The sequence below is a fragment of the Dyella flava genome, assembly GCF_016904955.1.
GTDB classification, from domain to species: domain Bacteria; phylum Pseudomonadota; class Gammaproteobacteria; order Xanthomonadales; family Rhodanobacteraceae; genus Dyella_B; species Dyella_B flava.
Map to the genome: position 1 here is coordinate 172,855 of NZ_JADIKE010000036.1, position 115,343 is coordinate 288,197.

Below are 115,343 nucleotides of genomic sequence, written 5' to 3' on the forward strand. Positions count from 1 at the left end.
TACACGTCTTCGACGTGCTTGACCGCATCAATGGCCCGCACCGGCTTGTCCTCCCAATAAGGCAGGATGTGGATGGTGATGAAATCCACATACTTCGCCATCTGCGGGTATTTCAGCCAGCGCTCCCATACGTCGGCATAGGTGACAGGAATCGATGCCGGCGTCGCCGCGCGCACGGTCTGGATGTATTGGATGAGACGTTTCGGCGAAAGATCGCCGCGCAACAGCACTTCGTTACCGACAACGATGCCGCGGATCACCTTGGGATTGGCGTTGGCCGTGGCAATGCCCATCGCCACGTCCTGCTCGTTGAGCTTTTCCACGCTGCCGAGCCAGATGCCCATCAGCACCTGCATGTGGTAGCGCGCGGCAATGGCAGGCACGGCGTTGAGACCGTTGCTCTGCGAGTAGGTACGCACGCAGTCGAAGCGCTGCGACAGCGTACGCAGATCCTCGTCGATGCGTTCCGGCGTGATGATGTAGTGCTGGTTGAAAGGTGTTTCACCGGGCTTGCGGAACGGCGCGTAGGATACGCAGGCAATACGATCGGACGGCGCATCCGGCAACGTCACGGGCCGTCCGACATTCCACCACCAGGTCGCGCCAGCCAGCGTCGTCAGCACCAGCGTCAGCCAGGCCAGTCCGTAATGAGCGACGTTTTTCGACGGTGGCAACATGCAGGTCCTGCCGATGCAGCGTAGTGGAAGCGCGCAAGCTTACCAGCCCACCGGCCGCGGATATGCTCACTCATTTTCGACGCCGCGGCTGGAAAACTTACCGATCGTTCAGGGCACTTCCAAGCCATCCATTACACTTCAGCCCGATCGCCCGCAGGAGTTTCCATGGCCCCGCATGCCGTAACGCGCCTTGGCCGTCGTCTGCTGACCGTCCTTGCCGGCTGGATGCTGGTCAGTTCGGTCACCGCCCAGACCGACAACACCAGCCTCGAATCGCAACGCGCCGCTTTCAAGCAGGCCTATGCGGCAGCCAGCCAGGGCGGCGACAGCTGGCGGCAGTTCGCTGCCGGGCTGCGCAACTTCCCGCTTTATCCGTACCTGCAGGCGGCGTCGCTGGAACACGATATCCAGTTGATCGACCGCCCCACGGTCGAAGCCTATCTGCGCCAATATCCGGACCTGATCCCGGCTGACGACCTGCGTCGCCATTTCCTGCAAGAGCTGGCGCGACGTCAGGACTGGGACAACTTCGAGGCGATGTACCAACCCGGCCTGGGCGACACGCTGACCTGTGATGCCTTGCAGGCCAAGATCGCAGACGGTACACCGCTGGATTTCAACAAGGATCTCGCCTCGCTGTGGACCACGCCAGCCCTGCCATCCGCATGCGATCCCGTGCTGCAAGCCGCGCACGATCAGGGCCTGTTGACGCGGGAACGCCTGTGGGCGCGGATCGATATCGCCGCTGATGCAGGCAAGGGCGGCAGCATTTCCGGCCTGGTGCAGTGGTTGCAAGGCGATGACGTCCCGGTGGCGCAGCGCCTGGCGCTGGCGCTCAGCGATCCTGCCTCGGCCGTGGCCGCCGCCCCGACCTGGCCGGACACGGCGCGCTCGCGCCAGGCCGCCACGCTCGCCCTGGTCCGCATGGCACGGCGCCAGTCGATGACTGCCGACACGGCTTGGCAGAAACTTCAGAACCAGTTCCAGTTCGCCCCCAGCCAGCGCGATAGCATCCTCAACGCCCTGGCCCTGTTTCACGCCACCGACTATGACAGCGATGCGCTGGCCCGGCTGATCAATCTGCCGGCCTCAGCGCAAACCGACGTCAGCCGCGAATGGCGTGTACGCGTGGCGCTGGCCCAGCAGAACTGGGCGGCCGTGCTGGCTGCGATCGACGCCATGCCGCCGGCTCTGCAGCAGAATGACGAGTGGCTGTATTTCCGCGCGCGCGCGCTGAGTGAACTGGGGCGTTCCAGCGAAGCGCAAAGCGCGTATGCCACGGCCGCCGCGCAATCCAGCTACTTCGGTTATCTGGCGGCCGATCATCAGGGCTCGCCTTATTCGCTATGCGTGGCGCAACCGGTGGTTGATCCGCAGGGCGAGCAGGCGGTGCTGGCGATACCCGGCATGCAGCGCGCTTTCGAGCTATTCGCCGTCGGCATGCCCAAGCAGGCACGGCGCGAATGGAGTCAGGCCATGGCCAATGCAGACCCGCAGACCTTGCGGCAAGCGGTGAATCTGGCCGACCGACGCGGCTGGTATGACCGCGCCGTGTTCACCTTCAACAATGGCGAGGGCCTGCATTACTACACCTTGCGCTTCCCGCTCGCCCGCCAGGACGGGCTGGTGTCGCAAGCCCAACAGGCTGGCATCGACCCCGCCTGGGCCTACGGCATCCTGCGCCAGGAAAGCGCCTGGATGAGCGACGCCCAGTCCGGTGCCGATGCGCGTGGATTGATGCAACTGCTGCCCAGCACCGGCGCCGACGTGGCACGCCGCAACGGCCTGCCCTGGGCCGGTGCCGAGAGCCTGTACGACCCCACCGTCAACATCGAACTGGGTACGCGCTACCTGGCCCAGATGGCCGACCGCTTCGACGGCGCGCCCTGGCTTGCCAGCGCCGCCTACAACGCGGGAGCAGCACGCGTGAAGCAGTGGCTGGACGCGCGCGGCACCCTGCCCCCTGATCTGTTCGTAGCCACCATCCCGTTCAAGGAAACCCGCGAATACGTCGCGCGTGTGATGTATTACAGCGTGATCTATGATTGGCGCCTGCACGGCTCGGCGGCACTGATGTCCGCCCGGATGACGCCAATCGGACAGCCGTATAGCCGTCCGGATGCGCAGGACCCGCGTAAAGACGTCACCTGTATGACGCCGCCTGTCGTTGCACCGGCATCCTCCTCGCCGGGAACCGCGACATCGGCACCGGCCCGCCCGACCGCTTCATCCAGCAGCGCACCCGCCACGGACAAGGCACACTGAATTAGGGATTTTCGCCATGACAACTCAGCGCATCGTCATACTCGGCGGAACCGGTTTCGTCGGCAGCTATCTCGTGCCCCGACTGGTTGCCAATGGACACCACCTTACCGTGCTCTCGCGCAATCGCGAATCACGGCGCACCATGGCCGTGCTGCCTGGCGTCATTATTCGCAGCGCGGATGTCCATGACGATGCCGTGCTGCGCGCGCAGCTGGAAGGTGCCGACGCGGTGATCAACCTGATCGGCATCCTCAACCCGCAAGGCCGCGACACCTTCCAGCGCATCTATATCGACCTGACGAAACGCCTGCTCGACGCCTGCAAGGCAACCGGCGTAAAGCGTCTGCATCAGATGAGTTCGTTGAAAGCGGGCCAGGGGCTTTCGCAATACCTCAAGACACGTGGCGAAGTGGAGGCCCTGGTCAAGGCATCGCCACTGGATTGGACCATCTATCAACCCAGTGTCATCTTTGGCGATGGCGATGGCCTGGTTACCCGCTTCGCGACCTTGCTGCGCAAGATGCCGGTATTCCCGCTGGCGCGCGCAGCGTCGCGCCTGGCGCCGACTTACGCCGGCGATGTTGCTGAGGCCATCGCTCGCTGCGTAGCGGATGACACGTTATCCGTACGCAAAAACTTCGAGTTGTACGGTCCGGAAGTGCTGACGCTGGGTGAAATCGTGCGCGCCATCCGTGATGCGGCTGGCTTGCGTACGTCGATCATTCCCTTGCCCGACAGCCTTGGCCGCTTGCAAGCGCAAGTGGCCGGCTTGCTGCCGGGTAAGCCGTTCTCGCCGGACAACTTCCTCTCGCTGCGCACCGATTCGGTGGGCAAGGTCGACGGCTATGCCGCACTGGGTATCGTGCCGCAGCCTTTCACACCGTGGCTGCCCCGGCTGATCCACGGATTACCGAGGCAATCCCGCCTGGATGCGGCCAGAAACGCCTATCGCCACCGCTGACATGCTGCCGGCAGCGGCACGTTGAGCCCGGCATGGCAAAATGCGTCCATGCGCACTTATCTGGTTGGCGGCGCAGTCCGCGACAAGTTGCTGGAACGACCGGTGGTCGACCGCGATCACGTGGTCGTCGGCGCGCGTCCGGAGGATATGCTGGCCCTGGGCTACAAGCCCGTCGGCAAGGATTTCCCGGTGTTCCTGCATCCGCAGTCCAACGAGGAATATGCGCTGGCGCGTACCGAGCGCAAGACCGGACACGGCTATCACGGCTTCGCCTTCCACGCCGATCCTGGCGTAACGCTGGAAGAGGATCTGGCTCGCCGCGACCTCACCATCAATGCGATTGCCGAGGATGAGCACGGTAACCTGGTGGATCCTTACGGCGGTGTGCGCGATCTGGAGCAGCGCCTGCTGCGGCATGTCTCACCCGCCTTTGTCGAAGATCCGGTGCGCCTGCTGCGCGTCGCGCGCTTCGCGGCGCGCTTTGCGCCGCTCGGATTCACAGTGGCGGAAGAAACCATGTCGCTGTTGCAGCAGATGGTGCGCGATGGCGAAGTCGATCATCTGGTGCCGGAACGCGTTTGGGCGGAAACACGCAAGGCGCTCGGCGAAGCACAGCCGTCGGCGTTTCTGCGCGTCATGCGCGAATCCGGGGCGCTTGCCGTACTGTTTCCAGAGATCGATGCCTTGTACGGCGTCCCGCAACGCGCGGAATTCCATCCGGAAATCGATACCGGCGTACATCTGGAAATGACCCTGGATGCCGCTGCCAAGCTGGCCCCCGGCAATGATCTGGTCGGCTTTTGCACGTTGACGCACGATCTCGGCAAAGCGCTGACACCTATTGATGAGCTGCCACGCCATCACGGCCACGAGCAGCGCGGCGTAAAGCCGCTGCGCGCACTGGCCACGCGCCTGAAAGTACCGACCGAATACGCCGAACTGGCCGAACTGGTCTGTCGCGAGCATCTGAATACGCACCGTGCGTTCGAATTGAAACCCGCTACGGTGTTGAAGCTGCTCATCTCATTGGACGCCCTGCGCCGCCCGGAGCGCCTGCACACCTTTCTCGCCGCCTGCACTGCCGACAAGCGCGGCCGGCTCGGGCACGAGCAGGACGACTATCCCCAGGCGGATTGGCTGCGTAGCGCACGCGATGCCGCGGCCTCGATCACCTCGGCCCGGTTCATCGCGCAAGGGCTGCAAGGTCCTGCGGTAGGGGCCGCGATCGAAAAGGCCCGGACCCAGGCCATCGCCGAAATGAAACTTTGTAACACTTAATCCTTCGGCGTATAAAGCACCGATTGTCTTGCCGCCCTCCCTGACCGGAGCATCCCTTGTCGTTGACCTTTTCCTCTCGTTCCACGCTGCGCGAGCGTTTCCGCCCCCTGTGGTGGTTTGGCATCGTTTATGTCGTGCTAGGTGCCATTACACGTGTCGCGCTGCTGGTCATGACCGGCAAAGGCATCCCGCACAATCCGCTGGACTGGCTGTACGCCTTTGGTGTCGGCCTGTGCTCGGACCTGATCACGCTGCTCTATGTAGGCTGGCCGTTGCTGCTGTTTTTGTGGATCGTGCCGTCACGGCGCCCGCTGATTTCCACCGCCAGGCAATGGCTGATCTACGTGTTGTTGCTTGCTGCGTTGTACGCACTGACCTTGTTTGCCTTGCACCTGGCCGTCCATGCGGCAATCCGCGATGTATGGCCGATCATGCTGGTTTTCCTGTTTTTTCTGCCGATGCCTGCGCTGTGCTATGGCGCGCGCAGTGGTCAGCACGGGCTCTACATCCTCTGCCTGCTGCTGTTGTTCGGCCTGCTGTTCGTGGCGGCATCCGAGCTGGTGTTCTGGGACGAGTTCGGGGTGCGCTTCAACTTCATCGCAGTGGATTATCTGGTCTATACCACCGAGGTGGTGGACAACATCCGCGAGTCGTATCCGATCGCACGCTGGCTGACCATGCTGGCCGCTACGGCCATCGTGATCCTGCTGCTCTCGCGCGGGGCGTTGCGTACGCGTGACCATGGCACACATTTTGGACAGCGCAGCAAGGTGGTCGCGGTATGGTTCGTATTGACCGTGATGTCGCTGTTTGTGGTGAACAGCTCGACCAAGGACCGCACCAGCAACACCTACGTCAATGAGCTCGCCGGTAATGGCGTCTACCAATTCTTTGCCGCCTTCCGCAGCAGCCACCTGGATTACGACCGCTTCTACCGCACCCTGCCGCTCCATGAAGCTTTTACGCGGGTGCGCGCGCAACTGAAAACGCCGGACGCCACCTACGTCAGCAACGACCCGCGGGACCTTACCCGCGAGATCCAGCATCCGGGACCCGAGCAGCATCTGAATGTCGTGCTGATCAGCGTGGAAAGTCTGTCAGCCGACTTCTTGAATACTTTCGGCGCCAGCCATGGCGATATCACGCCCAACCTGGATGCGCTGGTCGGACAAAGCCTGTTCTTCGACCACCTCTACGCCAACGGCACGCGTACCGTGCGCGGTCTGGAAGCGCTATCGATGTCGATTCCGCCGACGCCCGGCGATTCGATCCTCAAACAGGCGCACAACGAAGACATGCTGTCGCTGGGTCAGATCTTCGATCAGCACGGTTATGTTTCGCAGTTCGTGTACGGTGGCTACGGCTACTTCGACAACATGAACTATTTCTTCAGCCACAACGGTTACCAGATCGTGGACCGCAGCTCGATTCCCAAGAGCATGCCGATCCACGGCGAGAATGTGTGGGGCGTGGCCGATGAAGATCTTTACACGCTGGCGCTGAGCCAGATGGATGCCATTCATGCGCAGGGCAAGCCGTTCTTCCTGCACATCATGACCACCTCCAACCACCGCCCCTTCACCTTCCCTGCCGGACGCGTGCAGGAACGCAACGGCAGCCGTGAAGGCGCGATCGCCTATACCGACTGGTCCATCGCGGACTTCATCAATCGCGCACGCACAAAGCCCTATTTTGATGACACGGTGTTCGTGATCACCGCCGATCATTGCGCATCGAGCGCCGGCCGCAGCAGCGTTCCGATCGACCGTTACCACATCCCGTTGTGGATCTACGCTCCCAAGCATTTCGCACCACAACGCATCGAAACGCAGATGTCGCAGATGGACATCCCGACTACCCTGCTCGGCCTGCTCAACTTCAGCTACCGCAGCCGCTTCTTCGGCTACGACGTGTTTCACCTGGCGCCCGGGCAGGAACGCGCCTTCCCGGCCACCTATGAAAAGCTTGGTTACCTGCATGGCAAGGAGCTAAGCATTCTTGAGCCGCAGCGCAAAACCGAACAGGTCATCCCCAACTTCGATACTGGCGATGCGACACCCGTGGCCAACATCAACCAGGACGACCTCGATAACGCAACCGCCGACTATCAGGTCGCCAGCTATCTGTTCAAGCATGGCCTGCTGGCTCGAACAGCGTCGGATGCAACTCCCGTAACACCTGCGCCCGCTCCGGCCAGCTCAGCGCCAGCGCCGGTATCCACAAGCAGCGTGGCGACGGCGCCCTGAAGAAAAACAAGCCCGGAGATGGCGATAAGCTATAAGCCGCTATCTCCGGAGCTCTTTGGACAAGGGGACGCGCATGGCGCAGAAGGCCGGGCGTTTGAGACCCTTTCTTCTCTTACAACCGACAGGGACTCCTCTCGATCCGGCCATGATGACCCGGATAACTTCGCTCACTGCGTTGCTTCAGCGGCACAAGCTGACAAGGTATCGTTGATGGACCACACAAAGCCTTATTTCCGCCAGCTTTTTGCAGCCCTGTTTTTGATCTGGCTGGTGTTGAACCTGCCTTTGCTGCTGGGCATCCGGGTACTTCCCTGGGATGCCATGGACGAGTTCTACCCAACCGTCTATTTCAATGTACACAGCCTTCGCCTCGGCCTGGCACCCTGGTGGAATCCGCATATCTATGCCGGCTATCCGCAAATTGCGGATCCGCAGGGCATGCTGTTTTCCCCGCTATTGATGGCCTGGATGCTGCTGCGTGAAGCGCCCGGCCCCACCTGGTTCACCTGGGGCGTGCTGCTTCATGTGTTGATGGGCGGTACGGCCATGCTCGGCCTGTTGCGCCGGGATGGAGCCAATGCACTGGGAGCGCTGCTTGGTGCAACCGTATTCATGGCCGGAGGTGTTGCCGCATCGCGCCTGGAACACACTCCCATCGTGATTGCGTATGCCTATGCACCGGTCATTCTGCTCAGCTTGCGACACTTTCTGGCCGTACCCGGCATAGGCCGTGGCGCGTTATTCGGCCTGGCTGCCGGCGCCATGTGCACCCAGCTCGTGCAAGTTTCCTATCTGCTGACATTGATGATCGCGGTCTACGCGCTGGCCGGCACATGGCTGCACTGGATGCGCTACGACACCTCATCCCGATGGCGATGGTGCACGGGCATCCTGGTAGCGATGGCCTGTGCGCTGGCGCTGAGCCTTCCCCAGTTGCTGCTCAGCTGGGGCTACATGGGCCTATCCAACCGCACCGTGCTCCCCCTATCGAGCATAGCGATTGCATCGCTGGATCTTCGGGCCTTCCTGACCCTGCTCGACCCTAATGCATTCCACGCACTGCGCGGCAAATATTCAGGGCCGGCCAGCCTCGTCGAGGCATATCTCTATATCGGCACCCTTCCGTTGTTGATGCTGGCTGGTATGGGCGGCGTGTGGCGTGATCTACAGCAACGGCGCCAGCTGCTGTTCTTTGCAGCGAGCGCAAGTTTCGCCTGCCTGTACATGCTTGGCAGTAACACACCGTTCTACGCCTGGCTGTATTCCTGGATGCCGGGCATGCAGCACTTGCGTCGTCCGGTGGATGCCGCCTATCTGTTCAACTTGTCGCTCGCGATCGTCGCAGGTCTTTCTGCCAGCCACCTCAAGCTGCAATCACGGCGACAGCTAACTATCCTGCTGGCCCTCAGCACTTGCCTGCTTGCCCTCGCCAGTTTCCATATGCGTGACAGCCACGTTCGCTGGCAGGCAGGATCCCTGGCGGCAGCGGCCGTTGCGTTCGTCGCACTGTGTTTTATGCAGAGGCCCTGTGGCACCCGGACCAAGACGCTCTGGTTGCTGCTCATCTTGGTGGTGGATTACCGCTGCTTCAATTTAAACGGGAGCTTTAATGAGTCGCGCAATGTCATCGCGCGCTTCTCCGAAAGTCCCTCGGTGATTTTTCTTGGCAAGCGTCTGCTTGATGACGGTCAACCTTCACCGCGCATCGAAACCTTGAATACGGGTACCGATTGGGACAACCAGGTGACCTTGCACGACATGTATTCCACGCAGGGCTACAACCCACTGCGCTACGAACTTTATGCCAGTTGGTATGGCGCGCGTGAAAGCAGCCTGTTCGGCAGAGCGGACACCTTATTCAATCCTGCGCCGGACAGCGTCCTGAATCAGCTCCTCGACGTGAAATATCTGGTCGTCGGTAGCAGGCCCGATGCGCGACCCGTATCGCCGCCAGCGGGTTTCACCAGGATCTTTACCGGCCAACATGAAGACATATGGCAAGCCGGACATGCCTATGCACCATGGCTGACACCGATTCACGCTCACTTGCTCGCAGCGGGCGAGCTTCCGCCGGCCGATGCCTTCTCGGCCACCAACTTCAACGACTGGCTTTGGCTGACGCCTCGCGACAAGGATGATGAAAACGAAGATCACGCCGTGGCTTCGACCTGTACTGACCGAATACAGGCAACGATGCTCAGCATGACGCCGACCTCCACCACGTTCCTCACCAACGCCCCCCATCCAGGCTGGCTGGTTGTCAGCGAACTGGATTTCCCGGGATGGAAGGCCGAACTTGAAGGAAAGCCGCTACCGATTCATCGGGCAAACGGCATGTTCCGCGCAGTGTGCGTTCCGGGCGGGAAACACCGCCTGCGTTTCAGCTTTCATCCGTGGGCCATGGTGGCTTACACGTGGAACCATCGACAGCTCAACCAACAGCTATAGCCGTCCGGCCTGATCCGCCGCAAGCAGCTCGGCGGGCAAGGGCAAGGCCGGAATCCCGCGTGCAAACAGCATTGCCTGAAAACGCTCGCCCATCTGATCCGGCAGGGTGAGCTTCCTGACTTGTTGGGCGAGGCGCAGACGGGTGACCTCGTCGCCCTGTTCGTAGGCGTGTTCGAACACCTCTTGCAGGCCAGCGGCGATCAGGAACTGTGCCTGCGAAAGATAACTGGCCACACTGAAGCCTGCGCTGTTGCCGGCCTCGGCCAATGCGGTGAAGTCGACGGATGCGGTCAGGTCGTTGAGACCGGGCAAGTAGAACGGATCGCTGTGGGCGCGATGGCGATAGTGGGCCATCAGCGTGCCATCCTGGCGCTCGGGCAGGTAAAACTCGCGGCGCACGTAACCGTAGTCGACGAACAGCATCAGGCCCGCTTCGAGTGAGCCGGCGATCGCCTGGATCCAGTACGGCAGCTGCGGCAGGACTTCCGAGCGATAACCGTCCTCGAATTCACGCCCAAGATCACGCTCGACGTGACGCACCGCGCCGCTTACCAGCACGTCGGCCGGACGGTCGACACGCCACAGCCTGCCCTCGCCATCGAGCGCCACGTGTTCTTCATAGACCTCGCCATCACGCATGACGAATCGTGTGGTGGGCAAGGCATCGATGACTTCGTTGGCAAACAGCACCCCCCGCCAGTTTTCTTCCGGCGGACGATCCAACCATTCCACGCGGCCAGCCATTTCTGCCGGTAGTGCCGCAGCAAGCCGCTCGCGCTGACGCTCGCGCAGGTCCGCGCTGGGCTCGAGAATCCGATAGCGGCGTGGCAACACACCACTGTCTGCAAACGCCCGCAACGCAGCCTCGGCGAACGCGCCACTGCCGCCACCGAGCTCGAGAAAATCAGCATCGCCGAGCATGGCCATGGTTGGCTGCAGCACGTGAACAACGCAGCGCGGGAAAAGCTCGCCCAGCTCCGGCGCGGTGACAAAATCGCCCGCCTCGCCGAACTTGGTCTTGCCGGCACTGTAATAGCCCAGGCCCGGTGCATAGAGGCAACGCTCCATGTACTGCGAAAACGGCATCGGGCCGCGTGCGGCGATGTGTTCGCGCAAATGCTGGAGCAGGCGTTCGGAATGAGCGAGTTCGTCTGCGGAAGGTTCCGGCAGGCGGGAGGTCTTGGAAGGATTCATCGGATCAGGAAGCCGCTTCGGCGGGATTCGGCTTGAGCAGCCAGCGCACCGCAAGCACGCCAAGTTCGTAAAGCAGACACATGGGGATCGCCAGCATGATCATCGACGTGATGTCCGGCGGCGTCACCACCGCCGCGATGGCGAAGGCGCCGACCATGGCATAGCGCCGCCCCTTGCGCAGCTTGTCCAGGTCGACCACGCCCACGGCGGCAAGAATCACCACCGCCACCGGCACTTCGAAGCACAGGCCGAAGGCGAAGAACATCAGCATCACGAAATCCAGGTAATGCGTAATGTCCGTCATCATCTCCACGCCCTGCGGGGTGACCGCGGTAAGGAAGCGGAACGCCGCCGGCAGCACCAGAAAATAGGCGAAGGCGCAGCCGATGTAGAACAACACCAGCGCCGCGATCAGCAGTGGCCGGGCCAGGCGCTTTTCATGCTTGTACAGACCAGGACTGACAAAAGCCCATAGCTGATAGAGCACCACCGGCATGGCAATAAACAGCGCGGCGTAAAAGGCCAGCTTCAACGGCGTAATGAACGGACTGGCCACTTCCGTCGCAATCAGATGTGCGCCATGCGGCAGGCGCGACACCAAGGGTTCGGCCAGCAAGGCATAAAGACGGTTGGCGAACGGCACCAGCACCACTAGCACCACGACCACGGCCAGAATGGCCTTGATCAGGCGCGAGCGCAGTTCGAGCAGATGCGAGAACAGGCCCTGTTCCAGATCCATCTCGGGCTCAGACGCTGCCATGCTCGGATTCCTTCGGCGCATCGGTCTGGGTTACTTCCTTCTGCACGTCGGCAGCATGGCTGCGCATCTGCTGGTGGACTTCGGTCGCGACGGATGCCACCTGCTCGCGGGTGTCGCGTGCGGTTTGGTTCATATCGGCCTGCATGGCCTCGGCTTTCGCGGCGGCTTCGCGCGCGGTGCGCTTGAGCTCTTCGATTTCCAGCTCACGCTCGACTTCCGCGCGCACGCTGTCCCACCCGGAACGCAGGCGACGCACCAGCGCGCCCGCCGTGCGTGCAGCGTGGGGCAATTTTTCGGGGCCGAGCACGATCAGGGCGACCAGCGCCAGCAACACCAGCTTGCCGAGGCTGATCTCGATCACGGTGCTATTCCTGTTCGGTTACTTCGTTTCGCTGGAATCGCGCTGATTCTGATTGGCCTGGGTGCTGCCGCCGGCGGGCGGGTCGGCCTGCAGCTTCTCCTGCGCCTTGCGCTTTTCCTCTTCCTCGTCGCCCTGCATGGCCTTCTTGAAGCCGCGCACGGCATTGCCGAGATCGGAGCCCACCCGGGTCAGCTTACCGGTGCCGAACACCAGCAGAATGATGACCAGCAGGATCGCCCAATGCCAAATGCTGTCCAAACCCATGAGAAACCTCGTTGCGGAGTGTGCCGTCTACGAACTGCGAGGGCAGCCGCCGGCGTTCCGTATCAGTGTGAAGTGTACTCTTCCAGAGCGTCCCGGAAGGCAACGACCGGCGCCGGGACGTTGCTCACGCCACCTTCAAAAATGCGCCGCGGCGTGATGCCCGGCCCGTAGACTGCCTTATTCGCGTCATAATCGATTTTCATCACCGAGCCATCCAGCGCGACACCCGCGAAAAGGCCGCGTGCGCGCGAGTAGGAGTAGATCTCGGCCCTCAGCTGCTGGTCGGTTGCCGCCGCGGCGGTGCGCCCCACCGGACCGGCAGCGGCCGATGCGTCCGCGCCGATCGTGAATTTGCCGTTGACGATGGAATCCACGCCACGCTGCGTGCGGAACACCAGGACCACGTCGGTCTTGGACACGCCCGCCTGGAAGCCGACGCTGCCGCCACCCAGGACGACGAAGCTGGGATTGGACCAGGTGCCATCCGGATTCTTCACCGAGATAAGGCCCTCACCACGGCGTCCGCCGAAGACGAAGCCGACCTTCAGCACATCGGGAACGACGGCGATCGCCTTGGCGTCCCGCAGCAGGTCGCCGGGGATGGACTTGTCCGGCGCTTGCTCGATTTCGTTGAGCACGCGCACCGCGTTCTGTGCGCGGACCAGCGGGGAATCGTCATCCGCATGCACCGCCGCGACAGGCAGCAAGAACGCCAAGGCCAGGAACGAAAAACGACGCAGCGATGCCCAAGAGCCTGACCCATGCCTTCGAGCGGCCCGCGTTGATTTCGTGCGCCCGCCAGGTGGTAGTGCGTGGCGCAGCGCTTGACTGGCCGTCAAGTCAAGCCGCGCGCTGCCGCATGGTGGGCGCACGGAATCAACCCGGAGGGCCGAGTCTGTTTGCCCACAATCCTGCGTCATCGCTCGCTTATGTATCGACATACACTTCGCGTGCGATTCCTTGTCTTGCGCGCAAACAGACTTCGGCGCGGACCACTCGAAGGCATGGGTCAGGCTCTTAAACATTGGGCGGCTCCGGTTGAATCAAAGAAGTAGGATCGTGATCGACGGCGCATGATACCGGCGCGATGCGGAACGCTTATGGCAGACTTTGCCCGCGGTTCGAGCTAACCTCGTCACGATGCCACGCAGCCACTATACCGGTCTCGCCGGCCAATCCCACGACCAGCCCGCACAGGCTGGCGTATTACTCGTGAACCTTGGCACACCGGACGCACCCACGGCAGCGGCATTGCGCCCATATCTGGCGCAATTCCTGGGCGATCCACGCGTGATCGAATACCCGCGCTGGCTATGGCTGATGATCCTGCATGGCGTGATCCTGCGCACCCGGCCGGCACGTTCGGCCCATGCCTATGCGAGCATCTGGACGCCCGAAGGCTCCCCGTTGCGCGTGGGCTCGGAAAAGCTTGCCACCGCGCTGCAGGCCAGCTTGCAGTCGATTCGTCCCGGACCGATCCGCGTCGCACTGGCAATGCGCTACGGCGCCCCATCCGTGCGGGCGCAGATCGAGCAGTTACAACGCGAGGGAGTGCGGCGTCTGCTGGTGCTGCCGCTGTATCCGCAGTACTCGGCCACCTCGACCGGTTCGGTGATCGACGCGGTGTCCGATACGTTCAAGCAACTGCGCTGGCCGCCGGAATTGCGCATCGTCAACGACTATCACGATGACGAAGGCCATATCGAAGCGCTGGCGCTGTCGATCGAACGCTGGTGGGCGGCACATGGCCGCGGTGAAAAACTGCTGCTGTCCTTTCACGGCATTCCGCAACGTTATGTGGATGCCGGCGATCCGTATTTCCATCAATGCCAGGCCACTGCGCGCCGACTGGGTGCGCGGCTCGGTCTGGATGCATCGCAGCTGATCATGAGCTTCCAATCCCGCGTCGGCCGCGAACCCTGGCTGCAACCGTACACCGATGTCACCGTCCAGCGTCTGGCCAAGGATGGTGTCAGGCGGCTGGATGTCGCCTGCCCCGGGTTTGCCGTGGATTGCGTGGAAACACTGGAAGAGATCGCCATGCAGAATCGCGACTTCTTTACCTCCGCCGGCGGCGAGGCTCTGCGCTACATCCCCTCGCTCAACGACAGCAGCGAACAGGTTGCCAGTCTCACCGCGCTGATTCTTCGGCATATGCAAGGCTGGCCGGAATGCGCGGGGCATCCGTGACCGCACCGATCGAGCAACGCGTTACCCTTTCCCATCATCTTTCGCTCACCGCACTGATCTGGGGAGAGCCCGACTCGCCGCCCCTGCTTGCACTGCACGGCTGGCTGGACAATGCGGGCAGCTACGACTTTCTCGCGCCGCTGCTCGCCAGGCACTGGCGGGTCATTGCGCTCGAACTGCCGGGTCACGGCCACTCCAATCACTTGCCCGCCGGCATCAACTACCACTACCTCGACTATGTGAGCGCGGTGATCGCCGCGGCCGGCGCCTTGCAGCTGGCGCGCTATACCCTGCTGGGCCACTCGCTCGGCGCAGGCATCGCCTCCTTGGTCGCGGCGGCTACACCGCAAAGCATCGAACGGCTCTATCTCATCGAAGGGCTTGGCCCGCTCGGCGACGATGGTTCGCATACATTGCAGCGCTTTCGCGACGCCGTTGCCGCGCCGGCGGCCTCCGGCAAGTCGCTGCGCGTATTCCAGGACATCGAGCAGGCGATCAGCGCGCGCACGCTGGCGAGCGGCCTGCGCGCCGATCTGGCTCGCCCGATCGTCGAACGCGGACTGGCGCAAGCGGACGGCGGCTATCGTTGGCGCAGCGATCCGCGCCTTACCCGCCCCAGTGCGGCGCGCCTGGCCGAGAGCCAGATCCGCGCCTTGCTCGCCGGCATCGAAGCCCCTACCGCCTTGCTGCTATCGAACCCCGCAACCCCTTACCTGCCTTCGGCGATGATGCAAGAACGTGCCGCGCTGCTGCCACGTATCGCCGTCGCGCACATGGACGGCGGCCATCATCTTCATCTGGAACATCCGCAGGCGGTCGCATCGTGGCTGCTTGCCGAGCAGCCCGCCTGACCGGCGTCGGCGCGATCAGGCGGAAATCGCCAACCGTTCCGACTGATAAACCCGCGCCGTCACCAACGTGGCCAGCATCGCCACGATCAAGCCAGATATCACGCACATGGCAATCTGTGCTGACGTGGGCTCGCCTCCGCGCAGCAATTGCGTGATGCCCACCTGCTGACCGAGCAAAGGCACGGCATACATCCAATCAGCCTCCCTCACTGGCAAGATGCTCAGCAAGATGGAAGGCAGCGCCGGGACCAGCATCAATATGCCCAGATAGGTCTGCGCTTCACGATAACTTTTCGCAAACGCGGCGACCAAGGTCTGCAGCGATGCGAGCAGCAGGATCAGCGGAAACATCATCAGCAATACCTGCAGTGCAAAAGATGGCCCGAGATTGAGCACCATGCCCAACTTCTCCGCCGGAATGAACCTGCCGCAGACACCGAACCCCACCACACAGATCAACAAGCTGGTCAGCGAAAACATGCAGATCGCACCAAGCTTTCCCAGCAGCACCTTCCAGCGCGCCACCGGATTGGCGAACAGCGGTTCCAGCGATTGGCGTTCGCGCTCGCCGGCGGTCAGGTCGATGGACAGATACATGCCGCCCATGAAAATCGTCAGCACAAAAAAGTACGGCAGAATCGCAAACATCTGCCCGGCGCGCGATTGCGGCGTGGACTGATCGCGCTCGTCGATTGACACCGGCGCCATCATGGTGGGCGACAAACCACGCGCCACCAGCCGCATCGCCCCCTGGCGACGGGCAAATGCTTCGAGCATTCCCTTCATGCGCTCGACCGAGCCACCTGTTTCGCGCTGCGAGGAGTCATAGATCAACTCCACTTGCGCGGTTTCGCCCTTGCGCCAGGATTGGCCGAAATCCGCGGGGATGCGCAGCACCACATCGGCATCCTGCTCGCGTACCGCGGCCTCGGGATTGGCTACCGGCGGTTCTGGCACGAAGCCTTGCTGCTTGAGTGCTTCGATCAGATTCGGCGCGTACTGCGCACCGATCACCGGCACCTTGATGGGCTGGTCGGCCTTGTTGAGTTCCCGCGTAAGCACGGTATTGATGATCATCACGAAAATGATCGGACCGATCAGCGGGCCGTACAGCAAGGCGCTCAGCACGGTGCGCTTGTCGCGCAGATTCTCTTTCACTTCCTTGAGGAAAACGGTCAGCGTCGTTCTCATGCCGCCAGCCCTTCTTCGCTGCCGATAATCTTCACGAAGGCATCCTCCAGATTCGCCTCGCCGGTTTGTGTGCGCAGCGCGTCCGGCGTGTCGTCCGCCACCACCCGTCCATGCGCAATCACTACGATGCGATCACACAAGGCCGCCACTTCCTGCATGATGTGACTGGAAAAAAGCACGCAGCGCCCTTCCTCTTTCAGCCGGCGCATGAATTGACGCAAGCCGCGCGTCGCCATCACATCGAGTCCATTGGTGGGCTCATCCAGGATCACATTCCTGGGGTCGTGCACCAACGCACGCGCAATCGCGGTCTTGACGCGCTGGCCCTGCGAAAAGCCTTCGGTGCGGCGATTCGCGATGTCCGCCATCTCCAGGGCGGCAATCAGCTGCTCGCGGCGCATGCGGATAAGCGCCTCATCCATCCCTTGCAAACGCCCGAAGTAATCGATGTTCTCGTTGGCCGTCAGACGCTTGTACAGGCCGCGCGCGTCAGGCAGCACACCCAGCTGCCGGCGCACCGCCTGCGCATCGCGCGCCACATCGATGCCGTCGACCAGCACCTGCCCCTGGTCGGGATGCATCAGCGTGTACAGCATGCGCAATGTCGTGGTCTTGCCGGCGCCATTGGGCCCCAGCAAGCCGGTGATTTCCCCGTCACGCGCCTTGAAGCTGACGCCATCAACCGCCTTCACCGTGCCGAAGTGTTTGTACAGATTCTTGACCTCGATCATGGCGAAGCTCCATTGAAATCGATGAAGACAGGCGTCGGGCCCAGCTTGTCCAGGCAACTGGCGTCCAGTTGTTTCGGATCGGGCTTGTCGATGAACTTGCCCAGCAATTGCGGCATGCAGCCACGGCCGAGCACGGAGTGGCCTTGCCCCTTGAAGATCAATTGCCGTCCATTCGTCAGGCCCGCGAGGATTTCCTGGCCGTAGCGGGGCGGCGTCACCGGATCGGACTCGCCGGAGAGGATCAGGATCGGCTTGTCACTTTTCAGCGGCGCGTGAAAATCCGCCGGCCGCGCGCCGTGCGGCCAGACATCGCATTGCGCTTTGATGGCATCCATCAAGTGACTGCCAAGCATGGTGTTCTGATCCTGCGGTCTTGGCTGCAGCAGATCGGCATCTTCGCTGCAGATCACGCTCATCGACATACCGCTGTTCATATCTCCACCGAGATCGCTGCTGAGCAACTTGGATTGACCAAGCAAAGGTCCGACGTCGCCATGTGCCGCGGCGTTGATCGACAGTGGCAGCAGCGCGGCGGTTTCCGGTTGATAGGCGAACATGCGCACCACGCTGGCGAGTGAAAATTCACTCAGCGGACGTTCGACGGTCTGATAGGTCTGCGGATCGCGGAAGCTGACGGTGTGCGGATTGGCGCGCAGCGCATCACGCAACTGATACAGCGTCTGCATCGAATCTCCGAAACGCTGCTTGCACGCGACCACCGCCAGGCAGCTGGCAAAATCGTTTTTCAGTGCGCTGTCGAGGTTATCCGCCATATCCTCGCCCAGGATCACCTGATTGGGCACCGCCGAATCGAGCACCACGCTGCGCACGCTGCCGGGATAGTGGATCAGGTACTGCTGACCCATCCGCGTACCGTAGGACACGCCGACCAGATCGAACTGCGGCGAACCCAGAGCCTTGCGCACGTCTTCCAGATCCTGCGTGGCAATGGTGGTGGTGTAGTAGCGCGGATCCGCTTTTTGCTTCACCTCGTCCAGGCATGCCGCCACGTCCTTGCGTACTTTGCCGAGATCCAGCGACAACGAGTTCTCGTCGGAATCCGCCGCCGCACCTTTGCAGCTCAGCGGATTGGAGCCGCCGGTGCCGCGCTGGTCCAGCAGTACGACGTCATGATGTTTGCGCACCTGTTCGAACGCAGGCGCTTCAACCACCCATGCTTCGGTTGCGGCCTCACCGGGGCCACCGGCAAGCAGCACCACCATGTCTGGATCGGGTAGCTGCGCATCGCTGCGCGCAATGGCCAGCTTCAAGCCAATGCGCCGGCTGTGCGGATCGGCGCGATTTTCCGGCACCTCGAACGTTGTGCACCAGGCTTCGGCGGTCGCGCCGCTGCCCGGACGTCCCAACTCGCAAGGTTTGAACGTCAGCGATCCGCGCCGCCAGGTACGCGTCGTCGATGGTGCTGGCTTGCTCGCCGACGATGCCGGCACAAGATTGTCCCGGACTGCTTCGCGTGTTTCATGCCGCCCGTACTGATAGGCCAGCAAACCCACCACGGCGACGGCCACGCAGATGCGTAAGACGGTTCTGGCCTGCATCCCTACTCTTCTCCAGGTACGAAGATCATTTCGATCGGCATGCCAAACAGATGCGCGATCTTGAAAGCCAGCGGCAAACTCGGATCGTACTTCCCGGTTTCGATGGCATTGACGGTTTGGCGCGAAACATCGAGTTTTTGCGCAAGATCGGCTTGCGACCAGCCTCGTTCGCCGCGCAGTTCACGTACAAGATTGTTCATGGTATCGGGCGCATCCCAGGGCCACATGCATCCCGTCTCACGCGCTTATTCATCCCGATACCTGTGCCGATACCAGTGCCGCATGGCAAGCACCAATCCCGCCCCCGTGCATCCCGCCCCGGTGCCGTAGATAAAACCGAGACGGTATTCGTCCAGTCCGCCATGGGACATCAGCGCAATCGCCAACATCACTACGCCCAGTAACGCAAAGCGCAGGTAGAACCAGATGCTCGTGTCTTCGCTGCACCAGCTGCTCGCGCCATAACGGCGCAAGACATACCAGCGCGCCACGTTGTAACTGAACATGATGACCGGGAACACCCAAATCAGAATCGATCCGTCGAACTTCAGCACGCCCGCGATGCTGAGGAAGCCCCCGATGATCCCCAGCGAACCGGTGATGGCCGCTGCCGTACCCAGGGCGATCAAATGTGTACGCTGCTCGAATTCGTCACTGGCACGGATGCGCCGCGCGAGCAGGCTGATCAGATAGATCACCGGCACCACCGGCGCCAGGGCGAGCAGCACTTTCAGGAAAAGGTTGCTCGTCGTGTGCAGCAAGGGCCACGCAAACAATATGCAGCCGACATAGAGCACGAGCATCACCAGCACCTGCCGCTGGTACTGCTTTTGTGAAAAGCGCGTCACGGCAGCCTCCTCGCCCGCTCAGGCTGCAATGGCAACCGGGCCGTGGCAGCCCCGGACCGACAAACCCCGTCGTGACTCGACATACCCCCTCCCATTTCGGCATGTAAAGCGTACTTGACACAAGCCTAGGCCTGGGCAGTCAGCATGTCAAGCATGCTTTACAAAATAGCCATGGATGAGCCTTGGATAGGTAGTCCAGGGACCTATCGCGTCACTTTTGGACGGGGATAACCGGAGTTTTTGTGATGCATATCACGGAATTTCCGGGAGGGAGGCGGGGGATTTCTTATGTTCTTGTGACGGAAATGTAGGAATTTTGGCCATTCCCATGGAAAATGTGATGGGGATCACGCTTTGGCCTGATTGTTGCTGAGCAGTCCATGCAAGGCGTGGGCCTGCCCGTGAGGGGGCGGGGAAAACGCCCGGCCCACAGCAAGCGACACACCGAAACGCTGCATCGACCTACACACGTAAACCAAGGAAAACCCTATGAAAAAGACTCTACTCACCGCTGCGCTGCTGACTGCTGTCGGCGTTGCAGCCGTTGCTCCGCAGGCCCGGGCTGCCAACACCAGTTCCGGCACCATCTCCTTCACCGGCTCGCTCACCGCGTCCACCTGCACGGTGGCGGTCAACGGTGGTACGTCCAGCCCGACCATCCCGCTGCCGACCACCCCGCTGGTCAATGGCGTGCTGGGAACTGCGGGCTCATCGGCCGGCTGGACGGCGGTCACCCTGACCCTGAGCGGCTGCACTTCGCTCACCGGCTATACCAAGGTCTATCCGTATTTCTCGGGGGGCGGCATTGACGCGACCACCGGCTACCTGAGCAACACCGGCACGGCCGGCAATGTGGAAGTCGCCATGTCCAATCAGCAGAGCCTGACCGGCGTGTTGACGCTGCAAAACACGACCGGCAACCAGAACGCGGGTACGCAGTTGCTTTCCGCCACCACCCCGACGTTCTCGTATTACGCCGGCTACGTGGCTACGGGCGGCGCGGCGACGGCCGGCGGTGTGAGCGCCTCCGTGCAGTACACCCTCAACTATCAGTAATCGCCAGCAACCTCGCAGCTGCGGTCGGAGTGCCGGCCGCAGCGTGTTCACCCACTGGTTCTGAGACCCCCATGAACAAATCGATCCGCGCCCTTGCCGCGGCGCTGCTAGCCACCGGCTGCTTGCTATCCAGCGCTTACGCCAACGTCATCATCGGCGGCACGCGAGTGATCTTTCCGGCGCAGGATGGCGAGGTCACCGTGCGCCTGACCAACCAGAACACCACGCCCGCGTTGGTCGAGGCCTGGATCGACAGTGGCGACCCGATGTCCACACCGGACAAGGTGAATACGCCGTTCCTGATCACGCCACCACTGTTCCGCATGGAACCGAATCGCGATCAGAGCCTGCGCATCCTGTTTACGCACAGTGAGCAGCCGTTGCCGACCGACCGCGAGTCGGTGTTCTGGCTCAATGTGCTGGAAGTTCCGCCCAAGCCCAGCGGCCCGCAATTCCAGGGCAAGAATTACATGCAGCTGGCGATCCGTTCGCGGCTGAAACTCTTCTATCGTCCCGCCGGGCTGGCGGGCGATCCGCAGAAGGCGCCGAGCGAACTCAGCTTCAAGGCGGCCGATGACGCCGGGGCGGTTGCTCTGGTGGTGCACAACCCAACGCCCTACTACGTCACCATCGGCCAGATCACGGTGGATGTCGGCGGCGCATCGCACAAAGTGGACACCGGCATGGTGGCGCCGCTTTCCGATCTGCGTCTGGCGGTGAAGGATCTGAAGCAGGCGCCGAGCGCCGGCAGCGCGATCCAGTACGACTGCATCAATGACTACGGCGCTGACGTGGTCCTCAAGGGCAACGTCTCACCGTGATGACCCGGCGCGCCACATGCCAATCTGGCCAATGGCATGTGGCGTGCCGTCGCGCGCTTCTGTGTGCAGGCATTGCAGCTGTACTGATGAGCTGGGCTGGCGCAGCGAGCGCCGCCGCCAGCAGCGCGGATGCATCCGCCAATCCCGCCGCGACCAGCGGTGCAGACGCCAGCGCCGGCGGCGGCTATGCCGATTTCGATCGCAACCTGCTGTCCGGCGCCGGCCAGAACACCACCGACCTGTCCCGCTTCGAACACGGCAACCCGGTGCTGCCAGGCAGCTATAACACCGACATCTACCTCAACAACGCCTGGGTCGGCCGCGGCGATGTGCGCTTCATGGCAACGTCCGCGAACGCCAGTGCCACGCCGTGCGTGGATCGCAAGCTGCTCGACGTGCTTGGATTGCATCCGGCCAAGCTGTCCAGTGTGCTCACCGCACAATTGAGCGACCCCTCGGCCTGCGTGAGCATCGGCAGCATCATCAAGGATGCCACCATGACGTTCGACATGTCGGAGCTGCGACTGGACGTCAGCGTGCCGCAGGCCTATATGAGCCAGATGCCGCGCGGCTACGTCAGTCCGGAATACTGGGACGCCGGCGTGCCGGCCGCGCTGTTGAACTACAACTTCAACAGCTATCGCAGCACCAACGATGGCCAGACGCAGACCACCTCGTATCTTGGGCTGAACACGGGCCTCAATCTCGGCCCGTGGCATCTGCGCGAAGACGCCACCGTCAACTGGCAGTCAGCCACGCCCACCACCCCGGGACGTTTCCAGTGGCAGAACATCGACACCTATCTGCAGCGCGACCTTCCTTCGCTGCGCGCGCTGCTGACCATCGGCGATAGTTATACCGACGGTGCCGTATTCGACAGCTATGGCATCCGCGGCGTGCAGCTCGGCACCGACGATCGCATGCTGCCGCAGTCCCTGCAGGGTTACGCGCCGATCATTCGTGGCGTGGCCAATACCAATGCCAAAGTCACCGTGCGCCAGAACGGTGTGCAGATCTACCAGACGACCGTCGCCCCCGGTCCCTTCGAGATCAGCGATCTGTATCCGACCGGCTACGGCGGCAGCCTGGATGTCACGGTGACCGAAGCGGACGGCCACGTAACGACCTACTCCGTGCCCTATGCCTCGGTGGCGCAATTGCTGCGCCCGGGCATCACTCGTTTCGACATCGCCGTGGGTCAATTGCGCGACGCGACGGTTTCCAACAAACCTGCCGTGGTGCAGGCCACGCTGCAGCATGGTTTCAACAATCTGCTGACCGGCTACGCCGGCCTGGTGGGTTCACCGGGCTATGCGGCCGCACTGGTCGGTGCCGCGATCGATACGCGCTACGGTGCGCTGGCGGTAGATCTCACCCAGGCGAACGCGCACATCCCCGGTTATTCCACGCAGTCCGGGCAGAGCATGCGGATTACCTACAGCAAGATCATTCCGTCGACGCAAACGACGCTGTCGGTCGCTGCATATCGCTACTCCACCGGCGGCTTCCTCACCCTCACCCAGGCCGCCGAGGCGCGCGAATATGCGCGCGAGGGCATCAACGCCTTCACCTACGTACCGCCGTCAGACGTGCCGACGATCGACGGGGTGCCGGAACAAAGCGTGCTCACCCCTGCCCAGCAGGCCGCGCTCAACGGCACCTCATTCACCACCAATCCGATTCTTTCCGCCACCGGTGTGGAACGCCAGCGCAATAATTTCACGCTCTCGCTCAACCAGCGCCTGGGGCAAAACGGCGGTTCGATCTACGCCAACATCACCGCCAGCAATTATTGGAACGCCAACGGCAGCTCCACGCAGTTCCAGGTGGGCTACAACAACCATTTCCATCGGCTGAACTTCGGCATTTCCGCCACCCGTTCGGTCGATCCGACCGGTCGCTACGACAACGAATACTTCGTCAACTTCAGCATACCGCTAGGCTCGAGCCCACATGCGCCGACGTTCATGCTGAATGTCACGCACGACCAGATCAGCGGTTCGCAGGATCAAGCGATCGTCAACGGCACACTGGGTTCGGACAACCAGTTCAATTACGGCGCGACCGGCACACACAGCAGTGACGGTGGCGGCAACTCGGGCAGCGTGAATGTGGGTTACCGCAGCCCCTACGCCGTGTTCAACGCAAGCTACGGCGATGGCAGCGGTTACTCGCAGGCATCCGTGGGCGTGACCGGTGTCGTCGTCGCACACCCCGGTGGTGTCACCTTCGGCCAGCCAACCGGCGACACGATCGGCATCGTCTACGTGCCGGGCGCCGCGGGCGCGCAGCTGGAGAGTGCACCGGGCGCACGCATCGACCACTTCGGTTATGCCGTGGTGCCGTACCTGGTTCCCTACAACCTCAACACCGTCCAGATCGACCCGAAGGGATTGCCGCTGGACGTGCAGCTCGATGCCACCAGCGCGCAGGTCGCGCCGTATGAGGGCGCCGTGGTGATGCTGAAGTTCAAGACCGAGAACGGCCGTGCGCTTATCGTGCACGCCACGCTGGAGAACGGTCAGGCGCTGCCGTTTGGCGCGGAAGTGTTCAACGAGAAGGGAACCTCGCTGGGTGTGGTTGGTCAGGGCGGCCAGATCCTGGTGCGTGGTGTCAATCAGTCCGGTCAACTGAGCGTGCGCTGGCAGGATGACAATGGCGCAGCGCAGTCCTGCTCGTTCGCCTATCAGGTTGCCCCGCGGACCAAGCACAAGCACGTGAAAGCCTATGATGAGATCCAGGCAACTTGCACGCGTGCCGATGCGGTCGCACAGGTTACGAGGAGCGGTACATGATGCATCGTTTCGACCACGCGCTACGGTGCGCCCAACACCTTGCCTTGCTGTTGCTGGCGATCGTTGCCGCCAGTTGGGCTCCGCGTGCGGCCGCCACCAACTGCACCGCCTCGTCGGCAACGCTCACCTTCCCCCCCACCGTCACTATTCCGACCAATGCCGAGGTAGGAGCCACGCTGGCCACCGGCACGGCGAATATGACCTTTACGTGCACGGGTGTATCGACTCAACACACGCCGGCAACGATCCAGGCAGGCCAGTATCTGGCGACGCTGGATGCCACCAACAATACAAACGGTCCGGGCATCACCTTCGCAACCGGCGTGTCCGGCCTCGCGGTACTGGTCAAAGCTACCCCGGTTCAGGCAACGAGCAACAGCGGCGATGCCAGTCAGGATGGTCCCACCAGCACCGCCGGTTACGTCCCGGGATCCGTGGCGGCCTCCTCCGGCAGCAGCGGCACGGTGACCGCAGACTACACCGCAACCCTGATCAAGACCGGCCCGATCGCGCCCGGCAATATCGCCTCGATCAACCTGATTCCTTTCTGGTGGTACATCCCTGGGGATCAGACGTACGGCACGAGTAAAAGTTTGAATGCCGACCTGATCCTTCCCGCGATCAGTTTGACAGCTCCCAGCTGCTACCTGAGTTCCAACTCCATCAGCATCCCGGTCACCCTGCCTGGGGTGGCAACGTCATCGTTAACGACTGCGGGACAAACGAGCGGCAGAACCGCTTTCAGCATCTCGGTAACTGGCTGCCCCTCGAACGTAAGCTCGATCACGACCTATTTCTATGGCGGAAACATCGACACCAACACCGGCGCTCTGACCAACAATGGCTCGGCCACGAATGTCGAGGTGCAATTGTTGAATGGTCCCGGCGGCAGCGCGGGGGCGCTTTCGGTGATCAACCTTAGCCAACCACAGGCGACGGCACAGAACTCGTCGGTGTTCCCCGTCAGCGGCGGCAATGCAACACTGAACTACTACGGGCAGTACTACGCCACTGGCGCCACGACCGCCGGCAGTGTGACCACCAGCGTGACGTTCACCATCGCCTACCCATGATCGCCTGAAAGCAACTGATGCACCGCCCTCGCCGCGGTGTCATTCGAAGCTCGGCATAAAAAAGTGTTTTGTTGGCGCCGCAACCATCGACGCCACCGCGACATTCACCCTGTCCCGTCAGTGCAGGACATCGCCGCGATCAGTACGCCTTCGATTATTCGCGCATCGAGCGCTCAAGTTATCCGCTTCGCCAGCCGATAACTTTCAGGCATCACTCATAGGTCTGAGTCACCAGTACCGGATCCGCGCCACTGGACTGCGTGGCACGAACATAGCTGGCGAAGTACCTGAGCACCTGATCAGGCTCAGTGCTGGAAAGGTGCTCGACACTGGCGCTGTAAGTCCGCGATGCATTGACCGGCGCCGAGGCCGTGCCGGAACAGCTTTGCTGATACGGCTGCTGCGCTCTCGCAGCACGGTTAACCGTGCTCAGCAAATCCGCCGCCGCGGAAATATTGCAGGTCGGCTCGACCAACGCGCCGACGAAGGTGATGGTTCCACCTTTAATAGATCCGCCTTCAGCCTTCACGCTGCCGCCCGCTTTCGCGACCGACGCGCCCAAGACCGCAACAAAGAAGCAACCGACTAAGACCCACCACCGACGACCACGCATAGTGCTGCCCTCCACCGGCGTTCGCGCACGTGCGAGCACCTGTGAAGGCACATCGGCGGCGCGCCCTGGGGCTTGAGAGCGTCTGCCGAGTTCAGTTACGAAAATGCGAAGTCCATCACATAAATTTGTGCAATGGGCCCGTCAAAAAGCCTACGCGGGGATCAGGATCCGGCTTTGTGGTGGATGTGTGAATTCCTCGTGAAACAATGATTTGAACCGATTAACAGGACAGCCTGGTCCGTGTCGGTTCCCCGCCACGAAGAATTCGGGTCGATTCGCCACGCACTTCCGTCCAAGGGCAGTTGGACGCTTATGCAAAAAAGCGATCGACGCCTTCAAGCGCCATGATCATGACGCTTGCGTAGGGCATCCCGCCCGGCCTAGTGAGTTATCGGCAAGATTCCGGCACGCTTTAGGCCTTATGTGAATATTTTCTTACGCGGCCCGCGGCAGATCACGTTTGCACGACGCATGCCGCATATCAGGCCTCACGCCCGACATGCGCACGGTTTTCCGTTGTAAAGCCGGCCGCGCAAGCAACCTGCATGCTTGCGCGCACCTATGTGATCGGCATCAGCGCGAAGAAATGTACTTCTCGCGCCGGATCTGCGGGATCGGCAGGCCGAATTCCTTCAAGGCATTGAAAGCGGCATCGACCATGTTGGGGTTGCCGCACAGGTAAGCGATATCCCGCTCCGCCGACGGAGCGATTTCGGCCAGCACACTCTGCACATGGCCGGCACGGTCATGCGCGCGCGGCACCGCGCGCGGCTGCCGGCTCAGGCAACCGTAAAAGGTGAAACCGGGATGGGCTTGCGCGAAGGCTTCGAATTCTTCGCCGTACAGCAATTCGGTCTCGTTGCGCGCGCCGTAGAGCAGCACCACTTCGCGGTCACCTCTGGCGACCAGCTTTTCGAACTGCGGCAACATCGCACGGTACGGCGTGACGCCGGTACCTGTCGCCAGCAACAGATAGCGTGGATGGGTATCGCTGTCCTGCAGGCAGAAGCGTCCATACGGGCCGCTCGCCTCGATCGTTCCACCGATGGCCAGTTCGCTCAGCAACTTGGTCGCAGCGCCACCATCCACATAACTCACCGCGATCTCGATCCGTTGCACCGGCGAACCGCCATCGCCCACGGTCGCCACCGAATAGCTGCGCTTGGTGGCGGTGCCATCGTCGTAATGAAAGTGGATCTGCAGGAACTGGCCGGGAATGAATGCCAGCGGCTTTCCGTCGGCGCGCTCGAAGGCCAGGTGCCGCACAGTGGGGGCCAGCATGTGACTGTCGGCAAGACGTAGCGAGAAATGTTCGGCCATGCAGGTATCCAACGGGAAACAGTGAGTACGCCCGGCCGAATCGGTCGTCGGGGCAAGGCCCGCTATAATAGCGGGATGCCCTGATCCGTTCCGCCCAGGCGGAGCGGCCCCAGGCAGCCCCTCCCAACGGTGCTCCTCATGTCTTCCATCCCCGCACTTGTCGTCGACAATCTGCGCAAAACCTACGGCAACGGCGTCCAGGCGCTCAAAGGCATCAGCCTGACGGTGCAGCCCGGCGACTTTTTCGCCCTGCTCGGCCCCAACGGCGCCGGCAAGTCCACGCTGATCGGCATCCTCTCCTCGCTGGTCAACTCCAGCGAGGGCGATGCCCGGATCTTTGGCATGTCGGTCAACAAGCAGCGCAACGAGGCGATGAAGCTGATCGGCCTGGTCCCGCAGGAGATCAACTTCAACCAGTTCGAGAAGCCGTTCGACATCTGCGTGAACGAGGCCGGCTTCTACGGCATCCCGCGGAAGATTGCCGCCGAACGCGCCGAGAAATACCTGAAAGAACTGCGCCTGTGGGACAAGGCGCAGGATCAGGCGCGGATGCTGTCGGGCGGCATGAAGCGCCGCCTGATGATCGCCCGCGCCATGATGAACGAACCGCGCCTGCTGATCCTGGACGAACCGACCGCGGGCGTCGACATCGAGATCCGCCGCTCCATGTGGCACTTCATCAGCGGCATCAACGCCGCCGGCACCACGGTGATCCTCACCACGCATTACCTGGAAGAAGCCGAACAGCTTTGCCGCAACATCGCCATCATCGATCACGGCACCATCGTGGAAAACACCACGATGAAGCAGTTGCTGTCGAAGCTGGACGTGGAGACCTTCGTGTTCGACGTAAACAACCTGCCGGAAGTGCTGCCTTCGCTGCCGGGCATCACCTTCCGCCGCACGGACGAGCACACGCTGGAGGCGGAAATGCCGCGCACGCAGGCCATGAACGCCCTGTTCGACGCGTTCAACGCCCACGGCATCACGGTGACCTCGATGCGCAACAAGACCAACCGCCTGGAGGAACTGTTTGTGCGACTGGTCGAGAACGGACGGCAAGAACAGGACAAACAGGAATCGAGCAAGGAGAAAGTGGCATGAGCAACCTTGCCGGCAACATGGTTGCCCTGCAGACGATCGTGCGCCGCGAGATCGTGCGCATCATGCGCATCTGGACACAGACGCTGATTCCGCCCGCCATCACGATGACGCTGTATTTCGTGATCTTCGGCAGGCTGATCGGCGGCCGTATCGGCAACATCCAGGGCCAATTCAGCTATATGCAGTACATCGTGCCGGGCCTGGTGATGATGAGCATCATCACCAACAGCTACGGCAACATTTCCAGCTCGTTCTTCGGCGCCAAGTTCCAGCGTTCGGTGGAAGAGATGCTGGTCTCGCCGATGTCGAACTGGGTCATCCTGCTCGGTTACGTGACCGGCGCGGTGGTGCGTGGCCTGATCGTCGGTTTCCTGGTGCTGCTGATCGCGCTGTTCTTCACCAAGCTGCATGTCGCGCATCCGCTGGTGACCATTCTGTCGGTGCTGTTCGGCGCCACGATTTTTTCGCTGGCCGGCTTCGTCAACGCGATCTATGCGAAGAAATTCGATGACATCGCCCTGGTGCCCACCTTCGTGCTCACCCCGCTGACCTATCTTGGCGGCGTGTTCTACTCGGTGAACATGCTGAGCGAACCGTGGCAGGCGATCTCGCGCATCAATCCGATCCTGTACATGGTCAACGCTTTCCGCTTCGGCGTGCTAGGCATCAGCGACGTGCATATCGGCGTGGCGTTCATCGTGATGCTGGCCTTCGTGGTCGGGCTGTCATGGGTTGCGCTGAGCCTGCTGCGCCGTGGTGTGGGCTTGCGCTCCTAAACCGTCCATGCGCGTTAACAAGTACATCAGCGAAGCCGGCCTGTGCTCGCGCCGTGAGGCCGACGAGTGGCTATTGGCCGGACGCGTCACCATCAATGGCGAAATCGTCACCACCGGCGCCAAGGCACTGGAAGGTGACGAAGTGCGCGTGGATGGGGAAATCGTCAAGCCGCGCATCCTGGCCGGCACGCCATCGACCAAGCGGGCGGTGTATATCGCGCTGAACAAGCCGGTCGGCATTACCTGCACCACGGACCAGGCCGTCAGCGGCAACATCATCGACTTTGTCGATCATCAGGAGCGCATCTTTCCGATTGGACGCCTGGACAAGGATTCCGAGGGATTGATCCTGCTCACCAGCAACGGCGACATCGTCAACGAGATCCTGCGCGCGGAAAACCACCACGAAAAGGAATACCTGGTCGCGGTGAACAAACCGGTGACCGAGGAGTTCCTGGCCGGCATGGCGCGCGGCGTACGCATCCACGGACAGATGACCAAGCCCTGCCGTACCCGCAAGATCGCCAAGTTCGGTTTCGGCATCGTGCTGACCCAGGGCCTGAACCGGCAAATCCGCCTGATGGCCGCCGCCTTCGGCTATCGCGTCACCCAGTTGCGCCGCGTGCGCATCATCAACGTCAAGCTGGGCCATCTGAAACCTGGCCAGTGGCGCAATCTGACCGATGCGGAGTTGAAGGGTCTGCTGCCCAACCGCACGGAGTGGTGATGTGATGCCTGACGCGTATAGGTGATCCTTCTGAGTCGCCTATTCAGCGGCTTACTGTTTCTTGCGCAACGGCACGTCTTTGAGCAGCCAGGTCAGCAGGAAGGACGCCACCATCACGCACGCGGCCACCATATAGACCAGGTGCAACGAACCGCCGAAGGCTTGCAGATACACGCTGCGCACGGCTTCAGGCAATTGATGCACGCCCTGCGGCCCCATCGAATGCGGCAATACCGTGCCAGCGGGAATGCTCGCCGCCAGCCGTGAATGCAGGCCGTTGCTGAACATCGCGCCGAATGCTGCCACACCGATCGAACCGCCGATGGAGCGGAACAAGGTCGCACCGGACGTCGCCACGCCAATGTGCTTGAAATGCACGGTGTTCTGCACCGCCAGGATCAGCACCTGCATCACCATGCCAAGACCCAGGCCGAGCAGGCCGATATAGAGGTACAGGTATGTCACCGGCGTATCGTTGTTGAGCGTGCCGAGCAGCCCCATCGCGATCGAACCAAGCAAGGTGCCGATGATCGGGAACATGCGGTATTTGCCGATCCGGCTGATGAGGCGCCCGCTGACAATCGAACTCACCGTGATACCGCACATCATCGGCAACAGCTGCATGCCCGCTTCGGATGGCGTCGAGTTTTTCACCACCTGCAAGTACAGCGGCAGAAACGTCATCGAACCGAACAGGGACATGCCGATGATCCAGCCGATCAGGCAACACAGCAGGAAGGTGCGCTCCTTGAACAGATGCAACGGAATGATCGGCTCGGCCGCTTGCCGCTCCTCGTAGATAAAACCGACCAGCGCCACCAAGCCGAAGATCAACGTAAACCACAGCTGCCCCGACGACCACGGCAAGGTCACGCCGCCTTGCGTGGTGAACAGCACGATGCACGTCAGCGCGGTCGCCAGGAACGCGGCGCCCATGTAATCAATCTGATGCTTGATATGTGCCGTATGCGGTTTGAACACTGCACTGATCACCGACAGCGCCAGCACGCCGAGCGGCAGGTTGATATAGAAGATCCAGCGCCAGGAAAGATGCTCGACCAGGAACCCGCCGATCAGCGGCCCGATCACCGTCGCCAGGCCGAAGATGGCGCCAAACATGCCCTGGAAGCGTCCGCGCTCGGCGGGCGGAATCACGTCGCCGATCACCGCCATCGTCACCACCAGCAAACCGCCGCCGCCAAGACCTTGCAGCGCGCGCATCAGAATCAGCTGCGTCATGTTCTGCGCCAGTCCGCACAGTATCGATCCCAGCAGAAACAGCACGATCGCGGCCTGCAGCACGACCTTCCGGCCATACAGATCGCCGAACTTGCCGTACAGCGGCACCACGATGGTCGAGGTGAGCAGATAGGCCGTCACCACCCACGACAGATTTTCCAGGCCGCCCAGTTCGCCCACGATGGTGGGCAAGGCGGTGGACACAATGGTCTGGTCCAGCGCGGCCAGCAGCATCACCAGCAACAACGCGGAAAAAAGCAGACGCACCGGCGGATGCTCACGCGCGTCCGTCGACACATCGTGGTGCAGCCCCGCCGCTGCGGCAGAACCTTCCATGGCCATGGGGGAATCGGCGCTCATCATGTAGCCCGGTTGAAATTAATTAATAAGATAATTAATATATAGTGCACTCGCCAGTTCAGTCAACAGGTGTCCCTCCGATGGTGACGCGAAACGCCGACAACCCCGCTGCCCCGCCGGAACCGCCGGCGCGCCGTCCCGGGCGGCCATCCGGCTCCGTCAATGGCCTGGAACAACGCAACCGGCTGCTGGATACGGCACTGCAACTGTTTTCCCGGCAAGGCATCGTCGAGACACCGCTTTCTGCCATCGCGCACGAAGCCGGCGTCACTCCGGCCATGCTCCATTACTACTTCAAGACGCGCGATCAGCTGCTGGACGTGTTGATCGAAGAACGCATCCAACCGCGCCGTGCCGCCATCAGCAAAATCTTCGATGCGAATGCCGGCGATCCCGTGACCATCATCACCCGGTTGGTGGAAGGCGTGATGAAAGCCGCCACCGAAGATCCGTGGTTCCCTGCTTTCTGGATGCGCGAGGTATTCAGCGACAACGGCGTGCTGCGCCAACGCATCCAGCAGCGCTACGGCTCCTTGCATCAACAATCCGTATTGGACTGTATTGCACGCTGGCAGGCAGAAGGCCGTCTCAACCGCGACTTCGAACCCTCACTACTGTTTATGACGATTTTCGGCCTGACCATCCTGCCATTGATTGCCACCAAGACGTGGCAGAACGATCCTCTACGCTCCAAGTTGGGTCCGGCGGACATCGCTCGACACGCCATAGCAATACTCTCAGGCGGGGTCAGCCCAAAGCCCTGACATCACAAATAACGCAGCCGGTCGTGCAAGACGGCGGCGGTTCGAAAGCTTCACCATGCATTGCGCCGATCCGGCCAGCATGTGCAACGGCTAGCCGAAACGCCGCCACTTGCAGGTCGAACGCCACAAGCATGGAGCTTCATTTTGGAAAAGAGACTGCAAGGACGCCGTCACTGGATCGCCAACGGCTGCCTCACACTAAGCACGCTGATGGCGCACGCCGCGCACGCCGCGGACAGCCCCTACCTGTTTGGCGACTGGAACGGCGAACGCACGCATCTTGCCGACCAGGGCATCGACTTCAACGTCGGTTATACCAGCGAAGCCGCGCATAACTTCAGTGGCGGCAGCAAGCAGCTGACCCGTTACACGGATCAGTGGAATCTCGGCGCCAGCTTCGATCTTGGCAAGTTATGGGGATGGAACGGCAGCAGCGTCCAGCTCATGCTGACAGACCGCAACGGCCGCAATCTCACTGCGGATGCCGACCTGCCGGTTTATCAGCAGGTGCAGGAAGTCTACGGCCGCGGCCAGACCTGGCATCTGACGATCTTCGCATTCAAGCAGATCTTCTTCGGCGGCAAGCTCGCGTGGAGCTTTGGCCGTCTACCGGTCGGTTCGGATTTCGACAGCTTCTCCTGCGATTTCCAGAACCTCACCTTCTGCGGCTCGCAGCCCGGCAACATCGCCGGCGACTACTGGATCAACTGGCCGACCAGCCAATGGGCGACCTGGCTGAAGTTCGACACCACGGATCGAACCTACGTAAAACTCGGCGCATATCAACTCAACCCGAAATACATCGACAACGACTGGGCGCGCGACAACGGCTGGAAACTCAACTTCCCCGGCGGCACCACCGGTGCGCTGATTCCGTTGGAATTCGGCTGGACGCCCAGCATCAACGGCCTGCCCGGCAGCTACAAGGCCGGCGGCTGGTACAACAATGCCGGCGGCTCGGATCTCTTCTACGACATCAACAGACAGCCGCTTGCGCTTACTGGCGAAGCACCGCTGCAAGATCATTCGCGTTACGGCGGCTATCTAGGCTTCCAGCAGCAGATCAGCGGTGATGCAAACGGCAACGGCGTCACCGTGTTCTTGAATGCGACGATGACAGACACAGAAACCTCGCCGACCGATCGCCAATTTGCGTTAGGCGCGGAATACAAGGGACCGTTCAATCGCGCCAATGACATGATCGGCTTCGCCATGGGCGCCACGCATGGCAGCAGTCGCCTGGCGGCGTATCAGCGGCTTTACAACCAGCTTGGTCCTGCGGCGGCGGTGCCGGTGCAGGATGGCTACGAGTATGCGGCGGAGTTGTTCTACAGCTGGTCGCCCATTCCGTCGGTCAGCCTGCGCCCGAATCTGCAGTATGTGATTCATCCTGGTGGGACCAGTCACAACGACAATGTGTTTGTGCTGGGCTTGAAGACGGTTATCGCGTTCTGACCGCTTTTCCCCCTCTCCCCTTCGGGGAGAGGGTTGGGGTGAGGGGCCAATCTTGCCTCGGCACTACTTATGCGCAAGCGCCCAAAAGCGGACCCGCCGCACGAACATACTTTCCCGCAAGCCTTGTCCCCCTCACCCTAGCCCTCTCCCCGCAGGGGAGAGGGAACAGAGCGTTTGCTAAACCGCACATTCAAGCGCCTTCCCTTCACGCCACGACCGCGTAGCCAACTCAGCCAGCTCCAACGCCTTGATGCCATCCTCAATCGTCGTACGCACCGGCGTGCCATTCACCAGCGCATCGAAGAAATGCTCAATCTCCAGCGCATACGCCGCACGATAACGCTCAAGAAAAAAAGCTTCCGGCTTATCACTGCTGATCGCCTGATCGCTCCACGCCACCACCTCAGTGGGACGCACGTTACCCGCCTGCAACAAGCCATTACTGCCCAGCACTTCAAACCGCTGGTCATAACCATAAGCCGCACGGCGTGACGTATTGATCTGGCACAACGCACCATCACGCGTACGCAAGGTCACCGCGGTATGCGAAAGATCACCCGCTGCCGCCACCTCCGGCAGACCGGGGCAGCCACCGGTAGCGTGCACGCTCACCGCTTCACCGCCGAGTATCCAGCGAAAAATATCGAAGTCGTGGATCAGCATGTCCTTGAACACACCACCGGAACTGGCGATATAGGCAGCCGGTGGCGGCGCCGGATCGCGACTGGTGATCACCAGCACTTCCGGCTTACCGATCTCGCCGGCCTCCAGGCGTTGTTTCAGCGCCGCGAAAGTGGGATCGAAGCGGCGCTGGAAACCGATCATGCATACAACCCCGGCTTGCTTGACCGCACGCGCACAGGCGCGCGCACGGTCCAATGCCAGATCCACCGGCTTTTCGCAGAAGATCGCCTTGCCCGCCGCCGCGGCGCGCTGAATCAACTCGGCGTGGGTGTCGGTGCTCGAACCAATCACCACCGCTGCGATGGCCGGATCGCTCAACGCCTGCTCGACACTCGCCGTCCTGGCCCCATGTTTCTGGGCCAAGGCTTCGGCAGCCGGCGCATGCACGTCGACCACATAACGCAGTCGCGCATGCGGATGGCGCGCCAGGTTGCCAGCGTGGATCGTGCCGATGCGGCCCGCGCCGAACAGCGCGACATCGAGGCGTCCGTTTTCAGTCATCGTATTCTCCGGGGTGGGGATTCTCTTCAACCTTCAGCTCAAGCTTGTAGGCCAGCGCGACGAACAGCGCCTGGCACAGGCAGATCGTGCTGGTGAGCGCGCGGAACGCGAAGGCGCTGCCCTCGTTCACCATCAACATGACATTCGCATCGCGCCCAACGGCACCGAGCGCGCTGTCGGTGATCGCCAGCACTTTCGCCTTGTGCTGATGCGCCACCTTGGCGCAGTACAGCGTCTCCTTGCCGTAGGGTGGATAGCTGATGGCGATCAGCACGTCGTTCTTGCCGATGCTGCGAATCTGCTCGCGATACATGCCACCCAGGCCACTGACCAGATGCACGCGCTTGTGCGTGTGCTGTAGCGCATACACGATGTAGCTGGCGATGCTGAAGGTGCGGCGCACCGCCACCACATAGATGTTCTCCGCCTTCAGCAACAGCTCGACGGCCGCGTCGAACTGCTTGGCATCGAAGTGCTCGGCCAGCTCGGCCAAACCGGCCCGGCTGGCGTCGATGAAGCGCAGCGCCATGTGCGATGGCCCCATCCGCGCCTCACCTTCGGCAATGACCTTGCGAATCCGCTGCTGATAGCTGCGCGCAGGTGTCACCGTGTCCGTGTAGTCGCTACGGAACACCGCCTGCATTTCGCTGAAGCCGCTGTAGCCAAAGCGCTGGGCGAAGCGCACCACGGCGGAAGGATGCACCTCGCAGCCCTCGGCAATCTCATTGATGCGCTGGACCATGATGTTGGCCCGTTCGCGTTCCAGGTAGCTGGCGACGTTCTGCAGCTGCCGCGGCAGCGTTTCGAAGGCCTGCCCGATGCGCTGTAACAGTTCGTCGACGGCGCTTTGCTTGCCCATGTCGTAAAAGACTGCCTGCCGGTGGGATTTTGCGCATCCTAGCCCCGAATGGAAAATAATTTCCATATTTTCTTATTGTGCAATGCAAGTTGAAATTTACGCACCGGCCTTCCTATGCTCGAACAACCGGTTTGCGCGATGGCTCGATCCGCCTCGCCCGCCGGCCGACCTGTTCCGGAGACGGTATGCGTACTCGGTGGATGGCGCTTTTGCTGGCAGGGACGCTGGCCATGCCAGGCCTGACGTCGGCGGCAGATGGCCTGCGCGCCAGCGAAAGGTATGTGCTGATCAGCCACGCCCCCGATTCGGACGCCTTCTGGAACACCATCAAGAACGCCGAGACCCAGGCCGGCGAGGACTTCGGTGTGCAGGTGGACTATCGCAATCCGCCCGACGGCGACCTGGCCGAGATGGTGCGCTTGCTGGAACAAGCCGCCGCGCGCAATTACGACGGCGTCGCCTTCGACATCGCCGATGCCGATACCCTGGCCAAGCCAGCCGGGCGCATTTCCGCCAAGCGCATCCCGATCGTCACAATCAATTCCGGCACCATCCAGGAAAGTGAAAAACTCGGCGCGATCATGCATATCGGCCAGCCCGAATACGACGCGGGCAAGGCGGCGGGCGAACGCGCCAGGGCCGCGGGCATCAAAAGCTTTGTCTGCGTCAATCACTACGTCACCAATGTCGCCTCGTTCGAACGCTGCAAAGGCTTTGCCGATGCGCTTGGCGTGGATGCGAGAACATCAATGATCGATTCCGGCATCGATCCCACCGTGGTGACGAGCAAGGTCAGCGCCTACCTGCGCAATCACCCCGCCACACAGGCGGTGCTGGCGCTGGGTCCGGCCTCGGCTGAGCCAACCTTGCAAGCGCTGCAGCGCATGGGTCTGGCCGGCAAGATCTATTTCGCCACCTTCGATCTCTCACCCACCATCATCGACGGCATCCGCGCGGGCTACATCAACTTCGCCATCGATCAGCAACCCTATCTGCAAGGCTATGCGGCGATTGCCGTGCTGGCGATCGCCCATCAGGACAACACGCGCGATCCGGCCGCCATCATTGCTGCGCTGAAGGCCAACCCCAAATACCAGGCGCGCCTGAAAGCCTATGGCTTGCAGCCGATCTACACCCAGGACGACATCAGCTCCGGCCCGGCTTTCGTTACCCGGGCCAACGTCGAAACGGTCGCGAAATACGCCGGCCAATACCGGTGACGGAAGATGCCCATGAGCGCGACGACTTCATCCATGTCCAGCACGACCCGCGAGGCCACCGCAGCCGTGAAAACCGATGAACGCGTTCGACGCATTCCGCTCTGGCGTAGCCTGATGCACCGCCCCGAATTCGGTTCCATCGCCGGCACGCTATTGGTGTTCGTGCTGTTCGGCATCCTGGCCGGCGATTCGGGCATGTTCAACCTCGACGGCATCATGAACTGGGCCCAGGTAGCCGCCTATCTCGGCATCATCGCGGTGGGTGCGTGCCTGTTGATGATCGCCGGCGAATTCGACTTGTCGATCGGCTCGATGATCGGCTTCGCCGGCACCATGCTGGCGGTGCCGGCGATGTTCATGGGCTGGCCGATGTGGGCGGCAATGTTGTTCGCCTTCGCCGCCTGCATGGCGCTGGGCTGGTTGAACGGCTATCTCGTCGTGCGCACCAGGCTGCCGAGCTTTATCGTCACGCTGGCTTTCATGTTCATCCTGCGCGGACTGACCCTGGTGCTGTCCACGCATTTCGCCAACAGCACCATCGTCAGCGGCGTGGGCAACCGGATGGCCGGCGATCCGCTTACCCATGCCTTGTTCCAGGGCAGCGTGTTGAATGGCCTGTTCGTGTGGCTGGCGCATGCCGGTGTTATCACCACGCTGCCCAACGGTGAGCCGATCGTCGACGGCATTCCAAAAGTGCTGCTGTGGTGGCTGCTGGTCGCGGCGGCCGCGGGTTTCGTGCTCTCGCGCACACGCTTCGGCAACTGGATCTTCACCGTCGGCGGCGACGCGGCGGCCGCACAGAACGTCGGCGTACCGGTGCGCCGCGTCAAGATCAGCCTGTTCGTGTTCACGGCCTTCTGCGCCTGCCTGTTCGGCGTGCTGCAGGTCGCCGACGTCGGATCGGCCGCCGCCGATCGCGGCTTGCAGAAGGAATTCGAGGCGATCATCGCCGCGGTCATCGGCGGCAGCCTGCTGACCGGCGGCTACGGCTCGGTGCTCGGCAGCTGTTTCGGCGCGCTGATCTTCGGCGTGGTGCAGATCGGCATCTCCTACACCAGCTTCGACTCCGACTGGTATCGCGTTTTCCTCGGCACCATGCTGCTGCTTGCGGTGCTGTTCAATCACTACATCCGTTCGCGTGCGACCACGGGCAAGTGAGGCCATCGCCATGAACACCCAAAGCGACGACTACATTCTGCAGCTCGAAGGCGTCAGCAAATTCTTCGGCACGGTGATTTCGCTGCAGGATGTGACGCTGCGCCTGCGCCGCGGCGAAGTGCACTGCCTGCTGGGCGACAACGGCGCCGGCAAATCCACCTTGATCAAGACCCTGGCCGGCGTGCATCGACCCAATCGCGGCCGCTATCTGGTCGAAGGCAAGGAAGTGCATTTCCAATCGCCGCGCGAAGCGCTCGACCACGGCATCGCCACCGTCTACCAGGACCTTGCGTTGGTGCCGCTGATGAGCGTGGCGCGCAACTTCTTCGCCGGCCGCGAGCCGATGCGCAAGCTGTTCGGCCTGATTCCGGTGATGGACATGCAGCAGGCGGCGACGGTGGCGGAGCAGAAGCTGGCGGAGATGGGCATCTTCGTGCGCTCGCCGCATCAGCCGGTCGGCACCATGTCCGGTGGCGAACGCCAATGCCTGGCGATTGCCCGGGCGATTCATTTCGGCGCCAAGGTGCTGATCCTGGATGAGCCGACGGCGGCGCTCGGCGTCAAGCAAAGCTGCAATGTGCTCAAGCTGATCCACACCGCGCGCGCGCGTGGCATCTCGGTGATCTTCATCACCCACAACGCGCAGCACGCCTACCCGGTCGGCGACAGCTTCACCTTGCTCAATCGCGGCCAGTCGATGGGCACGTTTGCCAAGCACGAGATCAGCAAGGAACAACTGCTCGACATGATGGCCGGCGGCACCGAGATCCAGAGCCTGGTCGCGGAACTCGAAGGTGACGTCGCCGCCTGAGTCCTTCTCTATCCGGAACGATCCCGTGATGAACGAACGCACCTACGATCTGATCTGTCTCGGCCGCCTCGCCGTCGATCTGTATGCGCAACAACCCGGCGCACGGCTGGAAGACGCCGCCAGCTTCGCCAAATATCTCGGCGGCTCCTCCGCCAACGCGGCGTTCGGCGCAACGCGGCTCGGCCTGCGCACCGCCATGCTGAGTCGCGTCGGCGACGACCATATGGGCCGATTCCTGCTCGAAACCCTGCGGCGCGAAGGCTGCGACGTCAGCCAGGTGCGTGTCGACCGCGCACGGCTGACCGCCCTGGTGCTGCTCGGCATCAAGGACCGCGACACCTTCCCGCTGATCTTCTACCGCGAAAACTGCGCCGACATGGCGATCGGCGCGGACGATATCGACGAAGCCTTCATCGCGTCCAGCCGCGCGCTGGCCATCACCGGCACGCATTTCTCCACGCCCGGCGTGCACGCAGCCAGCAGCAAGGCGCTGGCATGTGCGCGCCAGCACGGCGTGCGCACCGTGCTGGATATCGATTACCGTCCCGTGCTGTGGGGACTCACCGGACGCGGCGACGGCGAAACCCGCTTTATCGCCAACGACGGCGTAACGGCGCATCTGCAGGCGATCCTGTCGCAGTTCGACCTGATCGTCGGCACCGAAGAAGAATTCCAGATCGCCGGTGGCAGCAAACATCTGCTCGACGCCCTGCACGCCGTCCGCGCGGTGACGCCGGCAACGTTGGTGATCAAGCGCGGCGCCTTGGGTTGCAGTGTGATCGAAGGCGCCATTCCCGCGGATCTCGAGCAGGCCCCCACCTATCACGGCACCCGGGTGGAAGTGCTCAACGTGCTTGGTGCGGGCGACGCGTTTATCGCCGGCTTCCTGTATGGCTGGCTGCGCGGCGAAAGCATCGAACGCAGCTGCGCCTACGCCAACGCCTGCGGCGCCATCGTGGTATCACGCCACGGCTGCGCGCCGGCCATGCCGAGCCGTGCGGAGCTGGACTATTTTCTGGCGCATGCCGACCGTCTGCAGCGCCCCGATCGCGATGATGAACTCGCGCACCTGCACCGCGTCAGCGTGGCGCGCCCGGTGTGGAACGATCTGCACATCTTCGCCTTCGACCATCGCAGCCAGTTCTATGACCTCGCATGCGCATGCGGCGCCGACGAATCCCAGCTACCCCGGCTCAAGCAATTGCTGGTGGAGGCGGTGGCGAAAACCGAGCACGACCTGGGCCTGCAGCAGCACGTGGGCGTGCTGATCGACCAGCGCTACGGACAGGACGCCTTGAACGCCGCCACCGGGCGCGGCTGGTGGATCGGCCGCCCGATGGAAATGCCGGGCTCGCTTCCGCTGGAATTCGAACACGGGCGCTCGGTTGGCAGCCAGTTGCAACACTGGCCGCTTGAACACACCGTCAAATGCCTGGTGTTCTTCGATCCCGACGACAACGCGGAATCGCGGCTGGAACAGGAAACCCAACTGCTCACGCTATACGGCGCCGTGAAACAGAGCGGCCACGAATTGCTGCTGGAGGTGATCCCGCCCGCCCGTTCCACCACCGGCACGCCTGGCGAGGGCGAGCGCGTGTTGCGTGCGATGAAGCGCATCTACAACCTAGGCATCCGTCCCGAATGGTGGAAGCTGAAACCCTTGCCCGCGCAGGAATGGGCCGCCGTCGATGCACTGATCGCCGAACGCGATCCCTACTGCCGTGGCGTGGTGCTGCTCGGTCTCAACGCGTCGTTCGAAGAACTGGCCGAAGGTTTCGCCGCCGCCGCGCACAGCAGCAGCTGCCGAGGCTTCGCCGTCGGCCGCAGTCTGTTTGTGGAACCGGCCAGCACATGGCTGCGTGGCGAGATCGATGATGCAACCTTAGTCGCGCGTGCCGCACAACAGTTTGCCGAACTCGCCGGACTCTGGCAGCGGGCGCGCAATGGTCAACCGCGCAAGAGCACAGGAGTTGCCGCATGAGTACCACCGTGCGCATGACCATGGCGCAGGCCCTGGTGCGTTACCTCACTGCGCAAAAAGTGCGCGACGAAGCCAGCGGTGAGTTGCTGCCGCTGTTCGGCGGCATGTTTGCCATCTTCGGCCACGGCAATGTCGCGGGCCTCGGCGAAGCGCTGTATACCTATCACGACCAGCTTCCCACCTATCGCGCGCACAACGAGCAGGCGATGGCGAACGCGGCGATCGCCTACGCCAAGGCGCATATGCGGCGGCGCATGATGGCGGTAACCACCTCGATTGGCCCGGGCGCGACCAACCTGCTGACCTCGGCCGCCCTGGCCCACGTCAATCGCCTGCCGGTATTGCTGCTGCCCGGCGATGTCTTCATATCGCGCGCGCCAGACCCGGTGCTGCAACAACTGGAAGATTTCGGCGACGGCACGCTCAGCGTCAATGATTGCTTCCGCCCCGTATCGCGCTATTTCGACCGTATCGTCAAACCCGAACAACTGCTCACCGCACTGCCGCGCGCCATGCACGTGCTCACTGATCCGGCGCAGTGCGGCCCGGTGACCCTGGCGCTGCCGCAGGATGTGCAGACCGAGGCCTACGATTGGCCGAAGCAGTTCTTCGCCGAACGCGTGCATCACTTCCGCCGCATGCCACCGGCCGTGGAAGACATCGCCGCCGCCGCGCAGGCACTGCGTCATGCCAGGCATCCGGTCATGGTGATCGGCGGTGGCGCGCTCTATGCGCAGGCCAGCGAAGCCGTGCGGCGCTTTGCCGAAGCGCATGGCGTACCGGTCGCTGAAACGCAGGCCGGCAAAGGCACCCTCGCCTGGCATCATCCATTGCAGCTTGGCCCCGCCGGCGTATGCGGCTCCACCGCTGCCAACGAAATGCTGGCCGATGCGGACGTGGTGCTTGCCGTCGGCACGCGCCTGCAGGATTTCACCACCGGCTCCAACGCACTCTACTGCCAGGCGCGCATCGTCACGCTCAACGTCAATGGCTATGACGCGATCAAAGGCGGCAACGTGCAAGTGCTGGCCGATGCCACGCTGGGCCTGGAAGCGTTGTCAGCCGCCCTGGATACGTGGCAAAGCGACCACGCATGGCGCGCGCGCGCGGAGCACGAAGCGAAAGATTGGCGCAGCATCGTCGACGGTATCACCGGCTGCCGAGAACTGCCCGCCCGCACCCTGCCCTACGACGGGGAAATCATCGGCGCCGTGCAGCGCTCGCATGTTGACTCAACGCGCCGCGACATCGTGGTCTGCGCCGCCGGCACCTTGCCCGGCGAACTGGAAAAGCTCTGGCGCACCGAAACGCCCGGCGGATACCACGTGGAATACGGCTATTCCTGTATGGGCTACGAGATCGCCGGCGGCCTTGGCGTGAAGATGGCCAAGCCGGATCGCGAGGTGATCGTGATGCTCGGCGACGGCAGTTACCTGATGCTCAATGCCGAGATCGCCACCTCCGTGATGCTGGGCCACAAGCTGATCGTCATCGTGCTGGACAACCGCGGCTTCGGTTGCATCAACCGCCTGCAACAGGAATGCGGCGGCGTGCCGTTCAACAACATGTTCGAGGACTGCCTGCACGGTCCGGATGGCATCCCGTCGATCGATTTCGCCGCGCATGCACACGCGATGGGCGCACACGCCGAACACGTGCGCAGCATCGCCATGCTTGAGCAGGCGCTGGCACGCGCCCGTGCGTCCACCCGCACCTATGTGATCGCCATCGACACCGATCATCGCCGCACCACCGAACAAGGCGGCTGCTGGTGGGAGGTGGCGGTGCCCGAAGTTTCCGAACACGAAGCCGTGCAGCGGGCACGCCGTGACTACGACATCGCCAAGAAGCAACAGCACAGGTAACAGCCATGGCTGAGCAACATTTCGCGGTAAAGATCGGCATCAACCCGATCAGCTGGAGCAACGATGACCTGCCCTCGCTCGGCGGCGAAACCCCCTTGTCCACCGCGCTGAGCGAGGGACGCGCGATCGGTTACCAAGGTTTCGAACTCGGCAACAAGTTTCCGCGCGAGCCCAAGGCCCTGCGCGAACTGATGGCGGGCTACGGCCTGGACGTCGTCTCCGGCTGGTATTCCGGACAACTCGCCGCGCGCCCGGTCGAGGAAGAAATCGCCGCGGTGGCATCGCATCTGCGATTGCTCGCCGAAAACGGCTGCAAGGTGATGGTGTATGGCGAAGTGGCCGATTCAATCCAGGGAGATCGCACGCAGCCACTGTACAAACGCCCACGCTTCCGCGATGACGACGCGTTCAAGCGCTACGGCGACAAACTGACTGCATTCGGCGCGCACTTGCTCAGGCAAGGCGTGCGCCTGGCCTATCACCATCACATGGGTGCCTACGTGCAGGCGCCCGAGGATATCGATCGCGTGATGGCTAGCACCGGCGACGAAGTCGGCTTGCTGTTCGACAGCGGCCACGCCTATTTCGGCGGCGGCGACCCGCTCGCCGTGCTCAAGGCGCACATCGACCGCGTCTGCCACGTGCACTGCAAGGATGTGCGCGCGGACATGATCCGGCATGCGCGCAATCGCCAGTGGAGTTTTCTCGATGCCGTGTTGAACGGCGTGTTCACTGTACCGGGCGATGGCGCCATCGACTTCGCCGCGATCGTCGATGCGCTGCGCACGCATGCCTATCAAGGCTGGCTGGTGGTCGAAGCGGAACAGGATCCCGCGGTGGCGCCCAGTTACGCCTATGCCGAAAAGGGTTACCGCACGCTGCGTGCGCTGGTCGATGGCACGCCGCTGAAGGAGGTCGCATGAGCCTGTTGGTCAAAGCCAAGCCGCAGGGCCGCGAGATCGTCAAGGTCACGCCCGCCTCGGCCGGCTGGAAACATGTCGGCTTCGAAGGTTTCCGGCTTGCCGCCGGTGAACGCCTGCAGCTCACGCTGCCACACGCGCGCGAAGGCTGCCTGGTCGTGCTCACCGGAACCGTCAGCGTGCAGGCTGGCCACGAACACTTCGAACAGCTCGGCGGCCGCGCCAGCGTGTTCGAGGAACGCTCGCCGGATGCGATCTATGCCCCGCCCGGCACGTCATTCGAGATCACCGCACACGACGCGGCCGAACTCGCCCTGGCCACCGCGCCGGGAACCGGCCGCTATCCGCTGCGCCGGATTCCGGCCGCCGGCATGAAACGCTCCGTGCGCGGCAAGGACACCAATACCCGCTATATCTGCGACATCCTGCCGGAAACCGAACCGGCCGAATCGCTGCTGGTGGTGGAAGTGGTGACACCGGCCGCGCATTCGTCCAGCTATCCGCCGCACAAGCACGACACCGACAACCTGCCGCTGGAAAGCCGGCTGGAAGAAACCTATTACCACCGCATCGATCCGCCGCAAGGCTTCGCCTTCCAGCGCGTGTACACCGACGAACGCGACCTGGACGAATCGATGGCCGTCTACGACCACGACGTGGTGATGGTGCCGCGTGGCTATCACCCGGTGGTGATGCCCCACGGTTACCGCGGCTATTACCTCAACGTCATGGCCGGCCCGCACCGCGAATGGCACTTCAAGAATGACCCTGCGCATGACTGGCTGATGCGCTGAACACCCGCAGTGAGATAAGAGAAGTGAGAGAAGCGCACGCTCGTTCCGATGCAAGTTGGCCGCGACGCGACCGGCTTGCACTCGCGCCTCTTCATTCACTGCTAAAGAAAGAGAGGAATACGCTTATGTCCGCGCAACCATCCGAACGCAACGCACCGCAGCCGATTGGCCATTACATCAACGGCGAATACCGCAACATCAGCAGTGCCAGCGTGCCTTCCTTCAATCCGGCCAGCGGTACGATCACCGGCGCGGTCGCCCTGGCCACCGCGGCTGAGGTGGATCTTGCGGTGCAAGCCGCCCAGGCCGCTTTTCCGGACTGGTCGCAGACACCGCCGCTGAAACGCGCACGCGTGATGTTCCGCTTCAAGGAACTGATCGAGCGTGACCTGGACCAGCTGGCCGCCGTCATCACCCGCGAGCACGGCAAGGTGCTGTCCGATGCCAAGGGTGAACTGGTCCGCGGCCTGGAAGTGGTCGAATATGCCTGCGGCATTCCCGAACTGCTGAAAGGCGATTACACCGAACAGATCGCCAACGGCCTCGACGCCTGGACCATGCGCCAGCCGCTGGGCGTATGCGCCGGCATCACACCGTTCAATTTCCCGGCGATGGTGCCGATGTGGATGTTCCCGATGGCGATCGCCTGCGGCAACACTTTCGTGCTCAAGCCGTCCGAGCGCGATCCTTCGGTCTCGCTCATGTTGGCCGGCTTGCTTAAGGAAGCCGGCTTGCCGGATGGCGTCTTCAATGTCGTGCAAGGCGACAAAGTCGCCGTGGATGCCTTGCTCGATCACCCGGAGGTACGCGCGATCAGCTTCGTCGGCTCCACCCCGATCGCCCAATACATCTACGCACGCGGCACCGTCAGCGGCAAGCGCGTGCAGGCGCTGGGCGGCGCCAAGAATCACATGATCGTGATGCCCGATGCCAATATCGAAAAAGCCGCCGATGCGTTGATCGGCGCGGGCTATGGCGCGGCCGGCGAGCGTTGCATGGCGATCTCGGTAGCCGTTGCCGTCGGTGATGCCACCGCCGATGCCCTGGTAGAAAAACTCGCCCCGATGGTGCGCGCCCTGCGCATCGGCGATGGCATGGGTGACAAGGTCGAGATGGGCCCGGTGATCACCGCCCAGCATCGCGACAAGATCACCGGCTACATCGATGACGGTGTCGCGGCCGGCGCCAGCCTGGTGGTGGATGGTCGCGGCCATCGCGTGGCCGGCTGCGAACAGGGTTTCTTCCTCGGCGGCAGCCTGTTCGATCGCGTAACGCCGGCGATGCGCATCTACCAGGAGGAAATCTTCGGACCGGTGCTGTGCGTCGTGCGCGCACCGGATTTCGCCACCGCACTGAAGCTGACCGACGAACACCCCTACGGCAACGGCACCGCCATTTTCACACGCGACGGCCACGTCGCCCGCGAGTTCGCCCATCGCGTGCAAGTCGGCATGATCGGCATCAACGTGCCGATTCCGGTACCGATGGCGTTCCACAGCTTTGGCGGCTGGAAGAAAAGCCTGATGGGCGACCATCACGCACACGGTCCCGAAGCGGTGCGCTTCTACACCCGGCAGAAAGCGGTCACGCAGCGCTGGTTGAGCAGCGAGGGCAGCCAGGGTGCCGAGTTCGCCATGCCTACGCATTGAACCTAAAAAGAGGCCCGGCCAGAGCGGAACGGCATAAACAACCCCTGTTGTTTAATGATATTTCGCTCATCGTAAAGGAATGCAGTTCCATATAAACCAACCGACGGCCACTTATCCCATCCATCCAAATCTTGCTCGGCGACGTCAGGTTCCGAAGGCGTTCAATTTAGGCATTCTGGTTGCCCATTTGCAACGCAAGCCCTGCCAGCGAAGCGGCCATCAAAAGCCTTTCACAGGATAATGATGGGGCAGCAAATAGGCGTCACGAAGCCCGATGTAACCGGGGATTGACACGGTTCAAATTCCAGGAGCATAGTGAAAAAAGGGATTGACCAGAAGTGATGTTATCTGCATCACTGCCGCTGCAAACGATGACACAGGGGATCGTATGCTGACGCTTAGTATGGATATATCGTCGCGGTATTTCGTCTTTTCCAGTCTTCGGAAAGACCTCGTTCGTATTCGGCCGCATTTCGCCGACTAACGCTCATCAAAAGTCCGATGCGTGCTTGGGCAATTGCGCCCAAATGGCGCGTTCCTTTGCTCTGTCTTTCATTCGAGAAATGGGTATGACGAAGGCATTGAATTGCTTAAATCCGGTTCGTCTGTTCAAGCTTGATGGGCGAACAGTTCCTCAGATCGCCGCTAGCGCGAAAAGAAGGGCCAGTGCTGGGAAATTTTTTAACGTAAAGCTGATGACCGCACTTGCCTTGCTGGTCGCCGTCACGGGCGTAAGTAACTTAATGATTCCCATAGCACATGCGGATGATGATGTAATCGGTTCGGACGGCGGTGGTGTTAGTGGTGGTGACGCTGGCGGTGGCGGTGGTTTTATAGGTGTCGTCAACCTTCCCCCAGTTAATGTGACCGCTACTACTGAAGATACTGTTTACCCGGATCTCGGCTCGGTCACCGGATCGCCTTTCGTGACGACCATTCCTGATGTGGTGGAGATAGGTCCAGGTGGTGGCGGTTCGGTGCACACGCCAGCGAGTAAAGCCACAACCGATAAAAAGACTCAAAACCCCAATCCTTGCCCGGATAACCAGGGCGATCCGATCATGATGAGCACGGGCAACAAAGCAGTGACCGTGACAGAATTTACGCTTCCGGGCGAAATGGGGCTTCAGTTTGAGAGGTTCTATAACTCGAAGTTTCTGGGGTCCACTGAAAATGCCGGGATGTGGACGGATAGCATCGACTTCGAATTGTCCGGAACGAACTGCAGTTGGACTGGGCAATCGGGCGTTCCCGCTCACTGCAGCTCCATCACTTTCATTCGTCCGGATGGATCGCAACTTGTCTTTCCAACCACGAATCCCACACCCTATTCCAATGGCCTGGATACGGTCAGCTCCTTTCCCAATGCTGGTCCATTTACGGGAGTTGGCACCGCACTTCTGACCTATAACGGCAACGGGTATACCGTCCAGGATGAAGATTCCCACATCCTTACCTTCAATGCCTCAGGACAGCTCCTTTCGATTAAGGATCTTGCCGGAGTGGGCTGGACGATCACCCATCCCAGTCAAACCACCACACTCGTTACGCATACATCAGGACAGTCCTACAGCATTGTGCAGACTCCGCAAAGCGGCAGTGCCATGGAAGTCCAGGTTACTGACCCCTCGGGGAACGTCTATACGTATCAGAGCAGCAATGCGCAATCTTCACTTAGCAGCATCGGGTTGATCAGCTCGGTCACTTATCCAGGATCGCCGACCACCACCGTCACCTACACCTATCAGGAGGCACCTGGCAACTCTTCGGCGAACGAGCTGACCGAGGTGGCTTACAACGGTGTTGCCCACGACATCACCACTTACGACAGCAACGGCAACGCAAATTCGTCGAGCATGGCGGATGGAACTCAAAATACGTCCATTGTGTATAGCTCCAATAGCACAGGACGGGTTGCTACGGCCACCAATGCGCTCGGCCACGTGACTGTCTACCAGTATAACGCGAGCGGACTCTTGGTATCGATTACGGGTAATGCATCTGCAAACTGTGCTGCTACATATGCAACCAATAGTTACGATGAAAACGGAAACATGAGCTCATCGACAGATAACATGGGCCGTGTGATCAATTACACGTACGCCAGCAACGGCTTACTTCAGCAAACGATACAAGCGCCTGGTGAATTCCAACGATCAATCACGTACAACTGGGATGCTACGCCTGGCACGGATCGACTTTTGTCGATGACCATCGCTGGATATTCAGCCACTTCTTATACTTATAACGCACAGGGCCGCTTAGCTTCCGTTACAACGGAAAATTTGACAAGTAACGGAGTGGCTAATCAAACAAGAACTACCACGTATAGCTACTCGCTTTATAGCGACGGGATGGTGGCAAGTAAGACAGTGACATATCCATCATCGGGCAATGCCAACACCGTCACGTACTCTTACAACACAGACGGATTTCTCACGTCGGTTACAAACGCCTTAGGGCAGAGCGTGGCCTACGGAAATATAGATGCCATCGGCGAGCCGGGCACAACCACATCTATCAACGGTGATGTAACTAATTATGCGTACACTGCAGGAAGATTGACGACGCAATCGCACGCACATAATGGAACAACATACACCAAATATTTCTACTACGACGCCAATTCGCGCAACGTATCAAAAGTCATTCAGTATGACGGCGAAACGGTCGTTAACAACTATGACGCCGACTTCAAGGTTACATCTTCCGTTTGGACTGGTCCGTCGGGGGCGTCTATCACGAAATCCCTTGCATACGACGCCAATGGTGATGTAACCGGTGAGAGCCTGACGCGCGCAGGCGCCTCGAGTCCCGACTATTCAGTCAGCACGGCATATGATCAGCTGGGAAGAGTCATTTCCATTATTGGAAACAACGGCCAAAAAGAATCCATCACTTACAACGGCAATGGTCAAGTTGCCAGCAAAAGTAACGCTCTAGGCGAGACAACTCAGTACACCTACGATAGCTATGGAAGGCTTCAGTATGTCTATGATCCGACCAATAAATCAGAGGTGTACTACTACGATTTCGGTGACGACCCTATCGAGATCATAGATCCTCGAGGCTTAGCCACCACGTACACCTATGATGGATTTGGCCAAAAATGGTCGATGAATAGTCCGGATACCGGGACGACAAGCTATAGCTACGACGCTTTTGGGCGTTTGTCTTCCAAGACCATGGCCAATGGATCTTCCATAAGCTACAGCTATGACACCCTCAATCGTGTCACTGAAAAGAATGGTGGCTCGCAGGTGTATAACTACACCTACGATTCCTGCACTTACGGGGCCGGGCGGTTGTGTAGCTACAACGGCACTACAGGGGGTGGCGGTGCATCGACATTGACCTATACGATCGAGGGTCTGGTGAACACTCGGTCAGACACCACATTCCTTGGCACGGCAACGACAACCTATTCGTATGACGAGATGAATCGTCTTACTCAAATAGTAGCCGGAAGCACCTACACGGCTAACTATAATTACACCGATGACCAGGTTTCGAGCGTTGGAGTGATTTTTGGAAGTCAGAACGTCACGGCCGTCAGTAATATTGTGTATGACGCAATGCGCCATCCGATCAGCTGGAGTTTTGGTAACGGTGAAGTTCGGACACGAACCTATGATGCGGACGGTCGCCTTACGTCAATTGAGGCAACCTTGGGTGGATCGACTATACAAAGCCTCACGTATAGTTATGACACGGCTAACCGAGTGACAGCCATCACGAACGGAGTCTATTCAGCGGCATCGCAAAGTTTCGGATATGACACCCTGGATCGGCTCACGAGCGAGGCCGGCGGCGCACCGATGTCCATCGCTTACGATGCAAACGGCAATCGAACACAACAAAACTGGATGACCTCAGATACGGTAGATGTATCGGGATCGAACAATCAGATTACTTCCCGCGGCGCCACGTCCTTTGGTTATGACGCTTCCGGAAATCGTACGAGTGATGTGGCTAGTGGCGTTACCACTACCTACTCCTATGATGCCTTTAACCAGCTAAAAACCCTGACCCGAAGTGGCTCGGTATCGATTTGTCAGGCGAACTACACCTGTCCGACATTCGCATCCGGTTCAACCTCTTATCAAGCTGACGCACTTGGCCGCCGTGATTTTGCCTATGGCCCGGCTGGCCTATGGCTACTTTCGTATGGCCTTGGGAATGAACTTACGGGAGAAATCACGTCACCTGCGTCAGGCAGTGTGAACGTGAACTCATACGTGTGGCTTAATGGTGAGCCTGTAGTGCTTTTGAACGAGATAGCCGGTACGGACTACCCCATGTACTACATGCATGATGATGCACTGGGTAGGCCAGAAATCATTACCAATGGTTCAGGCTCCACGGTTTGGCGCGCTCAAAATTATGCCTTTGACAGGGCTATCGTCACGGCCGGCATAGACGACGTAGATATGGGATTGCCTGGACAGATATACGATGCAAATAGCGGGTTTTGGAGCAATGGATTTCGCGACTACGCTTCAACGGATGGCCGTTATCTACAGTCCGACCCCATAGGCCTTAGGGGAGGAGTAAATACTTATGCCTATGTGGAAGGAAATCCGCCTAATAATATCGATCCACTGGGATTGGATGGATTTGGCGATATGCAGGGCGCATTTTGCCCGGGAGGCTTGTGTACGCTTCCCCCAGATATGATCCAAAACTCATATGGCACTCCCAACATGGGACCTGTGTATGTTCTGGGCGCTCCGTCTATAGCTGTGTCTGCCGCCGTTCTCCTCCCAGAAATATCGCTTTCGGGAATTGCACAGACTGCGTTGCTCGCGAATGCACTGAATGGAGCTATCGAGGTACCAACAGTTATAGCTGAAGGCCTACCGCAAACAGGAATATTGGCTGACGCGCTAGAATACATCGGCGAAAGTTTTGAAACGCAGCCGCCGCCACCAACGCTTCCGGTTCCAACCCAACCTGTGGCCGCACCGTTGGCAGTGCCAGCAAGCAATCAGACTACATGCCCACGATGAAATCTGACGAAAGTATCACCGCCTTACTTTTGAATAAGGTCGCTTCCGCGCGAGCGGGCGACCCTAAAGAAGCCATCGCCGCAGCTATGCTGATCCATAAATTTCCATTGATAGCGCGGCGCACGGGATTGACTTCAGAGTACGAATTCTTTCTGAATTTTGGTATGCGATCGAAGGATCCTGAAGTCCTTGTTACTGCAGGCGAAGCCCTGATTCAAGGAAAGAGATTGGCCCGCAACCCAAGAATGGGTTCGCGCTATTTTTTAAAGACAAAAAATTTGTCTCCATTTATGGGGGCATTTATGTTTGCACGGTTAGATGTTCTTCAAAATCGTCCCATAGTCAGAAGAATGTTGCAGAAGGGAGCGGAGGCGGGACACATTCCTTCTGTCCTTCTATTGGAAAGGCTTCGGCACCGTAATGTCAAAAAATATTTCTTTATTTTCACATTGCCAAGTTATTTAATTTTCGCAATAAAATGTAAGCGGATCACGGATGCCGGATTAAAGGACAAGGAAAATTTATATATGCGATTTTGGCGCTACAAGGACGTGGGCATGGAAGTATATGAGAAGTTGACCAAGGCCGTACCTATAGACAGGGCGTCTCCTTTCGAAGATATAGAGGAAGCCTTGTCGGATTGAATAAGTTCGATCTACTGGCCGCACTTCGCATATATATGCCTATGTGGAGATAGCCCGATTGGCGCAATTGATCCTTTAGGCCTTAAATGCACAACAGCACAAACTGCAATGCAGTGTACTACATGCATGATGATGCACTGGGTAGGCCAGAAATCATTACCAATGGTTCAGGCTCCACGGTTTGGCGCGCTCAAAATTATGCCTTTGACAGGGCTATCGTCACGGCCGGCATAGACGACGTAGATATGGGATTGCCTGGACAGATATACGATGCAAATAGCGGGTTTTGGAGCAATGGATTTCGCGACTACGCTTCAACGGATGGCCGTTATCTACAGTCCGACCCCATAGGCCTTAGGGGAGGAGTAAATACTTATGCCTATGTTGGCGGGAATCCGATAAGTGAGATCGATCCGCTCGGTCTATGCGACCAGCAAAAATGTACCGCCGCGCGCGCTCTTTTGGCATCACTTGGTCAGCAACTCTCCTCCACCGGGAGTGCCGTAACATGGACCGGGGTAGGACTGGTCGCCGCATCAGGAGTTGCCGGAATTTTGGCCCCGGAGGGGGCGCCTGCCGAAATAGGAGGGGCAGAGACTGGCGCCGGACTAATCGACGCCGGAGGAGCATTATCAACTATGGGGGAGACACTGACAGGATATGCACAGGGTGGCTATAAGGGTGCCGGGCTATCATTTATTAAAAGTGTGGCAATTGATCATGGTGGAAGTTTTGCTCTGGGACGTCTATTTAATGGAGTGGAAAATTCGACCTTAAGTGCTGCTAACTCCATTCTTGGGCAAGTTCCCGCTGCATTGTCAGCGGAGGGGGCGGCCTGTGCAAACAATTAATTGGCTGCGGCAATCTTGGTGGGTTCTCTTGGCGGCGGGATTTTTTCTATACGAAATCGTTAGTGGGCTGAGGACAGGTAATGCGGCTTTAATCTACGGTCGCGTTAAGAGATCTGTCGATCCGGTGCTCTATTGGGTCGCAATGTTTTTGATTGGCTCCGCATTTGTTGTAGCCATATTGATTCTTATTTTCTGGCCCAACTAATTTTGGCATCGTATGTATTCGTAAAACTTGCGTATCGAAACTCGCGTCTAGGGAAAAATCGCACGGCCGGGCCCAAGCAAACGATGAGGGTGACGCGCGTCCCTGCGCGTCGCAAGCACTTAGAACGTCAGGCTCCAGTTGTTCAGGGTGCCGTAGTCGCCGTAGTAGTTCGGATCGTTGTCGATCACCTCCAGCGTCCAGGTACCGTTGCTCTTCACGGACGAGGCATTCACCGTCCAGGTCTTGTTGATGTTGCCGTTGTTCTCGTAGTTCGGCTGTTGCAGGATCGCGTAGTCACCGTTCGGCGCGAACAGCACGATCTCCAGATCGCCGGACCAGTTGTGGGTGATGCTGGCATGCACCTTCAGGTTCGACGGCGCATTGCCCGATTCACCCGTCACCGAGATGTTGCTGGTGATGGTGGCGTTGTCGTTGATCACCACCGGCGTGTTGTTGGAGAACACACCCGAACCGCCGCTGCTGCTCACCGTCACCGACTGGCTGCTGCTGTTGCTGGCGCCGGTGTTGTCGGTCACCTTCAGCGAAACGGTGTACGTGCCGGCCGCGGTGTAGGTATGGCTGGGGCTGGCCGAGGTCGAGGTGCTGCCATCACCGAAGTTCCAGGCGTACGCGTTGATGGTGCCGCCGGTATCGGTGGAGGTGTTGGTGAAGGCCACCGTCAGTCCGCTCACGCTATCGGTAAAGCTGGCAACCGGCTTGCCGCTCGCGCTCGAGGACACCGTGACCGTGCCGGTCTTGGTGTTGGTCGCACCGGTGCTATCGGTCACTTCCAGTGACACGGTGTAGGTGCCTGCGGCGGTGTACGTATGGCTCGGGCTGGCCGAGGTCGAGGTGCTGCCGTCACCGAAGTTCCACGCATACGAGGTGATAGTGCCGCCGGTATCGGTGGAGGTATTGGTGAAGTTCACCGTCAGGCCGCTCACCGTATCGGTGAAGTTGGCCACCGGATCGCCGCCCGACGAACTGCCGCCGCCGGCCAGCGTGCTGAACTGGCCGACGATCACGCTGCCCCAGCCGGAGGTGTAGTCCCAACCGGTGCCGGCGGTTTCACCATCGTTGTTGCCCGAGGTGATGTCGTGGAACGCGTTGGCGTAGTTGCTCGACGACGACTGCGCGACCTTGTAGATCACCGGCGCGGCAAAGCCGAGGCTGGTGCCGTTGGCCTGCAGCACATGCGCCCAGAAGCCGACCGCCAGCGGTGCGGCCAGGCTGGTGCCGCCGATCTGCTGGTTCGCTTCGCCATCCACCGTCACCAGCGCGCCACTGTCGGGGCTGGCATCGAAAGCGATGTCAGGCACGCCGCGATAGGTCTGGTTGGTGATGCCGGCCACGCCCTGCTGCCAGCTCGGAATCGGCTCGAAGGTGCTGGGGCTGCCGCCAGTCGCGCCTTCGTTTTCGCTGAGGTTGTTCCACACCGTTTCGCTTTGCCAGGTGGTGTTGGGACTGGTGTAGACCTCGGTTCCGCCCACGGCGGTGACGTATTCCGAGCTGGCCGGCCAGCTCGGCGTGACGCCACCGTTGCCGCATTCATCGGCACCGGAGTCACCGGCTGACACGAAGAACGTCTGGCCCTGCGCCACGGCCTGCTTGAAGGTGGTGTCGTTCGATGCAGCCGAACCGTCGGACTGCGCATCGGTCTCGCACTCGCCCAGCGAGACGTCGATCGCCTTGAGCAGGTTGTCCGACACCACGGACGCGTAGTCGGTCTGCAGAGCCGAATCGTCCAGCGACGCGGCGACGTAGAAGTAATACTGCTTCACACCGGTGAACGCGATGATGTCCTGGCTATCCAGATCCCATTCGCCATCGCCGGTATTGCTGCCACTGCCGCTGCCGACGCTGCTGTCACCCTTCAGCGTGATGGTGACGCCCGAGTCCACCGACTTCAGGTCGCTTTCGACATTGCTCATCGGGCCCGAGGATACCGAACCCACCGCCACCGAAGTCACGTTCGCCATGCCGCTGGCGCCGTAGATCGACGGGAAGTCGGAAGGCTGATGTCCCACCGCCGAACCGGTCGCTTCCGGATGCGTGGCGAGCGCGTGCGCGGCGATCGGATCGTGATAGCGCGCGAACACCGTCGAGCGATGCACGTTCTGCATGCCGAGCACGGCGTGCACGATACCTTGCAGGCTGGCCGGAATCTGCACGGCGCTGCTGTTGGCATAGGCGTCGCGGCCATCATGCGTCTTCACATGCACGAAGTTGGTATTGAACGCCGCCTGCGCGTTATCGGCGTGGCCATCGGCCTCCACCAGGGCATTGTTCGCGGCGATCTGCACGTTGGTGAAGCCGGCCTTGGTCAGGTACTCGGCCACCTGCTGTGCCTGCGCGGCGGTCGGCGCATATTGCGCGTTGAACTGTGCGGAGGTCAGCGGCTTGAAGCCCGGCTTGGCGATGTAGTTGTCCAGCTGCTGCTCGTTGCGCAGCTTCAACGTCACCACGACATGCATCGCCTGCGAAAAGGCCAGCGGCCCAACCACCTTGTCGCCGTTACGCAGGGTAACCGCCGGATGCAGGTTCACCATCGCGGCACTGGCAACCGCGGCAACCGCGCCGCTTGCCACCGGCTGCGCAGCGATACCCATGGAACTGCCCAGTGCAACAAGACCCATTGCTGCAACCAGCGTTTTCATACGGAAATGACTTGGCATTTAGTTTCCCCAGAAAAATTCGGGACGAACGACCCCGATGAGGTCGCGAGTACCCCATAGCAGTTAAGTCGCGCGTGGACGCGACGCCATTGAATCGAAAGGATTACCCAGCGACTCCTCGAGCCTCGGCGAGCTGCAGCTCCCCCTGCGCTCCCACTGCGTGCAGTGCCGACGTAACGCTCGAACGACGCATCTTCCCCAATCTCTGGCGTCGTCGTGGAATCATTCGTCGCGTGCTCCCTACGACGAATGCATTCGAAATTATCTGTCGAACAAACCTGCGTCAAGCTGCAGACATAGAACCAATCCGCAGAAACTCATGACCCATTCGAGCCCATAAAAACAGCCGTTTTATTCACAAAAATTAATGACGAATCGCAGCGCACAAACTTGCACGAGTGTTATCGATAGCAATGTGCATGCACATGCACAGCCATCAACACGATTCGTATGAAACACTGCATTCACCGCTACTTAGCTGTCGGTGCAGCGTGAAAGTGAAAATATTTTTCACGCAACTTTTCCCGAAGGCGTAGCGTCACGAAAGGCCATGCGCTTGCATTGATATCGGTATCCGCAAGGCCCGCGTAAGTCTTCGTTCGGAATGACTGTCATGCAGCAGATGGAACGGCTTCACGTTTGCACGATCCAAAAACGCAGGCATTCACGCGTGCAACACAACGCATCACCCAAAAAAGCATGAATGGATGCTGACGCACACACTGCGTTCAATGCTCCAGACGCACACCAAGCTCGGCCAATCGACGTAAGCCATCCGGTGTCGGCAACAACGCGCGATTGCGTTGTGCATGGCGCAGCCATCCGGCTTCGAGCATCGCACCGGTGATGGCGACGCCCAGCGGACCGCCGATATGCAAACGGCGTTCGGTCCAGTCCAGGCACCCACGTCCGCGCAAATGCAGCAGTTGCTGCGTCGAACCGGTTTGCCAACCAGCGCGCACCAGAGCCTCGGCTGCCGCTGGAAGCAGACTGAGGCCATCGCTGCCGCTATGCAGCCAGCCGCGCTGCAACCATGCCTCACACAGGGCCACGCCCAGTTGCCCGGCGAGATGGCGATAACAGGTGCGCGCTCGGCACAGGGCCGCATCGCGCGTGGTGGTGATCGGCACGTTATGTGCCGCGTGCGGCAAGGCCATCGCTTCCAGCCATGCGGCGACATCGTCGTTGGCCAAACGGAAATATCGGTGGCGTCCCTGTTCATGCAGGCCGAGCAAACCGCCGTCGAGCAGGCGCTTGAGATGGGCGCTGGCGGTGGCGGGGCTGACGCCGGCGATGCGTGCGAGTTCGCCCGCCGGGCGCGTGGTGCCGTCCATCAGAGCGAGCAAGATCGCCGCGCGTGCAGGTTCCGCCAGCAAGGAACCCAGCTCGGCCAGCTGATAGCGATTGAGCGGGCTTGCCTCGGTCATGTGGGCAGTCTATTCGCCGGCGCGGATAAACGCTTCGTTGCCGATCGAAGCATCACCCGCTTTGCTCCCTCTCCCCTTCGGGGAGAGGGCTGGGGTGAGGGGCCAACCTCGCGAAGAGGTTTATACGCAGCGCGAATTCACTTAAAAAAATAACGCCGTAGCCACAACGTTCGAGGCAAGCGCAGCCCCTCACCCCAACCCTCTCCCCGAAGGGGAGAGGGAGCAAAGCTTCGGGAGCAAGGCGGCATCAAGTTAGTAATAGTACGTAACGAAAAAGCGGCGTTCGCCTACATACGAAAGCACCGCAACTCGATAACTTGAGCAGGCCATCGACAAGTCCTTCGAGGCGACATCGAGGCCACGGCAATCGTGCTGTGAGAATCGCGGATCGTGAGAGTCATCACCTCCCACGACCCGCTAACCACAACCAGGAGTAGCTGATTATGGCTAAGCCAAATCATACGGCACCTTCACGCGTGTCGGGAATTTCCGACCACCTACGTACCCATCTGCACGGCGTTGCGCCCGATTCGCTGGACACGGGCGAGCCATCGCCACCAGACATTGACCACCTCATCGCCTGCATCTTCGAGGCAAACACTGTCATCAATTGCCTGCTCGCAGACAGTGATGCCTATTGTGAGGCGATCGACAACGGGTTGAACGTACAGCCGGATCAATGGCCACTTACGCCCGTGACGTGTGCTGGTTTGCTGGTCGCGAGCGAACTGCTCGACCAATTCGCCGAACGGCTCATGCTTGAGCCCATTGGGTAACGCGCCAGGGTCTGTATGATCGTTACCGCGGCACATCACCTGGAGGTCGATGTGCCGCACCTGGCGCGTCGAACTACGCCTTGCGCTTTGCGCGCGGTGTCGTGGACAACTTTGCGTAATCGATCAAGGCCGTGCACAGATGGTCATAGAGCGTACGCACGCGCAGGCTGCGGCGCAGGTCCTCGTGCATCACCACCCACGTTTCCATGTTCAACGTAAAACGTTCCGACAGCAGATGCACCAGGGCGGCATCGTGCCGTGCAATACCCACCTGACATATACCAATGCCATATCCCGCCCGGATCGCCGACAACGCAGCGAGATCGTTATCGGTGCGCAAAGCGAAATGTTCGCGCGTATAAGGCAGCTCAGCCGGACGCAGCTTACGGATATACGCCGTTTCGCGATCAAAGCCGATCAAGGCATGCTCGGCGAGATCGGCGATGCTTTTCGGCTGACCGTTCGCTTTGAGATATCGCCGATGCGCGAACAACCCCAACGGAATCTTGCCGATCTGCCGCGCCACCAGCGCCTGTTGCGTGGGCCGCATCATGCGCACAGCGATGTCCGCATCGCGTCGCAGGATATCTTCCGGCAGGTTCGATAACGACAGCTCGATCACAATGCCAGGATGCTGCTGTCGAAACGCAGCGAGTATCGGCGGCAACACTTCCACACCGATCACCTCACTGGCCGCGATGCGCACCACACCGGCCACCACGTCCTGCCGCACGGTGGCAGCACGCCGCAACGCCGCCGAGGCGGAAGCCATCGCCTGTGCATGTCCCATCAACTCGTGCGCCAGATCAGTGGGAGCTAACCCCTGTTGTGAGCGCGCAAACAACGGTACACCCAGGCTCTCCTCCAGTTCGCGGATATGCCGCCCCAGACTCGGCTGGGTCATGCCCAGGCTGCGCGCCGCGCCGGACAGGCTTCCTTCGCGCATCACCGCGAGGAAAGAGCGATACAACTCCCAATCGGGCTCGGTCTTGGCCATGCATATTTGTATAGCAGATCTGCACGATTTGGCAATTTTCTTTCATCACGGCCGGGACCAGACTTTGTCCATCCCAACCGAGGACAAGCTCATGCATGCGCAGAACACAGCATTGGTTATCGGCGCCCACGGCGGCATCGGCAGCGAAACCTGCCGGGCGCTGCAACGCCACGGCTGGCAGGTTCGCGCACTGGTGCGCCACCTTCCTGAAGATGCCGGCAAGGACGGCATCACCTGGATCAAGGGCGACGCCATGCAGCGGGAGGATGTACTGGCCGCCAGCCAGGGTGTCGAACTGATCGTGCACGCGGTGAATCCACCCGGCTATCGCAACTGGGACCAGCTGGTGCTGCCCATGCTCGACAACACCATCGCCGCCGCCCGCGCGCAACGTGCCCGCATTGTCTTGCCCGGTACGATCTATAACTTCGGTCCCGATGCGTTTCCGCTGCTGCGTGAAGATTCACCGCAGCGTCCGCTGACACGCAAAGGCGAGATACGCGTGGAGATGGAGCGCAAGCTGGCCGCTGCCGCAAGTCACGGTGTGCGTACGTTGATCCTGCGCTGCGGGGATTTCTTCGGTCCGCATGCTGGCAATACCTGGCTCTCGCAAGGTTTGATCAAAGCTGGTTCACCGGTGAAAACGCTGCACTATCCCGGCGACTACCGTATTGGCCACGCGTGGGCTTACTTGCCGGATGTGGCGGAAACCATCGCACGCTTGCTGGATCGCGAGGATGCGCTGGCCGATTTTGAGAGTTTTCATTTCGGCGGTTATTGGCTGGATGGCCACGGCATGCTCGATGCCGTGCGTGCGGCGGCGAACAACCCGCGCATTGCTGCCGGGCACTTTGCCTGGTGGCTCACTGCGGTGCTTGCGCCGTTTGTGAAGACGCTGCGTGAGGTGCGCAAAATGCGCTATTTGTGGAAGTCGCCGATACAGCTGGACGATCGCAAGTTGATTGCGTTTCTGGGTGGCGCGCCTTATACGCCGGTTGAGCAGGCCTTGCGTGCCACTTTGATCGGCATCGGAAGCATGCCTACAGCTCTGCTCCCTCTCCCCTCCGGGGAGAGGGTCGGGGTGAGGGGCCAATCTTGCGAAACAGTCGCATGCGTAGCCTTGAAACATCGAAGCGAAGATGTGTCGTAACGACGGCATCTATGGCAAGCCCAGCCCCTCACCCCAGCCCTCTCCCCGCAGGGGAGAGGGCGCAGGGCTGCGCGAGCGCGACCCTTCGCCGCAAACTGCTTTTCTCCCTCTCCCCTCCGGGGAGAGGGTCGGGGTGAGGGGCCACTCTTGCGAAACAGTCGCATGCGTAGCCTTGAAACATCGAAGCAAGCATTTGTCGTAACGACGGCGTCTATGGCAAGCCCAGCCCCTCACCCCAGCCCTCTCCCCGGAGGGGAGAGGGAGCAGGGCTGCGCGAGCACGACACATCGCCGCAAACTGCTTTTCTCCCTCTCCCCTCCGGGGAGAGGGAGCAGAGCTGCGGCACGAGCGCGCTCTTACGTACCGCGTGGCTTGGCACGATGCGTAGGCATCGCCGTCCACGGATCGTCCGGCCACGGATGCCTGGGATAGCGCCCCTTCAACTCCTTCTTCACCTCCGGATAGGTGCGCTCCCAGAAACCTTTCAGATCCTGCGTCACCTGGATCGGACGCCCCGCCGGCGACAACAGATGCAAAGTCACCGGAACACGCCCACCCGCAACCCGCGGCGTATCCGCCAGACCAAACAACTCCTGCAGCTTCACCGCAAGCACCGGCGCTTCACCGGGAACGTATTCAAGTCGACGCGTCTGGCCACTAGGTACGGTCAAACTATCAGGCGCCTGCGCATCAAGCTGACGACGCTGCTCGTAGTCAAACAACGCCGCCAACGCCTGCGAAAGATCTTCCTCCGCCAAGGCATCGAGCTTGCGCTTGCCTTGCAGATAAGGCGCCAGCCAATCCTGCAGCGTCTCCAGCAAATACCCATCGGAAACATCGGGCAGTTCAAGCTCCGGCATCCATTCGCGCAACGATTGCATGCGCAAACGCAAACGCCGCGCGGCATCACTCCAAGGCAAGGCCGCCAGACCACGCTGGCGAATCGCAGCCAGCAGCGCCGGCACGGCATCTTCCGCCTGCACGGGAACACTACGCCGCTCCAGCACGATCGCACCGAAGCGGCGCTCTTCGAACGCCTCCACCGCCGCACGTTCGTCATTCCAGCGCACATGCCGTCTGCGCTGAAACTGCTCGGGAAAATCCTGCTCAAGCACACGCGGATCAAGCGGTGCAGCGGAAAGTATCAGGCTGTCGCGCGCCTCATGCCGCAAATCAAGCACCACCAGCCAAGGCTCGCCCAGCAGCGCAGTCTGTGCGTGCAAGCGCGCACCACGCCCGTTGGCCAGCGTATAGCGAAGCGGATTGCCTTCATCCTGACGCGCGATGCGATCAGGAAAAGCGTGCAACAGCAGATCGCCGGCGGCGTGACTATGCGGCACACCACTCGCTGCGCTGCGCACATCGAGACGACGGCGCCAGCCTTTGCTGGCCTGTTCGATGGCGGCCAAAGCACCTGCATCAGCGCCACTGTTGTAACCGGTCGCGCTGCGGCGATCGCGCCAGGCATGCAGTGCGTTGAGCCGTACCCGGAAGTCGTCGCTGCGCGCCTGCTCACCCCGTAACGGCGAGCGTGCTTCCATCAAGGCCAGCAGATCGGCGATCAGCGCATGCAGGCCTTCCGGCGCACGCAGTGCTGCGGCACCCAGGCGCGGCGTTGCACCGAGTTCAAGCATGCGGCGTCCCAGCGAGCTGATGAGCTGTTGCGTATCCAGTGCACCAAGCCGTACCAGCAGTTCACGTGCCTGCGCCAGTGCGCCGGATGGCGGCGCGTCCAGCCACGGCAGCTGCGCACTGCCCCAGGCAGCCAGTTCCAACGCCAACCCGGACAATTCCGCCTGCATGATTTCCGCCGTACGCGAAGGATCCAGGCGGCGGCTTTGCGGCCACAAGCGATACGCCGTGCCTTCGGCGACGCGGCCGGCACGGCCCGCACGCTGATCGGCCGAAGCCTGCGAAATGGTCACGGTCTCCAGCCGGGTGAAACCCGAATTGGGATCGAAGCGCGGCTCGCGCGCCAGACCGGTATCGACCACCGCGCGAATGCCCGGCAAGGTCACGCTGGATTCGGCCACGTTGGTAGCGAGCACGACCCGCCGCGTTCCTTGCTCGGCCGGCGCAAGTGCCAGCTGCTGCTCGGCAAGCGACAACTCACTATGCAGCGCCACCACCTCCACATCACCCCGTTGCAGTGTCTGCGCAAGCACGCTTTGCACCCGCGCGATTTCGCGTCGGCCCGGCAGGAAAGCCAGCACGTCGCCGTCATTTTCATCCAGCGCCTGACGCACCACGCGCGCCAGCTGATGCTCCACGCTTTCCTGCGTGCGTGCCGGCGGATAATCAATACGCACCGGAAAACTTCGGCCGGGACTGCTGATCCGCGGCGCATCCAGCCATTGCGCGATGCGTTCGCCGTCGAGCGTGGCGGACATCACCACGATGCGCAGATCAGGCCGCAAGGTGGCTTGGATATCCAACGCCAACGCCGCGCCAAGATCACCCGCCAGATGCCGTTCGTGGAATTCATCGAACAGGATCGCACCGACCTCCGACAGCTCGGGATCGTCCTGAATCAAGCGCGTAAGAATGCCTTCGGTAACCACCTCAATGCGCGTCGCCGCGCTGACCTTCGACTCGAAGCGAATGCGATAGCCAACCGTCTGCCCAAGCGGCTCACCCAACTGCTGCGCCATGAACTGCGCTGCTGCACGCGCGGCGATGCGGCGCGGCTCCAGCATCACGATCTTCTTGCCGTCCAGCCATGGTTGGCCGAGCAGCGCCAACGGTACCTGAGTTGTTTTACCGGCGCCCGGCGGTGCTTCCAGCACCAAACGCGGCTGCGCGGCCAGCGAGGTGCGGATATCGGGTAGTAGCGGAGTGATCGGAAACATCGGCGCATTCATGCAGCGATGATAATGGGCGGAAGCAGACCCGCCCACCCGAGCCATGCATGCCTCGATACGAGGCATGCATGGCTGCGGTGCATTACTGCCGGAGTGGCTTGGTGGTCACGCCGGTCGGTGATGCCGCAGCGGGCGTGGGATGATTGAGTAACGGCGCCAACGATTCGAAACCATTTTGGTACTCGTCGGTGATCTGCTTGGCGTCTTCGCTACTGGTAATCACACGCGGGGTAATCAGTACGATCAGTTCGGTACGGCTCTTGGTCTTGCCGGTGGAGCCGAACAGCTTGCCCAGGATGGGAATATCGCTCAACCACGGCACGCCCTGATTAGTGGTGGCGTTGGTCTGTTGGATCAGACCGCCGAGCAACACGGTCTGGCCATTCTGCACGCCAAGCTGGGTAGCGATCTGGCGCTGCTGGATGGTGTAGTTGCCTTGGCTGTTGGCACTGCCGACAGTGGAGCTGACTTGCTGATCGATATTGAGATAGATCAGTCCACCCGGATTCACGCGCGGCTGCACGTCGAGAATGATGCCGGTGGGAATGTATTGCACCTGGCCTACCGTCGTTGCCGTAGAGGTGGTTCCCAGGCCGGTGTAATAGGTCTGGTTGACCGGAATCTGGTTGCCCACCTCGATATGCGCCACCTGGTTGTTGAGCACGACCAGCGAAGGCGCCGACAGCGTCTTGGTATTGCTGCTGCTTTCGAGAGCGCTGACGGCAGCCTGGAATTTTCCGTTCGAACTCAGGAACGAATAGAAGAACGGTTGTCCGTTATACGTATTGGTCGAATTGGTACCGGAGCCACCGCCCAGGGCGATCATGCGATGAGAATACGGATTGCCCGGCGTGTAAGAGCTGGTCCCTTCGCTGTTGGAGGTCTGCTGCGTTCCGGCCAATCCTTGCAGATACCACTGCACGCCAAATTCGAGGTCGCCGCTCAGATCCACTTCGAACACGCGCGTTTCAATCTGCACCTGCAACGGCGGCACGTCGAGCTGCTTGATCGCGCTTTGAATCTCCTGCCACTGCGCCGGACGCGCGCGCACCAGCAACTGGTTATTGGCATCCACCGAGCTGATGCGGATGCTGCCGTCCTTGGAGCTGTACCCCTGATCCTGGTTGTTGTTGCTGGACAGTCCACCGTTCATGCCGACGCCGCTGACGCCGGTACCGCCGCCGATGCCGCCGGTCGACGAAGACGAGCTGCCGAAGCTGCTGCCGGTCGACCCGGTTGACGTAGACGGGTACGAACTGCTGCCCGTGCTGCTACCGAAACCGCTGGACAAACCACCGCTGGTGGAACTGCCGAAACCGCCGGCGGTACTGCCCATGCCGCTGGACGAACCACTGGCGTTGTTGCCGATGCCCAGCGTCGTGGCGCCGCCCGCACCCGGCGCGACGCCGCCGCCACGATCATTGCCGCCGCCGTTGGCGTTATCCGTGTAGATCTGCGCCAGGTAGTGCGCCAGATCCGAGGCGTTGACATTGCGCACGTCGTAGACATACAGCTGCGGTTCGTTGCCGCCGCCGAGATCGATCTTGTCGATCCAGGTGCCGACTTCGCTGAGGTATTCCGGCTGCGTGCTGATCACCACCAACGCATTGGTGCGCTTGATCGGAATGAAACGCAGCATGCCGGCCAACGGCGTATCGCCCTTGGTGCCGAACATGCTGTCAAGCTGCGGCATCAGGTCATCGACGGTCGCGTGCTGCAGATTGAATACGCCGACCGACATGCCGCGCAGCCAGTCGACGTCGAAGGTGCGCACGGTGCGGTCGTAATTGGCCAGCTCATCCGGCGTGCCCGCCACCACGATGACGTTGCGCGCATTGTCGACCAGCAGGATCGAATCCGGACGCGCGAACGGCTTGAGCAGTTTCTGCATCTGATCGGCGGCGATGTAGTGCAGCGGGAACAGGCGCGCCTGCAAGCCGCCAGCCGGCGCGACTGCACCGAGGCTCGGCGCGACATTGCCCTGCACCGCATCCTTGTCCGGCATGACGACGTAACGGCCGTCGGTCTTGATCAAGGCGTTATGCGTCCACGACAGCAGTGTCTCCAGGATCGGCATCGCCTGGGTGCTGTCCACCGGCTCGGCGGTCGAGAAGGAGATGTTGCCCTGCACGCCGGGCACGATGGTGTAGTTCTCGTGCAACAAGTCGCCCAGGATCGCCTTCACTACCGCCTGTACCGGCTGGTTTTCGAAATTGAAGGTCACCGCACCGGCACCCGCCGCTGCCGGGCGCGGGGTCGATAGCTCGGTCGGGCGCACGAACTGTCCCGTACCGGTGGAGATACTGGCCACGGGCGGTGCCGGCGTGTTGTTGCCCAGATTGCTGTTCAGCGCCTGCGGCTGTGGCGCCGGCTTTTCGGTGCCGGCGATAGCTTCGCGCTCCAGCGACAGATCCGGCTTCACCAACGGCTTGTTGGCGGCACAGCCGACCACGAAGACCACCAGCGCGATGGCGCTTATACGCAGGCCGTGACGTCGGTAAAGTTGCGTGCGCGTGTGTGACATGAATCAGTGTTCTCCCTGAGCGTTTCCGGCCTGCTGGGAACGCTGTTTAAGAATGGCGGCCCTGAGTTGCTGAAATCGTTGCGCTTGCGTGGCGTTCGACGGCATGGGGCCGCCGGGTGGTGGCAAGTTGTGCGGTTGCATTTGCATGCCGGGCGATCCGCCCATCGGGATCGCTGGCGCGGCGGCATTCGTTGCGGGCTGATCTATAGGTGCACCAGCCGGCAGTTTTAGTTCCGTGCGTCCGCTGGGGGAGGCGAAAATCGCCGAGCGCGGCAATACCTTGATCAATTTCCAGGAGCTGTCCGGCAGGTTGGCGCCTTCCTTGACTCCTACGTCCTGGCTGTCGTCGTCCTTGTTGGGGTGGGTGGGGCCCAACAGGGCCATATGCAGCGTCGGCGTCAGGATGATGCCGGTCAGCTGCAGATCGTTCAGGCTCACGCCCGAGTCGCCGCCCTCGCTGCTGACGATGGGTTTGCGGTCACTGCTGAATAAGGGGTGGTCCCAGACCTGCGCGTAACTCTGCAAGGCCGGCGGTGTCGGCAGGGCAACCGGATGCTCGGCGGGTAACGGTGGCGTGACGCGGGGAGCGTCCCACTCCACGCCCCGGCCGACGCCAAACAGCAGGCAGAGCAGCACGCCGCCGAGTACGGCGACCACCGTGGCAAATGCGGGAGTTAAACGGCGTTGGGCGGCGGCGTTCATTGCGCATCGTCTCCCGCTGCCGCGTTGTCGCCATTGCCGTTGGCGTTGCCCGAACTCGCCGCCGCATGCACGTAACCGGCCAGCGTGAATTGCACTTCCAGCGGTGATGCGCCGCTCCTCTGCATGTTCAGCAGCGGATTGCGGTACACGCTGAAATCCTGCACGAACAGATAGGGTTTGCCCTTTTCCAGGGTGTAGAGCAGGCCAATCAGAGGTTGCATGTCGCAATGCAGGCTGATGCTCACCACGACCTTGCGATACGGATCACTTGCTGTGGTGCTCGGATTGGGCACCGGCATTTTCTGACTGACTTCGCAGCTGCCTTCCTGTGCATGCGCGGCGGCGTCATCGACCACGCGCTGCATCAATCCTGCGGCGGCTGCATTGGGGTCGGATTCGGGCAGGAAGGTGCTGTTGTCGGTCTGGCTATGGCCCAGCTCCGCCAGGCGCTTCTGCAATTGCGGTTTTTCGGCAATCGCCGCAGCGTAACGGCTCTGGGTGTCGCGCAGATCATCCATCTGACTGTCGATATCGCGCAGCGGCGCCACGAACCACCAATGCAGCAACACGAAATAGGCCAGCACCAGCGCCAGCACCAGCAAGCTGATGGCAGCGATGCGGCTCTCGGCGGGTTTCATGGGCCGAAGATTCATTGCGCTGCTCCCGCGCCGCTGTTGCTCGCTGGCTTGGCGCTGTTCGGCATGCGTAATTGCGCATCCATGAAGAAGCGTTCTTTGTTGGTGGCGGGATCGCGCTGGATAACGCCCTGGAAATTGGTGCCGGTAATCAGCTTGCTGCTTTGCAGGACATCGATCAGCGGCGCGGCCTTGTCGCTCTGCCCCTGCATGCCGACCCGTCCGCTGCTATCGATGGTGAAGCGTTCCAGCCAGGTGTCGTCGGGAATGCGCGCGGTGAGATCCTGCAGCACATCCACTACCGCCACCGAATCCATCTTGCGCCGTGCGAGAAATCCCGACGCGCCGGCGCTGTCTTCCAACTGCTTGCGCAGCAGGGCCACTTTCTGGGCGTCGCCATGCATGTCGTCGACCTGAGTTTGCATGGCCGCCAACGCCTCTTCGCGATTGTGCAGCCATTGTCCAAGACAGAGCACCAGCAGCAGCGCCGCGGCACCGGCCAGCATCAGGTTCAGACGACGGCGCGGATCACGCTGCACGCGCGCCATCTCGGGCGGCAGCAGGTTTACACCCAGGCGCTTGTCCCCTTCGCACAGATCCACTGCGTCGATCGCGATGCCCGCATTGCGCAAATGCTCAAGCTTGGCATCCACCGATGTACGCGGCGCAACGATCAGTTCGGCCGCGATGCGGCCGGCCGGTGCGGAACCTGGCAGTTCGCGCAGGTCGTAGTACACCTGATCGGTCCGGAACGGCGTCTGCCGATCCATTTCGAAGGCGCCGATCTGGCGCAGGTTGTCGCGCGCCACTTCCGGCAGCAATAGACGCCGGCGCAGTACCGCCTCTAGCGGCAGGCACAGGGCGAGCCGTAGATCCTGCCGGTCCACGCCTGCCACGGCGGTGTTCAACATCGCCTGTTGCGTCGGTGCGTCGAGGGTGTCGCTCCATGGCGCGGTGGTTTGCGCTTGTCCGCTGCGCCGGACATGCCAGTGGCCGTCTTCATGCCGCAGCAGGCACCACACGTTGCCGCTGCTGAACAGCGACTGCCAGCGCACCGGCAACAAACTGCGCAATTCGCCGCCCCACCAGGCCAGAAAACCAGGCAGAGGCGACCCGCGCCATGCGCGGCGTGCGCGTTCAAGCTGCGGTCGCAGTGTCTGCGTAGCGGAATTCACTCCCCATCTCCCTCTTGCCAGCGCAGCACCGCAAAAGCTTGCGAACCGGGCCGAAATCCTTGCAAACGTACCGTGGCGCGCAGCACCGCGCGCGTTCCATCGGCGAGCACGGCTTCTGAGCGAATACTATGCGTGATGCCATTATTGGCGAACAGCCCCACCCCACTATTGGCAGCGGCATTGGCTGGACGCGCTGCGATCGTCGCCGCAGCTTGTTGCAGGTTCATGCCAGGCGGGATAGAGGCTAGCGCAAGCAATGGCGCGGTGTTGGGATCGGGACTGGGCCGTCCTGACCAGATTGTGACGTAGGGCGCAACGGCCTCATACACGTCGGGCGTCATGCCCAGCACCATCTGCAACTCCTCGACACTGAGGAACGGTCCATTACGCGGCCCGTAATCGCGGCCGGCCGCCGCATAGACAGCCGCACGCTGCGCGGCCTGCTGCTGGGTCATCGGAAAGCTGCGCCAGTCGACGATGGCCTGGGCGATCGCCGCGGCATGCGGCGCATCGACACCGGCATTGCGGAACAGATTGTTGAGTACATCCGGCGTCGCGGCATTGAGATCGACCTTGCCACCTTCGGCGATCACCGAGACGGCAACCTTGGCGCCGTCGTACGCAAAGGGATACACGCGCCCGTCCGCGACCCAACGATCATTCATGTTGGGTGCCTGCAAGGCATAGATGGCGCGCATCACGCCGGCTTCGGCGGCGTAATGCGCACGTGTCTGTTCAAACTGATAGGTGGCCTGCAAACCTTCGGTATGCGCCAGCATGGCGTAGCCACCAAGCAGGATGGCGAGCAGCGTACATGCCCACATCACCAGCAGCAGTGCGACACCGCGCTGAGCACGCTTCTTGATCATGGCCCGGCTCCCGGACCGTTGAATCCACGCAGCAGATTACCCGTGCCTTGCACGGCGGCGGCATTCACACGCAATGGCGCGCTCAGCTGCGGCCATTCGCGGCCATCCTGCAGCGCCAGCTTGATGCTGACGATATTCGGCATATTGCCGGTGCTGTTCCAGTCGCTCTGCCAGTCCATCGCCTGGCCCTGCTGGTTAATACCGCGATAACTGAAACTGCCATCGACCACGCCGTCGACCAGCACCTGCGGCTCACCCAAGGGTTTGGGCTTGCTGCCGTCCGGTGGCAGCATGACCAGGCTCGCGACCAGTTGCTTGCCCTTGTCGCCGTTGGAAACCAGTTTGACGTCGATCAGCTGCGGTCCAAACTGGCCCAGGTAGCCGGGCAGCGGCGCCGCAAAACGCATCTCATTGCTGCTGCCGATGAAGAAGATGCTGTTGCCGTTATCGTCACGGGCGATCGCCTGCGTCATGGCCTGTTCCAGCTCGCGGCGCAGGAACATTTGCGCGGAACGCACATCATCCAGTTGTTCGATCTTCAAGGTGCCGGCTCTCACCGTGTGCGTCGCTGATCGCACGCCCGAGTAAACCCCCAGCAGCAACAGCGACAGCAGCACCAGCGCGCCGAGCACTTCCAACAAGGTAAAGCCGGCTGCACGTTTCATAATGACGGCGCCGCGTTGTTGGGACTGCCGATACGCAGCGTGCTGAAATGCGCCGTGCGCTGGAACGGTCCGGAACCCCACATCACATCCAGGTTGAGCTGATACATCTGCAGCGCGTTGGCGTTGGGCGCCGGCGTCACGCCAGGCGCCACCCACGGCACGACTTCCAGCCGCCATCGATAGTGATCATCGAATTGCCCCTGGCTGACGCCGGGCTGGATGGGGTCCAGCGCAAAGCGTGTATCCATGAGCGAACGCGCCCACAACGCAGCCTGCGTGTATTCGGACGCATTCTGCGAAAGCCGGATCGAGCCGCCCGCCACTTCCATCAGCGCGCCGAAGGTGACCGCCAGCAACAGAATCGCTGCGATCACTTCAAGCAGGCTGAAGCCGCGGGCGTGGCGGGCCGACATGCTCATGAATGCTCAGCCGTGTCGAACAAGGTGATGGCGCCGGTCAGCCAGGACACGTTGACGTGCCATTCGCGCTGGCCGCTGCGTAGCGTGATGCGTCCTCCGGTGGAACTGCCATCGGGGAAAAAGCGAATGCGCGCGACATCGCCGGCGCTCTGGTCGCTGGTCGCGCTCGTTACCGAAAGCTCCAGCCCTTTGGGCAGACGCACATCGCGCTGATCCGCACCGCGATAGGTGCCATTGCCCGTGTTGACCTGAAAAATCCGCTGCTCTCCATGCACGATCGCCTGCGTACGCGTGGTGCGCAACGCAGCCGCCAGTTCACCGGCGGCCGCATTGATGCGCGCGCTGGCCAGGCCATGCGCGACGGAGATGGATACCGCCGCCGCAGCGATCCCGATCAGGATGATGACGGCCAGCATTTCCAGCAGCGTGAAGGCGCGCTGGGCGCGCCGGGAGCGGGAAAGCGGGAACGGGGAAACGCGGGAACGCGTCACGTGATGAAGCTGCGCTCCGCCACGTTCTGCATGCCCCGCTCCCCATCCCCGGATTTTCACTGCCAGTTACCCACATCCGCGTCGTAGCCCTCACCGCCCGGCTTGCCATCGCGGCCGTAGAAGATCAGGTCGTAATTGCCGTGTTCACCGGGGTACTTGTAGCCAAAATCGTGACCCCACGGATCCTTGAGCTGCGAAGGCTTCACATAAGGACCTTGCCAGTTGGTCGCATTCGCCGGCTTGTTGACCAGATCTTCCAATTGCGCCGGCGGCGAGCCGTTGTCCAGCGAATAGCTGTCGATCGCCTGGCTGAGCGTGATGAGCTGCGCCTTGCCGGCACCGTATTTGCCCTTGTCCACGCTGCTGCCGACCTGGCGGACCACGATGGCGCCGACGATGCCGATCAGCACGATCACCGCCAGCATCTCCAGCAGGGTGAAGCCGGCGCTGCGCGCGGGATGACGCAGTTGCCGGGTTCGAGGATATCTGTACTGCATGGGCTGATTTCTCCGTTTTATGCCTGGATCGATGAGATGGGTGGATCGGACCGCGCCGATCACTGGATATTGCTGGTGAGACTGAGCAGAGGCAGCAGGATGGCCGCCATGATGATGGCCACAAAGACGGTCATGATGATGGTGAGCGCGGGTACGAGCGCCGCCAGCAGGCGGTCGATGGAGCGGCGGCTTTCCAGCTCGAAGGTGTCGGCGACTTTCAGCAGCATGGTGTCCAGCTGGCCGGCCTCCTCGCCCACCTGCACCATCTGGATCGCCAGTCGCGGAAACCGCTGCGATTGCGACAGCGCAAGACTGAGGCCGTTACCGCCCTTGACCATCTCGGTCGCCTGAATCAGCGATTCGTCCAACGCCTTGTTCGAGGTGACCATGCGCGCAATGCCCAGCGCGGACAGCAGCGGCACGCCGTTCTTCACCAGCGTACCGAGCGTGCGCGCCAGACGCGCGGTTTCCACCTTCAACACCAGCGGACCGACGAGGCGCATCTTGAGCAGGCGTTCGTGCCAGGCCAGCCGCATGGCGGGATCGCGCATACGCGCGCGCCACACGAACACGCCGCCCACCACGATCACCGCGATCAGCCACCACCAATCCTGCAAGGTGGTGCCCAGCGCCAGCACGGCGCGGGTGATCCAGGGAATCGGCACCTGCATATCCTGGAAGATCGGCACGAACTGCGGCACCACGTAAGTGAGCAGCAACAGCAGCGAGCCGAACACGCCGACCATCAGGAATGCCGGATAGATCAGCGCATTGATGATGCTGCCGCGCAATTGCTGGGTGCGTTCCAGGTAATCGGCGAGACGACGCAGCGTGTCCTCCAGCGAGCCACCGACCTCGCCCGCGCGCACCAAGGCGATGTAGAGCTTGGGAAACACGCCATGCTCTTCATCTAGGGCTTGCGACAACGGCGTACCGCCGCGCACGCGATCGCGCACGCGTTCGATCAGTTTCTTGGCGTGCTCGCCTTCGGGCAGATCCATCAGGATGCCCAGGGCGCGGTCCAGCGGCTGTCCCGCACCCAGCAAAGTGGCGAGCTGGTGCGTGAACTGCGCGAGCTGATCACCGTTGAAAGGTCCGCGCTTGAACAGCCCGGCAAAACCGGTGCCCTCGCCGCCCGCATCGGCAGGTTTGGCTTCGAGCGGCGTGTGCCCCTGATCCTGCAGGCGCACGATCACTTCATCGAGGCTGGCCGCCTCCATCTGTCCTTGAACGATTTCACCGGCGGCACTGACAGCGCGGTAGCGGAATTGACTCATAGAAAATGGCTTTTTGCGTTCGCCTCCTCTCCCCTTCGGGCGACCCGAAGGTAGTCCCGTGGGAGAGAGGATTGAGGTGAGGGGCCAGTCTTGCGCTGACCTATATCGAAGCTCGCTCCGATGTAAGCGAGGGGCAAGAGCACCCCCTCACCCCAACCCTCTCCCCGGAGGGGAGAGGGAGCAAAAGCAGTGTGCTCTCTCCACAAGGGAGAGGGAGTAGAAGCAGTTCGCTCCCCCCTGAAGAGCGCGCGCGCAAAAGCGGCGGCGTCAACCTTCCTGCGTGACACGCAACACCTCCTCAATGGTGGTGATGCCTGCCACCGCTTTGGCGATGCCGTCTTCATACATCGTGCGCATGCCTTCGGCGCGCGACTGCTTTTCGATCTCACCAGCGTCGGCGCGCTGCATCACCAGGCGGCGCAATGGATCGCTCATCACCAGGAATTCCATGATCGCGCGGCGACCGCGGTAACCGGTGGGATTGGCCGCGCTGCTGCCCGGTTTCCACAACCGGATCGGGCGTTCGTCGGTGTATTTCTCCAGCTCGAACTGCTGGATGACTTCCGGCGGCGCTTCATAGGGAATCGCCGTTTCCGGATCGAGGCGGCGCACCAGTCGCTGCGCGAGGATGCCGTTGACGGTGGAGCCGAGCAGGTAATCCTCCACGCCCATGTCGAGCATGCGGGTGACACCGCCGGCCGCGCTGTTGGTGTGCAGCGTGGACAGCACCAGGTGACCGGTGAGCGCGGACTGGATGGCGATGCGGCAGGTTTCCAGATCGCGCATTTCGCCGATCATGATCACGTCCGGGTCCTGGCGCATGATCGAGCGCAAGGCGTTGGCGAAATCCAGGCCGATCTGCGGCTTCACCTGGATCTGGTTGATGCCTTCGAGCTGGTATTCGACCGGGTCTTCGACCGTGATGATCTTCACGCCCGGCGTGTTGATCTTCGACAGCGCGGTGTAGAGCGTGGTGGTTTTGCCGGAGCCGGTCGGACCTGTTACCAGCAAGATGCCGTGCGGGCGTTGCAGCACCTCCACAAAACGTTCACGAAACGCATCGGTAAAGCCCAGCGACGCGAAATCGAACACGACGGTTTCACGATCGAGAATACGCATGACCACCGATTCACCGAAGCTGGTCGGCACAGTGGAAACACGCAGGTCCAGCTCCTTGCCCTGCACGCGCAGCTGGATGCGGCCGTCTTGCGGTAAACGGCGCTCGGCGATGTTGAGCTTGGCCATGATCTTGACGCGGCTGATCACCGCGGCGGTGGAACTGGAAGGTGGCGCTTCCACTTCATGCAGGACGCCATCGATGCGATAGCGCACCTTCAGGCGATTCTCGAACGGTTCGATATGCACGTCGGAGGCGCGCTGTTCCACCGCACGCTGCAGGATCAGGTTCACCAGGCGGATCACCGGCGCCTCGGAGGCGAGGTCGCGCAGGTGCTCCACGTCGTCTTCCTGCGCGGCGCTGCCATCGAGGTTTTCCACGATGGTGCCCATCGCCGAACGGCCCTGCCCGTAGTAGCGCTCGATCAGGTCGTCGATTTCCGAGCGCAGGCCGATGCACAGCGACACCGGCCGGCCCGATGCCAGACGCACGGCATGCAATGGATAGGGATCGGCCGGATCGGCCACCACCAGCATCAGCCCGTCTTCACCGGAACGCACCGGCACCACGTGCTGCTGTTTGAGAAAGCGCACCGAGATATCCAGATCCGCCGGCGGCATGTCCGGCACATCCTTGACCACCAGCAACGGGGCATGCAGACGTTCCGCCCAGGCTTCGGCAAGTTCACGCTCGGAGACCAGGCCCAGTCGCGCCAGCAGCGCAGTGAGGGTGCCCTCGGGCGACTCCTCGTGCAGGCGCCGGGCGCGAGCCAGATCGTTGTCTTTCAAGCGCCCACGCGCCACCAGCAGCGCGCACACTGCCGATTCAAGGTCATCCGTGGCTTTAGCGTTCCCAACGGACGCCGGCTTTACGACTGCCGACATGCTCCACCCCGCTCGTAACTACTTTGTTAAAACATGTCTTGCCCACCCGGCGCGCCTTCACGTCGAATAGGTCAATCCCATTCGTAACACATCCACAAAGCCGCTGGCGAGCCTTGCGTAGCAGGTGCTGGCGCTTACGGGTCAACGGTTCATGATGGACTGGGCGGTGGGATTAATGAATGGGACAATAAAAACTTAAAAAGGGTTCTCCATGCAGCTTATTGATATCGGGACCAATCTCACCCACGAGTCCTTCCGGCACGATTTCCCCGCCGTTCTCGACCGTGCCCGGGCGCACGGAGTGATCCAGATGGTCGTCACCGGCGCGTCACATGACGGTAGCGAACACGCCCTGGAATTGGCCCGCGCTCATCCTGGCCTGCTCTACGCGACTGCCGGCGTGCATCCGCACCACGCCGTCGACTACCACGACGCGACCGACCAACGCATGCGTGAACTGGCGCAGTTGCCGGAAGTTCGCGCAGTGGGCGAAACCGGCCTGGATTATCACCGCAATTATTCGCCGCGCGATGTGCAACTGCAGGTGTTCGAGCGGCAACTGCAAATTGCCGTGGATGCGGGCAAGCCGCTGTTCCTGCATCAGCGCGATGCGCATCACGATTTCATCGCCCTGTTGAAGCGCTATCGCGAGAAGGTTCCCGCCGCGGTCGTGCACTGTTTCACCGACACCCGCGAAGCGCTGCACGATTACCTGGCGCTGGATTGCCACATCGGCATTACGGGCTGGATCTGCGACGAGCGGCGAGGCACGCATCTGCGTGAATTCGTGCGCGAGATCCCGGCAGATCGTTTGATGATCGAAACTGATGCACCCTATTTGCTACCGCGCACGGTGCGGCCGCAGCCAAGTCATCGGCGCAATGAGCCGATGTATTTGAAGCATATCTGTGAGGAAATCGCGCGCGACCGTGGCGAACCGGCGGAGGTTACCGCGGCGAACAGCACTGCGACGGCGATCGCATTTTTCGGGTTGAAATAAGCAGGTTCACTTCACCGCGTATTCCCACAACCTCGTCATTCCGGCGATGAGGGCTTTACTCAAGAAGCCAGCACCCGTGTCTGCCCAAGCGGCAGATCGTCCAAGGCGTAAGCACCTATCCGCACGCGGATCAACCGCAAGGTAGGAAAACCCACCGCCGCCGTCATGCGCCGAATCTGCCGATTGCGCCCCTCGCGCAAGGTTATCGACAGCCAGCTGGTGGGAATGCTTTTGCGAAAGCGCACCGGCGGATCGCGCGGCCACAACCATGATGGTTCCTGTGCGTGCGCGGCGACTGCCGGCAGCGTGGGTCCATCGTTCAATGTCACACCGCGACAAAGCGCCTGGATGGCTTCATCGCTGATCGCGCCATCCACCTGCACCAGATACGTCTTCGGCTGCTTGTGCTTCGGATCGGTCAACCGATGCGCCAGCGCACCGTCATCGGTCAGCAGCAGCAAGCCTTCGCTGTCGTGATCCAGGCGACCGGCCGGGTACACGTCTTTCTGGCGCACGTAGTCGGCGAGCGTGGGACGCCCCTCATCGGTGGTGAACTGGCACAGCACGCCGAACGGCTTATTCAGTGCAATGAGCATGGCGTTTTTCGTTCGCATCCTCTTCCCTTCGGACACCCTGAAGGGAAGAGGGGTGAAGGCAAGAGGTCAAGGCCTGTGCTCGACCATCCAAGCTTCACTATCAGTGTGCCGTCGTGCCTGACGAGGCGGGCGACGACGCTTTCGCCACTTTCACGAAACGCAAGGTCATGCGATCGGACTCGCCAATCGCCAGATACTTGGTGCGATCCTGATCACCCAGGGTCAAGGTCGGCGGCAGGGTCCACACGCCCTTGGGGTAATCCTTGGTGTCCTTGGGATTGGCGTTGATCTCGCTCTGCGCATCGAGCTTGAAGCCAGCGTCGGTGGCGAGCTTGATCACATAATCGGTCGGCAAATAACCCGAATCCTTGACCGCATCTAGGCTGGCTCCCGCGGCCGCGCGATGATCCACCACGCCCAGCGTGCCACCCGGTTTGAGTACCGCATAGAACGCCTTGAACATCGCCTCCGCGGTGCCGGCTTCGGCCCAGTTATGTACGTTGCGGAAGGTCAGCACCATGTCGGCGGATCCGGCCGGCCCCAATACCGGCGCCTTCGGATTGAAGATAACGATGCTGGCCTTGCTGTACTCGGTACTGTCGGCCGCAAACTTGCTGCGCAACGACGCGGCGTTCTGCTGGTCCTCGCCACCATTGCCCCCCGACACCGCGGCAATGTAATGCCCGTTGTCGCGCAGCAGCGGGGCCAGGATCTCGGTGTACCAGCCACCGCCTGGAGTGATTTCGATCACCGTCTGGTCCGGCTGCAAGCCGAAAAACTGCAAGGTGGCCTTGGGATGGCGATAGACGTCGCGCGCCTTGTTGGGGGCCGAGCGCCAGGAGCCCGCCAATACCGCATCCAATTGACCGGCCGTGAAATCGCTGGCACTGGTGGGCGGCACCAGCTCGCCCGGGGGCTGATCCTGTCCCGCCTGCTGTGCGTGGGCCATGCCAGCGAACAACAGGGCGGCGGACAAACCAAAGGCAAGCCTGATCTTCATGACATCTCCTTCAACAGAGGGCGGTGGCAGCCACCGGCACTTCGCGGGGAAGCGGGTATTTTACGATCAGTTTACGACCGCTGCGTTATTCGCATGCGAATTGCGACAGGTTTTCTGTCGCGGGGAAACACTCGATCGAGTTAGAGGAGTACGGGATCAGCGGCGAATGCGCAACACATCCGCTTGCGCACGGAGGACGAACTTGCACCCTCGCCACCCATCCCTATCCCACACGACGGTCAGAAGGACTTGATCAGGGCCGCCTTAAAACGGACGCGGGCAGACCGACTGCAAGCCATCAATATGCTCGTGCAAATCCGGGGCGATACCTTGCCACATGGGGTCGAGGATGAAATCGATGCCTTCATAGCGGGCCAGCTTGGCCGCTGGAATGAAGTCGGCGTCGCCAGCGACCAGGATGATCTGATCCACCTGCCGCTTGTATGCCAGGGCGGCGATATCGATACCAATTTTCATGTCCACCTGGGTCTGGCGCATATCCGGCTCGAAGTGTTCGTCGCCCAGCTCATCCCAGAACAGCGATTCGTCGCGCAGCTGCTGATAAGCCTGGTGCTTGAGCTTCCACTCGCCACGGTCCGCCAGTCGTCCGAGTCGCAAAGCCATCTTGCGCTGACGACGCAGTTGATCGTGCAGGTCACGACGGAACGTCGCTGCGGCCGTGCGTGAGAAATCCATGCTTTCGCCGCTGATCGGCTTTACTAGCACTTTATCCAGTGGCGGACAGTCGTAGAAAAAGATGCGGTAAAGCGCTTCGCGGGGCCGGTCCAACGCTTTGAGATGTTCCAGCGCCATACCGAAAACAGTCTTGGCGACGGTACGCGCGTCATTGGCATCCCGGTCCCCCCAGACCTTGCGGTAGCGTGCAAGGAAGAAAGCGCCGTCAACGAGGATGGCGGTACTCGGCATAGGAAATCCTTATTAAGTAGCAAGTACAACGAATGTGATGCGACACCGGCGGACAAAGGCCGGCCATGCATATTACGCCAATTGCCACAGCATGGGCCGGGACAGCGTCACGCGGGCACGATCACACCGCTCGAAGGGATGGGCATTGCGGTGTTGTCAGACAACCGACAGGCGCCTACGCGGCCTGATTATTCGACACCCGGCTCTCCGCCTTGCGGCCCCCAGAAAATCACCCAGGTCGAAAAGTCTTCGCTGAAATTCTCGAAGCGATGTGTGCTGCCTGCTTCGACAAACAGCATATCGTGCGGTACGAAACGAGTGCGCTCACCGTTCTTGACGAAGTCACCGCTGCCGCTGATAACGACATAGATCTCGTCCTGCTTGTGCGGGCCTTGCGTATCGACGTTCTCCGGCGCGTACAAGCCGGCTTTCATCGAGCCATGCCGCAGACCGTAGTAAAACTTGAAGACGCCAGCTTCCGTCGGAAGATTTTTCCGCGCATCAGCCCATGAAAGCTTCCAGTCGCCTTTCTGCATAAGGTACCCAGCCTCCGGTGTTTTGACGGTACGTCAGGCCACCGCCTCATCACATCCCAACTGCGGCATCTGCTTGCAATACGCCTCCGCCTCGGCCAGCAACCACTTGCGGAACGTGGCCATGCCGCGATGATCTTCCGAACGCGGCGGATAGACGAGGTAATACGCCTCCGGATCCGGCACCGGCAGATAGCGGTCGCCGAGCACCACTAATCGGCCCGCATCGATCAGCGATTTCGACGTCACCATGCGGCCCATCGCCACACCGAGCCCTTCCAGCGCCGCGTGGCGCAATGCATCGACCGTATCCATGTGCGCCACGTAACGACGCGGCGGCTTGCCGCCGTAATGCGCAAACCAATCGTTCCAGCGACTCGGATTGGGATCGCCGAGCACCGGCCAGTTTTCAAGATCGAGGGGATCGGCACCCGCCATGCGTTCCACCAACTCCGGCGCCGCCACCGGTGCAATCCACTCGCCGAACATGCGCTCGCTGCGCACTCCCTGCCACTGGCCCTTGCCATAGCGCATGGCAACGTCGACGGCCTCGCGGTCGAAATTCACCAGGACCGAAGTGGACTGCAGATTGAGTTCCAATTCCGGATGCGCCGCAAGCAAGCGCGGCAAGCGCGGCATCAGCCAACTGGAAATGATGCCCGGGCTGGCGCTGAGGGTCAGCGCCTCATGGCGGCGCTCGCGATAGCGCGATAGCGCATGTTCGATACCGTCGAAATGCTCGCCCACCGCTTCGAGCAGCTCGCAGCCTTCAACCGTCAACGTGACCCCACGTGGTCCGCGCTCGAACAAGCGCCGCTCAAGGCGATCTTCCAGCTGGCGCATCTGGTGACTCAATGCACTGACCGTCAGGTTGGCCTGATCGGCGGCACGCGAGAGATTGCCCAATCGCGCCACCTGCACGAATTGCTGCAACAGACTCAGTGGAACCCGGCTCATCTTGAATGCCCCTCAAACCAGCCTTGCGAATATATCGCTTTTGCTGGTCAGAACCCCCCATTACCTTGAGCATACTCCAACCCTCACTAGGAACTCGCCATGCGCTCGCCATGGATCGATCTGCTGTTCCTGCACGGCCATGCCACCCCCGCCACACTGATGTGGCGCCCGGATGCGGAGGCACCCATCTGCCGCTGCAAGACCGAGCAGGTGGAGGCGGATGTGTCCCGCTTGCCGCTACCCATCTGCCTGGAAAAGTCGCCCGTTTGCTGCACCGGCCATTCACTGGCTTGATAACCGCCGGCGCAGACCCACCTCGGAAGCATCACGCGCCGCCGCAAGGCAGCGCATATATCCATGCCATCCGAGGGGTTTTCCATGCAACAACGTCAACTGGGTCGCTCTGCACTCACCGTCGCTCCGCTTGCCTTTGGTGGCAATGTGTTCGGCTGGAGTGCGAACGAACAGCGTTCGTTTGAACTGCTCGATGCCTTCGTCGACGCCGGTTTCAACCTCATCGATACAGCGGACGTCTATTCGGCATGGGTGCCCGGCAATCGCGGCGGCGAATCGGAGACCATCATCGGCAACTGGCTCAAGCGCAGCGGCAAGCGCGACAAGGTGGTGATCGCGACCAAGGTGGGCAAGTGGGTCGAGCATTCCGGCCTTTCGCCAATAAACATCCGCGCTGCCGTGGAAGGTTCGCTCCAGCGCTTGCAGACCGATCACATCGACCTCTACCAGGCCCATGCCGACGATGCCACGGTGCCATTGAGCGAAACGCTGGGCGAATTCGCACGACTCATCGAAGAAGGCAAAGTGCGCGCGATCGGCGCTTCGAACTACAACACCGACCGCCTGACCGAAGCGCTCAACGTTTCCAGGCAACACAACTTGCCGCGCTACGAAAGCCTGCAGCCGGAATACAACCTGGTCAGCCGCGCCGACTACGAAAAAGAACTCGAGCCGCTGATCCGCCAGGAAAACATCGGCGTGATCAATTATTACGCCCTGGCCAGCGGCTTTCTCAGCGGCAAGTACCGTAGCGAAGCGGATCTCTACAAAAGCAGCGCGCGCAGCGGCGCCGTGCAGAAATACCTCAATCCACGCGGCATGAAGGTGCTGGCTGCGCTGGATGAGATTGCCGCAACGCATAAGGCGACGCTCTCGCAGGTTGCGCTCGCCTGGCTGATCGCCCGTCCCGGGATCACCGCGCCGATTGCCAGCGCCACCAGCGTGGAGCAGCTTGAGGAATTATTTGGCGCAGTGAAACTCACGCTCACCGCCGCAGAAATCGAAGCGCTCAACGACTCGGGCGGTTGAAGGCTGAAATTTTCCCGCGCATTTTTGCACGGCCGGTTCTCCGTCCCGACTAACGCCGGGACGGCGAAGGTTTCTTGAAGCGCAACTCCAGATACCTGATTGAAAACGCGACAGGCGTAAAAGCCAACGCTGTCGCGAAACATTTCATGAGGTAGGACGCGACGGTCTCGCCCTGTTGTTCCTGGATGGCACAGTAGGTATTCGGCGCACAAGCGGATTTCCAGATCTGGAAAACAGCAAGAAAGCCGAAGATCAGGGTGGGAATCACCAGCACCGTCCAACCCAGCCAGTACTTGCCGGTGTTTACATCGACGCCATCCTGGTCACCCTCCTCGGCCAGATCATAGGCTCCCTTGTCCTGCATGGCCAAAATCTCGCTGGCGCGCGCCAGCTGAAGTTTCGGCACAAAAAGGCGAACACCGCCCAGTGCATTGAACCAGAGCGGGTTGGTTTCAACCGTGTTGGCGCCGGACAACTGCGCGTCAATCCCTTCAGCGTTCAAACGTCCTTGCAACACATAGGCTTCGATCGGCTTCAGGTAACCGGAAAGCTGCACATAATCCGGTGGCGGCAAGGCTACCTTCTGGATATTGGCTGGCGCATCGCGGGACATATCCAGGCCACGCCGCCGTGCCTCGGCATGAGCAAACTCTTCGGCTGCATCGGTCAAGTCGCCGGAGTGGATCCTCTCTAGCAGTGCATCATCGGTGAGTTCGGCGAACAGTCGGATCAGGTCTTCCTGTTGCATGCGTCCTCCTGGAAAGCGGCTCTGGCAAGGAACTGCCGCTCATCTGCGCCCTTTCAGCGCCATCTCATAAGCAGCGTTGATTTCCTTGCAGCGGGTTTCAGCAAGCTGCCGGATATCGTCGCCCATCTGTGCAACCTTATCCGGATGGTATTGGCTGATCTTGATGCGATAGGCGCGCTCGATGTCGGCCTTGTCGGCGTCTTCGGCAACGCCCAGCACCACGAACCACGCCGATGGCTCTGGTTCGAGCAGTTTCTGATCCGGCCGGCGGTTGTTGTCCTTGCGCGAAGACGCCGGCCCTTCGTCGACATGCGGCGACAGGTAATTGCTGACCAACCGATAGCCGAACAGCAGGCCCGCGGCAATGACCACCATGTCCAGCGCGGTCATGGATGCAGTCCCTCGACGTCATCCAGATAGGCGACCAAGGTGCTGGCGTCCGCGTCACCGGGCTCAAGAAAGCCGAGGCTGATGTGGATGCGTTCGCGCAGTATGGCTGTTAACTCATGGATCGCTACGGCGGGCAGCACAGTTCTCGCAACCATGCGCAAATCCACCTGGAAGTGCTGGCGCAAACCGATTTTGCGAACGATGTTCAACGCGAACGGCGCGCACAGCAACGCATCCAGCGCAACGGCCGCAACCGCTCGGCCCGACAGATTCAAGGCTTTCCGATGACGGTAGACCTGCACCAGCATCATCACGATCACGGCATAGACTGTGGCTATCCACGCCAGCAACGCCTCAACGCTGGCGGATACGAACAGGACAAAAGGCAGGCCCAGCGCAAACAACAGCAGCAGTATCAACGTCCAGGGAGAAACCGCTGCCAGCGCGACCCGTACACGGCGAAAACGGATCGCCTGCGTATCGCCCCCATACACACCCTGCAGCGGCCAGCTCAGGCGGAACAGGGGTTGATGTGGAAACAAGGGTTGCGGCAGGAAAACGTGCCGACCGCCGAACTCGAAACCCGAACCGGCGGAAACACGATAGCCACGGCGCACGCCGATCAGCATGATCTCGTTGTGATAAAGCAGCAGCGCGGAGTCGTACAGATACAGCACGACGACTCCGCCCAGCAGCAACAACCCATCGTGCGACGTCATCGCGATTGCTGTTTTTTCTTGAAGAGATTCTTGAACCAGGCTCCCAGGGCGACGAATCCGGCCAGCACAAACTTCCACGCTGCCACCAGGAAGCCGCCGATCACCGTAAACAAGCCCTTCTTCGCCGCCACCGCCAAGGCGCCGCCGGTAATCAGCGCGGCCAGCCCGTATTCGGCAACGCGGTCACCCGGACGATATTCGGCGTAACTCTCGCCAGGCGCGTACTGGAAACCGGACAGCGTGCTCTTGAAGTCGTCGATTGACGTCACGAGCCTGGAGGGCGCTGTCACCACGACCACATCCATCACGCCATGCCGGCCCAATAGACGCGTGTTGTAATTGACGACATCGGCGTGCGTTTGGGCATCCTGCAACAGAATCGACCAGGCCAGCGATTTGATCTGCGCGTCGTATTCCGGCTTGGCGCTCCAGCCCAGCACATTGAGTTCGGACCATCCACGCGCGCGGCGTTCCTTGTTGCCGGCGTCCGTTCCTTCGCGATACGACTGCAGAATCGAATCCGGGTCGAGTTTTTCATCGTCCCGCACGTAGCCGATGTCTTCGTAAGAGAAAAACGCGATCCACGCCAGACTCTTGGGCGCCAGCGTATAGACGTCCACACGGGCCGGCGGATTGTGCAGAATTTCATTCAGTGAACGGCTGCCCTCCGGCCCCAGGAAGGCGTAGCCGTCAGGTACGTTCAAACTCGCACGGTCACCCAGCTTTACCGTTGTCGGCCCCATCTGCCAGGGCAGCGCCGCCACCGCATTGCGCGCTTGCTGCTGCGCCGGCCGTTCCTGCTGCTCTTGCGCGAACAGTGTTCCCGCACTGCATGCCAACAACAGCGCCATAAGCACCATCAAGAACTTCTTCATTTCCTTCCCCTATGCCGAGTGGATCCATACACCCCAGACAACTCTATCAGGGGTGAAGCCACCGCGGCCAACAGGGGACTGAAGACCCGGGGATGCCACATACGCAGAATGGATCAGAGCATCCCTAGGGATTCTGCTCGTCCGGCGCCTGCACCGTATATCCCATGGCCTTCAAACGGGCCAGCAGGCCATCTGGCGCCAACACGTCCTGCATGGAAAGCACAGCGAACGTCTGGCTGTTGTGCGCAAGCGCGTCCTGTGCGGCGCTCAGCCAGGCCTCTTCGAGGTGTTGCGGCAAATCGTGCAAGCCCAGTTGCTGGGCGAAATCAGCATTGACCACCGCAACCACGCAGGACTCGTGCCGGTCGCCCAGGGCGAAGCGCTGCAATGCCGGCACATCGCCGGTCGACCAGGCGTTGGCGCGCTCGGTCAGGGCGCCCATCTGGTTCTGCACCAGATCCAGGGTCTGGTTGAAGCAGCTGATGTCGTGCAGATTGGTTTGCTTGAGGGTGTTCAGCACGTCACGCGGATGCTCGATCACCAGGCGATATTTTACCGACACACGCCTTACCCCATGTGCGTCGGCCATCTTCATCACGGCTTTGCTGACGTCGTTGGCGTTGGTAAGCCCGGCCTGGTCCAGCGCCTTCTGATAAAGCTTCAGCGCAACCATGATCGGGCGCCAGTATTCAATGCTGCGATCGCTGCCGAAATACCGCTGCTTGAGTACTTCCCATCGCGCATACATGTCGGACGGAAGAATTTGCTGAAGGCTGAGCCCACCCGGATTCTTGCGCGCGCTGTACACCGACGGCAGCAAGACAAGCTTGCCGAAAAAGCCGACGTCCACTTTCACATCGGCCTTGGGTGGCTCCAGCAACACTTGCGAATGCGCTAGCACCTGCTCCACGTCGGCGGACTGCCATTCCATATGCTTGGGCAAGGGCGTGACCGTGCCGAGCACCCACATCACGTGATCGCCTTTGCTCACTTTCCACAGCCCCGGACCGGGCTGCACACCCGTCACCGTGACCGCCTGCAACAACGGAGCATTCGCGCGTGATGCCGCGGGGGCCGTGCTGGATGAAGCCGGTACAGATTGCGCCCAGACAGGTACTGCCAGAACAACGCTCAGCAGGACTACTGCCGCGGAGATGCGCATGCTTCATCGCTCCTGAAAGGTAAGGAATGGGCCATAGATCGTTTGGTGATTCTAGACAATGTCTGTGACCACTGCGTTCCGTGGCTTCGGCCCGATGGCTTGACTCATCGCTTGTTGCGGCTTAGCGTCTCCCGGTCGCGGCACAGGCAATCCCATCCTGGCGCGGCCGCCGCCCTGAGCCGCGGCGAAACGATTCATTCCGGAATAAGGAGTTTCCGATGCACCGTCACGACAAGGACTCACGCCGAGTGTCGATCAATCATCTTGATCCGTCGTTCAAGCGTGAGCCCAGGTATCGCATCCATCCCAACGCAGACACCGATACCTTGCTCAACAATGCCAATCGGCTGCTAAACAGCGCGCAAGACATTACGCGCATACTCGGCGACGGAGTCAGGAACTCAGCCGTCGTACCACCCAGACATCTTTCCTCCGCGCTAAATGGCGTGGCGATTCTGATCGGCATGAGCAAGGAGTGCACCGTACAGGCGCGGCGGCGGATGCAGAAAGAGTAACGCGCTCACAAAGATGACCTAGCGCCCCGCTTTTCCCCTCTCCCCTCCGGGCAACGCAAAGCTAGTCCCTGTGGGAGAGAGGGCCGGGGTGAGGGGCCGCGCTTGCCTCAAGCATCATGGCCGGCGCCGAGTTTTTTAGCCGCTTCTGCGCAAAGCGGTAGTTCAACGCAAGAATGTCCCCTCACCCCCACCCTCTCTCCCACAGGGACTAGCTTTGCGTCGCCCGAAGGGGAGAGGGAGAAAGGCTAAAGGCTTACAGCGCCGCGAGCGCCTTATTGAACGTCTCGCTCGGCCGCATGTCCTTGCTCACCAGCGCAACATCCGGATGGTAGTAACCGCGGATGTCGTTCGGTTTGCCCTGCGCACCGTTGAGTTCGCCGACGATCTTGGCTTCGTTATCGGTCAGCGCCTTGGCCAACGATGCAAACTTTGCCTTCAGCACGGCATCGTCGTTCTGTTCCGCCAACGCTTGCGCCCAGTACATGGCCAGATAGAAATGGCTGCCGCGATTGTCGAGTTCGCCGACCTTGCGCGCAGGCGACTTGTTGTTGTCGAGGAACTTGCCGTTGGCCTGATCCAGCGTCTTGGCCAGCACGCGCGCCGCAGCATTGTTGTAGCGGTTGGCGAGATGTTCGAGCGAGGCCGCCAGGGCCAGGAATTCACCCAGCGAATCCCAACGCAGGCAGTTCTCTTCCAGGAACTGCTGCACGTGCTTGGGCGCCGAACCACCGGCACCGGTTTCGAACAGGCCACCACCGGCCATCAGCGGCACGATGGACAGCATCTTCGCGCTGGTGCCCAGTTCCATGATCGGGAACAGGTCGGTGAGGTAGTCGCGCAGCACGTTGCCGGTGACCGAAATCGTGTCCTGGCCCTTGCGGATGCGCTCCAGCGAGAACTTGGTGGCATCGACCGGCGAGAGCGTGCGGATATCCAGCCCACTGAGGTCGTGATCCTTCAGATAGCGCTCGACCTTGGCGATGATCTGCGCATCGTGCGCGCGGTTCTTGTCCAGCCAGAACACTGCCGGTGTGTTGCTGAGGCGGGCACGGGTCACGGCCAGCTTCACCCAATCCTGCACCGGAGCGTCCTTGGTCTGGCACATGCGCCAGATGTCGCCGGCTTCCACGTTCTGTTCCAGCAACACCTTGCCGTTGGCATCGGTGACGCGCACCACGCCGTCACCGGCGATCTGGAAGGTCTTGTCGTGCGAACCGTATTCTTCGGCTGCCTGCGCCATCAGGCCGACATTGGGCACGCTGCCCATGGTGGCCGGATCGTAGGCACCGTGCGCCTTGCAGTCCTCGATCACCGCCTGATACACGCCCGCATAGCTGCGATCCGGAATCACCGCCTTGGTGTCCTGCAGCTTGCCTTCGGTGTTCCACATCTTGCCGGAGTCGCGGATCATCGCCGGCATGGACGCGTCGATGATCACGTCGCTGGGCACGTGCAGATTGGTGATGCCCTTGTCGGAATTCACCATCGCCATGGCCGGACGCTTGGCGTATTCGGCGTCGACATCGGCCTTGATCTCGGCCTGCTTGTCCGCCGGCAAGGCGCCGATGCGTGCGTACAGGTCGCCGATACCGTTGTTCGGATTGAAGCCGATGCTCTTGAGCGTATCGGCGTGCTTGGCCAGCACATCCTTGTAGAACTCGGTGACGACATTGCCGAACATGATGGGGTCGGAGACCTTCATCATCGTGGCCTTCAGATGCACCGAGAACAGCACGCCCTGCTTCTTGGCGTCTTCGATCTGCGCGTCGATGAAGCTGGCCAACGCCTTCTTGCTCATCACGGCGGCGTCGATGATTTCGCCGGCGGTGAGGTTGGTCTTTTCCTTCAATACGGTGCTGCTGCCGTCCTTGCCGAACCACTCGATCTTGGCGACCGTCGCCTGATCGACCAGGGTGGACTTTTCGCTGCCGTAGAAATCGCCGCCGGACATGTGCGCGACGTGGGTTTTGGAATCAGCGCTCCAGGCGCCCATCTTGTGCGGGTGCTTGCGCGCGTAATTTTTCACGGAGGGCGGTGCGCGGCGGTCGGAATTGCCTTCGCGCAGCACCGGGTTCACCGCACTGCCCTTCACCTTGTCGTAGCGGGCGCGAACGTTCCAGTCGCTGACGTCCTTGGGCTCTTCCGGATAATCCGGTAGCGCATATCCTTGCGCCTGCAATTCCTTGATCGCGGCCTTGAGCTGCGGCATGGAGGCGCTGATGTTGGGCAACTTGATGATGTTGGCATCCGGCGTGGTCGCCAGTTCGCCCAGCTCGGTCAGGTCGTCGGAAACTTTCTGGCCCTCTTTGAGGATGTCCGGGAACTGCGCCAGGATGCGGCCGGCGAGCGAGATGTCACGCGTCTCAACCTTGATACCGGCGGTGCTCGTGTAGGCATCGATGATCGGCAACAGGGAGTGCGTGGCGAGATACGGCGCCTCATCGGTGAGCGTATAGATGATCTTGGGCGTGTTGGACATGGTCTGCATGGGCCTCTATGGCTACGGCATATCGAATGGGGGTGTGGTCACCGCGACAAAGCCGGCGCCACCCGGCACACAACCCTGTGCGCCGCCATCGCCGGGCATCGTCAGAACGGGCGATGGGCATCCGCGAAAGCCAGTCATTGTCGCGTTTTCACCCGCCAGGCGAAAGCGCGACACCGTCTTGTCATGGCGACGATTCGCGGATACCAACCGCGCCCCGGACGATGGGACGTTGTGGCGCCTTGATCTTGGGACAGCTTCGTCAAATCCAAGACCTTGCCGGGCGCGAAGCTCAAACGTACGCTTACGTACAGAAGGGGCGCCGCCGTGGCTTGACGGGTATTACCGGACGACACCTGCCGTCCGCAGGCTGCCATATGCCAGCGCTACAGTGACAGTTCGACCCACTCCGCAAAAGGATCGTCATGTCTACGCGTGTTGCCTCGGTCTTCCTCATGATCAGCCTGATGGCGCTTGCCGGTTGTTTCCAGCGCATGAACGTGCATCAGATCGCTACAGGACAGACCAGTGCCAGCGTCAAGGAGCAAGGTGTTCCTGATCATGTCTTGACCAGCACTCAACTCGCCGCACTTTCGAACTGGATCACCGCGCGCAATGACTGGTCCGGCATGACCGTCAACATTCCGGACAACCCGGTCTTCGAAGTGGACATGCAAGGCGCGGATGGGCAGAGCTCCACCCTGACGGTCTACGCACACAGCAACGGGTCAGCCACTGCATATCTCTATCACGGTCAGCGACTCGTACCGCTGATGCGGAAACTTTCCGCATCGGACCTGGCCTCGCTCAAGTCCCTCATCACGGTTCCATAGTCGTTCCAGCATTGATAGACGAGTGCACGCCACGGAGAGCCGGATGAATCTATTGAGCCAACGCATCGTCGACTACATCGCCGAGCTGATGCCGCTGTACACCTTCCAGTTTGCCGATGGATACGATTGCGCGTTGTCCCTGGTCGACGGCACCTTGCTGATGCCGGTGGACGAATCCGGCGCCGAACGCGAAGAAGGCTGGGTGGCGGTCCTGTGGCAAGGCGACGCCCAGCGGCGATCGGAAGTGCCCGGCCCCTTGCTCGCCTATCAAGCCGCACTGCGCTGTGTCGAGTTGCATGGCATCGGCCGCTTACCTGCCGAAGTCGCTGCGCATCGGCATGCTCTGCTGACCCGTCTGCGCGATATTTGCGGCGATCTGCTGCATAACGAAATGGTCACGCGTTACTGAGCGCTACGGGCAACCATGGGGGCGTAGTCAGCCGGACATGAGGGACGACGCGCCAGCGTGCGCGCACCTCCGTAAAGCCCAACCCAGGACTCCAGCTGATCCACTCCCAAACTCGGCTGCACACGCCATGCCCTGCTTTGCGGGTGACTGGAAGGAAGAAGGCAACCGGCGCATCCCGCAGCGAGGCCGCGCCGCTAACGGAGCCCACATGACCGGGTATATGCGCTAATGGCGCTTGGCAAACGCACCACTCCCGGCATTCCTTTTGAGTTGCCATTATTTTGTCCGCCGCGCGTTCCAAATGTTAAACACTGTCATGTCCAGTATTAATTAGGACTATTTTCACGTGCGCCTTTTATATTTAACAAAACAATCTTATCTTAAATCGATTCAAGCGTAATATTCGACCTTGTTTTAGGCATGAATAATGCGTACCTGACGCGTATAAATTATTTATTTCAAATAACGCCACGCATGGCAACTGCAATTCACGTTATATCTGCACGCATAACACGCAAATTTTCACAGTAAATCGTCACTTTATACCTGTCCGGAGTTAATATCGCTTTCACGGATTGCGTACGCCCACACTACGCAAGACGGCGCCATGAGGCATCACCACACAAGCGTTAAGGAGTAAGTCCAAGTTGCAATCACGCAATTAATTGGGGAGTACTACCTTGAACATACAGCATCATAAAATCGCTCTCGCGATCCGCACGGCGTTGATCCTGGGTAGCTGTGCATTAACGACGATCGCTGTGGCTCAAACATCAACGCCCAATCAACCGAGCGGTGCCAGCCAAGCGACCGGCGCACAGACGCAAACCACTCCACCTCCACCACCCACCGGCACCCCGCCTCCGCCACCGCCGCCATCCAATAAGACCATCACCCTGCAAGGTGTAACCGTCACCGGTTCGTTGATTCGCAGTGTGGACGTGGAAACGGCGCAACCCGTAACAGAACTTTCGCACGAAGCGCTGCAACAGCAAGGCTTCGTCACGGTTGGGCAGATTCTGAACAACGTCACTTCGGTAGGCTCGTCAGGCACGAGTACTCAGAGTGCCTTGGGCAACATCGTCGGTCAGTACGCCAGCCTGCGCGGACTTGGCGCGCCTCGCACCCTGGTGCTTGTTGATGGCCAGCGCTACACCACTGACATCTTCGGCCAGACCGACCTCAGCACCATTCCCAGTTCGCTGATCGATCACGTCGAAATCCTGCAGGACGGCGCGTCGGCGATCTATGGTTCGGACGCCATCTCAGGCGTGATCAACATCATCACCAAGAAGGATTTTGATGGTGTACAGCTCGACACGTACAACAGCACATATCAACCGGACCATGACGGCAACATCGGCCAATTCAGCCTGACCGGCGGCAAGAAGTTTTCACGCGGCTCGTTCATCGCCAACTTTACGGCGCAGAACCAGGGCGCGCTCAACGCGCCGGATCGCCCATACAGCAGGTACGGCTTTTTCAGCTTTGGCCCGAACTATCCGCAGGCAGTAGGCCCTTCGCCTTATGGCCAGATCCTTGGCGCGATCAATCCTGCGACCGGGCAACCAGTCAGTGTTCCGGCGCTGAACAATTCCATGGTTAACGGCATCCCGGCGCCGTTGATCGTCAATGCCGGCGGCAACGGCATGAATCTCGCCGACTACCATCCGGACACGTTCGGCCTCGAGTATCCATCACCCACCTTCAATAACGACTACACCAACGGCTCGTTCCTCAATACGCTGGTACCGAGCAGCCGGCTGCGTTCGTTTACCTTGAAGGGCGATTACAAGATCACCGATCACATCACTGCCAATTTCACCGGCACGTACAACACCAACAATTCGTACGTGATGATCGGCGGTTATCCATTAAGTTCGTCGACGCCGGTCAACGGCGCCAACCTGGCCAAGGCACTGGGACTGCCGGCAGGCACCTTCCCCGCCACGTATTTCCCGGTGCTCTCGTCGCAGAGTTACTACAACCCGCTGCCCGGCGATAACCTGCAGTTCTCGCTACCACTGCTCTATCCCAACCGTTCTGACGACAACAAGATCAAGCAGGCCGGCTTCCGCGTTGGCCTGGAAGGCGACTTCGAGATCGGCGAGAACGAGTTCAACTGGGATGCGGGCTACAGCGACTATCGCTATGACCAATCCAGTTTTGGCCCCGGCAACCTCAACCTGGTCAACGCCTATCTGGGACTGGGCCCGTCCTTCCTGGATTCGGCCGGCCAGGTCGTGTGCGGCACGCCGGGTCATGTGATCGCCGGTTGCGTACCAGTCAATCCGTTCTCAGGCTCAGGCGGCCTGACCCCGGCTCAAATCAATTACCTCAATATCATTGCCGGCACGCGCTCCTTCAGCGAAAACCGTACGGTGGACGCCAACTTGAGCGGCGACATCTGGACCCTTCCCGAGTCCCTGGGTTCGGGTGACGCCACCTTTGCCTTCGGCGTCAGTCACCGCGATGTCAGCGGCGCCGCCACGCCGGACGAATACACGCAGGAAGGACTCAACACCAACCTGCAGCAGAACCCGGGCGAGGGTTCGTACGGTGTCGGCGAAGCGTACGTCGAACTTAACGTGCCGCTATTGAAGGATATGGCCGGTGCGCAGCTATTGGATTTCGACGTTGCGCACCGCTTCTCGCACTACACCGACTTCGGCACCACCAACAACAACCAGTACAAGATTTCGTGGAAGCCGATCAACGACCTGCTGATCCGCGGCAGCTATGGCACCGGCTTCCGCGCGCCGTCGATCGCCAACTTGTACGGCGGCAATATGCAGAGCTTCACGACGTACACCGATCCGTGCGACGTCAACTTCGGCCTCACCGGCAATCCAGTCGTTGAACAACGCTGCTTGGCCGGCATCGGCAGCCTTGCCGGCGTCGGCCCCGGCTTCACCCAGCTCACGTCTTCGGGCGTGCCGGTCTCCGGCCCCAATTCGATCAGCGCCACGCCGTACTACACCGGCGCCAACTCGCAATTGAAGCCTGAAACGTCCACCAGCTGGACCGGCGGTATCGTGTACAGCCCGAGCTGGGCGACCGGCTTCAACGTCACCGCGGATTACTATCGCATCCGTGTCGACAACATCATCACCCTGCCGACCGCCACCAGCATTGCGGATAACTGCTACCTGCTGGGCATCCTGCAACAGTGCGATCAGTTCCAGCGCAACGGTAGCGGTCAAATTGTCAACCTGCTGCAGGCGCTGATCAACGAAGGCTTCCTGGAAGAACGCGGCGAAGACGTCAGCATCAGCTATCTGTTCCCGGATACACCGGTGGGCAAATTCAAGGTCGACGCCAGCGGCACCTATATCCAGTCGCTGCGCGAACAGGCGGTGGCGGGCGGACCGGTGATTTCCAACACCCTGGGCAGTTACGACACGGTGCTTGGCCCGATCTGGCGTACGCGTGTCACGACCAACCTCAACTGGAGCTATCGCGGTTTTGGCGCCACCTGGACCGTCCGCTACTACTCCTCGCTGTCGGAGTCATGCCATCCCGACAACCCGCTGTTGAATGAAAACTTCCCCTGCAACAATCCGACCCTGGATCTGGTTAATTCACCCACCGGCATACAGCGTCAGGGCGCGCTGGCGTTCAACGACCTGCAGCTGAGCTGGGATGCACCCTGGCACGGCCGCATCGCCGTAGGCGCCACCGACATCTTCAATCGCACAGCACCACTGTCGTATACCGGCGTATACAGCATCGCCGGTCCGCTTGGTCCAACCGGTACCGACGGTTTCAGCCAATATCCGTACAACCCGCTGTATGACATTGGCCGCGTGATCTATTTGAAATACTCGCAGAAGTTCTTCTGATCTGCCGACAGGCTCTCGACTTCGCGATGCAATTTACTGTCCCTCTCCCTAGTGGGAGAGGGACAGGCTGAGGAATCTTGCGACGTATGCTGATCGGTGCGTCGCTTTGATGAAGCGCACGCAGACCAGGGGGAGTTTTAAAAAACGGGCAAGTCAGCCGTGGCGTGCATTGACCATCACGCAACCCTGGGGAGCACGACCTTGAACATTCAGCAACAAAAAATCGCTCACGCGATTCGCATGGCATTGGTATTAGGTAGCTGTGGATTTGCGACCATAGCCGCGGCGCAGACCGCAACCTCCAGCCAACAACCCCCTGCAACCACGCCGCAGTCGACCACGCAATCGTCGTCGGCACCACCGCAAAACGCCGCACCCGCGCAGCCCAACAAGACCGTGACCCTGCAGGGCGTCACCGTTACCGGCTCGCTGATTCGCAGTGTGGATGTGGAAACGGCCCAGCCGGTTACCGAGCTTTCGCATGAAGCACTGCAGCAGCAGGGCTTCGTCAGCGTCGGCCAGATTCTGCAGAACGTACCGTCGGTCGGTTCGTCCGGCACCAGTAACCAAAGTTCACTGGGCGACATCGTCGGCGAATACGCCAGCCTGCGTGGCCTGGGTGCGACGCGCACCTTGATCCTGGTGGACGGCCAGCGCTACACCACCGACATCTTCGGCCAGACCGATCTCAGCACGATTCCCAGTTCGCTGATCGACAGCGTGGAAATCCTGCAGGACGGCGCATCGTCCGTCTACGGCTCCGACGCGATCGCGGGCGTGATCAACATCCACACCAAGAATGTGAATGGCCTGTACCTGGATACCTACAACAGCACCTACTCGCCCGGTAACTATGGCAAGCAGAGCCAGTTCAGCCTGACCGGCGGCCACAAGTTCAAGCGCGGCGACATCACCTTCAACGTGACGGTGCAGAACATCGACCAGATCTATGCGAGCCAAGTCTGGTTCAGCAAGTATGGCTATGGCAGCGTGCCGCAATACCCACAGAGCGAGCAGGCTTCCGATTACGGCACCATCCTGGGCATCAATGGCACGCCACTCGCCAACCCGTTGACGGTCAATGCCGGCCAGAACGGACTGAATATCGCCAACTACCACGTCAATACGTTTGGCGTGCAATATCCAAGCCCCTATTTCTCCAACGACTATGCCAATTCCGCGGCGCTGGAGACGCTCCAACCGGATAACAAGCTGCGTTCGTACTTTCTGAAGGGCGATTACGACCTGACGGATCACATCAAGGCGACCTTCACCGGCACCTACAATACCAACAACGCCACCGACTTCTACGGCGGCTATCCGTTGAGTTCACTGACGCCAGCCAATGGCGTGAACCTGGCCAGGGCGCTGGGCCTGCCCGCCGGCAGCCTTGGCGGAGCCTGGTTCCCTGCCTTGTCGCCGAACAGCTTTTACAACCCGCTGCCCGGTAACAGCCTGCAGTTCAGCCTGCCGCTGTACGAGCCCAACCGTTACACGATCAACAACATCAAGCAGTACGGTTTCCGTGTTGGCCTGGAAGGCGACTTCACGGTAGGCGAGAACGAGTTCAACTGGGATGCGGGCTATAGCGACTACCGCTACATCCAGGACATGGGTGGTCCCGGCAACCTGAACCTGGTCCACCTTTACAACGCGATCGGCCCATCCTTCATGAACGCCTCGGGTCAAGTGGTGTGCGGTACGCCGGGTAATGTGATTGCCGGCTGCGTACCGCTCAATCCGTTCTCCGGCTCGGGCGGCCTGACTCCCGCCGAGATCAACTATCTCAACTACACCTTCTTCACCCACTCCTGGAGCGAGCAGCGCCAGGTCCAGGCCAACATCAGCGGCGACATGTTCACCTTGCCGCAAGCGCTTGGCGAAGGTGACACGACCTTCGCTTTCGGTGTCGATCACCGCGACGTGTCCGGCGCCGTCACGCCCGATCCCTACACGGAGCAAGGTCTCAACACCAACCTGCAGCAGAATCCGGGCGAAGGTTCGTATGGCATCAACGAAGCGTACGCGGAAGTCAACATGCCGCTGCTGAAGGATCTGCCCGGCGCGCAGCTGCTGGACTTCGACGTCTCGCATCGCTTATCGCACTACACCAACTTCGGTACCACCAACAACAACTCCTACAAGCTGTCGTGGAAGCCGATCAATGATCTATTGGTCCGCGCCAGCTACGGCACCGGCTTCCGTGCGCCGTCGATTTCCAATCTGTACGGCGGCACGATGCAGAGCTTCACCAGCTACACCGATCCCTGCGACGTCGTGTACGGCTACACCAGCAATCCGGTTGTCGAGCAGCGTTGCCTGAGCGGTATCGGCAACCTGGCCGGCGTCGGCGCGAACTTCCACCAGCTCAATACCAATGGCGTGCCGGTCAGCAGTCCCAACAGCCCCAGCACTACTCCGTACTTCACGGGCGCCAATCCCAATCTGAAACCGGAAACGTCGAAGAACTATACCGCCGGTATCGTCTATAGCCCGAGCTGGCTGGACGGCTTCAATATCACGGCCGACTACTACCGCATCCGCGTCGACAACATCATTACGCTGCCGTCGGCCAACAGCATCTTGAACAACTGCTACATCCTGGGCGAATTGCAGCAGTGCGGTCAGTTCCAGCGCTCGGCGACGAATGGCCAGGTCATCAATCTGCTGCAGGCAGTGACCAATGAAGGCTTCATCGACGAACGTGGCACCGACATCGGGCTGAGCTATATCTTCCCGGATACCCCGTTCGGCAAGTTCAAGATCGATACCACCGGCACCTACATCAATTCGTTGTATGAGCAGACCGCGGTGCCTGGTCCGGTGGTTTCCTACAACCTGGGCACCTACGATCCGATCCTCGGCCCGGTGTGGCGATTCCGCGATACCACCAATATCAACTGGAGCTGGAGGAGCTTCAGCGCCACCTGGACGGTCCGCTACTACTCCTCGCTGTCGGAGTCCTGCCGCCCGGATGCCCCGCAACTGGAAATGTATTTCCCGTGCGACAACATCAACGGCAACGTGCAGGGTGAGGGAGCCGGCCTGTATCGTCAGGGTGCGCTGGCGTTCAACGACCTGCAGATCAGCTGGAAGGCACCGTGGAAGGGTCAGATTTCGCTGGGTGCGACCGACGTCTTCAACCGCCACGCACCGCTCACCTACACCGGTGCCGAAAGCGTGATCGGACCGTTGGGCCCAACTGGCACCGACGGTTTTACGTCGCAAGCCTACAACCCGTCCTACGACATCGGCCGCGTGATCTACCTGAAGTACTCGCAGAAGTTGTTCTGATCTGCTGATCGGGATCGACACTTCGCGATGCAATGTCCTGCCCCTCTCCTTGATGGGAGAGGGGCAGGCTGAGGAATCTTGCGACGCATGCTGATCGCTGCGTCGCCTCAATGAAACGCACGAGCGCGGCCATGCCGCGCTTTTTTATTGCACATACCTGATGGGCCATGCATCACACACGTCGTGCCCGCTCATCTACCAAGTGGGAAAGCATGGTCAGTGCGCACTTGGTATGGACGGCTATATGCCGTTTTCACATAACCCGGGATACAACGTCGACCATCATTCATTTGAAACATGGCCAGCCGTTGCTCTGATCCTGTTATCCCTCCGGCGAGGTTACGAGGCCCCGTTGGCCAGTTTCGCGCTCAACGGGGGCGGCTCGGTTGTGACATTTTTCTTCGCCAGATTGTCTTTGGACGCCTTCTCGATTAGCAAAAAATTAGCTTTCGTGTGGCTTACGGCCATAAGTCATTAATTTTTAATATGTTATTTATTACGAATTGTCGTAATAACTTGCTTGTCGATTTTCTATGTAATTTTCGTGTATGACTTTCGGCACGGCTTTGTGCATGACTTTCGGCACGGGTTGCGGCTAGCTGGGGACGCTAGCCGGGGGAGTTTTGAAAAAGCAGGCAGGGATCCGCTGACGTGTAATCACCATCACGTGACTCTGGGGAGTATCACTTTGAAAATTCAGCAGCAAAAAATCGCTCATGCGATTCGCATGGCGTTGGTTTGGGGTAGCTGTGGATTCGCGACCATAGCCGCGGCGCAGACCGCAACCTCCACCCAACAACCGCCAGCGAACACTTCGCAGCCGGGCGCGCAGGCTCAGTCGGCCACGCCGGCACCCGCGCCCGCCAACAACAAGACCGTGACCCTGCAGGGCATCACCGTCACCGGTTCGCTGATTCGCAGCGTGGACGTGGAAACCGCCCAGCCGGTTACCGAACTCTCGCATGAAGCACTGCAGCAGCAGGGCTTCGTCAGCGTCGGCTCGATTCTGCAGAACGTGCCGTCGGTGGGTTCTTCCGGCACCAGCGATAACAGCTCGCTCGGCGGCATCGTCGGTCAGTACGCGAGCCTTCGCGGTCTGGGTGCTCCGCGCACACTGATCCTCGTCGACGGCGAACGCTACACCACCGATATCTTCGGCCAGACCGACCTCAGCACCATTCCCAGCTCGTTGATTGACAGCGTGGACATCCTGCAGGACGGCGCATCGTCGATTTACGGTTCCGACGCTATTGCAGGCGTGATCAATATCCACACCAAGAGTGTGGAAGGTCTTTATCTCGACACGTACAACAGCACGTATTCACCGGGTAACTATGGCAAGCAAAGCCAGTTCAGCCTGACCGGTGGCCATAAGTTCTCGCGCGGCTCGTTCACCTTCAACGCGACCGTGCAGAACATCAATCAGATCCTGTCCAGCGAAGCCTGGTTCAGTAAAAACGGCTATTTCAGCTTCCCGAACATGCCGGCCACGGTGGGACCATCCGATTACGGCACCATCACCGGGGTAAACGGCACGCCGCTCTCCGCCCCGTTGACGGTCAACATGGGCCAGAACGGGCAGGATATCGCCAACTACCACGTCAACACGTTCGGCGTTCAATATCCGACGCCGTATTACGCCAACGACTATTACAACTCGGCGGGACTGGAAACGTTGCAGCCGGATAACCGCCTGCGGTCGTACACGTTGAAAGGTGATTTCAAAGTCACCGACCACATCACGGCGAAGTTCACCGGCACCTACAACACCAACGACGCTACCGACTATATTGGCGGCTATCCGGTGAGCTCGCTGACGCCGGCCAACGGCGCGAACCTGGCCAAGGCACTGGGCCTGCCTGCCGGCAGCCTCGGTACGGTCTGGTTCCCGTCACTGTCGCCGAACAGTTATTACAACCCGCTGGCCAGCGCAGGCGACAGCGTGCAGTTCAGCCTGCCGCTGCAGGAGCCCAATCGCGTCGATAACAACAACCTCAAGCAGGAAGGCTTCCGCACCGGCCTCGAAGGCGACTTCACGCTGGGCGAGAATGAATTCAACTGGGACGCGAACTACAGCGATTATCGCTATATCCAGGACAGCGGTGGTCCCGGCAACTTGAACCTGGTGCATCTGTACGACGCCGTGGGTCCGTCCTTCATGAACGCCTCCGGCCAGGTGGTGTGCGGTACGCCGGGCAATGTGATCGCCGGTTGCGTACCGCTCAATCCGTTCTCCGGCCAAGGCGGCCTGACTCCAGCCGAGATCAACTACCTCAACTACACCTTCTTCACCCACTCGTGGAGCCAGCAGCGTGAAGTCAAGACCGACTTGAGCGGCGACATGTTCACCTTGCCGCAGTCGCTGGGCCAAGGTGATGCCACGTTCGCAATCGGCGCGGACCACCGCGATGTTTCCGGCGGTGTCACTCCCGATAGCTATACGCAGCAGGGCTTGAACACCAACCTGCAGCAGAATCCGGGTGAGGGTTCGTACGGCATCAACGAAGCGTACGCCGAAGTCAACCTGCCGCTGCTGAAGGATCTGACCGGCGCGCAGTTGCTGGACTTCGACGTCTCGCACCGCCTTTCGCATTACACCAACTTCGGCACCACCAACAACAACTCCTACAAGTTGTCGTACAAGCCGATCGATGACCTGCTGGTTCGCGCCAGCTACGGCACCGGCTTCCGTGCGGGTTCGATCTCCAACCTGTACGGCGGCACGATGCAGAGCTTCACCAGCTACACCGACCCGTGCGACGTCAACTTCGGCTACACCAGCAACCCGGTCGTCGAGCAGCGCTGCTTGAACGGCTTCGCGAACCTGCCGGCCGTCGGTCCGGGCTTCACCCAGCTCAACACGAACGGCGTGCCGGTGACCAGCCCGAACAGCACCAGCACCACGCCTTTCTACACCGGCGCCAACCCCAACCTGAAACCGGAAACGTCGAAGAACTTCACGGCGGGTATCGTGTATAGCCCGAGCTGGTTCACGGGCTTCAACATCACGGCGGACTACTACCGCATCCGCGTCGACAACGTGATTACCTTGCCGTCCGCGAACAGCATCCTGGACAACTGCTACATCCTGGGCGAAGCCCAGGAGTGTGCGCAGTTCCAGCGCTCTGCGACCAACGGCCAGGTCATCAACCTGTTGCAGGCGGTGATCAACGAAGGCTTCATCGACGAGCACGGCGCCGACTTGACGATGAGCTACCTGTTCCCGGATACGCCGGTCGGCAAGTTCAAGATCGACACCAACGCCACCTACATCGCGGAACTGCGTGAGCAGGATGTCACCGGTGGCCCGGTGGTCGACTACAACATCGGCACCTACGATCCGATCCTCGGTCCGGTGTGGCGCTTCCGCGACACTACCAACATCAACTGGAGCTGGAAGGACTTCAGCGCCACGTGGACGATCCGTTACTTCTCGCCGCTGTCGGAATCCTGCCGTCCGGATGTACCGGAACTCGACGAATACTTCCCGTGCACCAATCCCAATGGCAATGTGCAGGGGCAGGAATCGGGTCAGTATCGTCAAGGCGCGCTGGCCTTCAACGACCTGCAGCTCAGTTGGAAGGCGCCGTGGAAGGGTCAGATCTCGCTGGGTGCCACGGACATCTTCAACCGCCGCGCGCCCTTCACCTACATCGGTGCTGAAAGCGTGATCGGTCCGTTGGGCCCGACCGGTACGGATGGCTATACGCAGTTCCCGTACAACCCGCAGTACGACTTCGGCCGCGTGATCTACCTGAAGTACTCCCAGCAGTTGTTCTGATTCTGCTGACGCTCCGGCGGGGTGTTGGACACCCTGCCCGGAGTCTTGGTCGCACCCCCAGGGCACGGCTTGGCCGTGCCCTTTTTTTGTGACATCTAGTGCTTAGACACCTTTCGGGGCTAGCAAAAATTTAGCTTTCATTTTGCTGACGATTTCAAATAGTTGATTTTGAAAGCATTATTTCTTACGAATCGTCGTAATTCCTTGCTGCTCGATTTTTTATGTAATTTTCGTGTATGAACTGCGTTACGGATTGCGGCTTTCCCACTGACGCAAACCACAGGGAGCTTGATCAAAAGGGGCAGGGACTAGCTGGCTAGTAATCACCACTTTGGGGAGTACGACCTTGAAAATTCAGCAGCAAAAGATCGCTCATGCGGTACGCATGGCGTTGGTATTAGGTAGCTATGGACTGGCGACCGTGGCTGCGGCGCAAACCGCAACCACCAGCCAGCAACCTGCGACCCCGTCGCAGTCGACCGCGCAGACCCAGTCGGCCACGCCGGCACCCGCGCAGTCCAACAACAAGACCGTGACGCTGCAGGGCATCACCGTCACCGGTTCGCTGATTCGCAGCGTAGACGTGGAAACCGCTCAGCCGGTTACCGAGCTTTCGCATGAAGCACTGCAGCAGCAGGGTTTCGTCAGCGTTGGCCAGATTCTCGCCAACGTGCCGTCGGTGGGCTCCGCCGGTACCAGTAACCAGAGCTCGCTGGGCGACATCGTCGGTCAGTACGCCAGCCTTCGCGGCCTCGGTGCCACGCGCACCCTGATCCTGGTCGACGGTCAGCGCTACACCACCGACATCTTTGGCCAGACCGACCTCAGCACGCTGCCCAGCTCAGTGATCGACAGCGTTGAAATCCTGCAGGACGGCGCTTCGTCGATTTACGGCTCCGACGCTATCGCGGGCGTGATCAACATTCACACCAAGACCGTGAATGGCCTGTACCTCGACACGTACAACAGCACCTACTCGCCGGGCAACTACGGCAAGCAGAACCAGTTCAGCCTGACCGGTGGTCACAAGTGGTCGCGTGGCGACATCACCTTCAACATCACCGCGCAGAACATCAACCAGATCATGGCCAACCAGGGCTGGTTCAGTAGGTACGGCTACGCCAGCCTGCCGGGTTACCCGCAGACGCAGGGTCCGTCGGATTACGGTCAGATCCTTGGCGCCACTGGGCCCAATGGTCAGCCGGTAAACGTCCCTGGGCTGGTCAACGGTGTTCCGTTGATCGTGAACGCGGGCGGCAACGGCATGAATATCGCCAACTACCATCCCGACACGTTTGGCGTGCAATACCCGTCGGCCACCTTTGCCAACGACTACGGCAACTCCGCGGGTCTGGAAACCCTCACGCCTGACAACCGTCTGCGTTCGTACTTCCTGAAGGGTGACTACGACATCACGGATCACATCAAGGCGACCTTCACCGGCACCTACAACACCAACAACGCCACCGACTACATCGGCGGCTATCCGCTTGGCTCGAACACGCCCGCCAACGGTGCGAATCTGGCCAACGCGCTCGGCCTGCCGGCCGGCAGCCTCGGCAGCGCCTGGTTCCCGACCCTGTCGCCGAACAGTTATTACAACCCGCTGCCCGGCAACAGCGTGAGCTTTGAACTGCCGTTGATGGAGCCTAACCGCGTCACCGTCAACAACATCAAGCAGTACGGTTTCCGCGCCGGCCTGGAAGGCGACTTCTCGCTGGGCGAAAACGAATTCAACTGGGATGCGGGCTACAGCGACTACCGCTACATTCAAGACTTTGGCGGCGGCGGCAACCTGAACCTGGTGCATCTGTACGACGCGCTGGGTCCGTCCTTCATGGGTGCCAACGGCCAGGTGCAATGCGGCACGCCAGGCAACGTGATCGCCGGGTGCGTACCGCTCAATCCGTTCTCCGGCCAGGGTGGCCTGACCCCGGCTGAAGAAAACTACCTGAACTACAACTTCTTCACGCACTCGTGGAGCGAGCAGCGCCAGGTTCAAGCCAACATCAGCGGCGACATGTTTACCTTGCCGCAGTTCCTGGGTGAAGGTGACGCGACCTTCGCGTTCGGTGTCGATCACCGCGACGTGTCCGGTGGCGTGACTCCCGACATTTACACGCAGGAAGGTCTCAACACCAACCTGCAGCAGAACCCGGGTGAAGGTTCGTACGGCATCAATGAGGCCTATGCCGAGTTGAACATCCCGCTGCTGAAGGATCTGCCGGGCGCGCAGCTGCTGGACTTCGACGTCTCGCATCGCCTCTCGCACTACACCAACTTCGGCACCACCAACAACAACTCGTACAAGCTCTCCTGGAAGCCGATCGATGACCTGCTGGTTCGCGCCAGCTACGGCACTGGCTTCCGTGCACCGTCGATTTCCAATCTGTACGGCGGCACGATGCAGAGCTTCACCAACTACACCGATCCGTGCGACGTCAACTACGGCCTGACCGGTAATCCGGTGGTCGAACAGCGTTGCCTGGCCGGTATCGGCAGCCTGAAGGGTGTGGGTCCGGGCTTCACGCAGCTCACCGCAACCGGCATCCCGGTTACCGGTCCCTTCGGTGAAAGCGCAACGCCGTTCTTTACCGGCGCCAACCCGAACCTGAAGCCGGAAACGTCCAAGAACTTCACCTACGGCTTCGTCTACAGCCCGAGCTACCTGACCGGCTTGAACGTGAATGTCGATTACTATCGCATTCGCATCGACAACGTCATCACTTTGCCGGCGGCCAACAGCATTCTCGACAACTGCTATGTGCTGGGCGAGCTCAACGAGTGTGACCAGTTCCAGCGTTCGTCGACCGGCCAGGTCGTCAACCTGCTGCAGGCGGTGGTCAACCAGGGCTTTATCGATGAACGCGGCGCCGACTTTGGTGCGAGCTACACCTTCCCGGATACCCCGGTCGGCAAGTTCAAGATCGACACCACGGCTACCTACATCACTTCGCTGGCTGAACAGGATGCACCTGGCGATCCGGTGGTCAGATACGACGTCGGCACCTACGATCCGGTCCTCGGCCCGGTATGGCGCTTCCGCGACACCACCAACTTCAACTGGAGCTGGAAGGACTTCAGCGCCACGTGGACGACGCGCTTCTACTCCTCGCTGCGCGAGACCTGCCACCCCGATAACCCGAACCTGGCAATCTACTTCCCGTGCACCGATCCCAACGGTATCGTGCAGGGCAACGTGGGCTCCGGTCTGTATCGTCAGGGCGGCCTGGCCTTCAACGACCTGCAGGTCAGCTGGAAGGCACCGTGGAAGGGCCAGATCTCGCTGGGCGCAACGGACATCTTCAACCGCCATGCTCCGCTCACCTACACCGGTGCAGAAAGCGTGATCGGTCCGTTGGGTCCGACCGGTACGGACGGTTTCACGGCGTTTGCCTACAACCCGTCCTACGACATCGGCCGCGTGATCTACCTGAAGTACTCGCAGCAGTTGTTCTAAGCGACACCCAGGAGGTGGTGAAAGCATCGGGTATCCCGGGCTTTCACCCTTCCCGGTCTACCAAGAACCCCAACACTCGCGTTTGCGAACCTGTTGGGGTTCTTTTTTTTGGCCATTGTGTTGTCAAAGCATGGGGATGCGCGGGTTGGGTTAGATAGGACGTGATAGGACTGCACGTGTTGCGTTCGAGATCTGCGGGTTCCCCACAGTGAATGCCGGAATGCAGTTTGGTAGACAGACGGTGGGTGTCACTATCAGATTTCCGAACGGCATAGGTGCACATTACCCACCTGGATTGACGATGACCCCATGATGATTCCCCTTACCCTTGGACTCTTTTTTCTATCTCCTAGCGCTTCCACGCCGTCGTGCGCGAACGCTGCGCAGACTGGCGCACATTTGCAATGGAGTGAGCCCGCGACCATCGTTGCGCCAAGTCATGGCTGGGAGGTAGAGGTGCATCCAGTGCTGACTTCTGACGAGAACCAGACGCCGGTTTCTCTTCGTGGATGTCAGGGAGGTGGCCCCTGGCCCCTATTTACTCTCCAACGAAGCGCCGAAATGTATTGGAGCCCGGGCAGCACGAGTTTGTTAGTGGTGAACGAGCCGTTGAGCGGCAGCAATCAGCTCCTGATGTTCGACGTAAAGTCATTGTCCGAAGGCAAGCAATTGCAGTCGCCTGGCAGGATCGATGAAGCAGTTAAGCACGTCTTGTCCAAGCAGCTGGAAGGCAAAAGACACATCGTGTCCTACCTGCCTCGCTTCGTATCTTGGAAGGACAGCAGCTTGGTGTTGGCAGTAGGAGGTGCGACCTCACCCGAAGGTGATGGTCCAATGACGCCCTACTGCTTCGGCCTATTGGTGAATAACAGCACGCTACAGGTGCAGGGCATCTTGCCTGCAGGAGAGCTGAAAACGAGGTTTGGTGCAGATTGCCAAATATCTCCTTAGCGTCCAAAACCGGACTGCTTCATTGATCATCCCAAATAAGGCAGTCTCTCTTCCCGGAGGGGGGAGAGTAAATGCGGTTCAACGCTTGGAGGGAGCGATTACGGCACGAAGGTGAGAGAAGGAAGAGTCAAAGTAGGGATTTTCCCGTCAACACCAATCAGCATCATCTGATACCGAAGCCCTTGCACTTCCGTAATCATGTGTATGTCGGACGTGCCCATCCACCGAGATGACCACGACACGTCCGACAAGTAGTGGAGTAATCGCGGATCGCCTGGGCAGCCACCCAAACGATCCGCTGGCCACAATCAACTGACTTGGAGTCAATTATGGTTACGCTCGATCTTACGGCACCCGCACGCCTTCGTGCCCCCGCCCTGGTGCATTCCCCCTACTCCACCGCTGCGCCGACGGCGCAATGTCGAGCCCCAAGTGGGTAATCGTCCTAGCGGAAGTGACAGATTCCGCTAAAAACGAGCAGGTTTTTCTTGCAGACCCTTCGCCCGCGCGCAATGCGCGGGCGACCTAAGCGCGTGGAGAACACCGATGGAAAGCACCTACATCGACCCGTTCGGGTTGAAGCACTACCTATTGTCCGAAGACGACTACATCGAACTGAAAAACCTTCAGCGCCTGCTGATGATCATGGCGAACGTCGCCAGCGACGAGGCGTCGCCTACCGACGAAGATGGCACCGTGATGATTCCCCGCTGGGAAATGCAACTCACCTTTCAGCTGATCAGCAGGCTGATTGGTGAGGCGCTGGAGCAATTGGAGCAGAACAACCGCATCGAACATCGGGACCACAAGCGGCATTGATCAAGCAAAGGCCAATGCAGGTCGGATAGGTTTGGGTAGGTTGGGTTAGCGCAGCGTAACCCAACGGATCTTCACCGAAGCGACAACCATCGTTGGGTTACGCGGAGCTAACCCAACCTACGCACCATGGCGCTTCGATATTGATTTGTCGGGTTACCCCCGGATCAAGTCCGGGTTAATCCTACCTACGTGAAGCTGACGCTCGCATCATCCTTAAATTGGCGCTACGAAATCGCGACGAATTGGTGCTCGATTTCTCGTTCGGCTGACGTATATGAATTGCATAGGTTGCGGTTCCCCAACTTGCCGCAGCCACGGGAACGTGTGCCCGAAAAACACGTGGAGTTGGCGGACGAGCCATTACCCAATGACATCGGGGAGGTAGCGCTGTGAACACTCAACAGCAAAAGATCGCGCTTGCGATACGTGCCGTCCTGGCGCTGGGCAGCGTAGCACTGACGGCAGCTGCATGGGCTCAGCAAACGAACGGAACCACGAGCGGACAAGCACCGGCACCTCAGACACAACCGCCACCGACTACGCCACCGCCCGCCGCGTTAAACCAAAGCAACTCCAAGACCCTGCAAGCCATTACCGTTACCGGCTCGCTGATTCGCAGCGTGGATGTGGAAACCGCCCAGCCGGTCACCGAGCTTTCGCACGAAGCGTTGCAGCAGCAGGGCTTCGTCAGCGTCGGCCAGATTCTGCAGAACGTGCCGTCGGTCGGTTCATCCGGCACCAGTAACCAGAGTGCGCTAGGCGACATCGTCGGCGAGTACGCCAGCCTGCGTGGCCTGGGTGCGACACGCACCTTGATCCTGGTGGACGGCCAACGCTACACCACCGATATCTTCGGCCAGACCGATCTCAGCACCATTCCCAGTTCGCTGATCGACAGCGTGGAAATCCTGCAGGACGGCGCATCGTCCGTCTACGGCTCCGACGCGATCGCGGGTGTGATCAACATCCACACCAAGAATGTGGATGGCTTGTATCTGGACACGTACAACAGCACTTACTCGCCTGGTAACTACGGCAAGCAAGACCAGTTCAGCCTGACTGGCGGACACAAGTTCAAGCGTGGTTCGTTCACCTTCAACGTGACCGTGCAGAACATCGACCAGATCCTGGCCAGCCAAGCGTGGTTCAGTCACTACGGATTCGCCAGCGTGCCGCAGTATCCGCAAACCATGCAGCCGTCGGATTACGGCACCATCACCGGCGCGGTCAATCCGGTCACCGGCCTGCCGCCACCCGGCCTGACCTTCCCGCCCTCGCTGACGGTGAACGCGGGGCAGAACGGGATGAATATCGCCAACTACCATCCCAGCACGTTTCTCATCCAGTACCCGAGCCCCTATTTCAACAACGACTATGCCAATTCCGCGCCGCTCGAATCGCTGGTGCCGGATAACCGGCTGCGTTCGTACACGCTGAAAGGCGATTACAAGATCACCGATCACATCACCGCGGTCTTTACCGGTACCTACAACACCAACAGCGCCACCAACCTCACCGGCGGCTATCCGCTGAGTTCGCAGACACCGGCCAATGGCGTGAATCTGGCCAACGCGCTCGGTTTGCCCGCGGGCAGCCTCGGTGGCGCCTGGTTCCCGGTGCTGTCGCCCAACAGCTACTACAACCCACTGCCGGGTTACGACACCTCGTTCACGCTGAACCTGCTGGATCCCAATCGCGTCACCTACAACAGCATCAAGCAGTATGGCTTTCGCACCGGGCTGGAAGGCGACTTCTCGATCGGCGAGAACGAATTCAACTGGGACGCCGGCTATAGCGATTACCGTTATATCGAGGACAGTGGCGGCCCCGGCAACTTGAACCTGGTGCACCTGTATTACGCCGTGGGCCCGTCCTTCATGGATGCTGCCGGTCAGGTCGTGTGCGGTACGCCGGGTCATGTGATTGCCGGTTGCGTGCCGCTCAATCCATTCTCCGGCGCTGGTGGACTTACGCCGGCCGAAATCAACTATCTCAACTACAGCTACTTCACCCACTCATGGAGCGAGCAACGCAATATCCAGGCGAATTTAAGCGGTGACATGTTCACCCTGCCCCAGTCCCTGGGCGAGGGTGACGCCACTTTCGCGGTCGGCGCCGATCATCGCGATGTCTCCGGCGCGGTCACGCCCGATCTCTACACGCAGGAAGGTCTCAATACCAACCTGCAGCAGAATCCCGGTGAGGGCTCGTACGGCATCAACGAAGCCTATGCGGAAATCAATGTGCCGCTGCTGAAGGATATGCCTGGCGCGCAGTTGCTGGACTTCGACGTCTCGCACCGCCTTTCGCACTACAGCAACTTCGGCACCACCAACAACAACTCCTACAAGCTTTCTTGGAAGCCGATCGATGACCTGCTGATCCGCGCCAGTTACGGCACCGGCTTCCGTGCACCGTCGATTTCCAATTTGTACGGCGGCACGATGCAGAGCTTTACCGCCTATACCGATCCCTGCGACGTCAATTTCGGTCTGACCGGCAATCCGGTGGTCGCACAGCGTTGCCTGCAAGGTTTTGGCGGGCTGCCGGGCGTCGGCCCCGGCTTCACCCAGCTTACCGTCACCGGCTCGCCGATCGCCGCGCCGAACAGCCCCAGCACCACGCCGTATTTCACCGGGGCCAATCCCAACCTGCGGCCGGAAACCTCCAAGAATTACACCGCGGGCATCGTCTACAGCCCGAGCTGGTTCAGCGGCTTCAACATCACGCTGGATGCGTATCGCATTCGCGTCGACAACATCATTACCCTGCCCACGGCCGACAGCATCCTGGATAACTGCTACCTGCTAGGCGAGCTACAGCAGTGCACGCAATTCCAGCGCTCCGCGACCAACGGCCAGGTCATCAACCTGTTGCAGGCGGTGGTCAACGAAGGTTTTGTGGATGAACGCGGCACCGACCTGACCGTCAGCTATCTGTTCCCGGAGACACGGGTCGGCAAGTTCAAGATCGACACCAATGGCACCTATATCAATTCGCTCAACGAGCAGGCCGTCGCCGGTGGTCCGGTGGTGTCCTACAACCTGGGTGCCTACGATCCGGTGCTTGGCCCGGTATGGCGCTTCCGCGACACCACCAATATCAACTGGAGCTACGGCAACTTCGGTGCGACCTGGACGATTCGCTACTACTCCTCGCTGCAGGAGCCTTGCCGCGAGGATCAGCCGGCGCTGTCCGAATACTTCCCCTGCACCAACATCAACGGCAACGTGCAGGGCACGCAAGCGGGCCTGTATCGCCAAGGGGCACTGGCCTTCAACGATCTGCAGCTGAACTGGAAGGCGCCATGGAAGGGCCAGATTGCGATCGGCGCCACCAATATTTTCAATCGCCGCGCGCCGCTCAGCTATGACGGTGTGCAAAACGTGTCCGGTCCGTTGGGCCCGACCGGCACCGACGGCTATACGGCCTTTTCCTATAACCCGCAGTACGACTTCGGTCGCGTGATCTATCTGAAGTACACGCAGCAGTTGTTCTAATGGAGCGTTTGCACTGCGTAACGCAGGTTGGTGTTGCGACCGGAGATTGATCCGGTAGCACGCCAACCTGCGTCAGGATTCGCGTGCCAGCACGCGCTGCCGCGCCGCCTTGCGCTCGCGTTGCCGCGCACGCATCGCCGCCCAGCGCTCGGCCAGGCAGGAGAAGATCACATACAGCGCAGGTGTGCTGAGCAGGGTCAGGCTCTGCGAAATCAGCAGGCCGCCGATCAGTGCGATACCGAGCGGACGACGCAAGTCCGAGCCCTCGCCCAGACCGATGGCGATCGGCAGCGCGGCCAGAATCGCCACCATGGTCGTCATCATGATCGGACGGAAGCGCACCAGGCTGGCCTCACGCGCGGCTTCCAGCGGCGTCTTGCCGTGTTCGCGCTGCGCCACCAGGGCGAAGTCGATCATCATGATCGCGTTCTTCTTCACGATGCCGATCAACAGCACCAGCGCGATCTGCGCAATCACCGAAAGCTCGGTATTGGTGAACCACAAGGCCAGCAAGGCGCCCACGCCTGCCGCGGGCAAGGTGGAGAGAATGGTGACCGGGTGGATCAGGCTTTCGTACAGAATGCCGAGTACGATGTAGACCGTCACGATCGCCCCGAACACCAGCCACAGCATGCCGCTCTGCGATTGCTGGAAGCGGCGGAAATCGCCGCCCACGTCGAGCTTGATATCGCCGGGCATGCGCATGTTGGTGGCCGTCTCCTGCACGATCTGCAGCGCCTCGCCCATGCTGATGCCGGGCGCCAGATTGAAGCTGAGATCCATGGTCGTGTACTGATTCATGTGCGACACCTGGGTCGGCGCCAGGCCCGGCACCTGATGCGCAAACGCGGACAGGCGCACCATCGTGCCGTTGGAGGCGGGCACCAGCACATCGTCGATGGATCGCGGCGTCGCCGTCTGTCCGGGCAGCGCGTTGACCACGACCTTGTACTGATTGAGATCGGAATAGATCGTGCTGACCTGCCGCTGGCCGAAGGCGTCGTAGATCACCGAATCGATGCTGCCGACATTGACTTGCAGGCGCGACGCCTTGTCGCGGTCAATCACGATGTTCTGCTGCAGGCCGGCGTCGTCCAGGTCGCTGCCGACGTCGCGCAGTTTCGGATTCTTGCGCAGCTCATCGACTAGCTTGGGCAGCCACTCCTGCAACTCGACCGTGTCGTTGCCCTGCAGGGAGATCTGGTACTGCGCACCCTGGTTGGTGCCGCCACCGCCAAAGCTGGGCAGGTCCTGGATCGCGCGCAGGCGCACATTGAGATCGGGGTATTTCGCCGCCTTGGCGCTCAGCCGGGCCAGTGCGGTGAACGTATCGTCCTTGCGTCCTTCGGCATGGGTCTTCAGCTGGATATCGAAGGTACCGGCAGCGCCCTGGCGCGTGCTGCCCAGACGCGATCCCACCACGGCGACGTCGCGATCACGCAGCAGCATGTCGATCAGACGTTGCTGGCGCGCGGCCGAATCCTGGAACGACACGGTCGCGCCCGAGGTCGCGCGACCACGCAGCAGGCCGGTGTCCTGGGTCGGGAACAAGCTCGTCTTGATCTGGCCGGACAGCGCGATCATGACCGTGAGGCCGATCAACAGCAGCGGCGTCAACGACAACAGCAAGGCATGGCGCAGGGAGAAATCCAACGAGACTTCGTACATCCTGAGCATGCCCGTGTGGAAACGATCCAGCATCTGCCCAAGCTTCGAGGTTTTTTCCGGCTCGTTATGGCCACTGAGGAAGTGCCCGCACAACGACGAGGTCAGCGTCAGCGAGACCACCGCCGACACCACGATCGCCGCCACCAGGGTCAGGGTGAATTCCTTGAAGAACATGCCGGTGATGCCGCCCATGAACAGCAGCGGGATGAACACCGCCACCAGCGAGGCGGTAATCGACACGATGGTGAAGCCGATCTCGCGTGCGCCGGTCAGTGCCGCCTCGAAGCGCGTCATGCCTTGGTCGATATGGCGAATGATGTTTTCGATCACCACGATCGCATCGTCCACCACGAAGCCGATCGCAATCACCAGCGCCAGCAGGGTGAGGTTGTTGAGCGTGAAGCCCCACGCATACATGATCACCGCCGCGCCGGCCAGCGACAGCGGTACCGCCACGGCAGCGATGAGAGTCGGCGCCAGGCGGCGCAGGAACAGCGCCATCACCAGCACCACCATCGCCAGGCTGATCAGCAGTGTCACCTGCACTTCCCGCAGCGAAGCGCGAATGGTCGGCGTGTCATCGAAATACGGAGTCAGCGTGGTACCCGGCTGCAGGAAGCTGCGCAACAGCGGCACTTCCGCCTTCACGCGGTCGACGGTGCCGATGATGTTGGCATTGGATTGCTTGTAGACATACATCAGGATCGCCGGCTTGCCCTGGAACCAGGCCGCCTGATACGCATCCTGCTGGCCATCGTAGACGTTGGCGACGTCCTTCAGGCGCACCGGCACGCCCTTGTCGTTGGTCGAGATCACCAGGTTGGCGAAGTCGGCCGCGGTATGCAGCGCATCGTTGGCCTCCACCGCCATGGTGGTCTTGCCGTCCGAAAGAAAACCCTGCGGCTCGAACACATTGGCTGCTGTGAGCGCATTGCGCAGCTGGTCCGGCGAAATGCCCATCGCATTGAGCGCGCGCACATTCACGTCGACACGCACTGCCGGCGTGGCCGCGCCGAGGATGTCCACTTCCGACACGCCGGTGAGCTGGCGCAGGCGCTGTGCCAGCAGTGAATCGGCCACGTCGTAGAGATCACGCGCGGACTGCGTATCGGAGGTCAATGCAAACGCGATGATCGGGTCGTCGTTGGGATTGGCTTTCTCGTAACTCGGCGGACTGTTCAAGCCGGTGGGCAGGTCCGACTGGGCGGCATTGATCGCGGCCTGCACGTCGCGCGCAGCGTCATCGACATTCCGGCCGCTATTGAACATCAGCAGGATCTGCGTGCTGCCCAACGAACTGGACGAGCGCATGGTATCGATGCCTGGCACCTGGCCCAGATGGCGCTCCAGTGGCGCGGCCACGGTGGCGGCCATATTGTCCGCGCTGGCGCCGGCCTCGCTGGCGGTCACGAAGATCGCCGGGAACTGCATGTCCGGCAGAGCCGAGACGCCTAGCAGCGCGTAGCAGATCACGCCGACCGCGAAGACCCCCATCGCCAGTAGAGAGGTGCCGATCGGGCGACGGATGAAAGGGCCGGAGATATTCATGCTTGAATCAACGTGCGAGAAGCGGATTGGTTGAAGCTTTTATCCCTTCTCCCCTTCGGGGAGAAGGTGGCCCGAAGGGTCGGATGAGGGGCCAGTCTTGCGATCGGACCCATTCGAAGCATGCCTCGATGCAGGCCGCCGCGAGGTTGGCCCCTCACCTCAGTCCTCTCCCCGGAGGGGAGAGGAAGCCAAGGCGAAAAGCGGAGCACTTCAGGCTGCGCCGCGTTACGCGGTGAAGTCTTTCGCAAGAGTATCCCCTCACCTCAATCCTCTCCCCGGAGGGGAGAGGAGGCCAAGGCAAAAAGCGGGGCACTTCAGGCTGCGCCGCGCTGCGCGTGGCGCAGCACGCGCTGCCTCTTGCGCTCCCGCAGCCAGTCGGAGAACCGTTCCATGTACAAGTAGATCACCGGCGTGGTGTACAGCGTCACCAGCTGCGAGAGCAGCAGGCCGCCGACGATCGATACACCCAGCGGACGCCGCAGTTCGGCGCCGATGCCGGTGCCGAGCGCCAGCGGCAAGGCGCCGAGCATGGCCGCGGCGGTGGTCATCATGATCGGACGAAAGCGCAGCAGACAGGCGCGATGGATCGCCTCGCGCGGCTTCATGCCGGTACGCTGCGCTTCAATCGCGAAGTCGATCATCATGATCGCGTTCTTCTTCACGATGCCGATCAGCAACACGATGCCGACAATGCCATCCACCGACAGGCTCATGTTGCACAGGATCAGCGCCAGCAACGCACCCACGCCGGCAGGCGGCAAGGTGGAAATGATGGTGATCGGGTGGATGTAGCTTTCATACAGCACGCCCAGCACGATGTAGATCACGATCACCGATGCCAGCAGCAACAGCGCTTCGTTGCTCAGCGAGGAGGAGAATTCCGCTGCCTTGCCGATGAACTGCGAGCGCACCTGCGGCGGGAAGTTGAGCTTTTTCTCCACCTGATGAATCGCATCGACCGCCTGCGACAGCGAATAACCCGGCGCGAGGTTGAAGGAGATGGTCACTGCCGGCAGCTGCTGCTGATGGCTGATCACCAGCGGCGCAGTCGTCATCTGCGCGTTGACCAGCGATGCCAGCGGAATCGTGCTACCCGCGCCGATGGTGATGCCGATATTCGCTACGCCGATACCGGTGGTGGTCGAGGAGTTGCTCGACGTCGGCTGGCCGAAGGTCGTGGCATTGCTGCCGGTGAGCACGCCACTGCCGTTGCTCTTCACCGTCAGCTGATTGAGCAGCGACGTGCTGTTGCGGAACTGCGGCTCCACTTCCAGCACCACGCGATACTGGTTCAACTGCGTGAAGATGGTGGAGATCTGGCGCTGGCCGAACGAGTCGTACAGTGTGTCGTCGATGGTCTGCACCGGCACGCCCAGCGTACTGGCCTTGTCGCGATCGATGGTGAGCTTGAGCGCGTTGCCCTGGTCGGCCAGGTTGTTGTCGACGTCAGCCAGTTCCGGCAGGTCACGCAGGGCCTGGGTCATCTGGGTGGCGTACTGGGCCAGCTCGTCCGAATTCACATCGGACATCGAGTACTGGTATTCGGTGGCGGCGACGCGCGTATCCAGTGTCACGTCCTGCACCGGCTTCAGGTACAGCGCCACGCCGGGAATGTTTGCGGCATCGTTCTGCAGGCTGGCGACCACGTCCTCCAGGCTGCCGCGCTTGCTGCGGTCTTTCAGCACGATGCTGAGCTGGCCCTGATTGAGCGTGGGATTGATCGAGCCGGCGCCGATAAATGCCGCGACGCCCGCCACGTTGGGATCTTTCTGCAACGCATCGGCCACCGCCTTGGTGCGCTGCTCCATCTGCGGGAAGGCCACGTTCTGGTCCGCCTGCACCACGCCGGTAATCAGGCCCGTGTCCTGCTCGGGCAACAAGCCCTTCGGAATCACGATGTACAGGAAGATCGTCACCGCAATGGCGGTGAAGGCGACCAGGATCATCAACCGCTGATGATCGAGCACCCAATCCAGCGAGCCTTCGTACAGCGCCACCGTGCGTCCCCACACGGTGCGCTTGCCGGCGGCCGCGTGCCGCTCGTGCGCATCGTCGCCTTCCGGCAGCGCATCGGGCCGCAGCAAATAGGCGCACATCATCGGCGTGAGGGTCAGCGACACCAGCATCGAGATGACGACGGCGGTGGCGAGTACCCAGGCGAATTCATGGAACAGGCGGCCGGTAACGCCCGGCATCAGCAGCAACGGCAGGAACACCGCAATCAGCGAGACGGTCAGCGACAGCACGGTGAAGCCGATTTCCTTCGCACCGATCTCGGCCGCCTCCGGACCGGTCTTGCCCTGTTCGATGTAGCGCACGATGTTTTCGATCATCACGATCGCATCGTCCACCACGAAACCGGTCGCGACGGTCAGCGCCATCAGCGAGAGGTTGTCCAGCGACATGTTGGCGAACGACATCACGCCGAACGTGCCAAGCAAGGACAACGGCACCGCCACCGAAGGAATGATCGTGGCCCACAGCCGGCGCAGGAACACGAAGATCACCGCCACCACCAGGGCGATGGTCAGCAGCAGCGTGAACTGCACATCTTCCACCGAGGCGCGGATGGTAATCGTGCGGTCGGCGAAGACATCCAGATGCACGTCGGCTGGCAGCACACTGCGCAGCTGCGGCAGGATCTGGCGGATCTGCGCCACCGTCTGCACGATGTTCGCACCCGGCTGACGACGGATATCCAGCAACACCGCCGGTTTGCCGTTGGCCCAGGCCGCGAGCTGGTCGTTTTCGACCCCATCGACCACCTTGGCCACGTCGGACAGACGCACTGGCGCATTGGTGGTGCTGTTGTAGGAAATGATGGTGTCTTTGTATTCGGCCGCGGTCGCCAGCTGGTCGTTGGTGGAAATGGTATACGACTGCGTGGCGCCGTTGAGCGTGCCCTTGGGTGCGTTGACGTTGGCTTCGGTCAGCGCATTGCGCACGTCTTCCATGGTCAGGCCAAGATTGGCCAGCTGCGCCGGATTCACCTGGATGCGCACGGCCGGACGCACGTTGCCCGCGATCGACACCAGGCCCACGCCCTGCACCTGCGACAGCTTCTGCGCCAGGATCGAGTCGGCCAGGTCGTTCACATCACGCAGCTGGCGGCTGCCGGAGGTGAGCATCAAGGTCATGATCGGCGCGTCGGCCGGATTCACGCGGTTGTATACCGGCGGATACGGCAAGGTGCTCGGCAAGGTGCCGCGCGCCTGATTGATGGCCGCCTGCACATCCTGCGCCGCGATATCGATATCGCGGTCCATGTTGAACTGCAGCACGATGGTGGACAGACCCGCGGAGGAATCCGAGGTCATCATGTCGAGACCGGAAATCTGGCCCAGATTGCGTTCCAGCGGCGTGGTGACCAGCGACGCCATGGTCGAGGCGCTGGCACCCGGATACTGCGTCGTCACCACCAGGCTGGGCGCTTCGATCTCGGGCAGCGCCGATACCGGCAATTCGCGATAACCGAGCACGCCAAGCAGCATCACCGCCACCATCAACAGCGCGGTAGCGATCGGGCGGCGGATAAAGAGTGTGGAAAATCCCATGAGGAATACCGTCTGAATATCAGGCCCCTCTCCTACGGGCGGCGCGCAGGCCATCCCGTGGGAGAGACAAGGGAGGCGTCGGTTACATCAACCGCCGCCACCACCGCCGCCGCCATTACCGCGGCGACCGCCACCCTGCTTTTTCCATTTCTTCTTGTCGGCATCCGAAGGTGCCGCCGCAACCGGCACCTCACCGGGCTTGAGCGCCTGCACCTTGCTGCCCGGCTTGAGGCGG

Annotated in this window: 87 protein-coding genes (2 of these 87 only partly in view); 42 read left to right on the plus strand and 45 right to left on the minus strand. The window is 60.9% G+C overall.

Annotated elements, in window-relative coordinates; all coding sequences use genetic code 11:
- A protein-coding gene (locus tag ISP19_RS12235; protein ID WP_204682505.1) for a glycoside hydrolase family 17 protein crosses the window boundary here: on the minus strand, nucleotides 1–677 show its beginning. It extends 922 nt beyond the left edge of the window; 677 of the gene's 1,599 nt are visible here — the first part of the coding sequence; it begins with the start codon at nucleotides 675–677; its stop codon lies off the left edge, out of view.
- A gap of 165 nt (nucleotides 678–842) precedes the next feature.
- Here ISP19_RS12235 and ISP19_RS12240 point away from each other — a divergent pair, with 165 nt between their 5' ends.
- From ISP19_RS12240 to ISP19_RS12260, 5 genes are all read left to right on the plus strand, one after another.
- Nucleotides 843–2,942 carry a transglycosylase SLT domain-containing protein gene (locus ISP19_RS12240; RefSeq protein WP_204682507.1) on the plus strand — a complete coding sequence of 700 codons (2,100 nt, stop codon included), beginning with the start codon at nucleotides 843–845 and terminating at the stop codon, nucleotides 2,940–2,942.
- 16 nt (nucleotides 2,943–2,958) lie between these two features.
- The gene (locus tag ISP19_RS12245) at nucleotides 2,959–3,903 is read left to right on the plus strand and encodes a complex I NDUFA9 subunit family protein (protein WP_204682508.1); all 945 of its coding nucleotides are present in this window, start codon (nucleotides 2,959–2,961) and stop codon (nucleotides 3,901–3,903) included.
- A 48-nt stretch (nucleotides 3,904–3,951) separates the two neighbouring features.
- Nucleotides 3,952–5,181: a multifunctional CCA addition/repair protein gene (locus ISP19_RS12250; protein WP_204682510.1), complete on the plus strand. Its 1,230-nt coding sequence runs from the start codon at nucleotides 3,952–3,954 to the stop codon at nucleotides 5,179–5,181.
- A gap of 56 nt (nucleotides 5,182–5,237) precedes the next feature.
- Complete coding sequence (locus ISP19_RS12255) at nucleotides 5,238–7,427, plus strand: LTA synthase family protein (RefSeq protein WP_204682512.1); 2,190 nt, start codon at nucleotides 5,238–5,240, stop codon at nucleotides 7,425–7,427.
- A gap of 210 nt (nucleotides 7,428–7,637) precedes the next feature.
- Nucleotides 7,638–9,875 carry a hypothetical protein gene (locus ISP19_RS12260; protein WP_204682514.1) on the plus strand — a complete coding sequence of 746 codons (2,238 nt, stop codon included), beginning with the start codon at nucleotides 7,638–7,640 and terminating at the stop codon, nucleotides 9,873–9,875.
- On the opposite strand, the gene ISP19_RS12265 is transcribed toward ISP19_RS12260, so the two are convergent.
- The 5 genes from ISP19_RS12265 to ISP19_RS12285 all read right to left on the minus strand — a co-directional run bounded on the left by ISP19_RS12265 (nucleotide 9,870) and on the right by ISP19_RS12285 (nucleotide 13,170).
- Nucleotides 9,870–11,069, minus strand: coding sequence for a class I SAM-dependent methyltransferase (locus tag ISP19_RS12265; protein WP_204682516.1), 1,200 nt, complete (start codon nucleotides 11,067–11,069; stop codon nucleotides 9,870–9,872). The genes ISP19_RS12260 and ISP19_RS12265 overlap by 6 nt on opposite strands.
- A gap of 4 nt (nucleotides 11,070–11,073) precedes the next feature.
- Complete coding sequence (gene tatC / locus ISP19_RS12270; protein ID WP_204682518.1) at nucleotides 11,074–11,829, minus strand: twin-arginine translocase subunit TatC; 756 nt, start codon at nucleotides 11,827–11,829, stop codon at nucleotides 11,074–11,076.
- Complete coding sequence (tatB, locus tag ISP19_RS12275; protein ID WP_204682520.1) at nucleotides 11,816–12,190, minus strand: Sec-independent protein translocase protein TatB; 375 nt, start codon at nucleotides 12,188–12,190, stop codon at nucleotides 11,816–11,818. Before tatB ends, tatC begins: the two co-directional genes overlap by 14 nt.
- Before the next feature lie 18 nt (nucleotides 12,191–12,208).
- On the minus strand, nucleotides 12,209–12,454 hold the full coding sequence (tatA, locus tag ISP19_RS12280; protein WP_204682523.1) for a Sec-independent protein translocase subunit TatA: 246 nt from the start codon (nucleotides 12,452–12,454) through the stop codon (nucleotides 12,209–12,211).
- 62 nt (nucleotides 12,455–12,516) lie between these two features.
- Entirely contained in the window at nucleotides 12,517–13,170 is a 654-nt protein-coding gene (locus tag ISP19_RS12285; protein ID WP_239556764.1) for a lipid-binding SYLF domain-containing protein, read from the minus strand.
- Between the two features lie 424 nt (nucleotides 13,171–13,594).
- Here ISP19_RS12285 and hemH point away from each other — a divergent pair, with 424 nt between their 5' ends.
- Together hemH and ISP19_RS12295 are read left to right on the plus strand one after the other, a co-directional pair.
- Nucleotides 13,595–14,644 carry a ferrochelatase gene (gene hemH / locus ISP19_RS12290; RefSeq protein ID WP_204682525.1) on the plus strand — a complete coding sequence of 350 codons (1,050 nt, stop codon included), beginning with the start codon at nucleotides 13,595–13,597 and terminating at the stop codon, nucleotides 14,642–14,644.
- On the plus strand, nucleotides 14,641–15,495 hold the full coding sequence (locus ISP19_RS12295) for an alpha/beta fold hydrolase (protein ID WP_204682527.1): 855 nt from the start codon (nucleotides 14,641–14,643) through the stop codon (nucleotides 15,493–15,495). Before hemH ends, ISP19_RS12295 begins: the two co-directional genes overlap by 4 nt.
- Before the next feature lie 15 nt (nucleotides 15,496–15,510).
- Here ISP19_RS12295 and ISP19_RS12300 read toward each other — a convergent pair whose 3' ends face one another.
- From ISP19_RS12300 to ISP19_RS12320, 5 genes are read right to left on the minus strand one after another with little or no spacing between them, the layout of a single operon-like run.
- Nucleotides 15,511–16,686 carry an ABC transporter permease gene (locus ISP19_RS12300; RefSeq protein ID WP_204682529.1) on the minus strand — a complete coding sequence of 392 codons (1,176 nt, stop codon included), beginning with the start codon at nucleotides 16,684–16,686 and terminating at the stop codon, nucleotides 15,511–15,513.
- A complete protein-coding gene (locus ISP19_RS12305) occupies nucleotides 16,683–17,417 on the minus strand; it encodes an ABC transporter ATP-binding protein (RefSeq protein WP_204682531.1) in 735 nt (244 codons plus the stop codon). Before ISP19_RS12305 ends, ISP19_RS12300 begins: the two co-directional genes overlap by 4 nt.
- Nucleotides 17,414–18,976, minus strand: a complete 1,563-nt coding sequence (locus ISP19_RS12310; protein ID WP_204682533.1) for an alpha/beta hydrolase — start codon at nucleotides 18,974–18,976, stop codon at nucleotides 17,414–17,416. The genes ISP19_RS12305 and ISP19_RS12310 overlap by 4 nt, the downstream gene beginning before the upstream one ends.
- 2 nt (nucleotides 18,977–18,978) lie before the next feature.
- The gene (locus ISP19_RS12315; protein WP_204682535.1) at nucleotides 18,979–19,176 is read right to left on the minus strand and encodes a helix-turn-helix transcriptional regulator; all 198 of its coding nucleotides are present in this window, start codon (nucleotides 19,174–19,176) and stop codon (nucleotides 18,979–18,981) included.
- Nucleotides 19,177–19,221: 45 nt separating this feature from the next.
- On the minus strand, nucleotides 19,222–19,824 hold the full coding sequence (locus ISP19_RS12320; RefSeq protein ID WP_204682537.1) for a hypothetical protein: 603 nt from the start codon (nucleotides 19,822–19,824) through the stop codon (nucleotides 19,222–19,224).
- 489 nt (nucleotides 19,825–20,313) lie between these two features.
- On the opposite strand from ISP19_RS12320, the gene ISP19_RS12325 reads away from it, so the two are divergent.
- The 4 genes from ISP19_RS12325 to ISP19_RS12340 all read left to right on the plus strand — a co-directional run bounded on the left by ISP19_RS12325 (nucleotide 20,314) and on the right by ISP19_RS12340 (nucleotide 25,569).
- On the plus strand, nucleotides 20,314–20,880 hold the full coding sequence (locus ISP19_RS12325) for a fimbrial protein (protein ID WP_204682539.1): 567 nt from the start codon (nucleotides 20,314–20,316) through the stop codon (nucleotides 20,878–20,880).
- A 71-nt stretch (nucleotides 20,881–20,951) separates the two neighbouring features.
- Nucleotides 20,952–21,701, plus strand: a complete 750-nt coding sequence (locus ISP19_RS12330; RefSeq protein WP_204682541.1) for a fimbrial biogenesis chaperone — start codon at nucleotides 20,952–20,954, stop codon at nucleotides 21,699–21,701.
- Between the two features lie 86 nt (nucleotides 21,702–21,787).
- A complete protein-coding gene (locus tag ISP19_RS12335) occupies nucleotides 21,788–24,496 on the plus strand; it encodes a fimbria/pilus outer membrane usher protein (RefSeq protein WP_239556765.1) in 2,709 nt (902 codons plus the stop codon).
- Nucleotides 24,493–25,569 carry a fimbrial protein gene (locus ISP19_RS12340; protein ID WP_204682545.1) on the plus strand — a complete coding sequence of 359 codons (1,077 nt, stop codon included), beginning with the start codon at nucleotides 24,493–24,495 and terminating at the stop codon, nucleotides 25,567–25,569. The genes ISP19_RS12335 and ISP19_RS12340 overlap by 4 nt, the downstream gene beginning before the upstream one ends.
- Before the next feature lie 211 nt (nucleotides 25,570–25,780).
- On the opposite strand, the gene ISP19_RS12345 is transcribed toward ISP19_RS12340, so the two are convergent.
- Both ISP19_RS12345 and ISP19_RS12350 read right to left on the minus strand, forming a co-directional pair.
- The gene (locus ISP19_RS12345; protein WP_204682547.1) at nucleotides 25,781–26,182 is read right to left on the minus strand and encodes a hypothetical protein; all 402 of its coding nucleotides are present in this window, start codon (nucleotides 26,180–26,182) and stop codon (nucleotides 25,781–25,783) included.
- A 573-nt stretch (nucleotides 26,183–26,755) separates the two neighbouring features.
- Nucleotides 26,756–27,502: an FAD-binding oxidoreductase gene (locus tag ISP19_RS12350; protein WP_204682549.1), complete on the minus strand. Its 747-nt coding sequence runs from the start codon at nucleotides 27,500–27,502 to the stop codon at nucleotides 26,756–26,758.
- Between the two features lie 138 nt (nucleotides 27,503–27,640).
- Here ISP19_RS12350 and ISP19_RS12355 point away from each other — a divergent pair, with 138 nt between their 5' ends.
- Genes ISP19_RS12355 through ISP19_RS12365 form a run of 3 tightly spaced genes read left to right on the plus strand, consistent with a single transcriptional unit; the run spans nucleotide 27,641 to nucleotide 30,109 of the window.
- A complete protein-coding gene (locus ISP19_RS12355; protein WP_204682551.1) occupies nucleotides 27,641–28,606 on the plus strand; it encodes an ABC transporter ATP-binding protein in 966 nt (321 codons plus the stop codon).
- Nucleotides 28,603–29,382 carry an ABC transporter permease gene (locus tag ISP19_RS12360; protein WP_204682553.1) on the plus strand — a complete coding sequence of 260 codons (780 nt, stop codon included), beginning with the start codon at nucleotides 28,603–28,605 and terminating at the stop codon, nucleotides 29,380–29,382. Before ISP19_RS12355 ends, ISP19_RS12360 begins: the two co-directional genes overlap by 4 nt.
- A 7-nt stretch (nucleotides 29,383–29,389) precedes the next feature.
- Nucleotides 29,390–30,109, plus strand: coding sequence for a pseudouridine synthase (locus tag ISP19_RS12365; RefSeq protein ID WP_204682555.1), 720 nt, complete (start codon nucleotides 29,390–29,392; stop codon nucleotides 30,107–30,109).
- Nucleotides 30,110–30,160: 51 nt separating this feature from the next.
- On the opposite strand, the gene ISP19_RS12370 is transcribed toward ISP19_RS12365, so the two are convergent.
- The gene (locus ISP19_RS12370) at nucleotides 30,161–31,708 is read right to left on the minus strand and encodes an MDR family MFS transporter (protein WP_204682557.1); all 1,548 of its coding nucleotides are present in this window, start codon (nucleotides 31,706–31,708) and stop codon (nucleotides 30,161–30,163) included.
- An 80-nt stretch (nucleotides 31,709–31,788) separates the two neighbouring features.
- Between ISP19_RS12370 and ISP19_RS12375 the strand changes: the two genes are divergently transcribed.
- Nucleotides 31,789–32,472: a TetR/AcrR family transcriptional regulator gene (locus ISP19_RS12375; RefSeq protein ID WP_204682559.1), complete on the plus strand. Its 684-nt coding sequence runs from the start codon at nucleotides 31,789–31,791 to the stop codon at nucleotides 32,470–32,472.
- A 144-nt stretch (nucleotides 32,473–32,616) separates the two neighbouring features.
- Nucleotides 32,617–33,927: a carbohydrate porin gene (locus tag ISP19_RS12380; protein WP_204682561.1), complete on the plus strand. Its 1,311-nt coding sequence runs from the start codon at nucleotides 32,617–32,619 to the stop codon at nucleotides 33,925–33,927.
- Nucleotides 33,928–34,104: 177 nt separating this feature from the next.
- Here the strand turns inward: ISP19_RS12380 and iolG are convergent, their stop codons facing one another.
- Both iolG and ISP19_RS12390 read right to left on the minus strand, forming a co-directional pair.
- Complete coding sequence (iolG, locus tag ISP19_RS12385; protein WP_204682563.1) at nucleotides 34,105–35,112, minus strand: inositol 2-dehydrogenase; 1,008 nt, start codon at nucleotides 35,110–35,112, stop codon at nucleotides 34,105–34,107.
- Nucleotides 35,105–35,971 (minus strand): MurR/RpiR family transcriptional regulator, encoded by an 867-nt coding sequence (locus ISP19_RS12390; protein ID WP_204682565.1) that lies wholly within the window; start codon nucleotides 35,969–35,971, stop codon nucleotides 35,105–35,107. Before ISP19_RS12390 ends, iolG begins: the two co-directional genes overlap by 8 nt.
- A 185-nt stretch (nucleotides 35,972–36,156) precedes the next feature.
- On the opposite strand from ISP19_RS12390, the gene ISP19_RS12395 reads away from it, so the two are divergent.
- From ISP19_RS12395 to ISP19_RS12445, 11 genes are all read left to right on the plus strand, one after another.
- On the plus strand, nucleotides 36,157–37,191 hold the full coding sequence (locus ISP19_RS12395) for a sugar ABC transporter substrate-binding protein (RefSeq protein WP_204682568.1): 1,035 nt from the start codon (nucleotides 36,157–36,159) through the stop codon (nucleotides 37,189–37,191).
- A 12-nt stretch (nucleotides 37,192–37,203) separates the two neighbouring features.
- Nucleotides 37,204–38,349 (plus strand): ABC transporter permease, encoded by a 1,146-nt coding sequence (locus ISP19_RS12400; protein ID WP_204682570.1) that lies wholly within the window; start codon nucleotides 37,204–37,206, stop codon nucleotides 38,347–38,349.
- A gap of 10 nt (nucleotides 38,350–38,359) precedes the next feature.
- Nucleotides 38,360–39,160, plus strand: a complete 801-nt coding sequence (locus ISP19_RS12405; RefSeq protein ID WP_204682572.1) for an ATP-binding cassette domain-containing protein — start codon at nucleotides 38,360–38,362, stop codon at nucleotides 39,158–39,160.
- Between the two features lie 28 nt (nucleotides 39,161–39,188).
- Nucleotides 39,189–41,141, plus strand: a complete 1,953-nt coding sequence (locus tag ISP19_RS12410) for a bifunctional 5-dehydro-2-deoxygluconokinase/5-dehydro-2-deoxyphosphogluconate aldolase (protein ID WP_204682574.1) — start codon at nucleotides 39,189–39,191, stop codon at nucleotides 41,139–41,141.
- Complete coding sequence (gene iolD, locus ISP19_RS12415) at nucleotides 41,138–43,006, plus strand: 3D-(3,5/4)-trihydroxycyclohexane-1,2-dione acylhydrolase (decyclizing) (protein ID WP_204682576.1); 1,869 nt, start codon at nucleotides 41,138–41,140, stop codon at nucleotides 43,004–43,006. Before ISP19_RS12410 ends, iolD begins: the two co-directional genes overlap by 4 nt.
- Nucleotides 43,007–43,011: 5 nt before the next feature.
- A complete protein-coding gene (gene iolE, locus ISP19_RS12420) occupies nucleotides 43,012–43,929 on the plus strand; it encodes a myo-inosose-2 dehydratase (RefSeq protein ID WP_204682584.1) in 918 nt (305 codons plus the stop codon).
- Nucleotides 43,926–44,720 (plus strand): 5-deoxy-glucuronate isomerase, encoded by a 795-nt coding sequence (iolB, locus tag ISP19_RS12425; protein ID WP_204682592.1) that lies wholly within the window; start codon nucleotides 43,926–43,928, stop codon nucleotides 44,718–44,720. Before iolE ends, iolB begins: the two co-directional genes overlap by 4 nt.
- 125 nt (nucleotides 44,721–44,845) lie before the next feature.
- On the plus strand, nucleotides 44,846–46,369 hold the full coding sequence (locus ISP19_RS12430) for a CoA-acylating methylmalonate-semialdehyde dehydrogenase (RefSeq protein WP_204682594.1): 1,524 nt from the start codon (nucleotides 44,846–44,848) through the stop codon (nucleotides 46,367–46,369).
- Between the two features lie 569 nt (nucleotides 46,370–46,938).
- Nucleotides 46,939–51,378, plus strand: coding sequence for an RHS repeat-associated core domain-containing protein (locus tag ISP19_RS12435; RefSeq protein WP_204682596.1), 4,440 nt, complete (start codon nucleotides 46,939–46,941; stop codon nucleotides 51,376–51,378).
- Entirely contained in the window at nucleotides 51,366–52,022 is a 657-nt protein-coding gene (locus ISP19_RS12440; protein ID WP_204682598.1) for a hypothetical protein, read from the plus strand. Before ISP19_RS12435 ends, ISP19_RS12440 begins: the two co-directional genes overlap by 13 nt.
- Nucleotides 52,023–52,144: 122 nt before the next feature.
- A complete protein-coding gene (locus ISP19_RS12445) occupies nucleotides 52,145–52,873 on the plus strand; it encodes an RHS repeat-associated core domain-containing protein (RefSeq protein WP_239556766.1) in 729 nt (242 codons plus the stop codon).
- Nucleotides 52,874–53,197: 324 nt separating this feature from the next.
- Here the strand turns inward: ISP19_RS12445 and ISP19_RS21415 are convergent, their stop codons facing one another.
- Complete coding sequence (locus tag ISP19_RS21415; RefSeq protein ID WP_204682610.1) at nucleotides 53,198–55,714, minus strand: PKD domain-containing protein; 2,517 nt, start codon at nucleotides 55,712–55,714, stop codon at nucleotides 53,198–53,200.
- Nucleotides 55,715–56,481: 767 nt separating this feature from the next.
- The gene (locus tag ISP19_RS12455) at nucleotides 56,482–57,180 is read right to left on the minus strand and encodes an ArsR/SmtB family transcription factor (RefSeq protein WP_204682612.1); all 699 of its coding nucleotides are present in this window, start codon (nucleotides 57,178–57,180) and stop codon (nucleotides 56,482–56,484) included.
- 443 nt (nucleotides 57,181–57,623) lie between these two features.
- Here ISP19_RS12455 and ISP19_RS12460 point away from each other — a divergent pair, with 443 nt between their 5' ends.
- Nucleotides 57,624–57,956: a hypothetical protein gene (locus ISP19_RS12460; protein ID WP_204682614.1), complete on the plus strand. Its 333-nt coding sequence runs from the start codon at nucleotides 57,624–57,626 to the stop codon at nucleotides 57,954–57,956.
- 73 nt (nucleotides 57,957–58,029) lie between these two features.
- Here the strand turns inward: ISP19_RS12460 and ISP19_RS12465 are convergent, their stop codons facing one another.
- Complete coding sequence (locus ISP19_RS12465) at nucleotides 58,030–58,953, minus strand: LysR family transcriptional regulator (protein WP_204682617.1); 924 nt, start codon at nucleotides 58,951–58,953, stop codon at nucleotides 58,030–58,032.
- 91 nt (nucleotides 58,954–59,044) lie between these two features.
- Between ISP19_RS12465 and ISP19_RS12470 the strand changes: the two genes are divergently transcribed.
- Nucleotides 59,045–60,103, plus strand: a complete 1,059-nt coding sequence (locus tag ISP19_RS12470) for an NAD-dependent epimerase/dehydratase family protein (RefSeq protein ID WP_204682619.1) — start codon at nucleotides 59,045–59,047, stop codon at nucleotides 60,101–60,103.
- Nucleotides 60,104–60,459: 356 nt separating this feature from the next.
- Here ISP19_RS12470 and hrpB read toward each other — a convergent pair whose 3' ends face one another.
- The 12 genes from hrpB to gspE form a co-directional block, all read right to left on the minus strand.
- On the minus strand, nucleotides 60,460–62,952 hold the full coding sequence (gene hrpB, locus ISP19_RS12475) for an ATP-dependent helicase HrpB (protein WP_379945503.1): 2,493 nt from the start codon (nucleotides 62,950–62,952) through the stop codon (nucleotides 60,460–60,462).
- A 94-nt stretch (nucleotides 62,953–63,046) separates the two neighbouring features.
- On the minus strand, nucleotides 63,047–65,488 hold the full coding sequence (gene gspD / locus ISP19_RS12480) for a type II secretion system secretin GspD (protein WP_204682624.1): 2,442 nt from the start codon (nucleotides 65,486–65,488) through the stop codon (nucleotides 63,047–63,049).
- A 3-nt stretch (nucleotides 65,489–65,491) separates the two neighbouring features.
- On the minus strand, nucleotides 65,492–66,190 hold the full coding sequence (locus ISP19_RS12485) for a general secretion pathway protein GspN (protein ID WP_204682626.1): 699 nt from the start codon (nucleotides 66,188–66,190) through the stop codon (nucleotides 65,492–65,494).
- The gene (gene gspM, locus ISP19_RS12490; RefSeq protein ID WP_204682628.1) at nucleotides 66,187–66,843 is read right to left on the minus strand and encodes a type II secretion system protein GspM; all 657 of its coding nucleotides are present in this window, start codon (nucleotides 66,841–66,843) and stop codon (nucleotides 66,187–66,189) included. The genes ISP19_RS12485 and gspM overlap by 4 nt, the downstream gene beginning before the upstream one ends.
- The gene (locus ISP19_RS12495) at nucleotides 66,840–68,000 is read right to left on the minus strand and encodes a PilN domain-containing protein (protein ID WP_204682630.1); all 1,161 of its coding nucleotides are present in this window, start codon (nucleotides 67,998–68,000) and stop codon (nucleotides 66,840–66,842) included. The genes gspM and ISP19_RS12495 overlap by 4 nt, the downstream gene beginning before the upstream one ends.
- Nucleotides 67,997–68,869, minus strand: coding sequence for a type II secretion system minor pseudopilin (locus ISP19_RS12500; RefSeq protein WP_204682639.1), 873 nt, complete (start codon nucleotides 68,867–68,869; stop codon nucleotides 67,997–67,999). Before ISP19_RS12500 ends, ISP19_RS12495 begins: the two co-directional genes overlap by 4 nt.
- Entirely contained in the window at nucleotides 68,866–69,534 is a 669-nt protein-coding gene (locus ISP19_RS12505) for a prepilin-type N-terminal cleavage/methylation domain-containing protein (protein ID WP_204682642.1), read from the minus strand. The genes ISP19_RS12500 and ISP19_RS12505 overlap by 4 nt, the downstream gene beginning before the upstream one ends.
- Nucleotides 69,531–69,953 carry a type IV pilus modification PilV family protein gene (locus tag ISP19_RS12510; RefSeq protein ID WP_204682644.1) on the minus strand — a complete coding sequence of 141 codons (423 nt, stop codon included), beginning with the start codon at nucleotides 69,951–69,953 and terminating at the stop codon, nucleotides 69,531–69,533. Before ISP19_RS12510 ends, ISP19_RS12505 begins: the two co-directional genes overlap by 4 nt.
- Nucleotides 69,950–70,444, minus strand: coding sequence for a GspH/FimT family pseudopilin (locus ISP19_RS12515; protein WP_284384654.1), 495 nt, complete (start codon nucleotides 70,442–70,444; stop codon nucleotides 69,950–69,952). Before ISP19_RS12515 ends, ISP19_RS12510 begins: the two co-directional genes overlap by 4 nt.
- Nucleotides 70,445–70,500: 56 nt before the next feature.
- Nucleotides 70,501–70,941: a type II secretion system major pseudopilin GspG gene (gene gspG, locus ISP19_RS12520; protein WP_204682646.1), complete on the minus strand. Its 441-nt coding sequence runs from the start codon at nucleotides 70,939–70,941 to the stop codon at nucleotides 70,501–70,503.
- Nucleotides 70,942–71,000: 59 nt separating this feature from the next.
- Nucleotides 71,001–72,218: a type II secretion system inner membrane protein GspF gene (gspF, locus tag ISP19_RS12525; RefSeq protein WP_204682648.1), complete on the minus strand. Its 1,218-nt coding sequence runs from the start codon at nucleotides 72,216–72,218 to the stop codon at nucleotides 71,001–71,003.
- 267 nt (nucleotides 72,219–72,485) lie between these two features.
- Nucleotides 72,486–74,219 (minus strand): type II secretion system ATPase GspE, encoded by a 1,734-nt coding sequence (gspE, locus tag ISP19_RS12530; RefSeq protein ID WP_204682650.1) that lies wholly within the window; start codon nucleotides 74,217–74,219, stop codon nucleotides 72,486–72,488.
- Between the two features lie 211 nt (nucleotides 74,220–74,430).
- On the opposite strand from gspE, the gene ISP19_RS12535 reads away from it, so the two are divergent.
- Nucleotides 74,431–75,219 carry a TatD family hydrolase gene (locus tag ISP19_RS12535; protein ID WP_204682652.1) on the plus strand — a complete coding sequence of 263 codons (789 nt, stop codon included), beginning with the start codon at nucleotides 74,431–74,433 and terminating at the stop codon, nucleotides 75,217–75,219.
- Nucleotides 75,220–75,278: 59 nt separating this feature from the next.
- Here ISP19_RS12535 and ISP19_RS12540 read toward each other — a convergent pair whose 3' ends face one another.
- From ISP19_RS12540 to ISP19_RS12560, 5 genes are all read right to left on the minus strand, one after another.
- Nucleotides 75,279–75,815, minus strand: coding sequence for a pseudouridine synthase (locus tag ISP19_RS12540; RefSeq protein WP_204682654.1), 537 nt, complete (start codon nucleotides 75,813–75,815; stop codon nucleotides 75,279–75,281).
- 100 nt (nucleotides 75,816–75,915) lie between these two features.
- Nucleotides 75,916–76,815 carry a class I SAM-dependent methyltransferase gene (locus ISP19_RS12545; protein ID WP_204682656.1) on the minus strand — a complete coding sequence of 300 codons (900 nt, stop codon included), beginning with the start codon at nucleotides 76,813–76,815 and terminating at the stop codon, nucleotides 75,916–75,918.
- A gap of 264 nt (nucleotides 76,816–77,079) precedes the next feature.
- A complete protein-coding gene (locus ISP19_RS12550) occupies nucleotides 77,080–77,742 on the minus strand; it encodes an NYN domain-containing protein (protein WP_204682658.1) in 663 nt (220 codons plus the stop codon).
- Nucleotides 77,743–77,930: 188 nt separating this feature from the next.
- On the minus strand, nucleotides 77,931–78,278 hold the full coding sequence (locus ISP19_RS12555) for a cupin domain-containing protein (RefSeq protein ID WP_204682660.1): 348 nt from the start codon (nucleotides 78,276–78,278) through the stop codon (nucleotides 77,931–77,933).
- A 33-nt stretch (nucleotides 78,279–78,311) separates the two neighbouring features.
- The gene (locus ISP19_RS12560) at nucleotides 78,312–79,232 is read right to left on the minus strand and encodes a LysR substrate-binding domain-containing protein (protein ID WP_204682662.1); all 921 of its coding nucleotides are present in this window, start codon (nucleotides 79,230–79,232) and stop codon (nucleotides 78,312–78,314) included.
- Nucleotides 79,233–79,331: 99 nt separating this feature from the next.
- On the opposite strand from ISP19_RS12560, the gene ISP19_RS12565 reads away from it, so the two are divergent.
- Nucleotides 79,332–79,526 (plus strand): hypothetical protein, encoded by a 195-nt coding sequence (locus ISP19_RS12565; protein ID WP_204682664.1) that lies wholly within the window; start codon nucleotides 79,332–79,334, stop codon nucleotides 79,524–79,526.
- 84 nt (nucleotides 79,527–79,610) lie between these two features.
- Nucleotides 79,611–80,555, plus strand: a complete 945-nt coding sequence (locus ISP19_RS12570) for an aldo/keto reductase (RefSeq protein WP_204682674.1) — start codon at nucleotides 79,611–79,613, stop codon at nucleotides 80,553–80,555.
- A 49-nt stretch (nucleotides 80,556–80,604) separates the two neighbouring features.
- Here the strand turns inward: ISP19_RS12570 and ISP19_RS12575 are convergent, their stop codons facing one another.
- The 5 genes from ISP19_RS12575 to ISP19_RS12595 all read right to left on the minus strand — a co-directional run bounded on the left by ISP19_RS12575 (nucleotide 80,605) and on the right by ISP19_RS12595 (nucleotide 84,449).
- Nucleotides 80,605–81,303: a putative signal transducing protein gene (locus tag ISP19_RS12575; RefSeq protein WP_204682676.1), complete on the minus strand. Its 699-nt coding sequence runs from the start codon at nucleotides 81,301–81,303 to the stop codon at nucleotides 80,605–80,607.
- Between the two features lie 39 nt (nucleotides 81,304–81,342).
- Nucleotides 81,343–81,693, minus strand: a complete 351-nt coding sequence (locus ISP19_RS12580; protein ID WP_204682685.1) for a J domain-containing protein — start codon at nucleotides 81,691–81,693, stop codon at nucleotides 81,343–81,345.
- Entirely contained in the window at nucleotides 81,690–82,412 is a 723-nt protein-coding gene (locus tag ISP19_RS12585) for a hypothetical protein (protein WP_204682687.1), read from the minus strand. The genes ISP19_RS12580 and ISP19_RS12585 overlap by 4 nt, the downstream gene beginning before the upstream one ends.
- Entirely contained in the window at nucleotides 82,409–83,287 is an 879-nt protein-coding gene (locus tag ISP19_RS12590) for a DUF2167 domain-containing protein (RefSeq protein WP_204682689.1), read from the minus strand. The genes ISP19_RS12585 and ISP19_RS12590 overlap by 4 nt, the downstream gene beginning before the upstream one ends.
- 124 nt (nucleotides 83,288–83,411) lie before the next feature.
- A complete protein-coding gene (locus tag ISP19_RS12595) occupies nucleotides 83,412–84,449 on the minus strand; it encodes a TraB/GumN family protein (protein WP_204682691.1) in 1,038 nt (345 codons plus the stop codon).
- Nucleotides 84,450–84,667: 218 nt separating this feature from the next.
- Between ISP19_RS12595 and ISP19_RS12600 the strand changes: the two genes are divergently transcribed.
- Nucleotides 84,668–84,964, plus strand: a complete 297-nt coding sequence (locus ISP19_RS12600) for a hypothetical protein (RefSeq protein WP_204682693.1) — start codon at nucleotides 84,668–84,670, stop codon at nucleotides 84,962–84,964.
- A 253-nt stretch (nucleotides 84,965–85,217) separates the two neighbouring features.
- Here the strand turns inward: ISP19_RS12600 and ISP19_RS12605 are convergent, their stop codons facing one another.
- Complete coding sequence (locus ISP19_RS12605) at nucleotides 85,218–87,443, minus strand: NADP-dependent isocitrate dehydrogenase (RefSeq protein WP_204682886.1); 2,226 nt, start codon at nucleotides 87,441–87,443, stop codon at nucleotides 85,218–85,220.
- A 431-nt stretch (nucleotides 87,444–87,874) separates the two neighbouring features.
- Here ISP19_RS12605 and ISP19_RS12610 point away from each other — a divergent pair, with 431 nt between their 5' ends.
- From ISP19_RS12610 to ISP19_RS12650, 9 genes are all read left to right on the plus strand, one after another.
- A complete protein-coding gene (locus ISP19_RS12610; protein WP_204682695.1) occupies nucleotides 87,875–88,282 on the plus strand; it encodes a hypothetical protein in 408 nt (135 codons plus the stop codon).
- 43 nt (nucleotides 88,283–88,325) lie between these two features.
- Nucleotides 88,326–88,691: a hypothetical protein gene (locus ISP19_RS12615; RefSeq protein WP_204682697.1), complete on the plus strand. Its 366-nt coding sequence runs from the start codon at nucleotides 88,326–88,328 to the stop codon at nucleotides 88,689–88,691.
- Between the two features lie 761 nt (nucleotides 88,692–89,452).
- Nucleotides 89,453–92,533 (plus strand): TonB-dependent receptor plug domain-containing protein, encoded by a 3,081-nt coding sequence (locus tag ISP19_RS12620; RefSeq protein ID WP_204682713.1) that lies wholly within the window; start codon nucleotides 89,453–89,455, stop codon nucleotides 92,531–92,533.
- 201 nt (nucleotides 92,534–92,734) lie between these two features.
- Nucleotides 92,735–95,827, plus strand: a complete 3,093-nt coding sequence (locus tag ISP19_RS12625; protein WP_204682721.1) for a TonB-dependent receptor plug domain-containing protein — start codon at nucleotides 92,735–92,737, stop codon at nucleotides 95,825–95,827.
- Nucleotides 95,828–96,554: 727 nt separating this feature from the next.
- On the plus strand, nucleotides 96,555–99,608 hold the full coding sequence (locus tag ISP19_RS12630; RefSeq protein WP_204682723.1) for a TonB-dependent receptor plug domain-containing protein: 3,054 nt from the start codon (nucleotides 96,555–96,557) through the stop codon (nucleotides 99,606–99,608).
- 346 nt (nucleotides 99,609–99,954) lie between these two features.
- Nucleotides 99,955–103,068 (plus strand): TonB-dependent receptor plug domain-containing protein, encoded by a 3,114-nt coding sequence (locus ISP19_RS12635; protein WP_204682725.1) that lies wholly within the window; start codon nucleotides 99,955–99,957, stop codon nucleotides 103,066–103,068.
- A gap of 597 nt (nucleotides 103,069–103,665) precedes the next feature.
- Nucleotides 103,666–104,019, plus strand: coding sequence for a hypothetical protein (locus ISP19_RS12640; RefSeq protein ID WP_204682727.1), 354 nt, complete (start codon nucleotides 103,666–103,668; stop codon nucleotides 104,017–104,019).
- Between the two features lie 546 nt (nucleotides 104,020–104,565).
- Nucleotides 104,566–104,838 carry an XAC0095 family protein gene (locus ISP19_RS12645; RefSeq protein ID WP_204682729.1) on the plus strand — a complete coding sequence of 91 codons (273 nt, stop codon included), beginning with the start codon at nucleotides 104,566–104,568 and terminating at the stop codon, nucleotides 104,836–104,838.
- A gap of 389 nt (nucleotides 104,839–105,227) precedes the next feature.
- Entirely contained in the window at nucleotides 105,228–108,338 is a 3,111-nt protein-coding gene (locus ISP19_RS12650; RefSeq protein ID WP_204682736.1) for a TonB-dependent receptor plug domain-containing protein, read from the plus strand.
- A gap of 72 nt (nucleotides 108,339–108,410) precedes the next feature.
- Here ISP19_RS12650 and ISP19_RS12655 read toward each other — a convergent pair whose 3' ends face one another.
- From ISP19_RS12655 to ISP19_RS12665, 3 genes are all read right to left on the minus strand, one after another.
- Nucleotides 108,411–111,554: an efflux RND transporter permease subunit gene (locus tag ISP19_RS12655; protein WP_204682738.1), complete on the minus strand. Its 3,144-nt coding sequence runs from the start codon at nucleotides 111,552–111,554 to the stop codon at nucleotides 108,411–108,413.
- Nucleotides 111,555–111,868: 314 nt separating this feature from the next.
- On the minus strand, nucleotides 111,869–115,108 hold the full coding sequence (locus tag ISP19_RS12660; protein WP_204682740.1) for an efflux RND transporter permease subunit: 3,240 nt from the start codon (nucleotides 115,106–115,108) through the stop codon (nucleotides 111,869–111,871).
- Nucleotides 115,109–115,195: 87 nt separating this feature from the next.
- Nucleotides 115,196–115,343: the 3' portion of an efflux RND transporter periplasmic adaptor subunit gene (locus ISP19_RS12665; RefSeq protein WP_204682742.1), read on the minus strand. 1,163 nt of this gene lie beyond the right edge of the window; the window shows 148 of its 1,311 coding nt (coding positions 1,164–1,311); its start codon lies off the right edge, out of view; it ends in the stop codon at nucleotides 115,196–115,198.

Excerpts from the sequence above, each read along its gene's own strand:
- ISP19_RS12330 (WP_204682541.1), top strand. The coding sequence starts at position 20,952 with ATGAACAAATCGATCCGCGCCCTTGCCGCGGCGCTGCTAGCCACCGGC.
- ISP19_RS12260 (WP_204682514.1), top strand. The coding sequence starts at position 7,638 with ATGGACCACACAAAGCCTTATTTCCGCCAGCTTTTTGCAGCCCTGTTT.
- ISP19_RS12395 (WP_204682568.1), top strand. The coding sequence starts at position 36,157 with ATGCGTACTCGGTGGATGGCGCTTTTGCTGGCAGGGACGCTGGCCATG.
- ISP19_RS12460 (WP_204682614.1), top strand. The coding sequence starts at position 57,624 with ATGGCTAAGCCAAATCATACGGCACCTTCACGCGTGTCGGGAATTTCC.
- tatA (WP_204682523.1), bottom strand. The coding sequence starts at position 12,454 with ATGGGTTTGGACAGCATTTGGCATTGGGCGATCCTGCTGGTCATCATT.
- ISP19_RS12540 (WP_204682654.1), bottom strand. The coding sequence starts at position 75,815 with ATGCTCATTGCACTGAATAAGCCGTTCGGCGTGCTGTGCCAGTTCACC.
- ISP19_RS12340 (WP_204682545.1), top strand. The coding sequence starts at position 24,493 with ATGATGCATCGTTTCGACCACGCGCTACGGTGCGCCCAACACCTTGCC.
- ISP19_RS12660 (WP_204682740.1), bottom strand. The coding sequence starts at position 115,108 with ATGGGATTTTCCACACTCTTTATCCGCCGCCCGATCGCTACCGCGCTG.
- ISP19_RS12430 (WP_204682594.1), top strand. The coding sequence starts at position 44,846 with ATGTCCGCGCAACCATCCGAACGCAACGCACCGCAGCCGATTGGCCAT.
- ISP19_RS12455 (WP_204682612.1), bottom strand. The coding sequence starts at position 57,180 with ATGACCGAGGCAAGCCCGCTCAATCGCTATCAGCTGGCCGAGCTGGGT.
- ISP19_RS12375 (WP_204682559.1), top strand. The coding sequence starts at position 31,789 with ATGGTGACGCGAAACGCCGACAACCCCGCTGCCCCGCCGGAACCGCCG.
- iolB (WP_204682592.1), top strand. The coding sequence starts at position 43,926 with ATGAGCCTGTTGGTCAAAGCCAAGCCGCAGGGCCGCGAGATCGTCAAG.
- ISP19_RS12410 (WP_204682574.1), top strand. The coding sequence starts at position 39,189 with ATGAACGAACGCACCTACGATCTGATCTGTCTCGGCCGCCTCGCCGTC.
- ISP19_RS12305 (WP_204682531.1), bottom strand. The coding sequence starts at position 17,417 with ATGATCGAGGTCAAGAATCTGTACAAACACTTCGGCACGGTGAAGGCG.
- ISP19_RS12405 (WP_204682572.1), top strand. The coding sequence starts at position 38,360 with ATGAACACCCAAAGCGACGACTACATTCTGCAGCTCGAAGGCGTCAGC.
- ISP19_RS12580 (WP_204682685.1), bottom strand. The coding sequence starts at position 81,693 with ATGACCGCGCTGGACATGGTGGTCATTGCCGCGGGCCTGCTGTTCGGC.
- tatC (WP_204682518.1), bottom strand. The coding sequence starts at position 11,829 with ATGGCAGCGTCTGAGCCCGAGATGGATCTGGAACAGGGCCTGTTCTCG.
- hrpB (WP_379945503.1), bottom strand. The coding sequence starts at position 62,952 with ATGTTTCCGATCACTCCGCTACTACCCGATATCCGCACCTCGCTGGCC.
- ISP19_RS12560 (WP_204682662.1), bottom strand. The coding sequence starts at position 79,232 with ATGAGCCGGGTTCCACTGAGTCTGTTGCAGCAATTCGTGCAGGTGGCG.
- ISP19_RS12310 (WP_204682533.1), bottom strand. The coding sequence starts at position 18,976 with ATGCAGGCCAGAACCGTCTTACGCATCTGCGTGGCCGTCGCCGTGGTG.
- ISP19_RS12355 (WP_204682551.1), top strand. The coding sequence starts at position 27,641 with ATGTCTTCCATCCCCGCACTTGTCGTCGACAATCTGCGCAAAACCTAC.
- ISP19_RS12565 (WP_204682664.1), top strand. The coding sequence starts at position 79,332 with ATGCGCTCGCCATGGATCGATCTGCTGTTCCTGCACGGCCATGCCACC.
- ISP19_RS12555 (WP_204682660.1), bottom strand. The coding sequence starts at position 78,278 with ATGCAGAAAGGCGACTGGAAGCTTTCATGGGCTGATGCGCGGAAAAAT.
- ISP19_RS12630 (WP_204682723.1), top strand. The coding sequence starts at position 96,555 with ATGGCGTTGGTTTGGGGTAGCTGTGGATTCGCGACCATAGCCGCGGCG.
- ISP19_RS12360 (WP_204682553.1), top strand. The coding sequence starts at position 28,603 with ATGAGCAACCTTGCCGGCAACATGGTTGCCCTGCAGACGATCGTGCGC.
- ISP19_RS12240 (WP_204682507.1), top strand. The coding sequence starts at position 843 with ATGGCCCCGCATGCCGTAACGCGCCTTGGCCGTCGTCTGCTGACCGTC.
- ISP19_RS12365 (WP_204682555.1), top strand. The coding sequence starts at position 29,390 with ATGCGCGTTAACAAGTACATCAGCGAAGCCGGCCTGTGCTCGCGCCGT.
- ISP19_RS12390 (WP_204682565.1), bottom strand. The coding sequence starts at position 35,971 with ATGGGCAAGCAAAGCGCCGTCGACGAACTGTTACAGCGCATCGGGCAG.
- hemH (WP_204682525.1), top strand. The coding sequence starts at position 13,595 with ATGCCACGCAGCCACTATACCGGTCTCGCCGGCCAATCCCACGACCAG.
- ISP19_RS12350 (WP_204682549.1), bottom strand. The coding sequence starts at position 27,502 with ATGGCCGAACATTTCTCGCTACGTCTTGCCGACAGTCACATGCTGGCC.
- ISP19_RS12465 (WP_204682617.1), bottom strand. The coding sequence starts at position 58,953 with ATGGCCAAGACCGAGCCCGATTGGGAGTTGTATCGCTCTTTCCTCGCG.
- ISP19_RS12300 (WP_204682529.1), bottom strand. The coding sequence starts at position 16,686 with ATGAGAACGACGCTGACCGTTTTCCTCAAGGAAGTGAAAGAGAATCTG.
- ISP19_RS12655 (WP_204682738.1), bottom strand. The coding sequence starts at position 111,554 with ATGAATATCTCCGGCCCTTTCATCCGTCGCCCGATCGGCACCTCTCTA.
- ISP19_RS12245 (WP_204682508.1), top strand. The coding sequence starts at position 2,959 with ATGACAACTCAGCGCATCGTCATACTCGGCGGAACCGGTTTCGTCGGC.
- gspD (WP_204682624.1), bottom strand. The coding sequence starts at position 65,488 with ATGTCACACACGCGCACGCAACTTTACCGACGTCACGGCCTGCGTATA.
- ISP19_RS12485 (WP_204682626.1), bottom strand. The coding sequence starts at position 66,190 with ATGAACGCCGCCGCCCAACGCCGTTTAACTCCCGCATTTGCCACGGTG.
- ISP19_RS12510 (WP_204682644.1), bottom strand. The coding sequence starts at position 69,953 with ATGAGCATGTCGGCCCGCCACGCCCGCGGCTTCAGCCTGCTTGAAGTG.
- ISP19_RS12445 (WP_239556766.1), top strand. The coding sequence starts at position 52,145 with ATGCATGATGATGCACTGGGTAGGCCAGAAATCATTACCAATGGTTCA.
- ISP19_RS12590 (WP_204682689.1), bottom strand. The coding sequence starts at position 83,287 with ATGAAGAAGTTCTTGATGGTGCTTATGGCGCTGTTGTTGGCATGCAGT.
- ISP19_RS12595 (WP_204682691.1), bottom strand. The coding sequence starts at position 84,449 with ATGCGCATCTCCGCGGCAGTAGTCCTGCTGAGCGTTGTTCTGGCAGTA.
- ISP19_RS12585 (WP_204682687.1), bottom strand. The coding sequence starts at position 82,412 with ATGACGTCGCACGATGGGTTGTTGCTGCTGGGCGGAGTCGTCGTGCTG.
- iolD (WP_204682576.1), top strand. The coding sequence starts at position 41,138 with ATGAGTACCACCGTGCGCATGACCATGGCGCAGGCCCTGGTGCGTTAC.
- ISP19_RS12345 (WP_204682547.1), bottom strand. The coding sequence starts at position 26,182 with ATGCGTGGTCGTCGGTGGTGGGTCTTAGTCGGTTGCTTCTTTGTTGCG.
- ISP19_RS12535 (WP_204682652.1), top strand. The coding sequence starts at position 74,431 with ATGCAGCTTATTGATATCGGGACCAATCTCACCCACGAGTCCTTCCGG.
- ISP19_RS12315 (WP_204682535.1), bottom strand. The coding sequence starts at position 19,176 with ATGAACAATCTTGTACGTGAACTGCGCGGCGAACGAGGCTGGTCGCAA.
- gspF (WP_204682648.1), bottom strand. The coding sequence starts at position 72,218 with ATGAGTCAATTCCGCTACCGCGCTGTCAGTGCCGCCGGTGAAATCGTT.
- ISP19_RS12550 (WP_204682658.1), bottom strand. The coding sequence starts at position 77,742 with ATGCCGAGTACCGCCATCCTCGTTGACGGCGCTTTCTTCCTTGCACGC.
- ISP19_RS12500 (WP_204682639.1), bottom strand. The coding sequence starts at position 68,869 with ATGATCAAGAAGCGTGCTCAGCGCGGTGTCGCACTGCTGCTGGTGATG.
- ISP19_RS12440 (WP_204682598.1), top strand. The coding sequence starts at position 51,366 with ATGCCCACGATGAAATCTGACGAAAGTATCACCGCCTTACTTTTGAAT.
- iolG (WP_204682563.1), bottom strand. The coding sequence starts at position 35,112 with ATGACTGAAAACGGACGCCTCGATGTCGCGCTGTTCGGCGCGGGCCGC.
- ISP19_RS12570 (WP_204682674.1), top strand. The coding sequence starts at position 79,611 with ATGCAACAACGTCAACTGGGTCGCTCTGCACTCACCGTCGCTCCGCTT.
- ISP19_RS12545 (WP_204682656.1), bottom strand. The coding sequence starts at position 76,815 with ATGAAGATCAGGCTTGCCTTTGGTTTGTCCGCCGCCCTGTTGTTCGCT.
- ISP19_RS12610 (WP_204682695.1), top strand. The coding sequence starts at position 87,875 with ATGTCTACGCGTGTTGCCTCGGTCTTCCTCATGATCAGCCTGATGGCG.
- gspE (WP_204682650.1), bottom strand. The coding sequence starts at position 74,219 with ATGTCGGCAGTCGTAAAGCCGGCGTCCGTTGGGAACGCTAAAGCCACG.
- ISP19_RS12325 (WP_204682539.1), top strand. The coding sequence starts at position 20,314 with ATGAAAAAGACTCTACTCACCGCTGCGCTGCTGACTGCTGTCGGCGTT.
- ISP19_RS12600 (WP_204682693.1), top strand. The coding sequence starts at position 84,668 with ATGCACCGTCACGACAAGGACTCACGCCGAGTGTCGATCAATCATCTT.
- ISP19_RS12615 (WP_204682697.1), top strand. The coding sequence starts at position 88,326 with ATGAATCTATTGAGCCAACGCATCGTCGACTACATCGCCGAGCTGATG.
- ISP19_RS12370 (WP_204682557.1), bottom strand. The coding sequence starts at position 31,708 with ATGAGCGCCGATTCCCCCATGGCCATGGAAGGTTCTGCCGCAGCGGCG.
- ISP19_RS12575 (WP_204682676.1), bottom strand. The coding sequence starts at position 81,303 with ATGCAACAGGAAGACCTGATCCGACTGTTCGCCGAACTCACCGATGAT.
- ISP19_RS12645 (WP_204682729.1), top strand. The coding sequence starts at position 104,566 with ATGGAAAGCACCTACATCGACCCGTTCGGGTTGAAGCACTACCTATTG.
- ISP19_RS12505 (WP_204682642.1), bottom strand. The coding sequence starts at position 69,534 with ATGAAACGTGCAGCCGGCTTTACCTTGTTGGAAGTGCTCGGCGCGCTG.
- ISP19_RS21415 (WP_204682610.1), bottom strand. The coding sequence starts at position 55,714 with ATGGGTCTTGTTGCACTGGGCAGTTCCATGGGTATCGCTGCGCAGCCG.
- ISP19_RS12250 (WP_204682510.1), top strand. The coding sequence starts at position 3,952 with ATGCGCACTTATCTGGTTGGCGGCGCAGTCCGCGACAAGTTGCTGGAA.
- gspM (WP_204682628.1), bottom strand. The coding sequence starts at position 66,843 with ATGAATCTTCGGCCCATGAAACCCGCCGAGAGCCGCATCGCTGCCATC.
- iolE (WP_204682584.1), top strand. The coding sequence starts at position 43,012 with ATGGCTGAGCAACATTTCGCGGTAAAGATCGGCATCAACCCGATCAGC.
- gspG (WP_204682646.1), bottom strand. The coding sequence starts at position 70,941 with ATGCAGTACAGATATCCTCGAACCCGGCAACTGCGTCATCCCGCGCGC.
- ISP19_RS12400 (WP_204682570.1), top strand. The coding sequence starts at position 37,204 with ATGAGCGCGACGACTTCATCCATGTCCAGCACGACCCGCGAGGCCACC.
- ISP19_RS12265 (WP_204682516.1), bottom strand. The coding sequence starts at position 11,069 with ATGAATCCTTCCAAGACCTCCCGCCTGCCGGAACCTTCCGCAGACGAA.
- ISP19_RS12335 (WP_239556765.1), top strand. The coding sequence starts at position 21,788 with ATGAGCTGGGCTGGCGCAGCGAGCGCCGCCGCCAGCAGCGCGGATGCA.
- ISP19_RS12605 (WP_204682886.1), bottom strand. The coding sequence starts at position 87,443 with ATGTCCAACACGCCCAAGATCATCTATACGCTCACCGATGAGGCGCCG.
- ISP19_RS12435 (WP_204682596.1), top strand. The coding sequence starts at position 46,939 with ATGACGAAGGCATTGAATTGCTTAAATCCGGTTCGTCTGTTCAAGCTT.
- ISP19_RS12470 (WP_204682619.1), top strand. The coding sequence starts at position 59,045 with ATGCATGCGCAGAACACAGCATTGGTTATCGGCGCCCACGGCGGCATC.